We start from the raw sequence: 108,498 nt of genomic DNA on the forward strand, positions 1-108,498 counted from the left end.
GATGTCGAGGACAACGAGACGCGCAGGTCCACAGGAAACTCCGACACCAAGGTGTGGGTCGCTCCCCCACCAGGCGTGCAGGAGTTCTGGCTTGGTCGTTGCTGCGTGGAAACCGTGACACCACTTGCCGACGGAGTGGCATGGGCACTCCTGGGGCCGGTGTGCCGCTTTCCGGCAGGACTGGCAGTTGGCGGCTGGGGTCTTGCGGCCGGCGGCGAGGGGGTGCACGGGCCAGCCGTTCCCGGCACACCAGCGTGCGACAGCGTAGGGACTGGCGTATCCCACGGGGAGGGGAACACTGGTCTCGCTCTGACGCGGCACGCTGATCGTCCTTGAGGGGGGCCAACAATCTCCTCAATCCCTATCCCTAAAAGAGCAGGTCACAGGCTCGCTACTGGCAAACGAGGGACCGAAGGGACTGAGTTTTCCAATAAGTCCAGAGCCTACATCAGCGTTCTGGCCCTTCGTGTAGTCGTTTCGAACCTTGAGTCCCTTCGGTCCCTTGCGCTCCTGGGGAGTTGGGGTACCGAAGAAGGCCGCGTCCGGAGTGCGCCTTTTTCCAGGCCGGGCGTGTCGGCGGTCGCACCCACATCGTCCGTCGAGGGACCGAAGGACTCGTTGCTGTTCGGTCCCCTTTCAGTCCCTCGCTTAAAACCGCAGGTCACAGGCCATATTGGCCTGCTTGGAGGGACTGAAGGGACTGAAAGTTCTAGTTATGAGCCGCTCATGAGTAGTAGTACTTGAGAGTCGCGCGTACGCATACACACGCACACGTGATAAAAGGAACTGGGAAGTTCAGTCCCTTCAGTCCCTTCGGTCCCTGATCTGTGGAGTGAACAGGCCTGTGACCTGGGCTTTTCTAGAGGGACTGAACAGAGGGACTGAAAGCAGGGACTGAACGGGTCCGGCCCGCTCCAGGACTCCTGGACGCAGTCCCCAGCCGCCGCTGATTCTGCGACCGCATGCGTGGAACTGTTCTTTGTCCAGGCTGGTCTGAGCCGTTGGTGTCGCGCGCCGCGGCGAGGGCAGCGTCCAGCCGAGGCCGCAGGGGCGGGTCCTGGCCCGCGTGCTCCAGGCAGGAGTTCGTAGGAACAGCCCGAGGTACTCCTGGAACTTCTCGGTGACGTTGACGAGAAGCCGTGTGTCGCGCTGCTGGGCGCGCTGGGGGCCTCCCCCCGCCTGGTGGGTGCGGCAGGGGCCAGGACGGGCGCTCAGGCCCCTGCCGCGAGCCAGTCAGTGACGGGCAAGCCCGGGCGTAGGACGGCTTGTACGGCTCGTCCAGCGAGGCGGCGCGCGGGTCTTCACGCGTTGTTCGGCGCGGATGGTCCGCGCCGAACGTGGTACTGACGGCTCCGGCGCGAGGAGTCAGACCTGAAGAGATCGACGTACGGCTTCGACCCCCGCCTTGAACGGGGTGGCCGTGTACATGAGTTGCGGTGCTGGCTCAGGTCGAGTGAGCCGTGTGCGGTGAGTGACGGCTGACCTCACCGCACAGGCCTTGGGAAGTTGCCTCAAAACGGGCAGTGAACATTGCGACGGTGCATGTTGATGTGTGGTGCACCGCGGTGCACGGGGGGAGGAGCGCGGTCTGCCTGGGTTAACGGCAGGGGCCTGTGGTTGCCGTTGATGTTCCGAGTGCGGGGCGCAGCGTCGTACTCCGGCTGTGGGCCCGCCGGTTCGTCTGCAGGAACGGGCGGGTGCGGATGCCTCACGTTGTCGAGGCTCCGCAAGCGGAGCCGCTGCGAGACGGGCCGGTCGCCTGGAGCCGTCGCCACCGTGATCGACTCCCAGTCCGTCAAGGTTGCCGAGACCGTCAGCCGACCGAAGAACATCACCGGCTTCGTGATCCTGCCCCGCCGCTGGGTAGTCGAACGGTCACTGGCTCGGATCATGCACGCCCGCAGACACGCCGGAGACTACGAACGGCTGATCCAGCACTGCGAAGCGTTGATCACCTGGGCCGCCGTCACTCCCCCGAAGGGCGTGGTCTGGGAACGACCTTGACGCGGCTCCCCTGGTGCTGGTCCGTGTCCGGGCCGGTGGTGTCGGGGCGTGTCGGGAGAGCTGGTTGTGCGTCCGAGGAGAAGTGCCGGCGCCACAGCATGACGGATGCGAGGGTGATCACGGCGATCCCGGCCAGGACGGGTGCGCCGAGGGTGAGCACGCGCTGCAGGGAGGCTGCGGCGGCGTATCCGGCGCTGATCTCGGCTGTGGCCCAGAGGCATGCGGCGGTGATGCTGTAGGGGGCGATATGGCGGTAGGGCAGGCGGGTGGCCCCCGCGAAGTGGGGGGGGCGAGGGTTCGTACGACCGGCAGGAAGCGGGCGAGGAGGACGGCCCGGCCTCCATGGCGGTGTTGCCTGTCCGGACCGGGCCGCCGGGCTCGGGTGTGTGGTGACGAGCTTGCTCAGGCGGGCGGCGAACCGCGGGTTGGCCTCCACGACGTCCAGGCGGCTGCCCTGGGACAGCTGCGGAATCAGCGCCCGCGTGATGGAACCGGTGCCCGCCCCGGCTTCCAGGACAGCCAGCGGGTGGGGTGACTGGGCCCTGACGGGCTCCGTCAGGGCATGCGCCAGGGCCTTGCCGCTGGGGGCTATCGCTCCGGTGGTCCGCAGATCGCGGACCGCCTCGATCAGGAACATCCAGCCTTCGGCTCGACGCTGCGTGATCACACGGTCGTGGGACGTGGTCCAGTCATCCATGGGACCGACGCTAGAAATCCCCGCCGAGCCACGGATCGGCCGTTGTGCGTCGCGCTCCTCCTACGAAAGTAGGAGACCGGCACGGCCGACCGGCTGACGAATCGCCCCGTCGCCCGGCCTAGCCTGACAGACGTGAGCACAGAAAAGGTGTCGAAGTGGGCAGCCGTCGCCGGACGCACAGCCCTCGTCGCGTTCTTCATACTGACCGCCGCCGTGGACGCCGTGACGGCCCGTGGAGGCTTGACGCGCGCCGCGATCATTCTCTCAGTGGCGGTCTGAGGGGTGGCGCTGCTGGTGCCGCGTCTGCGGTGGCCCACCGCCCCTGTCCTGGTCACCGCCGCCACCGCCTGGTGGGGCTCGCTCACGATGCCACTGCTGGCCGTCGTCCTGTTCGACCTGGCCGCCACCCGCCGACTACGCACCGCTGCAGGCTGCATCGCCGCAGTCCTGGCCGCCAATTTCCTGGGCTACTCACCGACCCGTCTGTGGGCCGACGAGTCCTACCTCACCGCGATCATCGTGTGGGTCTTCGCCCTCGTGCTCGGGCTGTGGTTCGGCAACCGCCGTCGTCTCCTGCGTGCTCTCGCCGCCGACGTGGAACACCTGCGTGTCGAAGCGCACCTGCGCGAGGAGGCCGCACGCGTCGCTGAACGATCCCGCATCGCCGCGGAAATGCACGATGTCCTCGCCCACCGCCTCAGCATGATCGCCCTGCACACCGGAGTGCTCACCCGGAACGACAACCTGCCCGAAACCGTCACCGAACGACTGGCCCTGCTACGCACCGCCTCCACCCAGGCCCTGGGCGACCTGCGCGACGTTCTGGGGGCCCTGCACGAGCCCGACCCCACCCAGACCGACGCCCCGCTCCGCCCGGTCCTGCGGGATGTGGAAGAGCTCGTCGATGAAGCACGCAGGGCCGGCCAACACATCGGGACGGCGACCGAGGGCGACCCGGAACAGGCCCCCACCACACACCGCCTGGCCGTGTACCGCATCGTCCAGGAAGCACTGACCAACGTCCGTAAACACGCTGACGGCGCCCACGTCAGCATCCGCATCGACTACCAGCCGCCCGCCACATGGGTCGAAGTCAGCAACACCCCTGGAACCACCGGGAAAACCAGCGCAGTGGAATCCGGTTATGGACTCGTCGGTCTCCGGGAACGCGTCACCGCCCTCGGCGGACACCTCAACGCCGGCCCCGCGGGCGCAGGTACCTGGCGCCTGTCCGCCCTCATCCCTCAGCCCGTCAACCACACAGAGAACGGCACCCCGGCATGATCCGCGCAATGATCGTCGACGACGACGCCCTGGTCCGCCTCGGCCTGGCCGACCTCCTCGGAAGCGATCCAGGCATCGACGTGGTCGCCCAGGCCGTGGACGGACTCCAGGCCGTCGAACAGGCCACCGCGCACCGCGTCGATGTCGCTCTCGTGGATGTCCGTATGCCCCGCATGGACGGCATCACCGCGACCACCCGACTCAAGGAACTCCCCCACCCGCCGAAGATCATCACCCTCACCACATTCGACCTCGACGAGTACGTCTACAACGCCCTGGCCGTCGGGGCCGACGGATTCCTTCTCAAGGACACCGACCCCGACGAGATCCTGCGCGCCGTCCACCTGGTCGCGGCGGGTTCGGCGATGCTCCACCCCACCGCAGGCCGCCGCCTCATCGACCGCTACCACGCCACCAACCACCCCCAGGCAACCGCGGCCCGCGCCGGCCTCGACAAACTCACCCCCCGCGAACGAGACGTCCTCGCCCTGCTCGCCCGAGGCGACACCAACGCCGACATCGCCGCCCAGCTCAACATGCGCGACAGCACCGTCAAAACCCACGTCAGCCGCATCCTCGCTGCCCTCGACGTCACCAACCGCGTCCAGGCCGCACTCCTCGCACGCGACGCAGGGCTCGACAACTGACACCCGCCAAGGCACCCCGACCTTGCCTCACCGCAATCCTGCGTGAGGCCGGGCCGATGCCAGGCCGCCACCCGACCCCGATCGCCAAGAGCTGACATCTCTTCGCATCCGTATGCAGGACGGCGTGCCTCAGTACGGAATTTCGGGGTGTCCAGCCGAGGGTTTGTTTCGCGAAGCGGAAGGCCTGCTCCAGGTCGAAGCGGCGGAGAAATGCTGCCAGGAGCGGTCTAGGTCTTCCGCAGTGGCACCGGTCTTCGACGACTATGACCACACCGGTGGGGTGTTGCCGTCCTTCGACAGGTGCTCGACCTTCAGCCGGATCAACGTGCCCTCGACCAAGGGAAGTTCACCGTCGTGGTCGAGCCATGAAGAGCGGCGGGTGGGCCTCGGGCGGACCCGGTCCCACGCCTGGGTTTCGGCCTTGCCGCAGCTGGTCGTGACGGTAGTGATCGAGGGCTCGGGCCAGGACTCCGGATTGGTGAACCGGAATTCCGGGCCGTGCTTGGGCGGCCGGCCGTTGACGCCATGCATCCGCGGTGGCTTCGGCAGCCGCATCACGCGGTCGGAGCGGACCCGGCCCATCAGCTCGACCGGCAGAGTCGCGCAGGACCCAGGCCAGGCGGGTGACGTCGTAGCCGGCGGCGCTGACGATCACGATGTCCGGGTTTCCGGCCTGCCACTGGCCGACGGCGGTCATAGTTGCCGAACCTGCCTCCGGCACCTCGACGCCGCAGTCTTCGTTGCGGCGCTGAGGGCGAGGACCTCGTGCACGGTCCGATCGCGCAAGCCCCACGTGGTCTCGGCTACCTGCAGAGGCGTCCTCAGCTTGCTCATCGTACGGTCAGCGAATGCTTCTGACAGGACAGCGTTCGTACTGGCCCCGCGGCCACGTCGCGGGTACGCGGGGCCAGCTGATGGTTGTCGTGCGTCCTGAGGGGGACCTGGCGGTGCCCCGTATCGGATTGTGCAGGGCAGGCGGAGTTCCTCTCGACGTGTCCTGACCGCGCCACCCGAAGTGATGCTCAGCTGCTAGCCACCTCGCTGTGTACAGCGAGAAGCCGCGAGAGGAGGACCTGTTGCTGCTCTGAGTCCATCTTCTGCAGCACGAGTTCCGCAACGGAGTCACCGTCGTGCCACGGCATCTTGGTGACGCGGCCGAGTGGAACGAAGCCCGACTCCCCCGGTGCAAGCTCTGCTACATCCGCTTGCTGACCGCCTGTCTCTGTTCGCTGTGTAGGCAACTCCTCAGGGGTGCTCTCCGCTTTTGGACGGGCGGGGTTATCACGGCGTGATAGGTCCGGCTGTTCCCGCGGCGTGTTCTGTGCGGCAGCCGGTGTTCCAGCTTGCGGTGGGTCGATGCTCTGGCCCACTCCCCCGGCAGGGGCGGCCGGTGGCTTCTGCTCAGTGGAAGCGGCCGCTCGTGCGTCGGCCTTCTGCCGCTGTTCCGGCGGGGGCAGCTTGGACAGGTTGCGCACGTGCTCGATCTTGCGGCGTCCGGCGACAAGGTCCGCTTGAAGCTCCGGGTCGAGGTCGAGGATCGACAGCTTCGACGAGATCGTTGACTGCCCGATGCCCAGCCTCTTGGCTGCCTTGTTCTGCGAGCCGTAGAACTCAACGAGCTTACGCAGTGCTTGGGCCTGCTCGAGCGGGTTCATGTCGTCGCGGTGGACGTTGGCGACGAAAGCTGCTTCGAGGAGGGACTCGTCGGTGGAGACGAGGGCGTTGTCGACGCTGACCCGGATCTTGGGAGCGCCGGCGAGCCGGGCGGCCTCAAGTCGGCGGTGGCCGTCGATGACGATGAACCGAGCGCCTTCGTCGAGGTCCTCTGCCCGGTCCGGGCGTTCGGCGAGATAGGCCTCGACGCTGGCGATCGTGATGGCGTTGATGAGTCCGATCTCACGGATGCTGTCGGCCAGTCCGTCAAGGTCGCGGAGTTCCTCGCGCGGGTTGTCAGGGTTCTGGCTGATGACGCCGAGGGGGAGTTCGGTGGGATCGGGAACTCCGTCAGTGGGTGCTCCAGTGGCTGCGCCGATGGCGGCGCGGCGGGCGCTGATGGGGCGGGCTTGCGCGAAGGACGCTCCGGCGCCGAGGTTCTTGGCCTTGCTCACTTGCTGATCTCCCGGGCGAGGGCGCGTAGCGCGACGGACTGGTCGCAGCGGGGCGCGTAGGCGAGGAGGGGTCGCTTGGCGCGGACGGCCTCCTTCTGTTCTTTGAGGTCTCCGATGACGCCGACGACGCGGGGATCCTTTATGTCCATCCAGGACTGCAGGGATGAGGTGGCGATGTAGCCGCGGCGGGCGTCGTAGTGGTTGACGACGAGGCCGAGGTAGTCGACGTCGAGTGCGAGGTCGGCGCGCATGTCCTCGATTTGGGACGTCAGGAGCCCGTAGGCGTCGGCGCTGCTGTCTTCGGCCTGGACCACGATGAGGGCGCCTGAGTTGCCGGGGGATTCCTGGGGGCGGCGGCGTCCGTAGTAGGTGGCGGCGTCCATGCTCAGGCCGAGGCTGGGCGGGCAGTCGACGAGGATGACGTCGTAGTCGGCCTCGATGGGGGACAGGGCGCGTTCCAGGGAAGCCTCGCGTGCGCGTACGGAGGCCAGCCGGACGTCGAGGAGGAAGGCGTCGGTGCACGCGGGCAGGAGATGAAGACGGTCACCGAAGCGGTCCTCGTCGATGGGGACGATGAGGTCGTGGAGATCTCCCTTGCCCTCGCCGGCCATGTGGTTGGTGAGTGAGTCACCTCCCATGGGGAGGGGCTCTTGCCCCAGTTGCCGGGTGAGGTGACCTTGCGGGTCGAAGTCGACGAGGAGGACTCGCTGGCCGAGCCCGGGCAGGTCCTCGAGGAGAAGCGGGTCCTGCGTACTGTTCTCGTCGTCGCGGAGTAGGGCCGCGAAGTGCTTGGAGACGCGTACTGGCACGAGTGTTGTGGAGGCCTCCGCGAGGGCCTCTCCTGTGCCAGCAGTGATCGCGGTCTTGCCCACTCCGCCCTTCTGGTTGCACACGATGAAGCGTCGGACGATCTCCGGTCGTTTCACGGCCGGCGCCGGATGGTTGTCGAGCCATACCTGCACGGACTGCGCGAGGCCCTGGATGAGGGATACGCCCCGGAGCTTGCAGTCGGCTCGGAAGCCTGTCCACAGTTCGGCGGGCAGAAAGGTCGCGAAGGATTCCGCGCGGCTTGTGTCGATGGAGCTGAGGTTGGATCCGAGTCCGCGCCACGCCGTGATGCCGACTTCGACGGCTTCCTGCATGTCGATGCCGTGCTGGACGGCGCGGATCTTCAGTTCCTGGCGGAGCCAGGAGGGCAGTTTGGAGACGACCTTCTCTCGGTCGCCCCTGGATTCAGGTGTCGTCATAGCCCGTCACTCTACTAACGCGATAGGCCAACTGGATGCGCCACGCGTTAGCTACGTATCTTTTTTTGCTGGGGGGTGGGTTATCACGCCGTGATAACCCACCCCCCTCGTGACCTGTCTCGTCGATGGTGCGCCGATCCCAGTCGTTCTGAACCATCCGGCGAGCGTGTCAGTCAGCCTCGACTATCTGCTGTACGTCTCGCTCTTCCTGACCCTTCGGTCCGGGAAGTGAAGTTACCTACGGTCGATGTGCGAGGGGCAGGCGGAGTAGGGGACTGGTAGACGCGGAAGCTCTCTGACTGGAGTCCATGGCAGCCCCTGGTGAGCTGCGTGGGTGGCCACTTGAAGGGATGCGGCCGGCCAACTTCGGGACGGCTGAGCAGGTTCGTGCGTTTCGGTGGACCGACGAAGTCATCGGCAGCCTGTCTCATCTGTGTCGGCGACGGGTGAATCGTGACCCTCTGACGGCGGATCAAAACTGACCCACCTCGTGGTCTTCCGACCATCCTGATCTTGATCGAAGGTCAGGAGAAGAGGGTGATTTCCGTGGAGGACTGGGCAGAGATCCGCAGGCTGCACCGGGCCGAGCAGGTGCCGATCAGGGCGATCGCCCGGCAGCTGGGTATTTCGAAGAACACTGTGAAGCGGGCGCTGGCCACTGACCGGCCGCCGGTGTACTCCCGGGCGGTCAGGGGCTCGGCGGTGGACGCGGTCGAGCCGCAGATTCGGGAATTGCTGAAGCAGACTCCGAGCATGCCGACGACCGTGATCGCCGAGCGGATCGGCTGGGAGAAGGGCATGACGGTCCTCAAGGACCGGGTCCGCGAGTTGCGTCCGGCTTATCTGCCCGTCGATCCGGTCTCGCGCACGACGTATCAGCCCGGCGAGCTGGCCCAGTGCGACTTGTGGTTCCCGCCGGTCGACACCCCGCTGGGCTACGGACAGAGCGGACACCCGCCGGTCCTCGTGATGGTCTCGGGCTACTCGCGGGTCAGTGCCGCACGGATGCTGCCCACCCGCACCACCGGAGACCTGATCGACGGACACTGGAAGCTGCTGACCTGCTGGAACGCGGTCCCACGGATGCTGGTCTGGGACAACGAGGCCGGCATCGGCCGCGGCAAGGTGACCACCGACTTCGCCGCGTTCGCGGGCCTTCTCGCCACCAGAATCTATCTCTGCCGGCCTCGTGACCCCGAGGCGAAAGGGCTGGTGGAGAGGCACAACGGCTATCTGGAAACGTCATTCCTGCCCGGCCGCACCTTCACCGGACCGGACGACTTCAACACCCAGCTGACCGCCTGGCTGAACATCGCCAACCGGCGTCAGCACCGCACCCTGGGTGCCCGTCCGATCGACCGGTGGGAGGCCGACCGGTCCCAGATGCTCGCCCTGCCGCCCGTCGATCCGCCGCGCTGGTGGCGCTTCGCCACCCGCATCAGCCGCGACCACTACATCCGCGTCGATACCTGCGACCACTCCGTGCACCCCCTGGCCATCGGCAAGAAAGTCCAGGTCCGCACCGACACCGACGAGGTCATCGTCACCCTCACCCCCGGCGGAGCAGAAGTCGCCCGCCACCCGCGCTGCTGGGCCAAACAGCAGACGATCACCGACCCCGTCCATGCCCGCGCCGCAGCCCTCCTGCGAGGCGACTACCGCCACCACCAAGCCTCCCGGGCCCTGGCCGCCCGCCAGGCAGGCGCCGCCACCGCAGCTGACCTCGTCGAGGTCGAACAGCGACAGCTCGACTCCTACGACCGCATGTTCACCCTCATCGAGGGCGGCGGCGGACACGACGAGCCGGAGGTCTCCTGATGTCACCCACCGCCACCAAGGCCAGCCCCGGCAAGCCCCAAACCGGCCGTCAGACCGCCGCCGACCTGTCCTTCCTGACCCGGGCGATGAAGGCCCCTGCGCTGCTGGATGCCGCCGAGCGACTGGCCGAGCGCGCGTTGAAGGAGACCTGGACGCATACCGAGTTCCTGGTCGCCTGCCTCCAGCGGGAGGTTTCCGCACGCGAGTCCCACGGCGGCGAGGCCCGCATCCGGTCCGCCCGCTTCCCCGCGATGAAAACGATCGAGGAACTCGACGTCACCCATCTGCGCGGCATGACTCGCCAACAGCTCGCGCATCTGGGCACGTTGGACTTCATCGCCGCGAAGCAGAACACCGTTTTTCTGGGCCCGCCGGGCACCGGGAAGACGCACCTGGCGATCGGACTGGCGGTCCGTGCCTGCCAGGCCGGCCACCGCGTCGCGTTCGCTACCGCTGCCGAATGGGTCGACCGCCTGGCTGCCGCCCATCACGCCGGACACCTTCAGGCCGAGCTCACCAAGCTCAGCCGCTATCCGCTGATCGTGATCGACGAGGTCGGCTATCCCCTTCGAAGCCGAGGCCGCCAACCTGTTCTTCCAGCTGATCTCGGACAGATACGAACGAGCGAGCGTGATCGTCACGAGCAACAAACCCTTCGGACGCTGGGGAGAGGTCTTCGGCGACGAGACCGTGGCAGCCGCCATGATCGACCGCCTCGTCCACCACGCCGAGGTCCACTCCCTCAAAGGCGACTCCTACCGCATGCGCGGACGCCAACTCGGACGCGTCCCCACCGCCACACACGACACCGACTGAACACCAGCAACAGACCCGGTGGGTCAAAGTTCAACCGCCCGAACTGGGTCAGGATTCAGCCGCCGCCGACAATCTGATCAGGGACACGGTCGTTTCCGCGCTCTTCGACAACAGCGAGCGCATCACCTGAGCTTTGCTCACGAGCACTCGCATCGATCACGACAACACGTGCACGGACCACAGCATCTGGACTTGTGCCTCCCGCCACGATCAGGTCTGCTCCCGCACAGGCTGGATCGGAATGGCCGTCTACAGGCCGTCCCAGCAGGTCGATCTCGCCGAGTTCAATTGCCGAGACCACATGACACGCAGGTAAGTCGGTACAACCAGAGTGATGCCGACCTATCACGGCGTGATAGGTCTCCAGCTGATCCCCACCTATCACGCCGTGATAGGTCGGCAGAGTCCATGGGCGGAACTGTCCCAAGCCGTAGCTGTGAGCGGACGCCTCTGTGCTCCGGGGGTGCACATTGACGATCTTGAGTGGCAGGCGAAGTTTCTTGGTGGGACACCCCTGAGGCTGGTGAAGCTCCTGTTGGAGCAGGGGCATCTGGAGGTTTTGAGCGGGCTCGCCGCGTGATGGAGCCGTTCGTCCAGCAGGCCAAAGCAGCTGGCCAAGGCAGCAGGCCCGGCAGCTGGCCAACAGCCGAGATCCTGCTGCACTGTGGCCGGACCGAGGCCGCGTGGGAGGCGGTCCGGCCAAGAGGTCATCCTGCGAATGGTTCCTCGGCTCCGCCGATTATCCGTGTCCTGTCTCGGTGCATCTGGCTCTGCGGAATATGCCGTGGACTGAGAGATAATCCTGGTGATCCGTCTTGATGCGCCCGGCCCCAATCTGCTGTCCGGCCTCCGCGTGCAGAGGGTTGTCAAGCGCGGTCAGCGCAGATCCGGCCAGACACCCCGCTCGGACAGGTGGAGAACGAGGGCGGCGATGTTCCAGGCGTCGTCCTCGCCGCGGTGGTGACGGCCTTCGGGCCGCCGCCCGGCGATCTCCAGGGCCCGCGCCATACCAGGGCGTTTGCGTAGGCCGTATGCCTCGGTGAAGGTCGCCTTGACGTTGGTGTGGTGCTGGCCGAAGGGATAGGGCGTCCCGGTGGCCTGGCACTGCCGGGTGAACTGGTTGCGGTCGTAGTCGCCCCAACTGGCCCACGGGCGGAACCCGGCGTGATGTTCGGCCGCCAGCAGCCGACACGCCTCGGCGAAGCTGACCCCTCCGTCCACCTCGCGCTGCGTGAGGCCGGTCAACTCCGTGCAGAACTGGCTGACCGTGGACCGGGCGGGACGCACAAGGATCCGATGCCGGGCGAGGCGCTCCGCAGTGGCCAGGTCGACGACCGTCAGCCCGATCTCGATGATCTCGCTGACCGCGCCCGGCGGTTCGTCGCCGGCCCAGCAAGTGGCTTCGACATCCACGACGTTCAGGAGGCGCTCGGCCCCGGTGCTGTCCATGCCGGGAAGCGTAGGGACGAGTGCCGGGCCGGGGCATCTGGGTTTTCCTGCTGTGCTGGGGGTGCGGCGCCCCCAGGCAGGCGGCGGATGCGGGGCGGCGTCGCAGTCGGGCGGCCCGAGCTGCTGACGCCAGGGCCGATGCGACGATGCCATCGAGGTGGGACGCCCTTCGCTCGGCTACCACCTCGAAGCGACGGCTGTGGCTGCTGGGGGAGGCCGGCCGGGATGAGGGTGCCCTCGCCTACGTCGCGACCTTGCCGACTGTTCCGGGCCGATAGCGGTGAGCGGCCCTCGGGGCAAGGCCGAGCACCTGACCGGGTGAGGCCGCATCGCTGAAGCAGTTGCTGCGCATGGGGGCAGCATGGGGCAGCACCCACGACGCACGCTCTCCAACTGCTCCCGACCTATCACGCCGTGATAGGTCGGGAATCCTTGGTCGAGGTCCAGTCACCATCGCAGCTCCACATCAGGACAGCAGACTGACGCCGCTGGGCGCCACGTACCCCACCCCGAAGAAGCGCGCCGGAGTGCTGCGGGAATACCCGCACAAGGGGACCGCAGGAGCTGAACTTCTGCTGACGCCGTTGCGGAAGATCGGGCCCAGACACCTTGCGGTGTAGATGTAAAAGCTCATCAGGTCACGATCCACCCTGATGTTTCGCGGGCACCCACTCGACGAGATCGCGGCTGGCTTTCCTACGTCCCGCTCAGTCACGACCTCTTGGCACAGCCCAGTTCTAGGTGTCGAGGCATGATCACAGCCGCCGAAAATCCCTGTACGCCGATCTGACGGCCTCTCACGTGGGTCAGGGGACCGGGACACCGGGAGTCTGGAGATCGGGCGCCTGCGGGACTGTTCTGTGGGTCGCTTTTGTGCGCAAGGCTGCTTTTGCCTCGAAAGTCGAGAGTCCTGCCGGCAGGATCGTCTGGTGGGCCCGGTCCGACCTCGAACCCATAGAGCGCCCGCTGGACGCTGTGCCCGACCCCGACCCCAGCGCACCCCAGCCCTCGGACCTGGAGCTGGGGGAGTGGGACATGCCCCGCGCCCCGCCGCGCTACCACCGCGCCATCCTCCAAGGCAACGGAGCTGGCTGCCGCTTCATCAGCAGCCACGGCTCTGAAACCGATGTGGACTTCGCGGCCGACGGGAGGGAGATCTTCGACCTTTGGCGGCTGCGCTGTTACGGGCGGAGTCTGCCGGAGCTTTTTGGGCCCACGAATCAGGAACTGCGGTCTGCAGTGGAGTCGCTGCAACCCCTGCTGGTCGAGGTGCGGCCCGGGTGGTTCAGCGTGGCCGAAGTTGAGGTGTCAACCTGAGAACGATGGGTGGGCGGCTGCCGGCGGTTCCGACGAGCAGAAACGCCGAACTCGCCGGGGGAGTGGCTTCGTGGGACCTGGCAGGCCCGGCCCGGCCCTTCGCGTTCGACGCCGGAGGGCGTGCGCCGCGTTTCGGGGGACCTCACCAGAGCTCAGCATCGCCGGGATCTCCATGGGGAGGCGGAGGCGGCCCTGGTTCCGTGCGTGCACGAGCCTCGGACGTGCCAGTGACTCAAGTGACTCGCAACCGAGGTCGTCGCGGGAGCGACCGAAGCGACCCGGGCTCCGGCAGTACTCCAGGAGCGCTCAAGATCCACTCGAGGGTGGCACCCCGGGCGGAGACTGAAGCGGAGCGCCCGATGCATCCTCGGTCGCTTCACCAGTCTCAGGGAAACCTGCTGTTCAGAGGCTTCGAGGACGGGAAGCGACTGAAGCAGCGCTGCACGTGCGGTACGAGGCCGGGCCAGTCGGCCGCCCGGTACAGGAAGTCGTAGACCAGCTCTCCCGGCCCGTTCACCCGCACCGAGTCCTCGAAGGACAGCACCAGGTCGTCCAGCCCGTCCCGGCGCTCGGCGATACGGCGCAGACTCTCCAGCTCCGCCCGGGCGTTGTCGCCGGTGACGAGGCCGACCCAGGCCACGTCGTCACCGTGGTCGCCCGCGACGGTGTACTCGTGCCGTAGCGTCACCACACTGCGCCCGCCCGCGCCTTCCACGACGGTCCACTCCCCGCCTATCGACTCGACCGGCGCCTCGTGCCTCAGCTGCACGAACTCGACACGCCGCTCGTGCAGGTGGGGCACCCGCGTCGAGAGCGAGGGCCTGATGTGACCGCCCGCGCTCTCCCACACGCGCGAGTGCTCCCGGGTCCCGTCGAAGTCGAGGCGCTCGACGTGCAGGACGGGCGGACAGTAGAGCGGCCTGCGCACGGCGTCCGCGAGCAGGGCGTAGACCACTCCGGCCGGCGCCGCCACCTCGACCGAGTGCCGCATACGGTGCACACGCTCACCAGACATCACAGACTCCTTGGGCAGTCGGAACGGATCGGCTCGCCGTCGGCGTCAGACGGTCGTCGGCTGCTTCAACGGGTAGCTGGGAGGGCCGCGTCGGGACCCGGCCGTGGCGGAGTGAGGGGCACAGGGGGAGCCCGTCGTTCCCACGGCGGCCTGCCGCAGCAGGCCGCCCACCGGAGGATCCGGGTACGGAAGGTCCATCACCGCTCATCGCCTCCGGGTCGTCGGGCCGCGGGGTGTCGTGGCCCCATGGCACCCACAATCGACGGGAGTGCTCGAGGAGTATTCGAAGGATGCTGGATTTCACTTGAAGACCGTCCGAACCGGATCCGGATTCCCTGGTGTTTCCCGGGATCCTCGGCGTCCCTCACAGGAGGGGGAGGGGGCTTCGCCGGCGCACCCCCGGACTGCCGATGGCCACTAGCCGCTTCGCGCGTCTGCCGCAGGGCGAGCCGATCACGTCGTCATGGAGCTCGGCGGCAACGCGCTGCCCGTACTGGAGCTGCACGGGCCGATCGAGACCATCCGTATCGAGGCCGCGCTCGACACCATCGCCACCCGACATCCCGACGCGCCCACCTGGACGTTCGACCTCGAGAGCCGGGGGCCCGGTCAGCACACCCTGCGCCTCACGGACGGGGCGGATGGTGAGCACACCGCGTTCCCTCTCAGGGCCCTTGCCGACCTGCTCACCCACGGCGCCCGCGGTTCCTTCATGACCCGCCGCCTGGCCGCGACGCCTCTGCAGCGCGAACTGCTGGCGGACGCCGACGCCCACCCCGATCCGGACCGCCAGGTCGAGCAAGCGGCCTGGGACTGGCACGGACCTCTCGACGTGGCGCGGTTCACGGCCGCCTGGTGCTCGGTGTTCGCGCACGAGTCCGTGCTGCGCACCGCCTTCGACGACCAGGCCGAGCCGGAGATGCCCTCCTCGGAGGCGGGCCGGGGGACCCCGCCTCCGCACCGCCCCACTGCCCGGCGGCGAGCGCCGACCCGACATGACCGACTACGTGTTCTGGCTCGCCGCTCAGGACACGGAGGCCGCCGAGGACTACTTCACCAGCGCCGACACCGGATACTTCGTACCCGTACCGCCGCTCTTCACCGACACCGGCGGCCGCGCCGAGGGCCGGTCGAGGCTTCGCCTGACCGAGGAGGAGACCGGAAGGCTAGCCAACTGGGCCGCTGCCTGGGGTGGTAGCGAGTCCACTGCCCTGCAAGCCGTGTGGGCACTGCTCCTGTACCGCGCCAGCCGGGCCGAGGGACTGTCACCGCGTGCGCTTCGCCACCACCGCTGCCGGCCGGAGCATCCTCTTCGAAGGGGTGGAGCGCACCCCCGGCGCCCTGGCAGGGCCGCTGCCGCAGTTCGTGCTCGTCGACCCGGACGCCACGGTGCCCCAGCTGATCGCCGACCTGCGGGACCGCTGCCTGAACCAGGCCGCATACGAATGGGTGCCCGCGGGCCAGATCCAGGCCTGGACCCGCCGCCCGCGCCCGCCGGCCGACACCCTGCTCACCTTCGAGGCGACGTCGCGTGTCCTGACCGACCTGGAGGCCGAGCTTGCCGCGTCCGGCATCGAGGTGGAGCCGCCGCAGACCCTCGGTGCCCGCACCGCTTTCCCGGTCACGCTGATCGCCCACCACGACGGGGGCGGCCGCTTGGTCCTCACCGCCTCCTACGACCAGGTCCGGCTCTCCGAGATCACCGAACTCCTCGCCTATGCCGCGCTGCTGCTGCGTGAACTCCCGAACGGTTCCGGGCAGCACACCACCGTCGGTGAGGCCCTGGCCCCGCAGTCCGGTATGGGTGCCCGAGCGGCCGTAGGTCCGGTGCAGGCCGAACCCGAGGACACCGGTGTCACACCGGCCGTGCTGCGGCACCGGGCCCACGCGGTCTCCGGAACCGTCGGCCTGCTGCAGGCGCCGGGCACCTCCCGGGCCTTCTACGACCAACTCGCCCGCGCCTACGGTGGTCCTGAGGAACTTCTGCTGCTCGGCCCCGTCCCGGTGGGCGGCGCCCAGGCCGATGCCGCCGCACACGCCGTGTACGACGCGCTCGGCTCTCGCATCCGGTCCGGCGGCGGACTGGCCCTCGCCGGGTTCTCCGGTGACGGTATCGCCGCCTGTGCGATCGCCCGCCTCGCCGCGGCGGACGGCCACCGGCCGCTCGCCGTCGTCCTGGACGCTGCCGGCACCGGACCCGACGATCTGGCCCGCATGCTCGCGTCAGCCGTTGGGCGCCGGCACTGACCCTGCCGACGTACGCGGCCGATCCACCGGCACACACCGCACGGATCGCTTGCCGGGGCATGCGCGTGCCGCCATCGTCGCGGTGTATGCCGTCGGCGACAGCGGGACGACCGTGACGGGGGAGAGGCAGCTTGAGGTGGAACATCGCTGCAGCTGATCTCGAAGTTCGGCACGGCGCACGGGACGTGGTGCCGCCCCTTGCCTAAGGTGGGCCGTGCGCACCTGGCCTCTCTGTCCGCGCCCGCCTGACGTCCTCCCCGACGAGGGCGGGCGCGTTGACGTCCGGCGCCCGGTGAGGCCCCGTGTGAAGAGCGGGGGTCAGCTGAAGGCGCGGCGGTAGGTGTGAGGGCTGACGACGGTGGTGCGCTTGAAGCGGTCGCGGAAGGCGGTGGGTGAGCCGAACCCGACCTGAGCGCCGATGCGTTCGACGGAGTGGTGTGTGGTCTCCAGGAGGTGCTGAGCCTGGCGGATGCGGGCGCGGTGGAGCCACTGGAGCGGGGTGGTTCCGGTCTGTTCACGGAAGCGGCGTATCAGGGTCCGGGTGCTGGTTCCGGCGCGGGCGGCGATGGCGGCGAGGGTGAGGTCGGAGCCCAGGTTGTCCTGCAACCAGGTGAGCAGGGGTTCGAGGGCCGAGCCCTGCGGGGTGGGCGCGTAATCGTGGACGATGAACTGCGCTTGTCCGCCCTCACGTTCCAGGGGCATGACAGACAGCCGGGCTGCGTCGGCGGCGACGGCCGAGCCGTAGTCGCGGCGGATCATGTGCAGGCAGAGGTCGAGGCCGGCGGCCGCGCCGGCGGAGGTGAGGATCTGGCCGTTGTCGACGTACAGGACGTCCGGGTCGACCGTGATGTCCGGGTGGGCGGTGGCCAGGAGGTCGGCCGCGATCCAGTGGGTGGTGGCACGCAGGCCGTCGAGGAGCCCGGTGGCGGCCAGAGGGAAGGTGCCCGAACAGATGGAGGCGATGCGCGTGCCGTGCTCGGCCGCTGCTCGGAGCGCGTCGCGGACGGCGGGGGCGAGCGGGGCCGCAGGGTCGTCGGTACCGGGCACGATGACCGTGTCCGTGCCCCTGAGCCCGTCCAGCCCCCAGGGCGCGCGCAGGGTGAAGACACCCGCGTCGATTTCCGGCTTCTCCGCGCACACGCGGATCTGGTAGCCGGGGCGGCCGTCCGGGAGACGGGTGCGGGTGAAGACCTCGATCGGGGTGGACAGGTCGAACGGGATCACCCGGTCCAGAGCGAGGACGGCGACGGTGTGCATGGCCAGAAGATACCTGTTCACCGGGTTCCCGACGTGGTCTCAGCCCCTTTGAGCGATAGTCCCCGAGTTCCGCGTTCATCTCCTGCTGTCCGGCACCACTGAGAGTGCCTGGACCTGGGCTCGTTACCTCGTCCGGGTGACCGCAGGCCGTTCTGCCCCGACCTCGTCCGCAGTGCGCAAGCCTCATCCCTGTCGGGATTCCTTCAGTCCGAGTGAAGTCGTGGAGGCGTGGGTTTGGCTCTGGCCGTGGTGCGTGATCCGCGCGAGTACCGGGCGCCGGTGAGCGAGGAGGAGCTCGCCGAGTTCGAGACCGATGTCCTGGCGGGGTTCGTGCGCGCACGGGCCTCGGCCGGGCTGGTCGAGCAGGAAGGAACCGACGAGCTGTCCCTCTTCCGGGTCTTCTGCGAACCGGCCGAAGCGCCTGCGTCGGTCCTCGCTCAAAAAGTTGGTGGGCACCGCGCGCTCCTTGATCGGTGACTCGCCTGCGCGCGACGTTCCCCGTTCGTCCCACCGTTTGTTCGGTGATCATCCATTCCGATATGGATCATGACCCGGTCTGATAAAGAGTCCGGGCCGAAGGAGATTCAGATGCCGCGCGCGAGGACCGGCTTCGGCCGCTGGTCGTACGGGGAGCGGTCGTGTTCGTGGACGTGCCCTCGGGTGCCTCCGCCTCGAGTTCGCCCAGCCCGCGCCAGACGATCTCGTGCTGACGATCACCCCGCCCGCCGGCGTGAGGACTTCACCGGCGCATCACACCAGTCCCACTGACCCCGTGGCAACGAGCTTGGCGGAGCCTCGGTCCGCGACGATCGAATTCTGGTCACTCCTGAAACTTGCATCAACACTGTCGGTAGCATCAACTTGCTTATAGAACACGGTAATTGGACGCGGGGGTGCGTATGGACGAGCAACTGACGGCCTTGGCGACGGCAGCTGCAACCACGGTGATGAACTCGCTCGCTACCGATGCCTGGGAGCGGGCGCGGACGCTGGTCGGACAGCTATGGCACCGCCCGGAGCAGGTGGCCGCCGTGGAAGAGCAGCTGGGAGACGCCCGCGAACTGCTCCTCAGCCCGGCCCACGAGGAAGACGCGCTCGACCTCGCCGCCGCTTGGCGGTTGCGGTTCCGTCAGCTGCTCGCCACTGACGAGACGGCGGCACAGGCGCTTGCCGAGATTGTCGCCGAACTCACCGCCGAAGCGGGTGAAGACAGCAAGCAGGGGTGGGAAGCCCCACGGAGTCTGGAGATGCGGGCGCAAGCCAGCGGCGACGCACAGGTGTACCAGTCAGGTCGCGATATGACGAACATCAGGCTTCCGTGACGTCCCGCCGGGATCGCGGGGAGACGGCCGGGGACGTCGAGCTGCATGCCTGGGCCACTCAGCGTGGCACCGTATATCAGTCGGCGGGGGGCATGGTCGTCGTCCACGGCGGCGTCCACGAGCACCATCACTCAGGCAGCGAGGAGTCCGTACGGACCACCACCCCCTCGACGGTCGAGGAGTGTCCGTACCCCGGACTGCGCGCGTTCGGCAGGGACGAAGCGGAGTGGTTCTTCGGCCGGGAAGTCCTCGTCAGCAGGATCATGAACCAGCTCGAACTCTGTCTGACCGATCACAGCCCGCTGGTCGTCGTCGCTCCCTCCGGTGCAGGTAAGTCTTCGCTGCTACGTGCCGGGCTGCTTCCCGAGCTGGCCAAGGGCCAGCTGCCCGGATCCAGGCGCTGGCCACAACTGCTGGTGACCCCCACCGCTGATCCGCTCGCGGCGCTCGTCTCCGGCCTGAGCAGACTCACCGGATCTGAAGAAGCGCGTGTCGCAGACGCAATGGAAGCCGGTCCCGGCAGCCTGAGCACTCTGATACGTGAGCGGCTCGAACTTCCGCCGGAGGGGCGGGTGGTACTCGTCGTGGACCAGCTGGAGGAGCTGTTCACCCTCTGCCAGGACGAGTCCGTACGCAGCAGTTTCGTTGACGTGCTCGTCGGCCTGACCGGTACGGATGAGCCCGTCATCCTGGCCGTGTACGGTCTGCGCTCAGACTTCTACAGCTCTTGCACCGCGTTCCCCCACCTGCGGGACGCCCTGATGAACCGCCAGGTCATCGTCGGCTCGATGAGTGACGACGAGGTGCGCAAGGCAGTGATCAAACCAGCCGCGCGGGGCGGTCTGTCGCTTGCGCCGGGGCTGGTGGACGTCATTCTGCGTGACCTGCGCGGCGCGGCCGGACCGGAGGAGGGCGCGTACGAGGCCGGGCGGCTTCCGCTGCTCGGACACGCGCTGCGGGCCACCTGGCTGGAGCGCAGGGACAACATGCTGACCGTGGACAGCTACCGAGACACGGGAGGCATCGACGGCGCAGTGGCGGCCACCGCCGAGGAAGAGTTCGGAAAGCTGAGTCCGTCCGCCCAGCAGGCGACGCGGCTCATGTTCCTCGGCCTCATCAGGATCGGCGAGAACGGGGAAGTCACTCGCCGCCGTCGTACTCGCGTCGATCTGCTGCTGGCCGCCGCTGACCCGGAGGCGGTCCCGGATGTCGCCGAACGGTTCACCCGCGCCCGCCTGCTCACCCAGAGCGCGGAGCGGGAGGACGGCGTCGTCACCGTCGAGGTCACGCACGAGGCACTGCTGTGGGCCTGGCCACGGCTGCGCCAGGAGTGGATAGGGTCGGGCAGGAGCGGTGTACCGGTCCGGCAGGAGCTGGAAGAGGCAGCCGTCGCCTGGAAACATGGCGGACGGAACGACGCGACGGTGCTGTACAAGGGGGCCAAGCTGGAGGTGGCCCGCGCCTGGGCGTCGGGCGCGAGCCCCGAGGACCTCACCCCACTGGTCACAGGGTTCCTCACCGCTTCCCGGCGCCACCAGCGCAGGGTCCGACAAATCCGGCGCGGCGCGGTGACGGTCGTCGTCGTGCTGGCGCTGCTTGCCTCGGGGCTTGCGATCTTTGGCTTCGTCCAGAAGGGCAATGCTCTGGAACAGCGCGACAACGCCATCTTCGACCGGGTCAGCGCCGAGGCGGATCGTCAACGCGAAACCAACGGTGCGCTCGCCGCGCAGCTCGACCTCGTCGCATACCGGATGCGGCCGACGGCCGGACTGCGCACGCGGCTGATGACGGCGACGGCTTCCGTGCTGTCCACGCCGCTGCCAGGGCAGTTCGGCGCCTTTCCCTCAGTGGCGTTCGGCCCGGACGGCCGACTGGCCACTGCCGGCGGCAAGGTGCGGTTCTGGGACGCCTCGGACCCGGTCCACCCGGCCCCGGTAACCTCCGCACTCAGCGCCGGGGAGGGGGTCAACGTGGGACCGGTCGAATACAACGCGCGGGGCGACCTGCTGGTCCAAGGCGGCTCGGACGGCAGCATACGGATCCTGGATGTCTCCGACGCCAGTCACCCGGTGGCGCTGTCGGATCCGGTGGCGGTGTCGGAGGGCCAGGTGGTGAGCCTGGAGCTCAGCCCCGACAACCGGGTGCTGGCTCTCGGCACCAGACTCGAGACGAACGGCACGTCGACCGGCGATGTGCAGCTTTGGGACGTCTCCAACCCGAGGCGTCCGCAACGGCTGAGCACCGTGGTATCCGTCCAGCGGCAGAGCATTACCTCTGTCGCTTTCAGCCCGGACGGCGCCACCCTCAGTGTCAGCGGCGGCACAGGCCCGGGCACCGACCGTAGATTGCTGTTGCGGTTGTGGGACGTATCGCGTCCGTCCCTCCCCGAAGCGCTGGGGAGCGAGTTGGGCGGTCACAAGGGCGTGATCCACCAGGTGGCGTTCAGCCCCGTTGGGCAGGTGATGGCCACAGCTGGGGGCGATGGCAAGGTGCTCGTCTGGGATGTATCGGACCGACAGCGGCCGAAGATGACCACCACTCTGTTCCATAGCACCACCGTCGACGTGGTCACCTTCAGTCCGGACGGGCAGGTGCTCGCCACTGGCGACAACTCGGGGAGCATCACCCTCTGGAACGTCGGTGCCGCGGCGCAGACAAGGGCGATCGCCCCCCTGCTGCGCGGACACACCACCGTCGTCAGCCGTCTGGCTTTCGACACCACCGGGCGAACCCTCGCCAGCGCCGGCGGGGACGGCAAGGTGCTGCTATGGCGGCTGCCTCCGACACTGGCCGTCACCGATGGCGGTCAGGGGGTCGGCGCGCTGGCGCAGACCGGTGACGGACGGCTTCTCGCGGTGGCCTCCGGCCTCCGAGTAACTCTCTGGGACGTCTCCGACCCGAGCCGACTCACCTGGCTCGGCGCGCTTCCGCCATTCCGTACGAGGGTGGACGCGCTGGCTATCAGACCTGGGAAGTCCGGGACGACTGTCCTGGCCACCGGAGACAGCGGCGGTGACGTGCGACTGTGGGACGTCTCTGCGCCGGCCCGTCCGGTGGAGACCGGTGGGCCGCTTCCTGAGCAGACGAAGCCGGTCTCAGCCCTCGCCTTCGACGCCGGTGGGCACACGCTCGTCGCGGCCTCGATGAACTTGCAGGGCGGTTATGTGGGCGGGCTGCGCGCCTGGGATGTGTCGGACCCACTGCGCCCCGCAGCACTTGGTGGCGAACTGAGTGGACAGCGGTGGCCGGTCAGGGGTTTGGCCGCCGTGCCCCGCGGCGGGTACATCTACAGCGGGGACATCAACGGCTCCGTCCGTGCGTGGCGGACCGCTGACGGAACCGTTCCCTACTTGGCTGAGCGGGTGGCCAGTGCCCAAGTGGTCTGGTCCCTGGCCGCCGGCCCGAACTCGCGGTTGATCGCGACGGGCAGCGGAGACAGCAAAATCAAGCTGTGGGACGTATCCCGACCGATGTCCCCGAAAGCCATCGGGAAACCGCTGCTCAGCGGCGGCATCGTGACCGGCGTCGGCTTCGCTCCGGATGGCAAGCTGCTCGCGGGGAGCAACGCCCTCGGGCAGATCCGCCTGTGGGACATTTCCGACCCCGCCCACGCGGCCGCCTATGGGCTCCCGGTCACGGGCCACATCAACTCGGTCGCGGCACTGAAGTTCAGTCCGCACGGAGGCTTGCTGATCACCGGTGGCGAGGATGGCACCGTACGACTCTGGCAGACCGACTCCGCCCGCGCCCGTGCGATCTTGTGCGCGTCGACGCGTGAGGCCATGAGTCCTGCCCTGTGGAAGAAGTACGTGTCACCGGACCTGGCCTACGACCCGCCCTGCGGCGGATAACACCGGCTCGCGGACTCCCGACATGCCTCCGCCCGCGGCTACTGCTCCAGGTAGCGTGTTGGCGCGGATCTTGTCGGGCATTGCGTACCGCCCAACAGGGTGACAACGCGGAAGGTCGCTGAGTTGTGCGTGCGAGGCGCTGCCGAGCTTCTTCCACGTCCAGCCACGCCGATGGGGCATCGAACGCACCCTCGGCTGGCTCATGTACCACCGCCGCCTGGCCCGCGACTACGAAACCCCCACCGATCAGCCGCAGTGATCCAGCTGTCCGCGATCAATCTCATGACCCGCCGCCTCACCCACGAGACCACCCCCAACTGGCGTGACACCTAGGCCAAATGAAACAGACATCGGAGAACCAAACGCTCACTTAACGCTCCGGACGTGATCGTGGAACGGACCGGTCCTCTCTCATGCGCAGGATCAAGGCGAGCGCGTCCTCCGAGCGGGTTCCGGGAGTCAGGACTTCCTGCAGGAGGAGGCCGCGAATCGCGGCAACGGTGACGGTGGCCACATCTCGCGCTTCCTTCGAGTCGAGCCCTTCGCGTTCCGCGAGTGAGGACAGCGTCACGGTCAGGTCGCCGATCGACCCCACGAACTCACGGAAGTCCTCGGGGTCGTACGCGGCCAGTCCGACGACGTAGAAGAAGCCACGGGCACGCGACAGCTGCTCTGGCCGGGTGTAAGTACGCCAGATCGCCCCGACGAAATCGTCGAAGGTGCCCTGCTGGGCGGCCTCCAGAAGCGCCTCGTTGTCACGGGATCGCTGCGCCTTGAGCATGGCGGCCAAGACGCCCGAGAGTGACCCGAAGTGGTATCGCAACAGGGCGTGGCTGGTCTCGATCCGGGCGGCGATCTCACGGAGCGACATCTCCGGCGGGGGAAGGGCCTCGCCGAAGGCGTCGAGAAGACGTGCCAGGAGTCGCTCGCGCGCGCTGCCCTTGCGTTCCGAGGTTGACAGGATCACTCCCACAGTTTATCCATTGGAAAAGAAGTTTGGCGGTTCCATGTTGCTTCGCACATGGTCGCAGCCATCTCGCAACGGCGGAGGATCGACTATGGGACCTGTTCATGTAGTCGGCGCGGCGGTCATCGACGGATCGGGGCGCGATCCCAGCAACCTCGACATCACTGTCGAGAACGGCCGCATCACCCAACTCGGTGCCTCCAGCGCGCACGGCGAGCGTCTCGACGCCGAGGGGTTGACGATGACGCCCGGCCTGATCGACGCTCACGTCCACCTTGGCCTGTCGAGCCCGATCCAGCCGCACTTCTCGTTTCAGATAAGCGCCGCCGAAATCGCGGCGGACATCTTCGCCACGGCCGGCGCGACGCTCGACGCCGGCTTCACCACCGTTCGCGACACCGGCGGGATCGACGGCGGTGTCGTCACCGCGATCGCGAAGGGCAAGGTCAGAGGGCCGCGCGTCCTGTCGTGCGGACCTGTTCAGTGCCAGATCGGCGGGCACGGCTACTACGGAGCCGAATGGGAACCCACCGAGCTGTGGAGCAGCCACCACATCGCGGGCCTGTGCGCCCTCTCCATGATGGCGGGCAACGCGGACGAGCTGCGGCACAACGTCCGCGAAGCCTTCCGTCGCGGAGCCTCCTTCCTGAAGCTCTGCGTGACCGGCGGAGTGGTGGGCGCGCATGATCGGCTGACCGACACCCAGTTCACCGTCGAAGAGATCGCTGTCGCAGTTCAAGAAGCTGCGGCACGGAACACCTATGTGACAGTGCACGCCCACAACAACGAGGGCATACGAAATGCGGTCGAGGCCGGGGTGCGCTGTGTCGAGCACGGCACTGGCCTCGACGAATCCACAGCTACCCTGATGGCCGCTCGCGAGGTCGCCCTCGTGCCCACGTTCGCTGTCGTCGAGCAACTGCTGCACGACACTGCCGGAGCCGGTCTCGCCGAGTCGACCCGCGACCGGGCCAAGGGCGCAGGCGAGCAGATGACGACGGCGCTCGCTGTCGCCAAGCAGGCAGGAGTACGGATCGGGCTGGGTTCCGATCTCATCGGTCCGGCCCAGGACCGTCGCGGCAAAGAACTCAGCCTGCGCGCAGCCCTCGAGACGCCGATGGAAGCGCTCGTGGCTGCGACCCGGACCAACGCCGAGATCCTCGGCCTGTCCGGCCAGGTGGGTGTCATCACTCCCGGCGCGCAGGCAGACCTCGTTCTTTGGAACGGCAACCCGCTCGAAGACCCAGAACTGTTCTCCGACCCCACCAACGCCGTCCTCGTAATCCAGGCCGGCCGAATCGTGAAGGACCTCAGATGAGCACCATGTGGCAGGGCTGCCTCGCCCACACCGACTACTTCGAGATGCGCTCCAGCGGTGGGCACGACTACGGCGTATGGGTCACCACGCCACCGCGCTACGACCCTGCCGCGGCGCAAGCGCCTGTCGTGTACGTGCTCGACGGCAACTGGGCCGTGGGCATGACCGCCCCACTCATCGTCACGCAACTGGACCCCATGCAGGCGATTCAGCCCTACGTCCAAGTCAGCGTGGGTTACGCGGGCGAGGAAGCGGAGCACTGGGAGCGGTTGCGCAACCGCGACCTCGTGCCCCCCGGCGAACCCATCGCGAAGGAGTACATCGATGCGGTGGAGATGGGGGTCGAAGCGGGCACGATGACTCGCGAGCAAGCCGACGCCTACCTCGCTGAATTGAGCGACAGCCGCGGGGATATGTTCCTGAACTTCCTTACCGACGAACTGCACCCGCGGATCGAACGCGACTACGGCACAGCCCCGAGCGGTCACGGCCTCTTCGGCTATTCCTACGGCGGACTCTTCAGTCTCTACGCCTGGCTCACCAATAGCACCTTCTTCGAGAGCATCGGCGCGGGCAGCCCCGGCATTGTCCATACGGACAGCCAGGTCTTCGCTCGTCTTCAAGCAATGGGTGACACCCTGCCTGCTACCAAGCTTCACGTGACCTTCAACGACCGAGAGATCCTCGGAGACATGGCGGTCTACCAGAATCTCGCGAAGAACGCGGCCACGTTCCTTCACCGCCTCACCTCACGCAGCGGATCCGTCACCAGCGCACTCATGCACGAAACGCACGTGACCGGGTTGCAGGCATCGTTCCTCAGCTACCTCAGGACCTGCCGTGCCCAGTAAGCCTGGACGCCGCGGCTCTGCCTGACCGCCGCGCTGGGCGGCGGCGCTCCTGGCCAGTGCCGCCGCCCTCGAGTGCCTGGCACCACTCGCCGTTCCTCTACGGTGCCGGCACCACGTCCAACCTCCAGGCCCGCTACGCGGGAGCCGACCTCGCCGCACCCCGTCAGCGCGCCCGCGCGACCTCCACCGTCATCGTCGCCACCACCGCCGGCGGCATCGCCGGACCACTGCTCGCCACCCCCGCCGGGCACCTTGCGACCGCGCTTCACCTGCCCGAACTGACCGGCCTGTTCCTCCTCTCCACGGTCGCGTTCACCCTGGCCGCACTCACCCTCCTCCTGTGGCCGCGCCCAGACCCGCTGGTGCTCGCCCGCACCCTGCCCGTGGCCTCGGACGAGAGCGCATCATCGGATTCCCCCGCCCGGCCCGGCCCCGGCCTGCTCGTCGGCGTCGTGGTCCTCGTCCTTGGCCAGCTCTTCATGGTCGCCGTGATGACCATGACCCCCATCCACATGCACGCCCACGGTTTCGGCACCGCCGCATCCGGCCTGGTCATCGCCCTGCACACCGGTTCCATGTACCTGCCGTCCCCACTGGCCGGCCGCCTCGTCGACCGATTCGGCGCCACCGTCATGAGGTTGGTGACTGCCGGCACACTGCTCGCCGCCGGAGTAGCCGCCGCCCTCGCACCCGGCCACTCCATCACCCTGATCACCCTCGCCCTCGTCCTGCTCGGCGTCGGCTGGAACTTCGGCCTGGTCACCGGCGCCGCCATCGTCACCAACAGCACACCCCTGGCCACCCGCGCCAAGGTCCAAGGACTGGTCGACGTCGCCATCGCCGTCGCGGGCGTCGCCGGCGGCCTGGCCTCCGGCATCGTCGTCGCCTTGGCCAGCTACCCGATCCTCGCCGTCCTGTGCGGCGCCCTCGCCTTCGTGGCCGCGCCTGCGGCCATCGTCGCGGCCCGCAAGGACTCCGCGCGCGCCTGTCCGACGTAGTCGGGGTGGAACGGAATGCGAGCGAAACATGCCACGCGTCAGCGGCCTGGGCGATGCTGCTGACCGGACCGCCAGGCGAACGCGCGGGCAGGCCGCGAAGCCGGCAAGCTCGCGCACAGGGCTCACAGTTCCCTTCGAGTAGACCGTCACCGGGCGAGGGCTGGGCTGAGGTTGTGCTGCCAGCTCACACGTTCGTCGGCGGCCCGCCGCATCGGCGTCACGGAATGTTCCGCCATCACTACTACTGTGCTTCGGCTCACCTCGTGTGACTGAGCGGCGTAGTTGGCCTGTCCGGCCAACCACGTGCACACGCGGGACACAGCTTCGGGCATGGACGGTGGCGTGCTGGTCAGAGTTCCCAGCCCGCCGAGGCGAAGGTGTTTTACGGGCGAGAAGGCGTGCTCGAGGGTAGCTATAGCCGGATCGCGAGAACGTCGATGCGTTCAACGAGCCGAGGCGTGCGGCGGGCCGTGGTCGAGTTCAGGTGCTCCGGGCTGTGGTGACGTTCTCGATGAGAGTGGCGATGACCGCCTCGTCGGGGCCCGGATCCGGCTTGAACGTGGCGAGCTTTTCGGGTGAGATCGGCCCGGTGGTGTCCAGGACGTGCACCGTCGCGATGACGCCTCCGACCCGTACGGCGGTCACCAGGGTCCAGTTGAAGCCTCCGTTGTCCAACCGGGACAGGGTCCGGTAGCGCAGTGCGTTCTCCCCGAGGGCCGGGACGTCCAGCGTCTCGGTCGTGACGGATGCCTTTCCGATCGTGTTGCTGAAGCTGAACCGGCTGCATGCCCCGACGGCCTCGCGCAACTGCTTCATGCGGGCCCGTGCAGCCCCTTCCGGATAGCTCATCAGGTTGGTGCTCATGGGAGCCATGGGGGTCCCGGCCCGATACATGATCGACGAGGCTGCGGCAGCCTCCTCACCATCACCCCTGGCAGCCTCCCTCACATGCTGGCAGACCTCCGGGGAGACGGTCTCCTTGACGTCGAGGGAGGAGTCCGGTTCAGCCCCGTCCCGAGAACTGCTCCCCGTGATCTCGAAACCGACGGCCTGGTCCGCGGTGAGCAGCGCGGCCTTCAGCTTGGCAGCGGTCAGCGGTTCGGAGTGCTCCGCAGCCTTACCGGCTGCCGTGCTCGTCGCCGGCCCCGGCCTGCTCCCGGCTTCGACGGGCTCGGCACTGTCCCCGCACCCTGCGGTCAGTCCTGTCGCCGACAGGAGCGCCACCGCCGACACCAGTCTTCGTCCGTTCTTTCGCACCATCAGGTCCTCACCCTCGAACTCGCGCTGTTCACATACGTACTGGCGAACGATATCCGTGCATACCCAGCGGCCTGACGTAGCAGTGAGTGAGGGTGATCGGCTTTCCAGCCGGTCAAGGAGCGGGGCAAGGTCGCACGGAAACTGCCAGCGCGCCGTCCGCTACCCCGCAGGCCATCTGCCCCGCTCAAGAGGTCGACTATCACGCTCAGGGGCCAGATAGCACGCTCAGTCACACCTCGTAAGCCGAAGCTCAGGAGTTGTCACCGGCGACGCCGGATGAGCCGGCGGAGAGGGCCGGCCGAGGCAGCTTGGTCGTCACCGATGAGGCATCCCACTTGTCACACGCGCTCATTCGGCAGACTTTCTGTCACCAGGGCCGAAGAGCCGGAGTTCCCGGGCGCCCCGGCTGTGCTCTGCTCAGGACTGAGCCCTTCCACAGCGAGGTGGAAGAGGCGGCCGGCCTGGATATCGGGGTCCTTGTGGTGCTCTGTGGCCAGGGCGATGCCGACGGAGAGGGTCAGCAGGTCGTGAAAGGTGACGTGCGGTGCAACCGCCTTGTCGCGAATGGCCCGCTGGAGCAGGGGAGTTCCGGCCGCTTCGATTCTGCTGCCACAGCTGTTCGGGGAGGGCTCTTCGGTGGGGGGCTCGTAGCTGAGGATATGGGCGAATCCGCGGGCTGAGACGGCGTAGAGGACGAAGGAGTGGAGCCACTCCAGGAGTGCGGTGCGGGCGTCCTTGGTCGCACTCAGCCGGTGGGCGCGCTCGCACAGGCCCTCGATGCGTTCCTGGAAGACGGCTTCGAGAAGAGCACGGCGGGTGGGGAAGTGACGGCGCACGGTCGCCGAACCGACGCCTGCGGTGCGGGCGATCTGCTCCTGGGATGCCTCGGCGCCGTGCGCGGCGACCTCGGCTTCGGCGACGGCGAGGATGCGCTGATAGTTGCGTCGGGCGTCCGAGCGCTGACCGGTCATGATCTCCTCATTGCTAAACGGCGGCCCCCGCCATATCTTAGCGGCAGGCAAAGCGGCGGGCCCCGCCGTTTTGCCTCTCCGATCCGTGAGGAGCAGTAACCATGCCCAGCAGCAGCGATATCGTCCTGGTCACCGGCGCCACCGGCCAGCAAGGTGGGGCCACGGCTCGCGCACTTCTGGCCGCCGAGGTGCCCGTACGCGCGCTCGTACGCGATCCGTCGTCGGAACCCGCCCAGGCGATCGAGGCGCTGGGCGCCGAACTGGTGCGGGCGGATCTTTCCGACCGGGCCTCCCTCGGCCCGGCGGTCGAGGGGGTCCGCGCGGTGTTCTCGGTGCAGATGCCGCCCATGACCGAGACCAGCGTGGACTTCGCGAGCGAACTCGCCCAGGCCACCAACCTGGTGGACGCGGCAATGGCCGGAGGAGTACGGCAGTTCGTACAGTCCTCGACCAGTGGAGTCGGTGAACACACCCGGGTCGACGGCTGGGCCGAGGGCCGCTGGGCGGCGATGGCGGACTACTTCCACACCAAGCAGGCGATCATGGAGGCGGTGCGTGGTGCGGGGTTTGCCCGCTGGACGGTGATCAAGCCTGCCTTCTTCATGGAGAACCTACCCCTGCTGGCGCCCAATGGGCCCCGCGGCGGACTGCTGACGGTACTGAAGCCGGACACCGAACTGGCCCTGGTGGCCGTGCAGGACATCGGCATGGCCGCGGCGCACGCCCTCCGGGACCCCGACCGGTTCCACCAGGTGGAACTGGAACTGGCCGGCGACCTGTGCACGATGGAGCAGATTGCGCAGACCTTGTCCGCGGCCTGGGGCGTGCCCGTGACCGCGCCCTCCATGAACATGGAAGAGGCCCTCGACGCGGGCATGCCGAGGTGGGGAGCCGGACACGAGTGGAACAACGTGGTCCTCCAGCCCGCCCGACCCGCATTCGCCCAGGAGTTGGGCATCCCGCTCACCACCTTCGCCGAGTGGGCGGATGAGCAGTTGACACCCGTGTCCGGCTAGGGGTATCCGGCGCTGTGACCTTCGGCAGCTCCCGCCGGGGCGGACTGGGGCGAGCAGTTGGAGTGGCGCCGGGCACCCGTTGGCCGGCCTGCCGTTCTTCATCCCGGATACGGTGACGACCGACCACTGATTCGTCTACCGCAACCGCTACCTGGTCGAAGCCTACGGTGACAGCAAGCCCGCCTATGTGACAAGCATCGTGCTTCGGCTCACCTCGGCGTCTCTCAGGCCGTATCGTGCCCAGATCTCAGTAGTCCAGGTCCAGGTAGTCGATGTCGTTGATCTCGACGTCCGAGAGTCCCACGGCGCGCACTCCGCCATCCTGGAAATAGACGTCCTTGAACCCTTCGGCGATGATCCCACGCATCACCCGGTCGCCTGCTCCGGCGTCGCGGGCGTCGAACAGGCGCTGCGCGTACGGTGCGGGGAGGCGGACGGTGAGGCGACGGAAGCGTCCGTCGTCGGTCGTGCCGACCGGCGCGGTGTAGCCGAACCGGGCGCGGGTCTCCACGGTGATGCCGGTGGCGGCGGCCTGCTTGCGCCGGCGCTTGCGGACCAGGGGCTGCCAGCGGGAGCGGACGGCGTTGTCGATCTTCGAGGCGATGTCCTTGGGTGGGTTCTTCCTCGCGCCGCGCCGGTAGCGGTTGACGGAGTCGGCCGTGATGCCGAGCTCCGCCGCGACGGCCTTCGCGCTGCCCAACTGCTTCAGCAGGTAGTTGATGCGCCCCTGAAGGGTCTTGGGCGGCTCCCGGGTGAACGCCTCCCGGTCGGCCCGCTCGATGGCGTCTTCGATCTCTTTCACGGTGGTCAGCGCCCTTCGGTGGTGTCGGTGGTCACGGCCTACTCACCCTCGTCGAAGACGGCGTCGTGGCCGTTGCCCTTGATGTGGCGGGCCGGGTTGAAGCCCTTCTCCATCAGGTCGACCGCCCACGCCATCTCCTGGACGCCCTCCAGTTTCGCCAGGCCCGGAGTCGGCCCCAGGCGGAAACCGCCCGGCTGCGGCTTGCCGGACGCGGCGTACGGCAGGAAGTCCAGCGGACTCGGGCCGGGCGAGGGGTAGACGACACAGTCGGACAGCACGGCGAGCGGGAACAGGCCCGTCATCTTCGCCATGTTGAGCAGCTTGCGGTGCATGTTGACCCGCGCCTTGCTGATCACGGCGGCGCGGATGTCCGGGCGCCAGGTCGGCCGCTGCATCGCCGGCCACGGGTCGCCGTCCTTGTAGCCCTTGCCCTGCGGGCTCTCGAAGAGCTTGCCGATCCCGCCCTTCACCGTGCCCTTGATCGCGGCCAGCACGGCGGTGAGGGCCGGGTCGACGGCCTTGTGCTGTTCCATCGCCGCGAGGAACTCGGTGTCGGTCAGCTCCTTGGTGACGCCGAGGTCGGCGAGGGTGTCGACGTACGCGTTCTTGAGCCGGTCGTGCCACGGGTCCAGGTACGCGCCGGTCTCCCTGCGCAGGTACGCCTCGATCGGATGGACGTTGTGGCCGAGCTCCTGGGCGTAGGCGACGGTATGCGTCTGGTACCAGGCCGGGCCGGTCGGACGGGTGCCTTCCGGGGTGAAGGGGTTGGGCAGGCGCGGGTCCAGCTCCACATGGGAGAGGTCGACCAGCCAGGAGCCGGGGATCTTCGGGTTGAACGTCGGGGCGTGGAAGTGGTCGGGCGCGGAGAGCCCCACCGTCAGCCTCGCCGCGGCCGCGAGGAACGCGGTGTTCAGGTCGAGGCCGACCGCGTACGGCAGCAGGCACTCCTCATCGGACAGCAGCGGCACGTCGCGCACCCACTGGTACGCCTCCTCGTGCAGGAAGCCGCCCTTCCACCCCCGCGCGGCGGGGTGTTCGGGCCTGGCCTCCGGCGGCGCCGGGTCCATCTGCTCCGCACCCAGCGACCCCGGGTTGTGGCCGGAGACCCAGTTCCCGGTCGCCTCGTCACGCACCGGGCGGGTGGGCGGGCGCAGCGCGGTCATCAGCTCCAGGCCCGAGACGGCCGTGCTGCCGCGCGGGGTGGTGACCCGCTGGGCGTAGATGCCGAGGACGCGGGCGATGTCGGCCGGCTCCATGTCTGTGACCCCGGGCCAGGACCGCTCGTCGAGGGCGTCCCAGGGCAGGACCGCGAGCTGCACGCACTGCCGTTGGCTCCCGGTGGCCCTGCGGTAGATCCTGGCCCACGGGCCGAACCCCCGCTTCGTGAGCTGCCACTTGGCCTTGGTGACCTGCTTGACAACCGGGTGGCCCTCGTCCAGACGCAGACCACGGCGGTCCTCCAGGCGCTCCGGCAACCCGAGCTTCACGGCGGCCGACGCGGTGAGGACGATCAGCGGATCGGAGTCCTTCCCGGCTCGGTGCAGCTTCGGTGCACCGAGCCCGGACTCCTTGAGGGTCCAGTCCACCAGCTCCGGGACCGTGGTCGCGGCGCAGTCCAGCACGATGCCGTCGACGCCGTACGCCTGGCCGTCACCATCCAGCACGGCGAGCGGGCCGTGCGGGAAGCGGGGGTCCAGCACGGGCTTCGCCGTCCTGGTCGCGGCAGGGCGGCGCGACGACGCCACCGGGCGGGAGGGGCGCTCCGGAGCGGTGGCAGGGGCGGCGGCCGTCTCCACCGGTGCGGTGGTCTTCGCCTCGGGCACCTCGGGCGGGCCGGTGAGCGTCCCCGTGACCTGCGGTCGCGGCGCGGCGACCGGGGCGGGTGTGGCGGGGAGAGCGGTGTGCGCGGGGTACCTCGCCGCCCAGCCGTTCAGCAGCCGCTGATACGCCTCCAGGCGCGGCGACTTCGGCTCGCTCCTGCCGTTCTCGTAGTTCTTGACCGACTGCGTCGTGGTTTTCAGCGCGGTCGCGAGGCGGGCCTGAGTGATCCCGGCGGCCTCACGCAGACGGGCGCGCTCCGCCGGGGGCGGGAGCTGCGGCTCCTCCTCCAACAGTGCGTCGATGTTCGAGAACAGCTCTTCCTCGGATGCCATGACGGCCCACCTCCTCCCCGGACACTACCAGTTGTAACCCTGTTGTTTAACCTGTTTTTTAACCCGATCGGATGTGCTGGGGGGGCTTGCGTGCGCCCCGCCTCGCTCGTGCTGTGACCGGGACTTCCAGGTGCCGGCCGGTGCCTCTCAGGGTCACCTCGGGCTCGTCCCCGCCTGCCGCCTGCCGGCAACTTCCGATCGGCGGCCGGAGAAACGCTCACCGAAGACGCCGTGGCTATCAGCGGTGCACCACGTGGCTGCTGCGCCGCCCAGTTCATGATGGGTGACCGTTCCGTTATCCGGAGCAGGGCAACCGATCATGCGCTTGCGCGGTCGAACCGAGGTGATCAGAAGCCACCTCCTCCCGCTGTGTGCCGTCACCGCCTCGGCCACCCTGCTGCTGACCGCCTGCACCGGCGGCTCGGCGGACGACAAGCCCGCCCACCCGGTCTTCGACGTGCCGGTCGAGCAGCAGCCCCGCCAGGCGCTGCTGACGACCCAGGCCGCGCGTACCGCGAGCTTCACCCAGACCGTGACCTTCAACTCGCCGTCGGGCGACACGGTGCAGACTGCGTCGGGGCGGCTCGACTTCCCGGGCGGCCGGGCCGTCGGTTCCATCGACTGGGCACCGGCCGACGACCTGCCGGAGGAGGCCAAGGACACGCTGCTCGGCGTCCGGCTGGGGGCGGGCCGTGCCCCCGCCCGTACCCGGGTGGCGGTCGAGCCGGACACCATCCGGCTGCGTGCGGGCGAGGCCGGCTACTGGCTGCGATACGAAGGGTCCTTCGACGCGTTCGGAACCGGTGCCGCGGTCGACGCCCTGCGGGGGGCCGAGTCCGCGTTCGGCGGCACACTCCTGGAGGTTGTCAGCGGGGCCCAGAAGGTGAAGGAGTCGCCGGCGGGCAAGGGCGGTCGCACCTATCAGGCGAAACTCACCGCGTTCAACGCCCTGCGTCTGTTCCCCAAGGACTTGGGCTCCGAACTCACCGCCGACATCGACCCGAACGGTACGGCGACGCCCGTGTCGCTCAGTATGTCCGCGGACGCCAAGGGTCGCATCACACAGGTGGAGGCGGACTTCTCGGGCCTGCTCACCAAGAAGGACAGCGCCCTGGACGAGATGACCGGGTTGCGTGCCGTCCTGAAGGTGAGCGGTTTCGGGGCCTCCGCGCCGGTCATGCCGGCGGCCTCGGAGCGGACGCTCGACGCCGAGAAGGCCGTCATGGCGGTCGGTGACATGAAGAAGGGCGGATGTGCCGATCTCACGACGGGCACCCGCACCCTCGACGTAGTGGTGTCCGTCCCCTGCGCGCAGCCCCACGAGGCCCGCGTCTACGGCCACGCGCGGTTCGACGCCGCCTACCCGGGCCACAAGGAGGCGAAGCGGATGGCGGGCGAGGCATGCCGGGACGCGTACGGGTCGGCGCCCGCCGCCTGGACCGGGGAGGGAACCGAGAAGGACCGATTCCGGTACACCTGGCCCGGCGAGGCGAGGTGGGGCGTCGGTGCCGATCCGGTGGTCACGTGCTTCGTCGAGACACGATGACGCGCACCGTCTGAGCGTCTGTTGTCGGGCGGTGTGACGGGCCGAGGCAGGGGGGTCCGTCCGGTGGCGGCGCGTCGGCGCCATTGCGGGGCGTGATGACGTTGGTCTACCGCTGGTCGAAGCGGCGTCGGGTCTCGTCGTCGGCCGGCAGGAACGTCTCCAGGTGCAGCCCTTCCAGGGCGGCATCGGTGGTGCTGCTGAGGATGGCGGAGGTGCTGAAGAAGCGGAGCGGGTCGCCGTCGCTATCGATTTCGAGGGTGACCACCGGCCCCGTGGGAGGGGTGGCGGCATCGGGTTTGCTGAGGTATCCGGCGATCTCCGCGGCAAGCTCGTGGTGGCGCTGGTCATGGGTGTGCTCGGCGCGGTGACTCACCTCCCGCAGCAGATGGCTGCCCCACTCCGCGAGATTGCCGATCCGGGGGGCCAGCCCGTCCGGATGCAGGCAGACCCGGACCACATTGATCGGCGGCTCCAGCAAGGCCGGCACGCAGCCGATCAGCAGCTGATCCACGGCGGCGTTGGCGTCGACGATGTCCCAGTGACTGTCCAACAGCAGTGCGGGGTACGGCAGGTGGGCGTCGAGGAGCCGGCGCAGACCGTCCATCACCACCGAGACCGATGCGTGGTCCAGTTGATGATCTTGATAGTGCGGTGCGTAGCCGGCGGCCAACAGGAGGCGGTTGCGATCCCGCAGCGGCACATCCAGGTTGTCGGAGAGGTGCATGAGCATCTCCGGCGTCGGGTGCGCCTTGCCGGTCTCCACCCGGCTGAGGTGCCGGGTCGAGACCCGCGACCGGTTCGACAGCTCCTGCTGGCTGAACCGGCGTCGTTCACGCCAGGTCCGCAACAGCACACCGACCGACGGGACTTCGACAGCAACGCTCATGCCTACGAGTCTACGAGTCTACGGGGCCGTGTCCGGGTGGCCATGACCTGTGAGGTCATGGATCGGACGCTGGTCCCGGGCCAGGATTCTGGACATCAGCCGATCGAGACGAACGGAAGAAAACAATCATGAACGGTGTCGTTGAGCAGTACCTGGCCACCTGGAACGCGACCGGCGACGAGCGGGCGGCCTTGCTCTCCACGCATTGGTCGTCCGAGGCGACCTACACCGACCCGATGGCCGAGGTGTCCGGCCACGAGGGGATCGCTGCGGTCGTCGACGGAGTCCAGGCGCAGTTTGCGGGTTTCGTGTTCTCCCAGATCGGTGAGGCCGACGCACACCATCGCCAGGTGCGATTCCGCTGGGGCCTGGGTCCGGAGGGAGCCGAGCCGCTGGTGATCGGATTCGACGTCCTGGTGCTCGACGCATCGGGCCGGATCCAGGACGTACGCGGTTTCCTGGACAAGGTGCCGGGATGACGGCGCCGCGCGTGTAGGCCGTCGGTTACCCGGAGGATGCCGAGGCCGGCCAGGACATGAGGCCGGCCCGGAAATCCCGAGTACATCGAGCGAATCGAGGCCACGGCGGTCGCAGCACGGCGGTCGCTTCCTGGTACACGGCGGACAACTCGTCGGACATGAGGGAACCTGGGACGGTGACGTCGTCGAAGCTGGAGTTCCCCGATCCGGCGACGCGCAGGAGCGGTACACGTCGCCGCCCGCTGCACACGGTGGCCCCTGTCGGCAGACTGATGACGCCCAGGCCCCTGTCGAAGCCACGGCCGTGGCTTCGACAGGGGCCTGGGCGATGCGAGGAGTGCTCCGAAGTGACCGGCGCGCTGCGAGGACCATGGGGAGTGATCGTCGTCCTCGCGAACCCGCTCAACGCCTACGTCGCCTACGGCGCACTCATGACTCAGCCGCAAGGAGTCTGGGACGAGAACACCCTGACAGGAATCGAAGTCGTGTCAGGGCTGCTGATCGTGCTCGGCGGGCAATTGTCAAGACCTGTGGATCGATCTTGGTCAGGCCGCAGTCAAAACGTCGCCCGTATGAGGAGACCGTGACTGCCCGTGAAGACGGCGGCCCGACTCGGTCCCTGCTCTCAACTCACCCGTACGGCCAGTCGGCCGATCAGACAGTTCGTCGGCCTGCTGCCGGTCAGTCAGCGGGCAGGCCGAACCAGCGGAGGAGTACGGGTCGTGCGTCGTCGGGGGCGTCCTCGGGCTCGCGGGCATAGCGCGCGAGTAGGGCTAGATAGTCGTCATGGAACGCGTCCAGCTCATCCTTCGTGAGGTGGGTGAGGCTGCGTGAACCCCGCATCCAGCCTTCGGACTCCGCCTGTCCGGCGGTGAACAGCCGGGCGAGCTCGACGTCCTCCTCCATCCTCATCCGGTCCAGCTCGGCCGACATGGCGCGCTCGGCCTCCGTCAGCTGACCCTGCGGCGGTCTGCGGATGTCGAGGCCACGCACCCCGCGCCACCAGCGCTCACGCCCGGTGGAGCGCTCGGGGATGTCCTCGATGAGGCCACTGCGCTCCAGCATGCGCAGGTGGTAGCTCAGTGTCCCAGTGTTCTCGCTGAGGGCGGCGGCCAGCGTGGTCGAGGTAGCCGGGCCCGCCGCGCCGAGGTGGCGCAGAATACGCAGGCGCAGGGGGTGCGAGAGGGCTTTGAGCACCTCGGGGCTGTCGACCGTGCGCCGCCCCGCGGCTTCCGCTCTCCGCTTTTTCGTCATGGCGGCAGTCTATCCAGATGGCAGCGATTTATCTGCAGACCTTACTCTGCAGATAAATCTCTGCAATGCTGTGGCGCATGACGCCGAACCGAGTGACCTTGAATCGCGCAGTCCGCCGCTTCACAAGTGCTGCTACGGGGGCACTGCTTGCCGGACTCGCCCTGGGCGCCGCGCCCGCGCATGGAGCTGAACGGGCTGCGGATCTCCCGGAGTTCGGCTTCTCCGCTTGTCCGACCGTCGATGAACTGCCCGCGGGTGCGGACCCCGGGACCTGGCGCTGCGAGGTCATGCACGCCACGGGGCATCTACGCATGGGCGCCGTCGACGAGCCGCTCACCGAAGCTATGAAGATCACCTTTGCGGAAGGCCGTGTGGACGGTGAATTCCGCCAGGTCTTCGGGGAGATGACCGCTGCGCCAATTCGGGTGGGAGGCACCCCGTTGACTGTGACTCCGCAGTACGGCGGCTACTCGGACTTCCTGTCCGACGACGCCCGGCGCGGGGAGTTCGACATCAAGTTCGCCATAGGCTCGGCGCACGGGCTGCGGGCCCTGCCGTCGTCGGGCTGCTCGGTGGGCAGCGATGAGGACGCGGTCCACCTGGTGCTCAAGGACACATATCCCACCCGGGTGATATCCAAGGACCCCCTGGTCGTCGTTTTCGGTGCCCAGGACGCGGAGTTCGCCGCCTCGGGCACTAGTGGCTGCGGCCCCCTGAGCCGCGCGCTCAACCGAGCCCTGGGTCTGCCGTCCGCGGAGGGGGCGAACGCCTTCGACATGGATGTCACGGTGGCCATCCGGCCCTACATATAGACCGATTCGGTTGAGTAATAGTCAATACTTGTGAGCCAGTTGAGGTAGTTCAGGCCGCGTGAGCCTCGGAGCGTTCGACGAGGTGGCCGCGTTCGAGGCGGGCTCCGGCGCGGACGAGCGCGACGAGGTGGGGTGCGTTGACCGCTCGCCACCGCTGCTGGGCGGACTCGACGAGCTTGAAGACCATGGCGAGGGCGGCGGCCGCACTGCCAGAGCCCTTGGTGACCTTGGTCCTGAGCCGGACCGTCGCGAAGGTCGATTCGATAGGGTTCGTCGTGCGCAGGCGAACCCAGTGCTCGGCGGGGAACTCGTAGAACGCCAGCAGTTCGTCGACGTCGTCGGTGATCTTCCGAGCCGCCTTGGGCCACTTCACGCCGTACGTTTTGTCGAATGCGGCGACGCCCTTGACCGCGTGCTCGCGATCCTCGGCGTTGTAGATGTCCTGCAATGCCTTGCGTGCACCAGGCTGGGCTGACTTCGGCAGGTCTGAGTACGTTGGCCGTTTTGCGAACCCAGCACCGCTGATGGCGGGTTTCGGGGAACACCTGCGCCAGGGCCTTCCAGAAGCCGAGTGCGCCGTCGCCGACCGCGAGGACAGGGGCACGCATCCCGCGCCGGGCGGCATCGTGCAGCAGATCCGCCCAGGACTCGGCGGACTCGCGATAGCCGTCGGCCATCGCGATCAGTTCCTTGGTGCCGTCCGCACGCACACCCATGACGACCAGGACGCAGGACTTGGCTTCCGTGAGGCGGATGCGCAGGTGGATGCCGTTGGCCCAGACGTAGACATAGTCGGCCCCGGTCAGGTCACGCTCGCCGAAGGCTTTGTGGTCGGCCTGCCACTGCGCGGTCAGCCGGGTGACCGCGGCAGGCGAGAGCCCGGTGGAGGAGCCGAGGAACTGCTCGAGCGCGGGCACGAAGTCGCCCGAGGACAGGCCGTTCGCAGGACGCTGGCCGTCCTGGCCGCGCTCACCACCGGTCTCACACTGAGCGGTTCCGCCGTCGCTTCCTCGGGACACCGGGAGGAGAAACCGGTCCGTGCGAGTGTCGTCGGAAGCGCCGAGTTCGTGCTGCCCTACTACAAGGACGACGACATCCGTTCGTTCACCTTTGACGCTCATGGCGCCCCGTACACCCGCCCGCTGCCGACGATCCCGACCGGTCTGCCCACCGACGCCCAGGGGACGATCACCATCTCCCACCACTCGGCCGAGCGGGACATCACGTACACGGCAAAGGGAAAGGTGGACTGCTTGGTCACCGGTCCACGAACTGCGACGCTGACAGCGGTCATCACCGAGGTGAGCCCTGGCGGACCGCTCACCGTCGGGTACCGAGTCGGGTTGAGCGTCTACGACGGAGACAGGGGCAAGGGCCGCTCCGCCGACCGCGTGGGCTTCTCCTGGAACGGAGCGAACCTGCTGCCGGACGGAGAGGCCGAGCCCGAGGACGCGCCCGTCGGCACCTGCATGGCCCCCGCTCCGTACGCCCCGGTGACGAAGGGCGGCTACACGGTCACGCACACCGAGCTGCCGCCGGTACCAGACCACACCTGACCAACCGAAAGATCCGCCTGTGTGCCTCCCCGCCACGGCGCTCATGCACCGGTTGATGATCAGCCCCACTCGGTTGGCTGACGAAAAGCGATGGGAAGTGATGGCAGCGGCGGCCGGGCGAGTCAGCTCAGGACGACGGGGCTCTCGGGCACGCCTTCTCAGCTCTGAACGCGTCGGTCATAGTCCAGTTGGTGCGCCCGGATATCGTCCGCGTTGTTGACCGTCCAGTCGTACAACCGGCCGAACGGCTCCCGCAGGGATTCGCCGAGCGGGGTGAGGGAGTACTCGACTCCCACCGGCGAGGTGGGCAGCACGCGGCGCACGATCATCCCGTTGCGCTCCAGGCGGCGCAGGGTCTGGGTCAGGACCCGCTGGGTCACGCCCTCAAGGCGGCGCTTGATCTCGTTGAACCGAGTGGGCTTGTCGAGGACTGCCATGACCATCATCGACCACTTGTCAGCGATCTGGTCGAGGATCGGGCGGCTGGGGCAGTCGGACCGGTAGACGGTGTCGTTGACGGCTTCGGCGCCGGCGGCGGTCTCAGAAAAGGTCATATCGGTATCCTTCGCGATCCTTGAGATGCCGAAAGTGCGTTATTGACGCTGGTTCGCCCACTCTCGCATCGTAAGTATGCATCAGGAACTTAGATGCGTAACTGGTACCGATCGGAGACCTCCATGACCCACGACGCCTACGCGACCCTGAGGGTGAACCGCGAGGACGGCATCGCCCGCGTCACCCTCGACAACCCACCCGTCAACGTCCTGAACGTCGCCTTGATGGCCGACCTCCGGCACCTGCTGACCACTCTGAAGGACGACGACTCGGTTCGGGTGATCGTTTTCGACAGCGCTGACCCAGAGTTCTTCATAGCCCACGTGGACATGTCGCTCGTCGACACGCCGGACGCCTTCGAGAAGTTCACGGCCGACCTGCCGGACGGCGTCAATGTCTTCCAGGCCCTGGGGGAACTGCTCCGGCACCAGCCCCAGGTGACCATCGTCAAGCTTGCCGGGACGGCGCGCGGCGGAGGGGCGGAGTTCGTCACGGCTGCAGACATGGCGTTCGCGGCGATCGGTCGCGCCGGCATAGGCCAGATCGAAGCGCTCATGGGCATCGTCCCTGGTGGAGGGGGCACGCAGTACCTCGCCGACCGGGTCGGCCGTAATCGCGCCCTGGAGGCGGTGCTGAGTGCCGACCTGTACGACGCCGAAACCGCGGAGCGCTACGGCTGGGTCAACCGGGCCGTCCCTGCTGACGATCTCGACGCCGTCGTCGACCGCCTCGCCCGCAACATCGCCGCCCTGCCCGAGGGTGTGATCGCGGCGGCCAAGCGCGCCATCGTCCCGGAGGACCTGGCCGAGGGTCTCCTGCGCGAGCACGACGCCTGGGCCGGCCAGGTCGTTTCACCCGCGACCGAGCGGTTGATCCGCGGCGGACTGGACCACGGCGCCCAGACCCACGACGGCGAGCGCGATCTGGAGGGCCTGCTCCGGGGACTGGCCGGATAGGACCGGACGAGGTACCACCTGCTCACCGATGCCCAGTCGACCTCGACAGCGTGCGGCTCGCCCGCCTCATCGCTCCCACGGCATCGACGCACCTGTGTGGGCTGCGGGCGGGCTGTCCCGTCCCGCAGCCAGGTGCCCTCCGCGGCCTGCGTGGAATCAGCAGAAGCACACCAACTGGCCCGTGCGGTGCGGACCAGGCGCTGCGCGTACCCGTCGAAAGGCCGACGGCCTGATCGCGGCCGACGTACAGCTCCGCCGGATACCTGCCGGCGCGCCTTGAGTTGGTTGTCCTGGCAGAGGGCGGACCGATCGTCACGGAGAAGGGGTGGCACGGGTGCCGGGCGGAGTGACTCGGGTTGCACCTTCCGTAGCGGCATGTGGTCCGGTGGACTCACGTCCCGGCCCACTGAGGAAGGCCCCTGCTCATGTATTCGTCCTTCATCCCGCCGCGCCAGGTCAAGATCGGTGACGCGGCGGCCTTCGCCGGCACCACACCGCGGGCGATCCGTCACTACCACGAGATCGGCCTGCTCCCCGAGCCCGTGCGGGGCGGCGACGACCGCCGCCGCTACGGCTACGAAGACATGATCCGGCTGCTGTGGATCCGCAAGACGGCCGACGCCGGGATCGCCCTGGACGACATCCGTGACGCCTTCGCCGACACGGCTTCCGCCGGTGCCGAAAGCGACGACAGCATCGCGAGCATTCTGGAACGGCTGGAGGAAAGCCTCGTCGCCCAGGAAGCAGAACTGCGGCGGCAACGAACTGCCGTGCAGCGCATGCGTACCGAGGGCAGCAGGATGGGTCTGCTCTCCGACTTCGTCACCAGTCGCCTCAAGAGCCTGCCCGAGGGCTCCCTGCGCCAGGCGGACCTGGACAGCCTGCTGGTCACCGAGCGGATCTTCGGCCCGCTCGGTGCGGCCGTCCAGGCCACCCGTTTCATCGCCCTGGCCACTCACCCGGATCTGCGGGAGGACTCCGCCCGTATTGATGCCGCCGAGGAGGCACTCGACGACACGATCGCTGTCGATGACCCCCGCGTGGCCCGGGTGGCTGCCGAACGGCACGCCTTCGAAAAGGCGCTGCACGCCGTTATCGAGGAGTCCGGCCCGGCGGAGAGCGACGACGCGCTCTTCGACTCCTGGGACACTTCGCACCCCGCTGCCGCTGCCGCTGATGAGGGTGAGGACGAGGCCGGCCAAAGCTCCGGCAGGGGGCAAGAGCCCATGAGCGCGTTCGAAGCCACAGGAAAGATGCCCTACGACTTCTCCCCGGCCCGCCTGCGCTGCATGGAATTGGCCGAAGAACTCGCCGCCCACGAGTCACCTGCTTCCTGAATCACGGCCTGGCGGTCAGGAACTGGAGCACCCAGGAGCGGTCATCGGCCCAGAGGTTGGACGGACTCAAGTCGGCTTCAGGGCGGTCGTAGAGGACTCGGCGTCGCCGAGCCGACCCGCAAGCACGTGGAGGTTGTCGAAGTCGAAGGCTCCGCGCAGCAGCGGGTTGACATGGCGTTGAGCACCCACACCGGGGCCGCCGCCGTGGTCAGCTGAGTCGGTGGACCCGCTGAGTATCCAGGGCGTAGCGCGCACCAACTATTTCCAGCTTTCCTGCGGCTACCCTGGCGGCGAGATCGGCCTCGCCGGCCAGACGTGAACGGACCAGCTCGACCTGAGCGCTGACCGTGGCGTCCACACGCGCGACGCCAATCTGCGAGTGATCTATCGCGGGCTTGATCTGATCAGCTATGTACTGGATGTGCGAAGGCAGGTGCTCCCCCGTCTCCTCGGCATGCACGGCGGCGGAGACGGCGCCGCACGACTGGTGCCCGAGGACGACGACCACCGGGATGCCGAGTTCCAGGACGCCGTACGCGATGCTGCCGAGCACGGCCTCGTCCAGGACCTCACCGGCGGAACGGACGGTCATGAGGTCGCCGAGCCCCTGATCGAAGATCAGTTCCGGCGGGACACGCGAGTCGATGCAGCCGAGTATCAGAGCGAAAGGGGACTGGCCGGACACGAGTGAACGCCGTACGCCCTGCGACTCGTGCGGGTGGTGCTGATGGATGGTGCGCCACCGACGGTTACCTGCAGAGAGTTCCGCCAGCGCGGCGGCAGGAGTGGCGGGCCGGGCGGATCGCGTGGGAGTCCGGGGGGCGGCGCCCGCCGGCGAAGCGCCGGCAAGGCGCACGCTTCCGGCCGTGGTGGCAACCGCAGCGGCGGCAACGGAGGCGCGGAGCATTGCGCGGCGGCTGGTCGCCACCGGCACCTGGGCGTGTGCGGTCATGTTCACGTAAGGAAGTTAACTCGCCTTGCTCGTAAGGCTGTTCGTTCACGCCAAGCCTTGAATGTATATTGCACATCCTTTGGCTTTGCATGACCCGGATATGACCAATAACGATCACTGCGCCATGTCCAGCCCTTACCGCGCCGCACCCCACGTCTGCCGGCGGCGTCTGCGCCTCTGGACGCCCGAGCCTCAGGCGCCGCTGTAGCTTCATGCGACCCGCGCGCCATCATCCAAGGGCCGTCGCTCCGTGATCGCTGCCGTCGGAGCCGTCAGGCCCGGGCGGGCCGACGCGCCTACGGAGCGGCGGAACATGACACGGAATGCCTGCCTGGCCATCGTCCTCACCACGGCTCTGGTGGTGCCCTCCGAACTCTCCGTGAGCCTGCCGCCCAAACCTGCAGGAGCCGCTGCTCCAGTCGTGCTGGTGACCGCTACCTGCGACGACCAGCTCTTCGCACTCGCTGCCGAGCACTCCGCGGTCGAGCGGTGGAACCGCCGGGCACCGGCCGGACCGAGGCCGGGGACCCGCCGAGGACAGGCCTGCTGCCATGCCGGAGGAGCCGCTATCGGGCCGACAGCGGGACGCCCTGCGGCAGTCTCAGGCCTGCATCTCGGGGATGGATGCCTGCTGCCGGTTGACGGTGACCTCCCGCGTGAGGGGGAGGCCACCGTCAACGCTACGTACTCAGCGGTTGGTCCACAGGTTCCACACCCAGGGCCAGGCGGAACCCTCGGCGCACTGGTAGCGGTCCCAGTGCCCGCGATCGATTCCCTGCTGGCCGGCGGTCTGGCAGCCGCCCAGGGTCATGTACTTGCCGCGGTGGATGTTGAGGCCGTCGGCCGCCTGGACGGCCGCCACTCGGTGGGATGCCGTGTCAGGGACAGCGATGGCAGGTGCCGCCGACGCCAGGCCGAGGCTGACCACGGCGGTCGCTGCGAAAGCGGACAGTGCGGTGCGTACGCGCATGGTGAAGATCCTTTTCGGTAGGTCTACGAAGTCGGCCTGTGCGGAACCTGTTGGCTCGGCCATGGCCACCGGCACGCTCACCCTTGGGGGTGATCTGTTCAGCCGGTACGCCGAGTTTGCGCAGGTAGCCGCACCTTTACAACCAGATCCCGCTTGCTTCAGCGATGTCGGGATAAATACAGTCCTGACCTGCTGGGACGTGTCCGTCCCGGGACATGGGACAGCCGGCGGGACGCCGTCGCCCGCCCTACGGAAGGGCTTTTACGATGACCGGCCAACGGCCCGACCATGGTGCGGCAGCACGAAAGCTGGGAGCAGCTCTGCGGAGCCTGCAGCAGCAATCGGGGCGCACACTGCGCAGTCTGGAGGCCCAGGTCTGTGTCAGCGACTCGTCTCTCTCCCGCTACTTCCGCGGCGAAACAGTGCCGGCGTGGTCTGTGGTGAGGGACGTGTGCCGGGCGCTGGGGGCAGATCCTGCCGAGTACCGCGCGCTGTGGGAAGCAACTGGCCAACCCCTACCCGACGAGCCGGTCGCCACAGTTGGCCCGCCCACTCCCGACGAATCAGCCACCACCGCCGACGCTGTCAGTCCGTCACGCGACCGCTGCCTGGCTCGGTGGCGCCGATGGCGCGGATCTCTGTCCGGCCGTGGGGCCATCGCTGCGGTTGCTGCCGCAGCGGGTGTGCTCTTGATGGTGGGGTTTCTGCTGAACCTGCTCCCTCTACGTGGCGTGCCAGGTGCCGCACAGGGCTCCGAGGAAGGCGCGGACAGGACCGGCAATGCCGGTGTTGTCGTCCACAACGTCGAGAAGGTATGCCAGGGACCGCGCACGACTGAATGCGCACTCTCCCTGGCCTACAACCCCTACCGCCCCTACGTCACTTCCAACTCAGCCGATCGCGTCTGGCACCACGACCTGCTCCACGCCCGCTGCACCATCGCCAACGGCGTCACCGTCACCGACGAGAACCACGAACACACGAGCATCTGGATCCAGGTCACACGCAGCGGAAAACTCCTCTGGCTCCCCGGGATCCGAGTGCACCCCGACAACCTGAACCAGCTCACCACCACCCTGCCCCTATGCCCTTCGTGAGCACAGAAGTGGGTACTCGGTCCAACTCTCAGGCAGAGTCGGAGCGATCGTCGGCCACATGAGAGCCGACCTCGTGACCGACGCGCTGATGACAGCCATCCGCACCCGCAGCAGTCACGCCGGATGATCAGGCGCAGCGATCACGGAGCCGGGCAGTGCACGAGCAGGGCCTTCGCCGAAGCCTCCAGGTCAGCAGCAGTCAAAGCCCGAACAGCCGCTGCCCCCATTCGCTGTGCCGCTGACCCTCGCGTCGGGTCCAGGACCGAGTGTCATGCAGTGCCACATGCCCGTGCGCCGTAGTCATACGAGAACATAGCCCACAGAGCCCAGTGGTCAGTCGGCCCGGAAGCTCAGCTCACGGCTCACCCAGGAGCTTGAGCCCGTATTGCTTCTTGAGCTCGTCGGCCCAGTCGGGGACGAACCCGACGTTGTAGCCGGCTGCCAACTCGGCGCGCTGTGCTTCGAACCCCTCCTGGCTGTCCGCCGCCTGCGCCGCCTTCCCCAGGGACTCGAAGAACCGCTCGAACCCGGCAGGCCAGATGACCTCCAGCAGTCGCCCAAGCTCGCTGCCCGCATTCCAGAACGTGTGCGGAACTCCGCGTGGCTTGAACACGTAGGTGCCCTGCGCGGCGGTGGCGACCCGGTCTCCCACTCTCACCCCAAAGGTTCCCTCCAGGACATACGACAGCTCATCCTCGTTCTCGTGCACATGGGGAGGTACCAGGCGCCCGGGCTCCATCGGGTGCTCCACGATGGCGAGACTGCCACGGGTGGCGTCACCCCAGACTTTGAAATCGACGCCCAGGCCGCCGAGGTCGGTCTTCTCCCCTTCGCCCGGGTTGATCACGAGGAGACCATTGGGATCGGTGATCATGGTTCCGGCTCCCTTCACTCACTCACCTACCAGCTTGCGCCCGTGGCGGAGGGCGCGCCAAGCGATCGCGCCTGCCGCGCCTTCAGACCTGCCCGCGGGTGCCGACCGCCGCTTCCGTCTGCCGCAGGCGCTGAGGAGGAGGTCGACGACGGGTTATCGAGCGGGCCATGTCGATCTGAAGATCAACTACTGGCGGGTTGTGGGCTTACCTGGCTACACCCCAGCGTGTGCCGGCTCCGGCTTGTCAACCGAACCTTCTCCGACTCGTCGGACCGAGCGCATCGATCTCAGGAGAGCTGGGAGGCTCCCCTGTTCCTGTCCATAAATGCGTCGGTTCCAAGTTGCTTCACTCAGATGGCGGAGTGACAGTCTAAGAAGACGTCTCATTTGGGCTATTCGGTAATCTGGTGCCGTGGGAATCGTGGAGCGGTTGGTGCCGGATGAGTTGTGGATGCTGTTCGAACGGGTGGTGCCGCCTGCTCCGTCGCGGCCACAGGGCGGTGGCCGTCGGTGGTACGGGGGCCGCGAGGTGCTGGCGGCGATCGTCTTTGTTGCTACGTCAGGGTGCACATGGCGGCAGCTGCCAGCGTCGTTCGGACCATCGGGTCCCACGGCTCACCGGCGGTTCACCGAGTGGAGCAAGGCCCGGGTATGGGCCAAACTCCACCGCCTGGTGCTGGATGAACTCGGAGCACGCGGCGAGCTGGACTGGTCAAGGTGCGCGATCGACTCGGTGAACATGAGGGCCGTGAAAGGGGGGACCTGACGGGTCCGAATCCTGTGGATCGGGGCAAGTCCGGGTCGAAGATCCACTTGATCACCGAACGGTCCGGTCTGCCCCTCTCCATCGGCATCTCGGGCGCGAACCTGCACGACAGTCAGGCCCTGGAGCCTCTGGTGCGGGGCATCCCACCCCGTCCGCTCACACCGCGGGCCCCGCCGAAGGCGGCCGGCCAAACTCCACGCCGACAAGGCTTACGACATCCGCCACCTGCGTCGATGGCTCCGTTCGCGCGGTATTGCCCACCGCATCGCCCGTAAAGGCATCGAGTCCTCGAAGCACCTTGGCCGCCACCGCTGGACTATCGAACGCACCATGGCCTGGCTTGCAGGCTGCCGCCGCCTTCACCGCCGCTACGAACGCAAAGCCGATCACTTCCTGGCCTTCACCAGCATCGCCTGCACCCTCATCTGCTACCGCAGACTCGCCAAATGAGACGTCTTCTAAAGAGGGCCCGCCAAAGGTCGTCCCAGGCGGCCGGGTCCTCGACCTCCGCGTCCCTCACGGTCACCGCGGTCCCGGCAGGTGCATCGGCCGCCGGGCCGATCGGTGTCCTTTACGCCTCTGCGGCGTCGGTGTCGAATCCGGCTTTCACGCGGCGGCGACGGCTGACGACAGGGTGTCGAACCGGTGGACCATGCGCTGGGAGCTGACAGTGCCGATGAGCCCTTCGGCCTGATCGAGGAGTTCCCGTGCCTGGTCGCCGTCACCGCACTGGTGCACGGTGTCGGCCAGGTCGAGCATCGCGTGGAGGTGGTCGCGCGGGTAGTCGGGCCCGGTCGCCTCGACGCGGCTGCGCAGGAAGGGGACGGCCCGCGTCGGCTGGTCGCAGGCGAGATAGGCCCGGCCGGTTGCGGCGTCCACGGAGTCCTTCGTGAGCCAGGTCGCCCACCACGGTGTGCGCTCGTCGGGAGATCCGAGGTGGCCCAGTGCTTCGTCGCGGAATCGGAGGACCGCGTCAGGGTCGTTCCGGCGTCCTGCGGCGTAGACACGCCGGTCGGCGATGACCGCGGCCGCTGCGGACGGAAGGTCTGGTGTCCGTGCGGCGATGTCGAGGAGTGCGGCGGCGTCGTTGTGGTGGCCCAGCCATGCGGCCTGGTACGCGGTGGAGGCGACGAGGTTGGCGGTCGCGTGGCGGGTGGTCAGTGAGGTGCCGGTCTCGCGGGCCAGGCGCATGCCGGTGTGGTAGATGCGCTGGGCCTGCGGGTGCTGGCGGGCGTCGAAGCACATCCAGCCGACCTGCTCGCTCAGCTCGTGTAGGCGGTGTGGAGCCGGTCGGTGAGGGGCCCTTGACCGCGGGCCTGTGCCACGACCCGGGAGGCGCTTTGCCAGATGCCGATGCCCCAGGTGAGGTCGCCGCTGGCGCTGCCGGTGGAGTCGTCGATTTCTCTCAGGTCGCGAACTGCTCTTTCGATCGACCCGAGGAGCCGCTCGTTCAGCTGGCCGGAAGGGGCGGCGGAGGCTTCCGCTATCGGGCCGAGCAGCAGCGCGAGGGCGGGGGCGGTGGCTGCGGCTCCGGTGAGCATGAGCAGGTTGCGGCGGTCCATCAGGTCTCCTTGGCTGATCTCCTGGAGCAGGGCCTCCAGGGGGGCGTCGCCGGGCGCGTCGAGGTGTCGGTGACGGGTCCGGGGGCGATGAAGGTCCCATCCGACGTCGGCCGCGGTGATGCACCGTCCAGCCCTGGCGGTGAGGACGGCCAGGGCGTCCGCCTGGTTGTCGGGCTGCGGGAGAGAGGGGTCTCGCGCAGCCAGGGGTAGGCCGCCTTCGGGCTGAGGGGGGAACAGCCGCGGCGGGCCCGCCGCTGGTTGATGCGGGCGATGAGCTGCTCCGGCCGCATCCCCAGCTGCTGTAACAGGGCGCCGAGCACGTTGGCCGGCGGGGCGTCAACCGCTGCTGCTCCATGGGCACTCCAAGTCCGGCGGGGTCCTGGCCGGAAGGTACCACCGCTCAGGGGGCCGCCAGAAGACGGGACGAATGGGGCCTGGTGTACGTACACCAAGCCCCAAATTCGGTGCGCGTACACCGAGTTGGTGTGTGGCACCGGGTACACCGCGGCAACCTCTCCCGATCACGCGTCCGGCTCCGCTTGTCTGTCTCACCTCGCAGGACTGTGGAGGTGAGGGATGCGAGCAGTGGTCTTCGGTGCGTCCGGGCTCCTGGGCCGCTCCGTGATGCGGGCCTTCGGCGACATGACCGTGACGGGCACCGCGTTCAGCCGGACCGCCGGCGGCCTGGCCGCGGTCGATGCGACGTCGGCCGACGCCGTCGCACGCCTGCTCAGCCGGGTGCGGCCGGACGTCGTCGTGAACTGCGTGGGCGAGCGCCGCCCCGAGGTGTGGGCTGGTGCACCGGAGAGGGCCCGCGCGGGAAACGTGGATGCGGCCCGGCTGATCGCCGAGGGCGCTCGCCGGTGCGGGGCCCGGCTGGTGCACATCTCCAGCGACTACGTCTTCGACGGGACGGCGCCGCCCTACCGTCCCGACAACCACCCGAATCCGCTGAACGCCTACGGCCGGTGGAAGCTCTTTGCCGAGCACGCCGTGCGCGGGGCCTGCCCGGACGCGGCGATCCTGCGGCTGCCCGTGCTGTACGGGCCCGTGCGATTCGCCGCCGAGACGAACCTGACCGAGATCGCCCGCCAGGTCGGCGCCGGTGCCCCAGTCGAGCTGGACGACGTGTGTGTCCGCTACCCCACGCACGCGGACGAGGCCGCCGAGGTGTGCCGCCGACTCGCCGGGGCCCTCTTGCAAGGGCAGCGCCTGGGCTCGGTCGCCCACTGGAGCGCGGAGCAGGGCCTGACCAAGTACCGGATGGCGCTGCTGATCGCGCGCAGGTTCCACCTGCCCTCCGATCACGTCCGCGCCGGCGCGACGGACGCGGCGTCCGGGGACCGGCCGGTCGACTGCCGCCTCGACTGCCCTGACCCGCCTGCGGCCCTGGGCCCGGTCCGCCGCCGCCTGTTCGACATCGAGTTCCCGCCCGCGGTCGAGCCCTGGCTAGCCCCCGCCGGGCCCGTTCCGGGACGAAGGAAGGACCCATCATGACCACGCTCCTCTACGAGGACTTCGCCCGCGCGTACATGACCGAGGTGGGCGACGCCGTCCGCCGCATGCTCACCCGCCACGCCGAGGCCGTCGATCTGCTGGCCAAGGCCACCGCCCGCGGCGGCGAGATCCGCGCCTTCGGCAACGGCGGCTCCTCGGCGATCGTCCGCTCGGCTCTCCTCCAGCTCCACGCGCAGGCCGGAGTGCCGGTGAACGACGCGATGATGAGCCCGGCGACCCTGGCCTACACCGCGCAGCAGGACGAGTACCGCACGGCCTTCGCGCGGTCGCTCGCCAGCGGCATCGGCCGGGTAGACCTGGTCGTCGTCGCCAGCGTCAGCGGCCGGTCGGCGAACATCCTGGAGGCCGCCCGGCTCTGCGCCGAACACTCCGTGCCGGTGCTGGCGCTGGTGGGCGGCGACGGCACCCAGATGGAGCCGGCCGACGGCATGGTCTGGGCGACCGGGACCACGGACCAGCAGATCAGCGAGGACGCCATGCTGACCGTGCTGACCCTGGCCGCCGCCACCGCGCTCGGCCCCGGCACTGAGCCTCTGCCGGCCCGAGCGGAGCAGCACCTGCACGTCCTGGCCGCGGTGGACACCGAACTGCTGGGGGACTTCCTGCGGGAGGCGACCGAGGCCGTCGCGGACGCGATCGCTGGCCGGCGGCGGATCTACGTGCTGTGCCCGGACGGCGGGCCTCTCGCCCTCGTGGGCGAGCACTTCGCGCACAACCTGCGCTGGGACGCGCCGCTCGGCGTCGACGGGGTACAGCCCCCGCTCGTTGTCTGCGATCCATCGCTGGCCGACATGAGCGCGGTTTACAACGACCACCCCGACCCCGACCCCGCGCACGGCGTCCGCCACCAGCTCAGCAGCGCCAGCCCCGGGGACGTGGTGTTCCTCCTGGCCTACGACTCGGCCGGCAGGACGACCCGCGAGGCCGTCAACGCCGCCACTGTGGCAGGCACCCAGCCGTTCCTCGTGCACCGGGACGGCCCCGGCCGCTCCGGCGCAGGGGCGCGCGGCTTCCGGCTGCCGCGCGTCGACGACTTCGCGCTCGCGGCCCTGGTGCAGTCCCGCGCTCATCTGCTCTACGGGACCACCCGCGCCGCCCTCGCCTCGGACCAGGCCGGCGTGCTGTCGACCGACGACCTCATGGCGCAGGATCTGGCGCCGCTCCGTGAACTCTCCGACACCCCGTCCCTCTGAACGAAAGGCACCGACCATGTCCGTACGCGGGAGGGGTTTTCAGGCGTCGGTCGGCCGCGACTGGGCGAACATGGACCCGTTGTCGGCGTACACGTGAACGCACAGGGGCTGGTAGCCGACTTCATCGACCACGAGAACGCTCGGCCGCAGGTAGGAACCCAGTTTGCTGGTCAGACGTCCGGCTGCCTCGGCTGCCTTGAGGTTGCGGACCATGTCGTCGAGGCTGGTGAAGTAGATCGAGTATCCGGCCCGGCAGGCCGCGACCGCCAGCGCGATCGCGATGTGGGTCTTGCCGACGCCGGGCGGCCCCAGCAGGGCGGCATTGGCCTTCGCTTCGACGAAGGACAGGGTCGCCAGGTCTTTGGCTGCACCGGGCCGGGAACCACCGGCAACGCGCCTTCAGGTACGCCTGTCGTCCAGGTGGGCCAGGGCGTGGGCGTAGGAGCCGGGGTGGGCCAGGGCGTAGGCGTACTCATCGGGGTGACGGGTGAGACGGGCCGCCACCCACGCAGTCTGCGCGTCCATTCCGGCGAGCTGGGCATAGGTATCGCCGCATCGCAGGTGGGCCAAGGCGAGCAGGGCCTGTCGGTCCGTGGGTAGACGCCGCCAGCGCGTTCCGACCTCCCGTCGCCGGGCATGCAGTTGAGCGCTCAGGTAGCTCAGGGTGCGGCTGGACAGATAAATCGACGACGGGTAGACAAGCACGGCAAGCTCCTGGTGGTGCACGGTGGATCTTGGTCGTGACACCTCCTACCAGGAGCTTCATCGCGCTGCAGAGCCGCCCAAGTGACGGACACCGTCGTCAGGTCGGAAACAGCTCACTGCCCGTCAGAATTGTTCCGCAGCCCTTCCGACGGCCGACGAGCCCGCACCCTGAGACCCGCGTTCACGGGCGGCGCTACGCCATGCCGCTCACCGTGAACCGTCGAGGCGCATGAGGGCGGAGTATGCCGATTCCGCCTTGCGTCCGGGGGCGGCCTCGGGGCGGGCGTGGTCAAGGAAACTCTGGGTTCCCCCGTGGTGGCGCACCTTCCCCGACTCCATGAGAGTGACTGTGTCAGCCGCGTCGGCCAGGTCGTTCACGTCGTGGGTGGACATCAGCACCGGGGTACTCGTCGCAACCTCTCCCAGTACCTCACGGAACACGGAACGCTGATGAGGGTCGAGACCTGCTGTCGGTTCGTCCAGCAGGATGACGCGGGCGTCGTGGGCCAGGGCACAGGCGATACCGACACGCCGGAGTTGCCCCCCGGAGAGGCTGGCCGTCTTCTGCCCGGACTGTTCGGCGAGGCTGACCTGTTCCAGGGCGGCGCCGGCCCGTGCCCATGCGTGGGCACGGTTCTCGCCCTTGAGCCAGGCAATGTACGCCACATACTCGCGAGCGGTCAGCTGCGGGGATGTCGGTACCCGTTGGGGGAGCCAGGCCACGTGGCGGCGGAATGCACGGGTGGCGGAGGTGACGTTCGAGTCGCTGAACAGGACTCTGCCCGCCGTCGGCGCGACTGTCCCTGCGAGAAGGGCCAGCGTCGTGGACTTCCCCGCTCCGTTGGGGCCGAGCAGGATCGTCAACCCCTGGTCGGGCACCTCGTAGGTGAGCTGGGAGAGGACAGGGCGCAGCGTGCGGCGGTAGGTGAAGGTGACGCGGTCGAACAGGAGAGTCATCGGTCGGTCCTTGGCGCGAGGCAGGTGAGGAGAACAAGTCCCGTCAGGAAGACGAGGGTGGCGCCCGTCGCGGCGTGGGCGGCTTCGGCCTTCTCGGTGACAATCACCCAGGGATAAGGGTCGTCGGGCTGTCTGCCCCCGGTGAACATGGCGAGGATCATCCAGAACACGGGCACGAGGACTGCCCGGTGTTTGAGGAGAGGCCAGCTTCCCAGGGTGAGACCGCAGAAGAGCAGGTTGTTGCGGGCGGCCGTCCACATCGCGTCCCAGTCCAGCGGAGTCATGACTGCCGCCGCCGTGCTGGCCAGGAGGGCGAAGCCCGTCACCAGCGTGATGTCCATCGAGTCGAGTCGGCGCACAGCGGATCGCTCAATACCGGGCAGGCGTCTTTCGAGGCATGCGACGAGGGCGACAGAAGGGACGAGGCAGAAGAAGTTACTCAATCCGGTCGGGATGGGGTGACTGCCCAGAAACGCAGGGAGAACAAGGACGAGATCCGACGTGAGAGCGATGCTCAGAACGAAGGCGAACAGGGCGCCGGGCAGCAGGCCGAGGGCGCCTCGTTGACGCAACCACCAGATCATCCCGGTCGGCCACCCTGACAGGAGAGCCGGAGCTGTTCGACGTACCAGAGCTTCTGTTCGTTCAGCGGAAGGCCGCCGACCCTGTCCATCTCCGCGAGGAGCTGTTGCTTGCTGTCCCCGATCCGGAACGACTGCGATTCACGCGAAAGCCAGGCAAGGTAGTCATCGGCCACCCCCATGGTCCGGGCGGCCCAGAGAGTGCCGTAGTGCAAGGTGTTCCAGTCCGGGGTCTCGCAGGGCATTCCCACGACGTCGATGGCCACGTCAGCCCAGGAGACACCGTCAGGTCTCCCGGCCGCAAGGTTGAGTGTCCACCTCTCCCCCCCGGTGTCCGGCAGCTGAGGGCTGGATACCGTGATGTCGGTGATACGCGTGGGGATTTTCGCAATGATCGCGTTGTCCCGCAGACTCGCTGTCATGTCGGAAAGTGCGGCTTGAGTGTCTCCGAGGTCTTGGGAACCCGCGGAAGGCATGCACACCTCCGGTGCGCGGCCCTCACAGGTGACCGGCGCCAGCCCCTTGGCGGCGGGAGCGAAAGAGGTCCACTCGCGGGTGATGCCGTAGGCACCCAGCAGGCCACTGCCGGCGATCACGAGGGACAACGCGACAGCACCGGCACGAATACGCCGGGGGCCGATCGCCAGGACGAAGGCGAGAGCGAGACAGACCGTCGGCACCACGGCGGCGACCGTCATGGGGAGGGAATACGCCTCACCGAAGGTCATCAGACCGATGGCCCCGGTCACGTGGTGCGCCCAGAAACTGCCCGTGCCCAGAGGGAAACTGATTCCCACGAACACGGCTATGGATATGAGCGGCGCGGAGTACAACGCGTGGAGGCGTCGCCCGAGGAGGAATCCGATGATTGCGTGGGCGGTGAGAAGGACCACGACCACACCGAACAGGTGCAGCACGTACACGTCGGGAGCGACTCCGGCGATCCACAGTGCGCCCGCCGTGATGGCGGCCATCAGGGTAGCCAGAGTGAGCACGACGATGAGAATAGGCTGGACAGCCACGCGCAGTTCGGAACGTGCGGGCCCCATCTCCCACACACCGAGGGCTCGCAGCCGCGTCGCCTCCACCGCGGCCAGTCCCGCAGCGGCTGCGGCGGCCAGAGGAACGGGTGCGTGGATGGCGAAGGACACGGCCTCGGCCGGCCAGGGAAGTGCGGCGAAATGACTCATCCTCCCCTTGGTCGCGAAAAAGACGTAGGCGAAGAAGAAGCCGGTCACCGGCAGAGCCAGCACAGCGGCGTGGGTGCGTAGGGCACTGAAGAAGCGCATGGAGCCTCAAGGAAAGATATACGGGGCGGGCCGCCGCACAAGATGCGCAGCGGCCCGCCGAGATCAGTCGGCCTTGGTCGTGTCCACGACGATTTTCCTGACAGTTACCACGCAGCTGAGGCATGGAGCGTCTGTCTCGAAGTAGTACGTGGCGTACGGAAGGCCTGACTGTGTGTCGGCGCTGACGGCGTCTGTACCATTGAAACAGTTGGTGAACCTGAACTTGTCACGGACGATATCCGAGCCCAGCGTGACCAACTGCCAGCGCTCGACCTGGATCCACTTGTCCGTCGACCCGGTGTAGCAGTCCTTGAACTTAATCTCGTTGTAGGACTCGTCGACCCATTCCCGTGACATGTCGTTGTCACCCCACACGGTGGGCGCGTTCGTCTCCCAAGCCCATGCAGTCGGGCTGGCGGCGAGCGTGACTACCGCGGCAGTCGCCATGACTACCCCGGCGTTGCGCAAGCGTATTCCGAGCAACAGAAAAACCTCCCGTCCATTCGGTTGACGAGGCCCCCCCTCGAAGTGAAAACCGAACAGTCGTGCGACTCTAGCACCGGTGTAGTGCACTGTAAGTCATTTTTTCGATCAACTCACTGCGTTCTGCGATCAGTACTCCAACAGTAGTTCGTGCTTGAGCGCCAGGCAGGAGCCCTCCAGGAGCCAGGAGCCAGGAGCCAGGAGCTCGGGCGTGCGGTCGTACGGTCGTACGGATCGCCGGGCGCGGTGAGACGGGCCCGCCCGGCCGGGCCCGGGCAACTGGCGAACCGTGCTGAGAAGTCATCTCATTTGGCAAGTCTGCGGTAGCAGATGAGGGTGCAGGCGATGCTGGTGAAGGCCAGGAAGTGGTCGGCCTTGCGTTCGTAGCGGCGGTGGAGCCGTCGGCAGCCGGCAAGCCAGGACATGGTGCGTTCGATGGTCCAGCGGTGTCGGCCGAGTCGCTGCGAGGTCTCGATGCCTTTGCGGGCGATGCGGTGCCGGATTCCGCGCCCGGATAGCCATTGCCACAGGTGGCGGTAGTCGTAGCCCTTGTCGGCGTGGAGCTTTCCTGGTCGGCGTCGCCGGGGACCTCGGCGGGCGCGGATAGGCGGTATGCCCGTCACGAGCGGGATAAGGGCTTGGCTGTCGTGAACGTTGGCCCCGGAGATTGCGACGGATACGGGCAGACCGGTCTGCTCGGTGATCAGGTGGATCTTCGACCCGTACTTGCCCCGGTCAACAGGATTCGGAACCGTCAGGTCCCCCTCTTCAAGGCCCGCATGTTCACCGAGTCGATCGCGCACCTCGACCAGTCCAACTCGCCACGGGAACCGAGTTCGTCGAGGACCAGGCGGTGGAGATTCGCCCACACCCTGGCCTTCGGCCATTCTGAGAACCGCCGGTGGGCAGTCGCACCAGACGGACCGAACGACGACGAAGGCAGCTGCTGCCAGGTACAACCCGACGTGGCCACGAAGACGATCGCGGCCAGCACTTCCCGGTCGCCGTGCCGACGCCGACCACCGCCCTGCGGACGCGACGGCGCCTCCGGCACCACCCGCTGGAACAACTCCCACAACTCGTCCGGCACCAGCCGCTCAACGATCCCCACCATGACTCACAGAATACCGAGTCGTCCAAATGAGATGGCTTCTAAATATGAGCCACATAGCAGGTCAGGACACTTCGAAGAGTGAACCGACCGTACGGCGTGATGGCCAGGCTTCGGCTCTGCCGGTCGTCGCGCTCCACGTACGAAATTTTGAGGCCACGAGCAGCCCATGGCAGGCTCATGCCGCATGATCGACGAATTCGCGAAGGACAACCTGCACGGCAGACTGCGGCGGGACCGCGAGGCGCTGCTCTGGAAGCTCGACGGTCTGTCCGAATATGACGCCCGCCGACCTTTGACAGTGACCGGGACCAACCTCCTCGGCCTGGTCAAACACGTGGCCGCCGTCGAGGCCAGGTATTTCGGCGAGGTCTTCGACAGGCCGTCCCCGGAACCGCTGCCCCGGTGGCAGGACCACGACGGCAGCGATCTGTGGGCAGCCGCGGACGAGACGCGCGATCAGATCATCGAGTTCTACCGGTGCACGTGGGAACACTCAGACGCGACGATCGACGAGCTTGCCCTCGACGCCCCCGGCCACGTGCCGTGGTGGCCGGAGCCTTATTCCCACACGAACCTGTTCGCCATCCTGGTCCACGTTCTCGGCGAGACCAACCGGCATGCCGGGCACGCCGACATTCTGCGCGAAGGCGTCGATGGCCGAACCGGGATGCGCCCCGAACACGAGAGGCAGATTGACGAGGACGCCCGCACCGCCTACTGCGCGAAGATCGAGCAGGTCGCCAGATCGGCCGCATGAGTCAAGGCTTGGAAGGCTGTCCGACGCGCCTTGGTGTGCGAGCGCATGATGTCGGTGAGCGCTGATCTGTCGATGCGTCTGGACCGAGGTCGGCCTGTGGCGTCGGCTGCATCGGGCGGTGCTGGACGAACTCGAGGTCCGGGGCGAGGTGGACTGGACCTCGGCGATCGTCGACGCGGCTTCCGGTCGCGCCCAAAGGCGGAATCGCTGACGGGACCGAACCCGGTCGATCGCGGCGAGAAGGGCAGCGAGCTGCACGTGCTGTCCGATGCCCAGGGCATCCCGCTCACCGTCGACGAGTCAGGTGCGAACATGTACGACAGACAGTCTTGCCCGCAAGTCGCTCATCCTCGGCATCCCCGCCGTGGTCCCGCAGGGGACCACGGCGGCATCGGCCCGTCAAACTTCGCGCGGACAACGGCCTCGGGACTGGTAGGCCCATATGTTGAGGTGTCGCGTATCCCTCGGTCAGGTCAACCGTGGTGTCACTGTGTGTGGTCGCCGAAGGTGCCGTCATCTGCTGGCACAAGACCACGGTCGTCCGATGCCTGTATGTCATCCCGTACCATCCGCTGGTGATATCCCGTCTTTTCTCCACGCCGCGCTGCCGAGTCACAGCTGTGCTCACAGTGATGGCCGCCGTCATCGCGTTCGGGGCGTGGGCGCTGTGGCCGGTCTACGACTCGTCGTGCGTCGTCTACTCCGGGGCCTACATCCCTATCAATGCGCCGAAGGCCGAAACCGACGCCGTCATGCAGCGGGCTTACGACAAGGACCTCGCCGACGGTGCGTGCGGTCCCAAGCGGGCGCTGTGAGCTTCTGCTGCTGGCGTAGGGCAGGTGCTGGCGGGACTGGATGTCGCGGCGTCGACGACCTTGCGTACTGACCGCTGGCTGTTCATATCTCTGCATGGACGCCCGCAGCACCTGCTTCACCACAGGAACCTGAGCGTGGTGGCCATGAGGAGGAACAAGAACCCCCACAGAATGATCGGGCCGGACGCCCCCTTGAACCTCACAACCCCGAAGAACTCCATTTCGATCTTGTCGAACCGAGCCTCCAGGAGGACCACCAGGATGAAGGCGAGTAGCGCGATCGATGGGAGGCCGACCAGGGCGGCAAAGTGCCCTTCAAGAAGCTCCATGATCCATGGATCCTGATTCCACAGGGCTTTGAGGATGGGGACGAGAACCGCACCCGCCCCGATCGTCGCAAATGTCACACACAGCGCAAAGATCATGTTACGGCGTCGAGCGGCATGTTTGTCCAACGCGGCTGAATTCATGCCGGGAGCATCGGGCGACGTGGAGACTTGGTTATGCTGCGGCACTTCCTCTCGTCGTGCTGAAGGTGTCTGTGACATACGGCAATAGTGGAGCGTCCTCACCCAATTTTCCAGGGCGCCCTAACCTCCTTCTGTTGTAAGTCAGTTGACGTTGACAGACGCAATCATTGCAAGGAGGCCAGCAGTCGTATGATCTGCCCTGCCTTCCCGAACCGATTGGGCGATACAGTCATCAACCTACGTTCCGTCCTCTGAGACCGCGTTTGAGATCTGCCGTGTCCTGTGGCTGGTGGGGTCGTTGAGTTCACCGTGAGTGATGTTGGGGGTGGGTATCCGTCGGACCTGACGGATGGGCAGTGGGCTTTGGTGGAGCCGTTGCTGCCGCCGGCGCGGGTGGGGCCGAAGGGTGGTCGGCGGGAGAAGCATCCGCGGCGGCGGATCGTGGACGCGATCTTCTACGTGGTCCGGACCGGGTGTTCCTGGCGGCAGCTGCCGAAGAACTTCGCTCCGTGGCCGACGGTGTACTGGTACTTCACCTGGTGGCACGACGACGGCACCGTCGAGCGCATCCACGACGCCCTGCGCGACCGGGTTCGCGAGGCCGACGGACGCGACGCGGAGCCGAGCGCGGGCCTGATCGACTCGCAGTCCGTCCGCACCGCCGACACCGTCCCCGCCGACACCAGGGGCTTCGACGCGGGCAAGAAGGTCAAGGGCCGCAAGAGGTTCATCGTCACCGACACCCTCGGCCTGCTCCTGGCCGTCCATGTCGTCGCGGCGAGCGTCCAGGACCGCGACGGCGCGAAGCGGCCACTGCTGTGGACCCGCCTCGACCACCCCGGCGTCAAGAAGGTCTGGGCCGATCAGGGCTTCGCCGGCCGCTTGGTCGACTGGACCGCCCAAATCCTCGGCCGCAACCTGGAGATCGTCCGCAAAGCCCCCGACCAGCGCGGCTTCCAGGTCCAGCCCAAGCGGTGGGCGGTGGAACGCACGTTCTCATGGCTCACCGCCCACCGACGCCTTGCCCGCGACTACGAAACCAGCCCCGCCCACTCCGAGACCATGATCCGCTGGGCCATGATCGGCATCATGGTCCGCAGGCTCACACGTGGCCGACCCGCCACACGATCAGGCCCACGATCGGTCTGTCGCGCTGAGGTGTACGGGCTCAACCGCGGTGCGGCCGAAGGCTCTCCGCTGATTTCATGAACGCAATCACCAGGGAGTCCGACTCTGGTGCGATGTAGTCGTACGTCGGGGAGTCGACGTGGCAATGATCGCTTGCATCCGCCTCGGAGGCGAAGCCCTCAAGGTTATCGGCGAGGAGGTCAAGAGCTTCCCGTCCTCCCTGGATCCTCAGGGTTTGGGCTTCCGTGACGATCGAAACGGTGGCCCGCTCCGGATCCTCCCGCAACGCGATCTCGGACAGCGACCTCTCGTAGGGAAAGGGGCGCCGGTTCTCCGAGAGATCACAGCTCCCGGCCTTCCCCCGTAGTAGCAGCCCGAAGGCCAGCAGCCCTTGGCGCGTCCCAGAGAGCTCAAGCTCTCCGGTGTCCCCGCTGAACAGAACCTGCAACATCACATCCCCTCCGACCTGCCGAGCGTACCGATCACCGCGACGGGCGTGCAGGCCCTTCGGCCTCGGTCGGATCTACCGCCCTACAGCAGATCTCAAACGCGGTCTGACATCGGAACCTTCGGCAGTCGTTGTTGATCAACTGCTGGGAGATCCGGGGTGCCGGTCGAGTTTTTGACGGATGAGCAGGCCGCTCGTGATGCGTCCGCGGCCGGCGTTGCTCGTGGGCTGTCCCCGTGCCCGTTGCTGGGCCCTTCACCGGGTGTGGTGCTCGTCGTCGTGGTCCTCTCGGTCGGGTCTCAGACGGTCAATTCGGGACCAGCGACCTCCAGACATGGCTCTCCCAACGCGCAGACACGTACTCCCCGTGCGTGCGCTCGACCTTGCCTCGCCGACGGCTGACGCGAGCCACCAGCTAAAGGGTGTTCGCGCCTTCGTCAAATGCCTCCCTGTGTCGTTCGACTTCGGGGAGGTGATCGGCGGTCCAGTCGCGCAGGATCGAGAAGGGCTCCTCAAGCGTGCGACCCAGCGGCGTGATCCGGTACTCCACAGCAACGGGGCGTTGCGTCAGTACCCGGCGCTCGACGAGGCCGTTGCGTTCCAATCGTCGCAGTGCCTGCGTCAGCGATTTCTGAGTGACCCCATCGAGCTCTCTCTTGAGCTCGTTGAAGCGTCGCGGCTGCCGGCACAACGCGGCCAGCAGCAGTTGACCCCACTTGTCCAGCAACTGATCCAGGAGCTCGCGCCGCGGGCCGACGATGGTCTCGTGACCGGCCCGATCTTCGTGGATACCAGGTTGCGTTGAAGTACCTGCCATGTGCCAGGTGTATCAGAGATACCGTCAACCCGAAGGAATCTCATGACCGAACAGTCCCTGCCCAGCCTCAATGTGAAGCGCCAGGACGGAGTGCTATGGGTCTCGATTGATGTTCCGCCCGTCAACCTGATGACGGCGCAGCTCATGCTCGACCTGGACGCCGTCGCTGCATCGGCCGAGAATGATCCCGATCTGTACGTCATCGTGGTCCAGAGCACCAATCCGGAGTTCTTCTTGGCACACGGCGACCTGTCATTCGTGGAGACCCCGCGAGCTACGCCGCCCTCCCGATCGCGGAGGAGACGCTTGTCGGGACGGGCCCGATGATGCGGCTTCATGAACGCTGGCGGCGTCTGCCTCAGACCACCATCGCCAAAGTCGCGGGACTCGCCCGTGGCGGTGGATCCGAACTGGTCTCCAGCCTGGATCTGCGATTCGCGGCCCTCGAGACTGCGGCGTTCGGCCAGTTCGAGACACTGACCGGCATCATCCCTGGAGCCGGTGCGACTGCCCACCTACCCCGCCTCGTGGGTCGCGCTCGCTCTCGAGATCGTGCTGACAGGCGGGCTCGTCGACGCGGCGACTGCCGAGCGGTGGGGATGGGTGAACCGAGCTCTGCCCGCCGCAGAACTGGACGATTATGTCGAGTGGGTCGCACTGACCATCGCGACTCTGCCCGACGGTGTCCGCGCCGCGGCTACCGAAGCAATCGACGGCACGCTCGAAGACGCACTGCGCGCGGAAGACCGCCTGCTCGGCGAAACGTTCACCCCGGCGTCTGGAGAGCTTGCCCGGGCAGCACTCGCGGCCGGGGTTCACACGCGCGAGGTGGAGTTGGACATCGAAGAGGTGCTGCGCGCCAACCTCGTCCGACATTCGTAACGAGTCGCCCCGCACGGGTGGAGTGGAGAAGTTGTCCATACGGTCCGTTTGGTAATTCGGGTCGAATGACCGTACGGGCCGCCTCCAACTCTGTGAAGCACCCCACCTGAGAGGTCACGCTCGCCTCTACTGTTTGATCACGTACGGTAACCGCCAGAGGTGGTTCGGTGGAGAACTCGCGACAGTTGAACGCGCGAGCCCATCGGTACCGAGGCCGGACAAGGCGTACTTCTCCGTCGAACAACTCAGCCGGCTGCGCAAGCTGGGCTCGTGGCGCGCATCGCGCGGCCAGGCATCGAGTCCGGCGAACGCCTTGGTCGGCACCCGCTGGAAGATCGAGCGGTCGATCACTCGGCTCTTCGGCTACCACCGCCTGACCATCCGATACGAACGAAAGGGCTCGCGCTTCTTCGCCTTCCTCGGCCTGGCCGCTGCCCGGACCTGCCACGAGAGGCTCGTGAATCGTGCCACGCACGATGCCCCTAACTCGGAGGGTGCTGAGCCCACTTCGGTGTCCAGATATCGCCTTCGGGGCGTCCGGGGTATGCGGAGCTGAGGTGGGTGCGGAGCGCGGTGAGGGCAGGGTGCGGGTTATCGGTGCGCCAGAGCAGTGAGTGCGGGTAGACCGGGATCGGGCTGTGTAGGGGGATACGCCTCAGGTCATGGCCGGCGGGCCAGACGAGCGGGGTCTGCTCGCTGACGAAGGTCGCCAGCGTCGAGGAGCTTGCGATCGTGTCGAGGAGGGGCTCGATGCCGAAGTCGGGGCCGATCGAGTCGATGGTGAGCCCGAACACGGTGGCGAGTTCGTCGTAGTAGGCGGCCCACTCGGTTCCGGGGACGTTGCCGGGCATCCAGATCCGACGCCCGGCGAGCTGGGCGGGGGTGACCTTGCGAGCGGCAGCGAACTCGTGGGCCGGTCCGGTGAACAGATGGAGAGGCTCGTCGAGGACCGGGGTGGCCTCGATGCCGTCGGGGAGTTGTCGCCCGGGCATGGTGACGGCGCGGAAGGTCGCGTCGATCGTTCCGGAGCGGATGGCGGCTATGGCCGCCGCGGAGTCCAAGAGGGTCACCACGTCGAGCTCGATGCCGGGGTGCGCGCGATGGAAGTCACGCAGCAGTCCTGCCAGGGAGAGCTGTCGGCCGATCACGTCGACCCGTAGCGGGCGGGTGCCTGGCCGTACGGAAGCGGCTGCCCGCTCCTCGGCTTGGAGGAGAGCCCGGGCGTGGGGCAGGAACGCCTGGCCGTCGATCGTCAGCCGGGCCCCCCGCGCTGTGCGGCTGAACAGTTGCACGCCGAGGTCCTTCTCCAGCACGGCGATGCGCTTGGAGACGGCCTGCGGGGTGATCGACAGGCTGGTGGCGGCTTCTTGGAACTGTCCCTCGTCCACGGCGGTGACGAAGGTGTACACGGCAGTGAGGTCCACGCCGGCCATCCTAGGTGATCAACCGTTGGTTGAGTCATAAGGGTGAAATGGTTGTTTGATTCCCGTGCGCACTGGCCGCTTTGATGTCTCTGGTCAACGTGTGGTGTTGCGGGATGGTGCGACAGGGGCGATTGCCCAGGCAGGGTCGATCCTGCTGGTCACCCCGTGCACGCGATCACACCTCGATGGACCGAGCAGCCCGCCCATCTGCCGATGCCGATGCGGCCGGTCGCTGGCAAGGCCACCATCGCGGCTCCGGCCGGGGTGGGGCTTCCTACTCGCCGCGGAGGCAACTCACCCGTGCCGGATTCTTTTGTCCACCTGCACAATCACACCGAGTATTCGATGCTGGACGGTGCTCAGAAGCTGCAGCCGATGTTCGGCGAGGTGGCCCGGCAGCAGATGCCTGCGATTGCCATGAGCGATCACGGCAACATGTTCGGCGCCCATGAATTCGCGCAGGTCGCGAAGGGCTTCGAGGGCATCACGCCGGTCATCGGCATCGAGGCGTACGTAGCGCCTTCCTCCCGTTTCGGCCGGAAGCAGGAGTTCTGGGGGCCGGGAGGCCGCCGCGCCGTGAGCGATGACGGTGAGGGCTCGAAAGACGTCTCGGGTGGCGGTCGTTTCACCCATATGACCATGTGGGCTCGGAACGTGCAGGGCCTGCGGAACCTGTTCTGGCTCAGCACGCAGGCCAGCTATGAGGGACAGTTCCCGGTCGGTAAGCCGCGCATGGACCGCGAGCTGATCGCTGAGCGGCCGGAGGGCATCATCGCCACCACCGGTTGCCCCTCCGGCGAGATCCAGACCCGGCTGCGGCTGAACCAGTACGACGAGGCGAAGGCCGTTGCTGCGGCTTACCAGGAGGTCTTCGGCCGCGAGAACTACTTCCTGGAACTGATGGACCATGGCCTGGACATCGAACGCAACGTCCGCGACGGCCTGTTGCGGCTGGCTACAGAACTGAGCATCCCTCTCCTGGCCACCAATGACGCGCACTACGTCACCGAGGACCAGGCCGACGCCCACGACAGCCTGCTGTGCATCGGTGTCGGCAAGAACAAGGATGACCCGAAGAGATTCCGCTTCAACGGCTCCGGCTACTACCTCAAGACCGCCGCCGAGATGCGCAGACTCTTCTCGGAACTTCCCGAAGCCTGCGACAACACCCTGCTGATCGCCGAGCGCGTCGAGTCCTATGACGAGGTCTTCGACTACGTCGACGAGATGCCACAGTTCCCGGACGTTCCCGAGGGGGAAACCCAGGAGTCGTGGCTGCGGAAGGACGTCCTCGCGGGCCTGGCGACGCGCTACGGGAACCCGGTTCCCCAGCACGTCCTGGACCGTTTCGAAACCGAGATGACGGTCATCGGCCCCATGGGTTTCAGCTCCTACTTCCTCGTCGTGGCGGACATCTGCCGCCACGCCCGGGAGAACAGGATCCCCCTCGGCCCGGGCCGAGGCTCTGCCACCGGCTCCATCGTGGCCTACGCCACTCGCATCACCGAACTGTGCCCTCTGGAGCACGGCCTGCTGTTCGAACGGTTCCTCAACCCCGAGCGCATCAACCCTCCGGACGTGGACCTCGACTTCGACGACCGCCGGCGCGACAGAATGGTCCGCTACGTCACCGAGAAGTACGGCGACGAGTACACCGCCATGGTGAACACGTTCGGCAGGATCAAGGCCAAGAACGCGACCAAGGACTCCTCACGCATCCTGGGCTACCCCTACTCCCACGGTGAGCGGATCACGAAGGCGCTCCCGCCGGACCAGAACGGCAAGTCAGCCTCGCTGGCAGCCGTCTTCGACCCCTTTCACGAGCGGTACGGCGAGGCCGGCGAGCTCCGGCAGATGTATGACAGCGAGCCGGACGTGAAGCGGGTCATGGACACAGCGCGGGGAGTGGAGGGCCTGACTCGCGGTACCGGTGTGCACGCCGCTGCGGTGATCCTGTCCAAGACGAAGCTGACCGACCGTATCCCGCTGCACATGCGTGCCTCGGACGGCGTGAAGATCACCGGGTTCGACTACCCGTCGTGCGAGGCGATGGGCTTGATCAAGATGGACTTCCTGGGGCTGAGGAACCTGGGCGTCATCGATCAGGCCATCGAGAACATCCGCGAGAACCGTGGCATCAACCTGGCCACCGTGGACCCCCTGGACGGCGACCCCTCCACCGTCGTGATCCCGTTGGACGACGCCAAGACGTACCAACTGCTGGCCGAGGGCAATACGTTCGGTGTGTTCCAGCTCGACGGCGGCGGCATGCGGGTTCTACTGAAACAGATGGAGCCCACCCGGTTCGAAGACATTGCCGCGGTCAACGCCCTCTACCGGCCCGGCCCCATGGCGGCGAACGCACACACCAACTACGCGCACCGTAAGACCGGCCGCCAGGAGATCACCCCGATCCACCCCGAGCTGCGCGACGCCCTGGAGCCGATCCTCGGCAACACCTTTCATCTGCTCGTCTACCAGGAGCAGATCATGGCCATCGCCCGGGAACTGGCCGGGTACACCCTCGGCGGCGCCGACCTGCTGCGCCGTGCGATGGGCAAGAAGAAGCCGGAGGTGCTGGCCGCCGAGTGGGACAAGTTCCACGACGGCATGCGGGGCAACGGATTCAGCGAGGAAGCCATCAAGGCGCTGTGGGACGTCATGCTTCCGTTCTCCGGCTACGCGTTCAACAAGTCCCACACCGCCGGCTACGGCCTCGTCTCCTGCTGGACCGCCTACCTCAAGGCGAACTACCCGGCCGAATACATGGCCGCCCTGCTCACCTCGGTGGGCGACGACAAGGACAAGGCCGCGATCTACCTCGCCGACGCCCGCAAGAACGGCGTCCGAGTCCTCCAGCCCGACGTGAACGAGTCCGTCGCAGAGTTCACCGCCGTCGGTGACGACGTGCGGTTCGGACTGCGGTCCGTACGCAACGTCGGTGACAACGTCATCGAGGCCATCGTCGCTGCCCGCCGCAGTAAGGGGAAGTTCACTTCCTTCCCCGACTTCCTGGACAAGGCCGACCTGCCCGCACTGAACAAGAGGGCCGTCGAATCCCTGATCAAAGCGGGCACTTTCGACTCCCTGGGACATGCGCGCAAGGGCCTGACCGTCATCCACGAAGACGCCATCGACGCCATCATTCCCGTGAAGAAAGCAGCAAGCTTCGGTCAGGACGACCTCTTCGCCGATCTCAGCGGCGAAGGCAGCGACGGACCGGCCTTCGGCCTGGACTTCCCCATCGACGACGCCGAGTGGCCCCGCCGCCAGCTTCTGGCAACCGAACGCGAGATGCTGGGCCTGTACGTCTCCGCCCACCCACTGGACGGCGCCGAGCACATTCTCACCGGAGCCCGGGACTGCTCCATCGCCGAACTTCTCACCTCCGGCCGCACCACCGGAGACATCCAGCTCTCCGGGCTGATCACCGGCGTCCAGCTCAAAATGACCAAACAGGGCAACGCGTGGGCCGTCGTGAACCTCGAAGACCGCGACGCCGACATCGAGGTCCTCTTCTTCCCTGCCTCCTACCAGCTCGTGCAGCACGCGCTGGCCGAGGACAACGTCATCTCCGTCAGAGGCAAGATCGAAGACCGCGACGGTACGGTGAACATCTTTGGCAGAGAACTGACGATGCTGGACGTTTCCTCGGCCGAGCACGGCGGGAAACCTCCCGTACGACTTCAACTCCCCGCCCACCGGGTCACGGAGCGGTCCGTGAGCGAACTGAAGAGAATCCTCGCGGCCCACCCGGGCGACAGCCCAGTCCGTCTCAGTGTCCGTGGCACACGGAAAACCACCGTCTACGCCCTGCAAGCCAGGGTGAACGCCACCACCATCGCCTCCGACGTGAAAGGCACGTTCGGAGCTGAAGCGTGGGCGGGAGGAAGTGGTCACCGAGACCAGCTTTGACAACCAAGTCGGTCGCGCGAGGCCCCTTCGGATGACGAAGAACGCATGCCACTGCTTCGCCACGAGGCAGTGGCCGAGTAGCGGCACCGCACCATGATCGCCTGTCCCGGCTTCACCGGGACCTTCGCGGTGCGACCGCGACCGGGACCACGACGCCCGCGCCCGGGCCGAAACCCGCCTAGGTGTATTGAGTTCCGATCAATGGGTGGCTCGGGTGAGGTCCTTGAGGCAGATCATCGAGGCGCGTAGGTGGAGGCCGGCGAGGTAGCTGTCGGGAGACTTGTCGTACCGGGTGGCGATGCCACGCCAGGCCTTCATCTTGTTGATCAGCCGCTCGACGGTGTTCCTCTCCCTAGCACGTCAGAGGGCCATGCCTCCCGTTGCGTCGATGACCTGGCCGGTTACCCAGCGTGCGTCGTCGGAGGCGAGGAAGGCCACGATGTCGGCCATGTCTTCCGGCCGCCCGATCCGGCCGAGGGCGGCAAGAGACGCCGCTTGCGCCTCGGCATGCGGATCGCCCAGCAGGGTGGACGCGCTGGCATCGGTGAGGACGGTTCCGGGGGCCACCGAGTTGACCGTGATGCCCCGGGGGCCCAGCTCCTTGGCGAGGGCGAGACTGAAGTTGTCCAGGGCTCCCTTGGTGGCGCCGTAGGCGATCATTCCCGGCGTGGCCAGGCGGGCCACGGAGCTGGAGATGTTGATGATCCGGCCCCCGTCGCGCAGGCGCGGCAGTCCCTGCTGCGTGACGAAGAACGGTGCACGCACGTTCACGGCGAAGACCTTGTCGAAGGCGTCCTCGGTCAACGACTCCAGGGATGCGAAATCCCCGATGCCGACGTTGTTGACGATGATGTCGAGCTTCCCGTCGGGCACGTGCTCCGTGCCCGCGGCGTCGAAGGCGGCCCAGAGGCGGGCCGCGTCGCCGCGTTCGCCCAGCCCCGCCTGGAGTGCGAAGGCCCGTCCTCCGTTCTTGCGGATGTTTTCGACGGTCTCGCTCGCCGCCGTCTCGTCGCGGGCGTAGGTGACGCCGACGGCGGCGCCGTCCTGGGCGAGCCGCTCCGCGATCGCCCGGCCGATGCCCCGGCTGCCGCCGGTGACCAGTGCGACCTTGTCCTCGAGTGCTCTTGCAGACATGGCGGAAGACCGCCTCCCGTTCATCGAATCGTCTCTTGAGTGCTATGGAGCGCCTAGACCAGCGGCTTGTGTTCGGGCCACCACCGCTGGACGGCTTCGACAGCCGTCGTCGGGCTGACGTTGAAGCAGAGCTTCGCGCCGGGTGCCAGCTCGTGGGTGGTGTTGACCAGCACCTCCAACAGCGGGGTCAGCTCCGGGTCCAGCCGGACGCCGGCGCCGATCAGCACGATGTCGTAGTCCTTGGCGGTCAACGCGGCGCGAAAGACCGCCTCGGCCGTGCGGCCGTAGTCGAGCAGGCAGACATCGACACTGAGGCCGAGCTCCTCGAGCCGAGCCCGGCCCGCGGCCATTCCGGCCCGGACCGCCTCGGCGTCGATTTCAGGGAACGCCGCCCGTGACGAGGGCGCGTCGTCCACCAGCGCTGGATCCAGTCCGACGTTGAGCATGGACGGGGACATGTCGGTGTACCTCCGGTGACCTGGGGTTTCTCGGAACCACGGTAGGCGCCTGGAGGTCGGGCGGCCCTCCCACATTTCTGGGATACCGTGGCAAGGGTGAGTTCCCCGATGGTCCGGCGCGAGACCGTGCGCGACATCGAGGCGATCTGCCGTCTCGACCTCGACTCCCGAATACTGCGCCGCCGGATCGCCGACCGGCTGACACGCCTCATCCCGGCCGACTCCTACTGCTTCAGCACGATCGACCCGATGACGCTGCTGACCGCCGACCAAGTCAGCGCCGGGCTCGTACCGGAGGCGGCCGCGGCCGCCGCGCACAACGAGTACCTGGTGGACGACGTCCTGAAGTTCGCGGCGCTGGTCCGCTCCGAGGTGTCCGCGGGCACGCTCGGTGCGGCCACCGGCGGTGATCCGGAATCCAGCCACCGCTACCGGACCGTGCTGCCGATGATCGACGCACGGCACGAGCTGCGGGCGGGCTTCGTGGTGGACGGCCGCTGCTGGGGCGTCGTCGCCCTCTTCCGCGGCGGCCGGCGGCCCGACTTCACCCCGGCCGACGTCGGCGTCCTGCGGCGGCTGTCCGCCCCGGTCGGTACGGCCCTGCGCCGGGCCGCCCACCGGGCACCCGACGACACCGCTGCGGGCCCGTCCGAGGCCGGAGTGCTCCTGCTCGACCAGGACTTGCGGCTGTTTTCGGAGAACCTGGCCGCGAAACTCTGGCGGGACGAGCTGGGCCCGTCGCAGGCGGAACTGCCGTCCGCGATCCTGGAGGTGGCCGCACGGGGAAGAGGCGCTGAGCTGCCGGCGTACGGACGCATCCGCGGCCGCTCGGGCCGGTGGCTCTCCGTCCAGGCCTCGCCGCTGAGTGGTGGCCCGCACCCGGCGGCCATCGCCGTGACGGTACATCCGGCGCCGGCCGCCGACGTGGCCGAGATACTGCTGCTCGCGTACGGGCTTACACCGCGCGAGCGGGACGTGCTGGCGCGAGTCGTCGCCGGTCTGCCGTCGCGGACCATCGCCGTGGAACTGCACATCACCGCGGCGACCGTGCAGGACCATCTGAAGAGTGTGTTCGCGAAGACCGGTGTCCGCAGCCGCAGCGAACTGGTGGCGACGGTCCTGGGCCTGTGACCGGACGAGTGATTACTCAATGGGAGTTCATCGAGTCCTATCTGCCGATCGGCCGGTTCGGGACGTATCCCGAGCGGTTGCGGCAGCAGTTCGAGGGGGTGATCTGGCGGTTCAGGACCGGTGGGCAGTGGCGGGAGATGCCGGCTGAGTTCGGTGCCTGGCCCACCGTGCACAACCGCTTTAGGCAGTGGCGCGACGCGGGCGTCTTCCAGGCCCTGCTGGAGGGGCTGATCGCGGAGGCGGCCCGGCGGGACGAGGTGGACCTGTCCCTGGTCAGTATCGACTCCACCACCGTGCGCGCCCACCAGGACGCGGCCGGCATGCACCTGAGCCCAGACGTCCTCACCGCGCTGGAGAAGGCCGCGGCCGAAGAAAAAGCCAGGTCAAAGGGGGCGACAACAACGGACGAACCGGACAGGACATCGACCCCGGACGGCAGGAGCGGCGCCGCGTCCGGCGCCGGCACCGGCTGCGGCTGAAGGCCGCTTCGCTGGGCCGCTCCAGGGGGGGCAGACCAGCAAGATCCACCTCGCCGGCGACCGCAGGTGCCGCCCGCTGGTGCTGCTCCTGACCGCCGGGCAGGCCGCCGACAGCCCTCAGTTCATCCCCGTCCTGAACCAGATGCGCGTCCGTCTGCCCGTGGGCCGTCCGCGCACCCGGCCGGACGCCGTGGCGGGCGACAAGGCCTATTCCTCCCGTGGCAACCGCGCCCACCTGCGCAAACGCCGCATGCGTGCGGTCATCCCGGAGAAGAAGGACCAGCTGGCCAACCGCAAGAAGAAACAGGGTCGCGGTGGTGGGTGACCAGCACAGGTAGAAGGCGAGTTCGCCGGTGGTCCGGTTGCGGCGGATCAGCAGGTGGCGGTGGCTTCCGGCGCCAATGTGGATCCAGGCCCAGTCGTAGTGGCGGTAGCCTTTCGCGCCTCTTCCGGCGCTGTGTCGTTGCCAGGCCGTGGCGGGCAGGTGCCCGGCGACGGTGTCCGCGCGGACTGTGGTGCGGCCGTGGTTGATCCTCACCCGGGCCGAACAGGCGACGGCCAGCACGTAGCCGGTGCCGCGTGCTTCCAGGACGGTCCGCAGGTGGGGGCCTGGCCGTAGGCTTCGTCGCCGGTCACCCAGGAGGCGGCGATCCCGGCGTCCAGCGCGGCGGTATTCATCTCCCCGGCCAGGCGGGGCTTGGTCGCGAACTCCACCGTCTCGGGTATTCCTGTCTCACAGCGGCGCTCGGGATCGGTGCTCCAGGAATGCTCGGGCAGGTAGAGCCGGCGGTCGATCAGGGCCCGGCCCCGGGGGGTGGCCAGGGCGAGGAACACGCCGACCTGGGCGTTCTCGATGCGTCCGGCGGTGCCCGTGTACTGCCTCTGCACTTCCGCCGAGGACCGGCCCTTCTTCAGGAAAGCGGTCTCGTCGACGACGAGAACAGCATCGTCGGTGCCGAGGTGTTCGGCGGCGTAGGAACGCAGGTCGTCGCGGACCGCATCGGCGTCCCATCGGGCATACCCCAGCAGACGCTGCAGGGGCCCGGGCCGCTTATGCCCCGCTCGTTCGGCCAGCTGCCGGCAGTTCTTCCGCTCGACGCCCGTCAGTAGCCCGAGCAGGTAGGAACGGGCCGCCGCCCGGGGCTCAACGCGCCCGAACGTGCCCGCGATCCGGGCCATGACCTGGTCGAACATCGCCCGCCATCGGTCAGGGTCTCCGCTATGGCCTGCGGCCACCGCACGATCTTCGGGAGTCCACACAACCCTTGATCATCTCGCGGCGGCCGCTCGCGTCAGGCGCTGCCGTACTGGCCGTCGTCGCCTGGGCCAGGGCGAGACTGCACACCGGAGTACTAATCCGCTTGCAGTACGAAGAACAGGAAGCACAGGAAGCGCGGCTCGGCCGCGATGGCCTCGGGGAACAGCTCGCGGGCGGCGGGATCAGGCTCCGGCTCGCTGATGACCGTAATCCGGAAACCGGCCCCGGTGAAAGCCTCGATCATTGCGTGCAGCGGCCTGTTCCAGCGACTCACCAGGGTGGTCTGGCCGCCCATGCTCCACTCCACGGTCCAGTTGGTGGTGTCGAAGTAGTCGCACTCGGCCTCGCTACCGGCCTCGCGGTGAATGAGGTTGACGGCAAAGGGATGGTCGACAGACGCGATCAGCCGACCGCCGGGCCTGAGTACGCGTCGCAGCTCGGCCAGCGCCGGCCCCCAGTCCTCCAGGTAGTGCAGCACCAGGGACGCTACTACATCGTCGAACGCGTCATCAGGGTAGGGAAGCGGGCCGCCCAGGTCCGCCACCTGCAGGTCCACACCGTCGCCGAGCCGCTGCCGAGCCAGCTCCAGCATCCCGGCACTCGAGTCGAAGCCACTCACAATGGCGCCACGGTCGCGCAGCGCGGCAAACAGGGCCCCCGAGCCACAGCCGGCGTCGAGGATCCGCCGGCCAGCCACGTCTCCAGCGAGGGCCAGCATCGCGGGACGCTCGTAGTAGGCATTGACCAGGTTGGTTTCGTTCGCGGCTGTGTACGCCTCGGCGAAGCTGCTGTAGTCGTTGACCTTCGACGAATCCACACTCACCGAGGACGGTGAAACCAGCCTGGTGGAAAACGCGTGCTCTTGGTGCTCACTTGAGGTCATGGTGCGGGAGACGTGTGCTGCAACAGTTCGGTTCCTGGCCCGACCATCAATATGTCTGCCCACAGAGCCCGCCTGCAACTGCGGCTCGACTCAACGACATTCGGGCAGGTCCGCGCGCAGTCGACCCGCACATGATCACGAAACAACACTGGAGTACTAGGTTCGTTGTCAAGCACCTTGACCGGATGACAGGGCGCCTGGCTTCACCGCCCGAGGACACGGACGATCGACTCACACGCCGACAACTTCCCGAACACGGGCAGGAGAGCCCTGACCAGACCGCCCGGTCGACCCCGGACGTGTAGGTGTACTCAACGATGAGGGAGGACGGTATGGAGCCGTCGGAACTTCGCCGCGCAGTTGAAGCAGGACGGGCGACCGCTTCCGAGCTGGGACTTCAGGTCGACGATGTGGTCGTCATCCACAACTCGGACCGCGTCGCGCTGCGCCTGGTCCCTTGCGATGTTCTGGCTCGGGTCGCGCCCTCGGGGCAGCTGGCTGATTCCGAGTTCGAAGTAGGGGTTGCGCGCCATCTCGCCGCTGTCGACGCGCCGGTGGCTGGGCTCGACCCTCGGGTCGACCCTCGGGTCCAGGTGCGTGATGCCTTCGCCATCTCGCTGTGGACCTACTACGAACCTGTGGGATCAGAGATCGCGCCGGCCGACTACGCGGACGCGTTCATGCGGCACCATGCCGCCCTGCGTCAGATCGCTCTGGACGCACCGCATGTCACCGATCGAGTCGCCAGGGCACTGCGAGAGGTGAACGACCGGGGGCAGTCCCCCGAGCTGCCCGATTCCGACCGAAAACTCCTCCGCGACACACTCAGTGGTCTGAGCGCCGCGATCAGCATCGACGAAGCCGGGGACCAGTTGTTGCACGGCGAGCCGCATCCGGGCAACGTCCTGAACACAAAGAGAGGGCCGCTTTTCGTGGACCTCGCCACGTGCTGCCGTGGACCGATCGAGTTTGACCTCGCCCATGCACCCGAGGAAGTGGGAAAGCACTATGCGGGGGCTGACCACGACCTGATTCACCGGTGCCGCGCCCTGAACTGGGCGATGTTCTCGGCCTGGCGCTGGCGCCGGAACGACCAGATGCCTGACCGGGATCACCGGAGAGTGGAGGGGCTCCACCAGGTTCGTGCCGCACTTGATCGCTGCGGGCTGGGCTGAACTTCGAGACGGAGGAGCTGCTGGGCCGGTCCCGATCCGCTGTGCCGAATGTGGCATCCCGACACGGTGCAGCGGTCGGACCGGCCAGCTCGAGAGCCCCTCCCCGCGCCCACGGCAACGACCCGGACACGGACCAGTCACAGGATCGGCCGGCTGCGCACCGACGAAGCTCCTGGCAGACGGGGTTCTCGACCAAGAGCACCCGTGTCTGCCAGGAGCTTCGTGTGCTTGTCCACCTCGGGACGCGGTGGCGACGCCTTCCCGCCTCGTGACCGGTCCTGCTCGCCCTGCCCCACGTGTGGTGCGGTGACACCTACGTCCAGCCGGCCGCCGGGTCCCCGGCACCAAGATCGCGGCTGTCCACCGCTACATACGTTTCACCCGTCACTTCCGCGTGGCTGCTGACCGTTGGCCGGCCGGTCCATGGCACGGGCCAGGCTCGCGGGGCGCATGTCCGTCCAGTTCTCCTCGATGAAGGACAGACAGGCGTCCCGGGAACCGGCTGGATGTGCCACGCGCCACCCCTCGGGCTCCGGTACGAACTCCGGCCAGAGTGAATGCTGGTTCTCCTCGTTCACCAGGACGAGATACGTGCCGTTCGGGCCGTCGAAAGGGTTCGACATGCTGTTCCACTCCGTTGTCGTATAGAGGCTCGCGTGGCTCGAACGCCGGACGAGCGGACGAGTCAGGTGAAAAGCGCCATGGCAGCACCAGTCCCTCTCGCGTCGGTGCAGGCCGCACCGGGCTCACGCGTCGGGCCGGACGCGGACGAGGGGCAACCGTGAGCCGGTACGCGGCGGGGTCAGCGGGGCGTGCTGTCGTCCGGTGCGGTGACGCCGGCGCAGGTGTCGGCCGGGCTCTTGGACTTGGCGAGGAAGATGGTCTGCGCCATCATCCGGTACCCCGACATTTCCTCGCGCAGGGTCTCGATGGACTCCTCAGGGTGTACCGAGTCGATCACCGCGTGCGGGCCCACCGCGTTGAACTGGTGCGAGACGCCGCGCGGTATCTGCATGTCGACCCAGGAGTTCGGCGGCACGATCACGTTGTGCCGGTCCCGGTGCACCCCGGCGGGTGTGTCGGGCAGCACGTCGGTGAAGGTGGTCAGCGGTCCGGTCCAGCCCGGCGCCGCGGAACGCACGGTGATCGGGGACAGGCCGGAGACCCGGATCGTGGTCTCCGGGCCGGTCATCATGCGGACGAACCGCAGCCCGGTGTGCAGGTGCATGCGTGAGCAGATGCCGCGTTCGATGGTGTCGTAGAAGTCCATCAGGTAGCGGTCGGCGAAGTACCCCTCGAAGGGGGGCTCCAGCATGTAGACGTCCCCTTCCTCGAATTCCTGCGCCTGCTTGAGCCGGCCGGGTGGAGTGGGGTGCGTCCGCTCCTCGCGGTGTGCCGACCGGACCAGACCGGCGAGGGCCTCGACCACGGTCAGGGCGACGTCCGGCGGCAGTTGCACCACCGGGGTCAGCCGGTTGCGGTCGGGGTCCTGGTGCCGACGGAGGTCGAGGATCTCGTCCTCGTGATCGGGGGACTGCTTCATACGGCCGGTCGTCTGGGTGGTCTCGTGGCTCATCCGGTCGCTCCCGCGTGCTCGTTCGGTTCGTTCGGTTCGGAATCAGTGCTCGGTCGATTCGGGGTCCGGCCGCCGTGCCCACAGCACGCCGCCCAGGTCGTGGCGCCCGGCACGCAGCACCGAGCAGCCCGTGGCCGGGAATCCGCTGTGGCGCAGCCGGGTCAGCCACGCCCAGCGGTCCGCCCGACCGCCCTCGCCGTCCAGGAAGGACAGCAGCGGGCCCAGCGGCCAGACGGGGCCGTCCGCCGCGGGCCCGTGCGGCAGCACGAGCAGCGAACCGTCGCCGAAGCGGGTTTCGGTTCCCCACGGCACCGGCGGCCCGTCGAACCCGTGCCGGGCCGCCACGTCCGCGGCGAGTTCGGTGTGGACCGCCAGGGGCCACTCGGTGAGCAGCGTCCGCCGCCACCGGGCCCTGGCCGGGGACAGTTCCGCGTCGTCCGCGTCGTGCCAGTGCTCCCGGAGGAAGTCGAACGCGCCGAAGACGGCCTCCTCACCTCCGTGGGGACGGTCGTCGGCCTGCGCGGCCAGCGCGCGTAGGGCCGGGTCCTCGGCGCCCGAGCGCAACAGGTCGTGCGCGGTGGCCGCGGCGTAGCGCAGCAGGCGTTCGTACCGTGCGGGGGTCAGCCGGCGCGCACTGAGGACCCGGCCCATCGCCCTGCGCTGGGGCTTGCCGGTGGACGTCGCCCGGAAGCCGCCGAACTGGACCGCCGCCGGGCGCAGCGCCGCCCGCTCGTACAGGTTGCGTACGGCGGCGACCGGCTGCTCCGTGGCGACCAGCCCGATGTCCTGGCCGAGCGTGGGTTCGTCCACCGCGACCGCCGCGAACCGGCCGGTCAGGCCCGCCCGGCGCCAGCCGTGTTCGACGTCGAGCGGGTAGTGCTTCTCCCCGCCCCGGTTGACGCGCTCACCGGCGCGGCCGCGCAGCACCAGCAGGCCGTCGCGCAGTTCGCCCAGGTCTCCGGTGCGCAGCCAGCCGTCTTCGGTGACCGTGGCGGCGGTGGTGCTGCGGTCCTGCCAGTAACCGGTCATCAGGTCCGGCGTGCTGATCCACACCTCACCGGACTCCAGCCGCAGTTCGGTGCCCGGCAGCGGTGCCCCGACCGGGGGCGTGTGCTCCAGGTACTGGTCGCGGAACTCGGCGTCGTCGAGCCGGGGCATGGTGAAGCTGAAGTTGACCGCCTCGGTGAGACCGTAGCCCTGCCGCAGGCGCGGACCGTACCGGCGGTGGAAACGGCGGGCGAGGTCGCTGGTCAGCGGGGCGGCCGCGGTGATCAGGTACTCCAGGCCGTCCGGCCAGTCGGGCCCGACCTCCAGCAGGTCCGCCAGCAGGGCGGGCACGATGGAGGCGGTCCTGGCCCCGGCGGCGTCCAGCGCGGCGAAGTAGCCGGCCGGGTCGAAGGCGGCCTGGAGGGTCAGCGGCGCGCCGGTGAGGTGGGTGCCGATCAGCGACATGACGAGCGCGTTGCAGTGGTACAGCGGCAGGCAGGTCCCGTGCGGGCGGTCCGGTGCCAGTCCGTGCAGCGCCGCGGTCTTCGCGGCGTTGTCCCGTACCGCCCGCCGGCTGAGCATGACCCCCTTCTGCGGGCCGGTGGAGCCCGAGGTGAACATGATGAGGGCGAGGTCGTCCGGGACCGTGTCCCGGTGGACGTCGGGCAGGCCGGTGCGGTGCAGGCCGTGGACGTCGACCAGGGCCGTCGCGGAGACGCGCTCGGCGATGCCCGTCACTTCCTGGCCGGTGGCGCGCGGGTGCAGCGGGACCGCGACGAGACCCCTGTCGAAGCAGGTGAGCAGGACGTCCGCCAGGTGGGGGCCGTTGGGCAGCCGGAGGACCACCCGCGCGCCCGTGGGCAGTTCGGCCAGGACTCCGGGATCGGCGCCGGTCCTGGTGCTGGTGTCGATACTGGTATCGGTGGTGATATTCGTGCCGGTCAACGCAGCCTCCTCAGCAGGTCACGGAGCTGGACTCCGACGTCGTCCACGTGCTGCGCCTGCATCACCTGGTGGTGATCGGCGGTGACCTGACCGAGCGTCAGTTCGCCGCCGACGTGGGGCCGCCACAGTTCGTGGTGCGGTACGCGGCGCGGCGCGTCCGCGCCCGCCTCGACGTACGTGGTGTCGCCCGGGTAGCGCGGCGGCCGGTAGGCCCGCGCGAGCCGGTCGTTGTTGCGCGACACCGTGATCACACGGTCGATGTCGTCCGGGGTGAACCGGGCGAACAGGCTCCCCTCACGGTGCAGCAGGGCCGAGACGGTTCCGAAATCGAGGTCGGCCTCGGTGAACTGCCGGTCGTCGAAGCCAGCGGCCGTCAGCAGAATGCGCAGGACGCGCCGGTCGTCGACGGGCTCCTCCGGTCCGGCCGCGGCGCCGGTGACCGTGTCCACCAGGAACAGGGCCCCGGCCGGCTCGCCGAGTTCGCGCAGCCGGACCGCCATCGCGTGCGCCACGAGTCCGCCGAAGGACCAGCCGACCAGGTGGTACGGGCCGTCGGGGCGGACCGACCGCAGCAACTCCAGGTACCGCTCGGCCATCGCCTCGACGGTGCCGGGCAGATCCGCCACCCCGCCGGGCCCCTCGGCCTGGATGCCGTACACCGGGTGCTCGCGGTCGATGTGCCGCAGCAGCCCCGAGTACAGCCAGCTGATTCCGCTGAGCGGATGGACGCAGAACACCGGTGCCGCCGGGCCGCCGGAACGGAAGGGAACGAGGTGCGCGGGGGTGTCCGGCGACGGTGCGCGGTCCAGCAGCCGGGTCAGCGCGGCGGGGGTGGCCGCCTCGAAGACGTTCCGGATCGTGGGTTCCAGTCCGAGCACGGTGCGCACCCGGTCGGTCAGCCGGGCCGCCAGGAGCGAATGTCCGCCCAGCTCGAAGAAGTGGTCACCGGGGCCCACCCGGGGCACGCCCAGCACCTCGGCGAAGAGTGCGCACATCAGGTGCTCGCGCAGGTTCTCCGGTGGTGGTGAGTCGCCCGCGGCGGCCCAGTCCGGTTCGGGCAGCCGGTCGCGCAGCAGCTTCCCGTTGGCGCTGAGGGGGAGCCGGTCCAGCGCGAGCAGGCGGCCGGGCACCATGTGGTCCGGCAGGTACCGGGCCAGGTGCGCGCCCACCGAGCGCAGGTCGGCTCCCACGGGTACGACGTAGCCGACCAGACGGCGGTCGTCGGCGCCGCGGTCGTGCACGGCCACCGCGGCCGCGTCGACGTCCTCGTGACGGGTCAGCACGGCCTCGATCTCGCCCGGCTCGACGCGGTGTCCGCGGATCTTCACCTGGTCGTCGGTCCGGCCGTGGAAGCGCAGGACCCCGTCGGCGGTCCAGGACGCGAGGTCGCCGGTGCGGTACATCCGCTGCCCCGCCGGGCCGAACGGATCGGGGACGAAGCGGGTCGCGGTCAGCGCCGGTCGGTGCAGATAGCCGGTGGCCACGCCAGCCCCGGCCACGTACAGCTCACCGCTCACGCCCGGCGGCACCGGCCGCAGCCCGGCGTCCAGTACGTAACACCGGGTGTTCCACAGCGGACGCCCGAGCGGCACCGTGGCGGCCGTCGCCCGGCCGGTGACCGGGTGGGCGGTGGACCAGACCGTGGTCTCGGTCGGGCCGTAGCAGGCCAGCAGCGACTCGGTGAGACCGGTCAGCTCCCCGGCCAGTTCCGCCGGTACGGCCTCGCCGCCGACGACCGCGCGGACGTGCCGCAGCCGCTCCGGGCGCCGGGCCGCGAGGGCCTGCCACAGCGACGGGGTCGCCTGCATCACGGTGACCCCGTGCCCGTCGAGCAGGGCGGACAGCTCGTCGGGGTCCCGCAGCGCGTCCTTCCCCGCGAGCACGATCGCGGCACCGGTGACCAGCGGGAGGTACAGCTCGGGCACGGACATGTCGAAACTCGCGGGCGCGGCGGCCAGCACACGGTCGTCCGCCCCGACCGCCAGCCTCTCGCGCAGGGCGAGCACCAGGTTCGTCAGCGCGCTGTGCGGGACGACGACGCCCTTCGGCCGGCCGGTGGACCCCGAGGTGTACGTCACGTACGCCGTGTTCTCGGGCACGGGCGCCGGTTCCTCCGGTCCGGCGGTGACGGTGAGTCCGTCGTCGTGGCGGAGCACCAGCAGGGGGCGGGCGTCCGCCAGCAGGGCCGCGATCCGCCGTGGCGGCAGCGCGGGGTCGATGGGCAGACAGGCGGCGCCCACCGACTGGACGGCGAGGAGGGCGGCGGGCAGGTCGGGGTTTCGCCGGAGTCGCAGGGCGATCAGGCTGCCGGGGCCGGCCCCGCGGGTACGGAGCTCCGCCGCGATGCGGTCCGCCCGTGCGGACAGCTCCCGGTAGGTGAGCCCGGTGTCCCCGTGCCGTACGGCCGGCGCGTCGGGAGTACGGAGCACCTGTGCCGCGAACAGGTCGGCCACGGTGGTGTCGGGCACGTCGTGGGCGGTCGCGTTCCAGCGGACGGTCAGCTGCTCGTACTCACCGGGGACGAGGACCGGGAGATCGGCGATGGCGCGGTGCGGTTCCGCCGCCACCGCGTGCAGCAGCCGTTCCAGCCGCACGAGCAGCAGGCGGGCGGAGGCGGGGGTGAACAGTTCGGTGTCGTACTCCAGCAGACCCTCGACACCCCCGGCACCGGCTTCCGTTCCGTGGTCCGTGTGCCGCTGACGCAGGCTGAACAGCAGGTCCATGCGGGAGGCACCGCCGTGCGAGGCGACCGTCTCGACCCGCAGCCCAGGCAGGTCGAAGTCGACGGTCGGCGTGTCCTGGAAGGCCAGCATCACCTGGAAGACCGGGTGTGCGGAGAGCGAGCGGGGCGGGTTGACCGCCTCGACCACCTGCTCGAACGGCACCTCCTGGTGGGCGAAGGCGTCGAGGTCCGTGGTGCGGACCCGCTCCAGCAGTTCGGTGAACGTCGGGCCGCCGCCGAGGTCGGTGCGGAGCACCACCGTGTTGACGAAGCAGCCCACGGTCTCGTGCAGGGACGCGTCGTGGCGCCCTGCCACGGGTGTGCCGACGGGGATGTCCTCCCCGGCGCCGAGCCGTGACAGCAAGGCCGCGATCGCGGCGTGCACCACCATGAACAGGCTGGTCCCGGTGGACCGGGCGAGCCGGGTCAGCCGCGTGTGCAGCCCGGCGTCGAGCGAGAACTCGACGGTCTCCCCGCGGTGCGCGGACACCGGCGGCCTGGCGTGGTCGGTCGGCAGCGGCAGCACCTCCGGGACGCCGCGCAGCTTCTCCGTCCAGTACGCGAGTCCGTCGCCGAGGTCGCGTCCGCGCTGCCGGAGCGCGTAGTCGGCGTACTGCACGAGCGGGTCGGCCCACTGCGGGGCCCCGCCCGCGACGCGCGCCCGGTAGGCGGTGGACAGGTCGCGGGCCAACGGAGCCAGTGACCAGCCGTCCGCGGCGATGTGGTGCAGCAGGATCAGCAGGACGTGCTGGTCGGGCGCCGTCTCGCAGAGCAGGACCCGGACCGGGAGTTCGGCTGCGAGGTCGAAGACGTGCGCGGCCGCGTCGGCGAGCAGGTCGGGCAGCTCGGTCTCCGAGGCGGTCACCACCTCGAACGACAACTCCTCCGCCGTGCCGATGTGCTGGCAGGGCTCGCCGTCGATCTCGGTGACGGTGGTGCGCAGGCTCTCGTGCCGGACGAGCACGTCACCGAGGGCCGCGCGCAGGTGCCCGGCCGACAGAGGACCGGCCAGCCGCAGCGCGAAGGACATGTTGTACACGGAGTTGGGCCCGGCGAACCGGCTGAAGAACCACAGTCGGCGCTGCGCGGGAGAGAGCGGGATGTGCTCAGGGCGCGCGGACACGACGACCCGGCCGCGCGGCGCGCCGGCCACCGGCTCCGGCAGGCGACGCGCCAGGTCGGCGACCACCGGCGCGTCGAACAGGGTACGGATGCTCAGCTCGCAGCCGGTCTCCGCGCGCACCCGGTTGATCAGCCGGGTCGCCAGCAGCGAATGCCCGCCCCGGTCGAAGAAACTGTCCTCCGCGCCGACCTCCGGGACCCCCAGCGTCTCGGCGAACAACGCGCACAGGAGCCGTTCCCGCTCGTCCACGGGCGGGCGGCTCACCGGCAGCGCGGTCTCCGGCCTCGGCAGCGCCCCGCGGTCCAGCTTGCCGTTGGCGGTCAGCGGGATCTCGTCGACCGGCAGGACGAACGCGGGCACCATGTGCGCGGGCAGTACCGTCCGGGCGTACTCGCGCAGCTCGGCGGGCGTCGTCCCCCCGGCGGTCACGGCGTAGCAGAGCAGTCGCCCGCCGTCGGGGTCCGTGTTGTCCGCGAGCACCACGGCACGCGCCACGGCGGGGTGCCGTTCGAGGACCCGCTCGATCTCCCCGGGCTCGATCCGGTAGCCGCGGATCTTCACCTGCTGGTCCGTGCGGCCCAGGTACTCGAGCCGGCCGTCGGCCCGCTGCCGCGCGAGGTCCCCGGAGCGGTACATGCGGGCACCGGGCGCGCCGAACGGGTCGGCGACGAAGCGGCTCGCGGTGAGCCCGGGCCGTCGCAGGTAACCCCGTGTCACTCCGGGGCCGGCCACGTAGATCTCGCCGGGGCAGCCGGGCGGGACCGGTCGCAGCGCGTGGTCCAGCAGGTGCAGGCGCAGATCGGGCAGCGCGGTGCCGACGACGCCGGCGGTCTCGTCGGGATCGGTCAGCTCGGCGTAGGTCGCGTGCACGGTGGTCTCGGTGATCCCGTACATGTTGACGAGCTTCGGGCGGCCGGGGCCGTGCCAGGTGCGGACACGCGACAGCTCCAGCGCCTCACCGGCGAACACGACGACCCGCAGCGCGGGCAGCCCGCCCGGTTCCGCCTCCGCCTCGGCCCGCATGAGCTGGTAGAACGCCGACGGGGTCTGGCTCAGCGCGGTGACCCGCTCCCGGGACAGCAGTGCCAGCAGCTCCCGTGGCGACCTGGCGACGTCGCCCGGTACGACCACCAGGCGGCCGCCGCGGCCCAGCGCCGTCCACAGCTCCCACACCGAGACGTCGAAGGCGTACGAGTGGAACAACGTGTGCACGTCGTCGTCACCGAAACCGAACCGGGCGTCGGTCACCGCGAGCAGCCGCACGACGTTGTGGTGCGACACCACGACGCCCTTGGGGGTCCCGGTGGACCCGGACGTGTAGATCACGTAGGCGACGCCGTGCGGATCCACGGCCAGGCCGAGGTCGTCGGCCGGGTGGGAGGCGGCCGGGTCGGTGCCGTCCAGCACGATCTGCGGGTGCGGCACCGCCAGCGGCGTGCCCGTCACGACGAGCACGGGTTCGGCGGCGGTCAGTACCTGCCGTATCCGCTCCTCGGGGTGCGCCGGGTCCAGGGGCAGATAGCCGGCCCCTGACTTCAGTACGGCCAGCACCGCGACCACCAGATCGGCGGAACGTTCCAGCGCGAGGGCCACCAGGCGTTCCGGCCCGGCCCCGCGCGTGACGAGGAGCCTGGCCAGGCGGTTCGCCCGCGCGTTGAGCTCCTGGTACGACAGCGTGGTGCCCCCGCAGGTGAGCGCCGGGGCCATCGGCCGCCGGCGCGCCTGCGCCTCGAACAGCGCGGGCAGGGAGCCGGGGGCGGGCTCCACCACGGTGTCCGCCGGGGTGGACGCCGGCGTGGTGGACGCCGGGGTCTCCCGCTCGTCGGACAGCAGCAGGTCGAGCTGCCCCAGCCGCGCGTCGGGACGCTCGGTGATCCGGTCGAGCAGCGCGCCGAGACGGTCCAGCAGACGACGGGCCGCCTTCTCCTCGAACAGGTCGGTGCTGTGATCCAGACGCAGCCGCAACCGGCCGCCCGGTACGGCGATCAACGTCAGCGGGTAGTGCGTGCCGTCCCGGCCCTGTACGTCCCGGAGCTCCAGACCGGGGACGAGAGCTCTCAGTTCGCCCTCGTCGACCGGGTAGTTCTCGAACACCACGACCGTGTCGAACAGTTCGGCGTGCCCGGCGATCGACTGCAGCCGCGTCAGGTCGGCGTGCTGGTGGTCCAGCAGGGACAGCTGCTGGGCGCGCAGCTCCGCGAGGGACTCGGCGACCGACCGGTGCGGATCGAGACGGACCCGTACGGGGATGGTGTTGATCAGCAGGCCGACGATGTGCTCCGCGCCCGGCAGCTCCGCCGGCCGGCCGGAGACCGTCGCGCCGAAGACGACGTCGTCCCGCCCGGTCAGGGCACCCAGCAGGACCGCCCACGCCAGTTGCACGACGACGTTGGCGGTCAGCCCGTACCGCCGCGCCACGGCGTCGACCCGCGCGCTCGTGGCCTCGTCCAGCTCGGCCGTGAGCCGGTTCCGGGCCACGGCCGAACCGCGCCGTCCCGGCCCGCCGACCAGCGTCGGACCGTCCAGGGAGGACAGCAGCGCGCGCCAGGCGGCCTCGTCCGCGCGGGAGTCCCTCGTGGACAGCCAGTCGAGGAAGTCGCGGTACGGCGTCGCGGGTGGGAGCGTCCGACCGGCGTAGAGCGCGAACAACTCCTTGACCAGGATCGGCATGGACCAGCCGTCCAGCAGGAGGTGGTGCGTGGTCAGCACGAAGGTGTGCCGCTCGCCGTCCCGGCGCAGCAGGGCCGCGCGGACCAGCGGAGGGGTGGCGAGGTCGAAGCGCCGCCTGCGGTCGGACTCCAGGAATCGTTCGAGGTCCTCGTGCGCGGGCAGCTCCTGCCACTCCACGGCGGCGTCGGGGACGACGACCTGCACGGGACGGCCCGACGGGCTCTGCCGAACTCCCGCGGACAGCTGGGGATGGCGCCGCAGCAGGCGGTGGAGCGCGTCGCGCAGCGCCGCGGGGTCCAGCGCCCCGCCGAGTTCGAAGACGAACTGGACGAGGTAGGGGTCGGCGCCGTCGTGGTCGTAGAGGGAGTGGAACAGCAGCCCCTGTGCCAGCGGGGGCAGGGGCAGTTCACCCGTCGCCCGGGCGCGCGCCCGGTGCGCCAGCGCCTCCAGCACGTCGAACCACCGCCGCGCGAGGTCGGCGACCCGTGCGTCGCCGAGCAGCCCGCCCGGCCAGGACCAGTTCGCCACCAGCCGGGGACCGTCCGGAGAATCGGTGATCACCGCGTCCAGTTCCACGACGTGGCTCATCGCCAGCCCGCCGCCGGTGGGCGCCCCGACCACCGTGGCATCGGCGCGCACCGCCCAGTCCTCGTTCCCGCCGGCGTCGAAACGGCCCAGGTAGTTGAACGCGAACTGCGGGGACGGCCGGGCGGCCAGCACCGGCCCGCTCTGCGGGTTGAGGTGGCGCAGCAGACCGTGGGCGAGGCCCGCACGCGAGGCGTCCCGCACGCAGGACCGTACCATGGCCACCGCACCGTCCAGCGCGGTCGGGTCGGTACGGGCGTCCGCCCAGGAGCACCCGGGATCGAGCACCACCGGGAACAGGGTGGTGAACCAGCCGACCGTACGGGACAGGTCCAGGCCGGCGGCGAACTCCTCACGCCCATGGCCCTCGAGGTCCACCAGGAGCGTGTCCGGTCCCTCCCGCCAGTCGGCGGCGGCCAGGGCGAACGCGGTCAGCAGCAGTTCGTGCACCGAGCAGTCGAAGGCCGTGGCCGCGTCGGTCACCAGACGCTCGGTGAGCGCGCCGGGCAGGGTGACGGAGTGCCAGAGGCGGGTGTCCTCGGTGTCCACCGCGCCGTCCAGCGCACGGCCGGCGACCGGGGGGTCCTCGGGCGTCGCCCGCCACCGGGGGAACTCCTCGAGCACCGACGGGTGGTGCGCGTGCTGGACCAGCGCCCTCGTCCACTGGGGGAAGGAGGTTCCGGTCGGTTGCAGCCGTGGGGTGCGCCCCCGCCGTACTGCTTCCCAGGCGGCCCGCAGATCCTCCTGGATGATGCGCCAGGAGACGCCGTCGACGCCGAGATGGTGCACGGTGAGGGTCAGTTCGCCCTGCTCCGCCGGTCCGGCGCCCCGCCAGTCGGCATGCACCACCCGCCCGCGCTCCGGGGTGAGCACCGTGTCCGGACGGTTCAGTTCCACCATGGCGTGGGGCAGCGCCTCCAGGGCCCACAGCCCGTCCACGACGGTCAGGGAGAGCCGCAGCATGCTGTGGTGATCGACGAGCGCCTGCACCACGGCGCGCACCTGCGCTTCGGACATGCCCGCCGGAGTGCGCACCGTCAGGGACTGCACGAAGCCGTCGATCGGCCCGCCGCGCTCGCGCAGCCAGTGCATGATGGGCGTCAGGAGCACCGTGGGATCGTCCGCGTCACCCAGCGCGACCCGGTGCCCCGGAATCGCCCCCGCGTCCACGCCGACGGCATCGGCCAGGGCGGAGACGGTGGGCGTGCGGAACACGTCAGGCGTGGTGACGGCCAGACCGGCCCGCTGCGCCGCGCCGGCGAGCTGGATCGCCTTGATGCTGTCGCCGCCGAGCTGGAAGAAGTCGCTGTCGAGCGGGACGGTCTCCAGACCGAGAACCTGGCCGAACAGCTCGGCCAGCCGGTGCTCCGAGGGGGTCCGGGGAGCCCTGGCCACGTCCGGGCCTCCGTTGTCCGAGGCGTCTCCGGTGCCGGCGTCCCCGGTGTCCGGCGCGGGCAGCGCGGCCCGGTCGAGCTTTCCGTTGCGGGTCAGCGGCAGCCGGTCCACCTCCACCACGGCCGACGGCACCATGTACGGGGGCAGCCGGTCCGCCACCGCGTCGAGCAGCGATGCCGTGTCACCCGATGTGGCCACGTAGGCCACCAGCCGCCGCACTCCCGGCCGGTCCTCCCGCAGGACCGTCGCGGCCTGCCGCACGCCGGGCTCGGCCAGCAGCGCGGCGTCCACTTCGCCCGCTTCGATCCGGAAGCCGCGCAGCTTGACCTGCCCGTCGGCGCGTCCGACGAACTCCAGGCTCCCGTCGCGGTTCCAGCGAGCCAGGTCGCCCGTACGGTAGACACGTGCGCCCGGCGGGCCGGACGGATCGGGCACGAAGCGCTCGGCGGTCGCGGCCGCCCGGCCGAGGTAGCCACGGGAGAGACCGGCACCTCCGACGTACAGCTCCCCGACCACACCGGGCGGTACCGGCCGCAGCGCGTCGTCGAGCAGCAGCACCCGCTTGCCGTCCAGCGGCGCACCGATGGGAACGGAGCCGGTGTCCTCGGGAACGTCGTCCTCGGCGGCGACGGCGAACCTGGTCGCGAAGACCGTGGTCTCGGTCGGCCCGTACCCGTTGACGACGGTCAGCTCCGGCAGCGCGGATCGTACGGTGCGCACCGCCGCGGGCGACACGACGTCACCGCCGGTCCAGATCTGGCGCAGCCCGCCGAAGCAGGCGGGATCGTCCGTGGCGATCGCGTTGAACAGCCCGGCGGTCAGCCACAGTCCGGTGACACCGGTGTCGGCGGTGATCCGGGCCAGCCCGGCCGGGTCCAGCCGCCCCGGTGGGGCGACGACCACCTCGCCACCGGTCAGCAACGGCACCCACAGTTCGAGGTTGAACGCGTCGAAGGCGTGTGGTGAGTGCAGCAGTACCCGGTCCGCGCCGCCCTCGGCCCACCACCGGTCGGCGGCGAGTCCGGCGAGGTTGCCCTGGGTGATCGCGACCCCCTTGGGCCGCCCCGTGGACCCGGAGGTGAACATGACGCAGGCCAGCGTCTCCGCCGTGACCCGCGGCCGCACGGCTTCTCCGGTGTCACGCGCGTGCACGTCCAGCTGACGCACGCCGAGGTCACGCGCCCGCGTGACGATCGGGTCTCCCTCGGTCCCCCCGTCGGTGATCAGCAGCCGGGTTCCCGCGTCGGACAGCACGGCTTCCTGCCGGGTGAGCGCGTCGTCCCGTTGCAGGGGGACGTAGGCCGCGCCGGCCTTCACCACGCCGAGCGCCGCGACGGCCAGGTCCACCGACCGGTCGAGCAGCAGCGCGACGGCCCGCTCCGGCCCCGCTCCGGCCGCGGCGACCTCGGCGGCCAGTGCCGTACTGCGCGCGTCGAGTTCGCGGTAGGTCAGCCGCTCACCGGTCGCGACCGAGCGCACCGCGTAAGCGTCGGGGGAGCGGCGCACCTGTTCGGCGAACCGGTCGACGGCCGTACCGGCAGGCGGGGACGGCGCGCGGTGGCCCGTGCCCAGCGTCACGCTGAGCCGGCGCTCGCTCGCGGTCGTCGCCGCCAGCCGCGCCAGGGGAGTGTCCCGGTCGGCTTCCACCACCTGCCACAGCACATGGAGGAAGCGGTCGGCGACGTCGCGCAGCAACTCCTCGCTGTGATTGGCGGGGTTGGCGTCGAAGTCGAGACGCAGCTCGCCGTCACCGCGGTCGTACGCGACGATCGAGAGGTCCTCCGACGGCGGCGCCTGCAGGTTGTGGACGGTCGCCGTCACGCGGCCGAACCGCAGCGGCCGGTCGAAGCGCTGGATGTTGAGCACGGGACCGAAGAACCTTCGGCCGTCCTCGGGCTGTCCCAGGTCACGCCGTAGGTGCTCACCCCGGTACCGCTGGTGCCGGCGCACCAGCCGCAGTTCTCCGGCGACCTGGTCGAGCAGTTCGCCGACGGTGGCCGCGGGGTCGGCGTGCAGCCGCAGCGGCAGGACGTTGGCCGTCATCGAGGGTACGGTCCGGGCGAGTTCGGGCGGACGGCCGGCGACCGGCAGGCTCAGAACGACGTCGCGGCTGCCGGTCACCGCGTGCAGATGGACCGCGGTCACCGCGGTGAGCAGCCGGGTCCAGCGGTGCCCGAGCCGCTGCGCACCGGTCCGCAAGCCGGCGAACTCCACCCGGGACAGCACCCTGGTCAACCGCAGCGAACGGTCCGAGGCCGGGGCTGGACGCGTGCCCAGGCTCAGGAAGTCCGGCCGCCCGTCCAGCCGGTCCCGCCACCACTCCCGGTCCGCGCCGTGTTCGGCGGCGTTCCGGTAGGCGGCTTCGGCGTGCACCAGGGAACCGAGTCCGCTCCAGCCGCTCCTCGGAACGGCACGGCCGTCGTGCAGACAGCTGTAGACCTCGGCGACGCGCTCGGCGAACAACGCCATGCCCGCGCCGTCCAGAGCGATGTGGTGAATGCGGTGGAACACCAGTGAGCGGTCGTCGGCGACGCGCAGCACGGCTCCGAGGAACAACGGTCCGTCGTCGATGCCCCCGGCCGCATCCACGTCGGCCCGCATCCACTCCAGCGCGGCGGCGTCCGGATCGGCCGCTTCCCGGAGGTCGACGACCTCGGTGGTGTGCTCGGGATCGTCCGGCAGGAGCCGCTGCACGGGCGAGAGATCCGCCGTCCCGGAGATGCGGACGTTGACCGCCTCGCAGTCGGCCGCGGCCCTGGTGACCGCGGCGGCGAGGAGACCGGTGTCGACGGCACCGTCCAGGACGAGGTACTCCGCCTGCTGATAGGCGCCGGGCCGACTGAGTCCGGCGCGCTCCGCGAGCCAGACCCCGAGCTGAGCGTCGGAAAGTTGCAGGGCAGAGCCATTTTCGGACATAAGAACAGGCATCCTTGTCGGTGATGCCGGCGCTGCGCCGGCGACTGCCGTCGGATGTGGCGGGTTAGGTAACGGAATTGACGGCTCCATCGAAACACGGAGGGCAATGGGGAAGTAAAGGCTTTGCAATATGATCAATGTCACGATTACGTGACGCACTGTCAAGGTTGCTGATCAGAACGGTATTGAGCCACGGCATCCGAAAGGAGCCATCGTGTGGATCGGTAAAGCGATGGACGTCATGAGTTCATGAAGACAACTTGGTTTATGGGAGATGTAAAAGGTCGGTGAAAGTACCCATCAACGTGCGATGAAGCTGATGGAAAGCCTGTCGCCGCCGTGGTGTACGTGATGCGCGGCGCGTTCGAACGCCGTGAGTAACGCCTCACACTGCTGCCAACAGCTTCACGAGAGAGCACCACGTAGTTCGGAGAACGGCACCTGCTCGCCGAAGCCCGCCGCACCTCACCTACGTCCTGCGCGGCCGACCCGTCCCGACCGGCATCGAACGTCTCGATGAGGATCTGCCGGGCCGGGTCAAGAGTGACCAGACGGCCCGATCCGCTCTTCCCTCACGGCAGTTCCTGCGGCAGAGTCGCGTTCTGAGGCGATGTAAGAGATTTCGTTCGAACGGATACTTCCATGCGGCACACCGCGGAGTCTCGACGGAACACCGGCGCCGACCGCCCTGCAACGAGCGATCGGGAACGCGGCCGTCTCACGGATGATCGAGCGCGAGCAGAATCCGGAAGGCGCCGGCCGTGGCCACAGCGCCGTGCAGGCCTTCGAGGGCGGCGACGCGAGCCGGCCCGACGTCGTGGGGAACGCCGCGAGAACGGCTGGGCGCGGCGGCAGCCGGCTGCCGGACGGTGTGCGCACGACCATGGAGAACGCCTTCGGCACCAGGCTCGACCACATCGGGTCTCGGTCGACGAGCAGACCACCGCGAGCATCGACGCCAAGGCGTACACCGTCGGCGACAACATCGTCGTCCAGAACGCGAGCGTCCTGCGTGACGTCGAGACGATGGCCCACGAGATCCACCACACCACTCAGCACGACGCTCCGGGCGGCCTCAGCGATCCGAACGGCACGTGGGAACGTGAGGCGTCCGACGTCGGGGCTCGGGTCGCGCGCGGCCAGAGCGTCCACCGCTGTGCCGCGGACGGCGAGGAGCACGGCGGCGGAGGCGCGGGCGCGATCCAGCGCCGGGACGGCTTCGAGTTCGAGGCGCTGTGGCGTCGCGTTCGCCCTCAACGCGGCCGGTCTCCCGGAGGACGGGAACCAGCCGCTGTACAACAGGCCCGTCGAACACGGGGACGCCGGCCGCCTCGAGAAGAGGCAGATCCCGCTGACCCGCGCCGAATGGCTGACGGGCATTCCGGCCGGCAAGGACCTGCTGCGCGCCTACAAGCACCTGACCGAAGCGGAGAAGAACCAGGTCGGTAACCGCAAGGACGACTGGGATCACATCCACGGCTCGCTCGGCGCGCTGGGCTCGGTGGACGACAAGGTGGGCAGGTCCGGCAAGGAGGAGGTCGCCCTGGTCGCCGAGCTGCGCCGGATGAAGGCGAACGTGCCCACCGCCGGCCTCAAGCCCCTCGCCCTCGCGGCCTACGACCTGATCCAGCGCCTGAACGAGGAGAAGTCCCTCAAGTACAAGAAAAAGAAGCGATAGCGCCCGCTGTGCACAGTGCCGCAGCCGCTCGCCGTCGGCCTGCGAGCGCCGCCACCGCCACGGGCGGTCGGCGCGTGACGCCGAGGTCGCGGGGGAACTTCATGGGGACCTGTTGGGTTCCAGTGGTTCGGCGGGGGAACCGCACAGGCAGCTGCGCCGCCCGGCACGCGGTGCCGGTAGCGGCGTCACCGCAGCGTGATCTCCTCGCCGATCGATCGCTCGCGGGCGAACGCGACGACCAGGGCCGTGGCCGCGGCGTCCTGCGCTGTCACACCGACCGATTTGTAGAGGGTGATCTGGTCCGGTGCGGTGCGCCCCGGTCTGCTGCCGGCGATGAGTTCGCCCAACTCGGCGTGCACGTGATCGGCTGTGATGAGGCCGTCACGGATCGGCATGAGCAGGTCGTTGCTGCCCGCAGGGAACGGGGCGAGCACGGCCTGGCGCGATTCGACACACACCAGCGCCTCGGCGACCGTGGCGCCGTCGATCTCACGGCCCGCCGGGTTGTACCCCACGGACGTGATGTGCACCCCGGGTGTCAGCCAGGAACGGCGGATGACGGGTTCGACGGCGTGCGTCGTCGCGGCGGCGATGTCCGCGCCGTCGAGTGCCTCGGCGTAGCTGGACACGGCCTGGACTTCGCCCTCCAGTACGGCTGAGAGTTCCTCGGCCAGGGCAGCGGCCTTCGCCGGATCCCGGCCGGCGACGCGGATCCGCCGGATCGGGCGGACCCGACAGATCGCGCGGGCGTGGGACCGGGCCTGCACGCCGGTGCCCAGCACTGCCAGCTCTGTCGCGTCCTCGCGGGCCAGCAGTCGCACCGACAGCGCGGAGCAGGCGCCGGTCCGCGCTGCGGTGATGGCCGTACCGTCCAGCAGCGCAGTGGGCTCACCGGTGTCCGGATCGAACGCCACGATCAGCGCCTGATGTGTAGGCAGCCGTGCCCCGTCGTTGTGCGGGAAGAGGGACACCAGCTTGGCCATGAGCGCCCCCGCCGACGGCAGGAAGCCCGGCATGGCCGCCAGGAATCCTTCGCGTTCGGACACCAGGGCGGCGACACGGTCAGGCACCGAGGCGCGGCCCGCACTGAGATCTGCCATCGCCGGCGCCAGGGCGTCGATCAGCGAGTCCACGTCGAGCAGGGCCTCGACCTGCGAGCGGCCCAGAACAAGCATGCGCCTCAATCTCCTGATGTCGGTCATGCGGCCGGCGACCGCACCGCCACAGCGTCAACCGCAGCCGCCCATCGCCCCGGCTACGACACGCCGTCCTGCCTGAGCACATTCATCCGTACGCGCCTGAACACACCAGCGTGCACGCCGACCGCCCGGAGTCCCAGGCGGTTCTCCCTCTACTGCCGTCGTACGCGAAGGATTCGCTGCTGGGGCACTCAACAGCCGGCCACGCATCACGCTCGGCTGGGATCCCAGCCGAGCGCCCGCAGGATCTGATGTGTCCAGGAGTTCCGACACCCTCCGGGCGGACGGCGCTACTTCCGAAACACGCCCTGGTGCTGGTGCCAGACCAGCGTGTAGCGCCAGAAAAGTCGCCGACGCAGCCGTACGCCGGGCAGCGCCTGGCGGGCGTCGCGCACGATGTCCGCGAAGGCCATGCTCGCCGGTCGGGTCGGGGCGGTCATCGAGGCTGGTCGCGGCGCCTTGCGGCCCTTGTTCTTGATCCAGGCCATGGCGACGTTCGACGGAATGGCGGCGGCGTCGATCAGGTAGTCGGTCAGAGACTGCGGGCGGGAGACGCCGACGACGACCAGGGTCCCGCCGGGCGCCAGGTGCTGTCGGAAGTGGGTGAGAGCGTCGCTGAACCGCATGTGGTGGATGGTGGCGACACATGTGATGGCGTCGTAGGGGCCAGGCGGTATCTCGTTCAGGGCGTCCCCGACGGTGAAGGTCACCGGGGCTGCCGGGGCTGTGAGTTCCCGCGCGCGATCGACGATGGTGCGATCGACGTCGATACCGTGCACTGCTCCGGCCCGTGGGGCCAGGAGTCTGGCGAGGTCACCGCTGCCTGATCCCACGTCCAGGGCACTGTTGAGACGTCTGGGGAGCTGGCGCAGGATCCATCGGTGGTAGTGGGCGTTGTGGTCCCACGGGTGGGTGGCATGGAACTGTTCAAGTGCTCGAAGGATGCGGGGCAGCAGCGTCGACATGGCCTGAGTCCATCAGGCCCTCGGTCGCATGCGAAGCCACAGCCGAGATACAACCGCCGAGTTCCGGACCGGTGCAGGGCGGACCTCCGTGCATGAGGCGCCCGGCGCCGCTGTGCCGGGCCCTGCGGGCTCACGTTGAGGCAGTATGGGCGGCGAGGGCATCGCCTTCACCCCGAAGTCCACGCGGCCCGGCGGCACTTGTGCCGGCAGGCCACGCGGAGCGCCCTTGCCGGAGGAGAAAGGCACGACGGTTGGCTGAGGAGAGGACGGTCTCGGTCCCGTCGTCCTGGATGACGCTGTCCGGCCGGTCCGGACGCGCCGTCGCCCGGGCCTGCGACATCGGTATCGCGCTGGTGGTACCGGTGGCGGCGGAGTACTACAGCGGCGAGTACGACCTGCTCCTGGGCGGGCTGATGGGACTGTGCCTGCTGGCCCGCAGACGGTTCTCCGGCACGGTGATGGCGGTCGTCCTGGCACTGAGCCTCGTCCAGCTCGTCCTGTACGACCTGCCCGACATGCCGCTGGCATCGGCACCCGCCGCTTACAACGTCGCCGTGCTGTTCGCCATGATGTCGGTCGTCCACCATTCCCGGACCACCTGGATGCCGTACCTCGCGGGCGCCGTGGTGCTGCTGGTCACGGCGGCCGGAACGGTGGGGACGCCGGCCCTCGGCATCGAGCCGTTCGTCGATCTCCACACACTCCTGATCCTCTGGGGACTGACGTTGACGGTCTGGCTGACGGCCTTCGCCCTGCACACGCGGCGCCTCTACGCCGAGAGCCAGGCGGCCCGCGCCTGGCACGCCGAGCGGGAACAGGAGCAGGGCGTCCGGCTGGCCGCGGCCCGGGAGCGGGCCGAGATCGCCCGTGAACTGCACGACGTGGTGGCGCACAGCCTGGCCGTGATGATCCTTCAGGCCGACGGCGCCGAGTCCGTGCTGCGGAAGTCGCCGGACACGGCGCAGTCCGCGCTGCAGACGATCGCCGCCACCGGCCGGGACGCGATCGACGACATGCACCGCATCGTCCGGGTGCTGCGCGAGGGAAACCCGGACTCCGCCGACAGCGACCCGCCACGGCGCCTGGTCACCCTCGCCGAGATCAAGGTCATCGCCGAACGCGCACGGGCCGCCGGGCTGGCCGTGGACGTGTCGGTCGAGGTCGGCGAAGGACGGCTGTCGCCGGCGGAGGAGATGACAGCCTTCCGCATCGTCCAGGAGTGCCTCACGAACGTGCTGCGCCACGCCGGAGCCGGGGCCGGGGTCGCCATCCGGATCCACGAGGAGCAGGGCACACTGCTGATCGGCGTGGTCGACGACGGAGCGGGCACCCTCTCCGGCCGCGGCGTAGGCGGGCGCTCCGGAGGGAACGGACTCGTGGGGATGCGGGAGCGGGTGGAGCTCGCCGGTGGCAGCTTCGAGGCCGGCCCCCGGCTCGGCAGCGGATGGCACGTACGTGCCTCGATTCCGACAAGGACGAAGTGATGACGCAGGCAGGCAGGCCGATCCGGGTGGCCGTGGTGGACGACCAGCCGCTGATCCGGGCCGGTTTCTCCATGGTGCTGGCCGGTCAGGACGACATCGAGGTCGTCGGCGAGGCGGAGAACGGGGCGGAGGCCCTCGACCTGCTGCGAAAGGTCGAGGCGGACGTCGTCATCATGGACATCCGCATGCCCGTCATGGACGGCATCCAGGCCACGGACCAGCTGATGCGGCTGGACGATCCGCCCGGCGTGCTGGTGCTGACCACCTTCGACAACGACGAGGACGCGTTCGCGGCGCTGCGCAGCGGAGCCGGCGGCTTCCTGCTGAAGAACGCTCCCGCCGCGGAGGTCGTGAACGCCATCCGGGTCCTGGCCGCGGGGGAGTCGGTGGTGGCGCCGCGGATCACCCGGCTGCTCCTCGACCGGGTCTCGGACCGGCTGGCACCGGCGAACGGACAGGCCGAACGGCTGGACGTCCTGACCGCGCGCGAGCGGGACGTGCTCGCCCTCGTCGCCAGAGGGCTGTCCAACGCCGAGATCGCGGCGGACCTGTATGTCGCACAGGCCACGGTGAAAACGCACCTGGGCAACCTCATGGCGAAACTGCACCTGCGGGACCGAGCCCAGGCCGTCGCGTTCGCCTACGAGTCCGGGCTGGTCCGTCCCTCCCCCTGAGGGTGCAGAAGCGCCGCCGGGTTCTGCCCCTGGGGGTGCAGGAGCCACCCCGTCCGACGTGCCAGATCCGCCGTGCCCGATCTCGAATTCGTGGCCGATGTCCGGCGGGCCGCCGGACTCCAGACTTCTCACTGTCGCCGAACGCGGCCGAGAAGACACTGGAGGATTCAATGAACACCACGCCCACCACGCCCACCACGCAGAACCGCAAGCGGAACCGCCTCGTCATCGGCGCGGTCACGGCCGTGACCGCCGCGGCCCTGGCCACCGGGGCGGGGTACTGGTGGCAGGACCGCAACGAGCTCAGCCAGGCGTCCACCGAGGACTGCCGGCTGGCGCAGCGCATCATCACCGAGGCCGAGGAGATCTCCACCGGCCCCGTGCCGGACGCGGAGAAGTGGTGGCGGGAAACCGGCGACGAGCGCCGCGCGCAGATGAAGGACGGCTACCTCGGAGCCAGGATCTCCCAGTACGAGGGATGGGCGCTCGCGACCGCCAGGAAGTCCCCCGAAGCGCCGTCCGCGAAGGACGTGAAGAACCTCCAGGGCGAGGCGCAGGGACACTGCTCGGACTCCGGCGTCACCCTGTCCATGCCGCAGCTCGGATCCTGACCCGGATCGCGAGAACCGCTCTCATGGCTCTCCACACCGCCGCCAGGAGTCACGCACCGGACGACGTCATCACCGCCACAGCCCTGGTGAAGACCTACCGTCAGGGCACCGCCGAGGTACGGGCCCTCGACGAGGTGTCCGTCGGTGTCCAGCGCGCCCGGTTCACCGCCGTCGTCGGCCCCTCCGGGTCGGGGAAGTCGACCCTGATGCACTGTGCCGCCGGGCTCGACACCCTCACCTCCGGCAGCATCGTCCTGGACGGAACGGAGATCACCGGGCTGTCCGACCGGCAGCTGACCCGGGTGCGCCGGGAGCGGATCGGGTTCGTCTTCCAGTCGTTCAACCTGCTGCCGCAGCTGACGGCCTACGAGAACATCGTGCTGCCCGTCACCATGTCCGGCGGGCGCCCGGACCGCGAGTTGGTGGACCATCTCTGCGAAGTCCTCGGCATCGCCCACCGGGTGTCGCACCGACCCGCCGAGCTGTCCGGGGGCCAGCAGCAGCGGGTCGCCGTGGCCCGGGCGCTGGTGGCCCGGCCGGCCGTGGTCTTCGCCGACGAACCCACCGGCAACCTCGACTCCCGGGCCGGCGCCGAAGTCCTCACCATGCTGCGCCGGTCCGTCGACGACCTCGGCCAGTCGGTCGTGATGGTCACCCACGACCCCGAGGCCGCGCGGTACGCGGACCGGGTACTGACCCTCGCGGACGGACGCGTCGTGAAGGACGAGCACGTCGCCCCTTCCGGGCGGGCCGCCGCACTCGCCACCGACGCCATGAGGAGACGGCGATGAGTACCCCGTGGCGCGCGACCGTCCTGGGCTCCCAGGTGGCGGAACTCCTGAGGCGGCCCGGACGGTTCGCGGCGACCGGACTGTCGCTGCTGATCGCGGCATTCGTCGTCTTCGGGGCCGTGACGGCCCAGCAGATCATCACCGCGACCGTCGTCGAGCAGTTCCGTGGAACACCCGAAGCGGTTTCACTGGTGGTCACGCCCGACGACGGTGAGGACATCGGCGAGGGCCGCCTCCGCGAGATCGGGAAGACGCCCGGAGTCACCGAGGCCGTCGGCCGGATCGACGGCGGCAGCCCGCTGGACGGCAGCGCCGTCGAACGCTACCTCGATCTGTCCGCGGACCCGGGCACCGGCGCCTTGGCACAAGTCCGGCTGCTCAGCGGCACGTACCCCTCCGGTCCGGGCCGGCTCGCCGTCAACACCCAGGCCGCGGAGGATTACGGTCTCGCACCGGGTTCGTCGCTCACCCTGCTGCAGCCCGAACCCGACGGCGAAGGCACCCGCCGGAAGACGGTCGAGGTCAGCGGCATCGTCCGCAGCACCGCCACGAACGACGCGGAGCCCACGGGGTACGCCCCCGGCCCCCAACTCGGCGAGCTGCTCGGCGTGTCGGGCTACTCCCGCATCGACATCCGCACCGACACCGCGTCCTTTGCGGCCGGTTCCGTCTCGGCGGAGCTGACGGAGCGGATCCGGCAGGCGGTGCCCGGAGCACAGGTGCGGTCCGGGGACGAGACGCGGGACCAGGAGGCCCGTGAGGCGGTGGCGGAGGCGAAGGACATGCTGGAGCTGGTCACCGTCTTCCTCGCCGTCGCCGTCGGCGCGGCCGTTCTCGTCGCGACCTCCACCTTCCGCATCGTCTTCGCACGGCGCGTACGCCAGCTGGCGCTGCTGCGCGCCATCGGGGCGACCCCGCGACGGCTCGCCGCCGCGCTCCTCGCCGAAGGAGCGGCGGTCGGCCTGCTGGCCGGTTCGACCGGTGTGCTGGCGGCCTGGGGCTGCGGACAGCTCGTCCCCCCGGTCGCCGGCCGGTTCGGGCACGACCTGTTCGCCTCCTCCCAGGTCCCGCTGACGCAGGCCGTTCTCACCGTTCTCGGCACCGCTCTCCTGGCGGTCCTGGCAGTCCTGGCCCCCTCCCTGAGCGCCTCACGGGTCTCCCCGCTGCAAGCCCTGCGGAGCACGGCATCCGGGCAGGAGGCGGCGGGCGGCATCGGACGGACCCTGCTGGGCCTGCTGTGCGCGGCGGGCGCCGCGGGCCTCGCCTGGCAGCAGCACGGTGAGCTGCCCCAGCCGGGCGACGCGGAGTACGACCGGTTCGAGGCGCTGAGCGTCGTAGTGCTCTCGGGCGGGCTGGCCTTCCTGGCCCTGATCGCACTCGGCCCCCGTCTGGTCCGGCCGGTGCTGTCGGCCGTCGCCGTGCCGCTGCGCCGCACCGGCGCCGCCGGGCGCCTCGCGGTCGCGGGCGTAGGGGGCGCGCCGGGACGGGCGGCCTCGGTCGCGGTCGTCGTGGCCCTCGGCGTCTGTCTGGTCGGCTCGACCCTGACCTGCCTCGCCTCCCTGAACGCCTACGAGCGGTACCGGCAGGCGGTGGAGGCACCCGCCGACTTCCACCTGCACGCGAGAGACAGCGACTCGCTGGACCGGTTGCTGGCCGCCGATCTGGCCTCTCACCCCGAACTGGCCGATGTGACCGCGTTCCGCACGGCGGAGGTCATCGCGAGCACCCGCAGCGCGACGATCTCCGACCTCGACCTCGGCACCGTCCGCTCCGGCGTGAGCCTGACCGCCCGTACCGGCTCCCTCGGCCACCTCGACCCCGCCCACGTCGTCGTGGACGCCGACCACGCCCATCGGCTCGGCGTCCAGGCGGGCGACCGTGTGACGCTGACGTTCAAGGGCCGCCCCGTCCAGCTCACCGTGGCGGCGACGCTGCCCGGAACCGGACCCTACGGAGGGAACTTCTTCGTCCCCGCCGCAGACCTCAGCCGTATGGGAATGGCCGCGGTGCCCACCACGGTCACCGCCGACGTCTCGCAGGACGGCGCTCAAGGGCGGATACGCGCACAGCGGGCGATCACCGACACGTTGACCGGCCCGGAGCGCGGCGACGGCCGCGTCATCGCCGAGGAGGCCGGACGGGCCGGGGAGTCGGACGACCTGCGGACGATGGCCACGACAGTGATCATGGTCCTGGGGCTGACCGTCCTGGTGGCGGTCGCCGGAGTCGCGACCACGGCGAGTCTCACCGTCGTCGAACGCAAGCGTGAGTTCGGGCTGTTGCGGGCCCTGGGCCTCGGTGGAGCGGCCGTGCACCGCATGGTCACGGTGGAATGCGCGCTCTACGGCGTACTGGGCGGAGTCCTCGGCCTGGCCCTCAGCATGCCGTACTCCTGGCTGGTCGTCCGTGTCGCCGGGACGAGTGTCCCGTTCAGCTTCCCCGCGGGGGAACTCGCGGCGGTCTTCACCGTCCTCGTCCTGGTGACCGCCGCCGCGGGAACGGTGCCCGCCCTCCGGGCCTCCCGGACCTCGCCGACGGTCGCCGTCGCCCAGGACGAGTAGCCGGACAACGGACCGGCACGGACGGGCGGGTGCGCGCACCAGGGGCCCGGTGGGCGCGTTGCCGGGATCAGTACGGGCGGAAGCTGATCACGCTGTTCCGGTTCGGGTAGATGATCCGCATCTGCCCGCACCCCTCGTTCAAACACCGGCACCGCCACTGACAGCGCGTCATCCGGCAGCGCGGTGCGACACGTCGCATGCCTCGTTGGTGAACTGCCCGTGTGAGCGCTGTCGTGCGTCCGCTCAGGGCGTCAGAAAGCCGACGTCACCGACGCGCGTACAGCATCTCCCGCCGAGTTCACCGCCGGCTCCCGGCCTGATCGGATCGATGAGGCTCGGTACGTACGTGTGCACGCACCCCTTGCAGACCGAACAGGATGAGAAGTTCCACCAGGCCGCCGTCGGCGCTGCCCAGCCAGTGGGGCAAGGACGTGTCGAACTCGGCCGCCTCACCAGCCGGCAGCGTCAGGTCGCGCTCACCGGTCACGAGCCGCAGGCGTCCGTTGAGCACGTAGAGCCATTCGAAGCCTTCGTGGGTCTGCGGGGACGGTTCGAGTGGTTCCGGCTGGGCGGGAATGATCATCTTGAACGCGTGCACCCCGCCCGGTTGCCGGGACAGGGGCACGAAGGTCATGCCGAACCTTCTGATCGGCTTGAGGTGGATCCGGGGATCGCCGGTGCGCGGGGCGCCGACGAGGTCGTCCAACGGAACGTCATAGGTACGGGCCAGCGGCAGCAGCAGTTCCAGGCTCGGCCGGCGCTGCCCGCTCTCCAGCCGGGACAGGGTGCTCTCCGACGTACCGGTCGTCGCCGCGAGGTCGGCGAGGGTGATGCCGCGGGCACGGCGCAGTGCACGAAGGCGCGGCCCCACCGCGTCAAGCACGTCGTCGTCCGTCGTGTGATCCATCAGGGCATCTTGCCATAACCGCAAGTTTCCATGCCAGATCTGGGGCGCCTGGTGAGACTGAGCGCATACCGACACAAGGAGCCTGATGAGCACCACTGAGGCAGTCACGTTCTGGGACGGCGTCTACGCGGCCCGGCCGGCAGCCGGCAACCCGCAGCCGAATGCCCGCCTCACCGAGACGGTGACGGGCCTGCCGCCCGGCGACGCGTTGGACCTCGGATGCGGCGACGGCGGCGACGCGCTGTGGCTCGCCCGCCTGGGGTGGCAGGTCACCGCCGCCGACATCTCGGCCGTGGCGGTCGAGCGGCTCGCCGCCCTCGCCCGCTCACACGGCCTGGGCGGCCATGTCACCACCTTGCGGGCCGACTTGCACGAGTCTTTCCCGCCCGGCGGATTCGACCTGATCTGCGCCCACTACCTGCACACCCCCTTTGACCTGGACCGGGCAACCGTCCTGCGCTCGGCCGCGCACGCACTGCGCCCGGGCGGGCGGCTGCTGGTCGTCGACCACGGCTCGGCCGCGCCGTGGTCGTGGAACCAGGATCCCGACCTCCGCTACCCGAGCCCACGGGAAGTCGCCGCAGGTATCGACCTGGCCCCGGAGACATGGACGGTCGAGCGGGCCGACGCACCCCGCCGGATCGCGACGGGACCGGACGGGCGCACCGCCGAGGTCATCGACCACGTCCTCCTCGTCCGCCGCACCCCCTGACACGGCGGTCGGCGCCCGCCCCGGCAAAGAAAGGGAGACCATGATGCCCAGCACCACGCGCCGCGACCGCCGCCGCGACACCCCGCCGCCCCGGACCGGGAACAGCGAGCTCGACGTCCTGCGCGGATTCCTCGACCACCTCCGGACCTCGATCGCCGGGAAGGTCGACGGTGCCCCCGAGCCGCAGGTGCGAACAGCCGTGGTGCCGTCGGGCACGGACCTGCTCGGCCTGCTCAACCACCTGACTTCCGTCGAGCGTTCGATGTTCCTCGGGGACGACGTCACCGACTGGCAGGCGACGTTCGAGGCCGCACCGGCGGACGGCGTGGCCGATGTCGTCGCCCGCTACCGAGACGCGGTCGAGCGCGCGAACGACGTTCTCGACGGGTGCACCGATCCCGGCGCACCCGTCCCCCGACCGCGGCCGGACCGCCCCGCTCCCAGCATCCGCTGGGCACTCACCCACATGATCGAGGAGACCGGCCGGCACGCGGGCCACGCTGACATCCTCCGGGAACCCATCGACGGCACGACCGGCCGCTGACCCATCTTCTCCAGGACGGAAACACATGATCACAGCACCACGGCCGTTGCCACGCCGCTTCCTCCGATCCGCACACACGGTGGCAACCGTGATGCTCGCCCTCCTGTTCGCGATCGGCACGGCAGCCTGTTCCACGTCCATGTCCACGCCGACAGCCGGCGACGACGTTCCCGCCTACGCCGCCGTCACCCAGGACGATCCCCGGTTCGAGAACACCTTCCGACACGAGTTCGCCGACGTCGACGGCGTCCGTATGCACTACGTGACCGGCGGCAGCGGCACGCCAGTCGTACTGATACACGGTTGGCCACAGACCTGGTACAGCTGGTGGCCGATCATGCCGGAACTCGCCGAGCACCACACCGTCTACGCCATCGACCTTCCCGGACTGGGTGACAGCACCGGCTCGCCGACCGGCTACGACAAAGCCACGCTGGCACGGTACGTGCACACGCTGATCGCCGATCGGCTCGGGGTGAGTGACGCCCGTGTCATCGGACACGATCTCGGCGCCGCGGTGGCCTTCCAGTACGCCGGCCAATTCCCCGACGACACCGCACGCCTCGGCTACCTCGACCTGCCGCTGCCCGGGCCCGCGATCGACGCACCCACCTACCGCTCACTGAGCTGGCACATCGCCTTTCACTCCCAGCGACGGGTCCCCGAGGCGGTCGTGGGCGACGATGTCCGCGAGTACCTGGCACTGTTCTATCCCCAGGTCTCGTTCGGTGGCACGGCGTTCGGTGGCACCTCTGACCGGTCCCCGTTCACCACCGCCGAGATCAACGAATACGCACGAACCTACAGCCGGCCCAAGGTCCTGTCGGGCGGCTTCGAGCTCTACCGCGCCCTCGACGAAGACGTCCGCGACACCGTGGCAACAGCACCGATACGTGTCCCGGCCCTGCTGATGACCGCCCAAGGACAACTCAAGGCGATCCAGGGCACAGTGGCCCCGCGCATGACCAACATCGTGCGGGCGGTGGACGTGCCGAAGGCCGGGCACTGGCTCGTCGAGGAGAACCCCCGGTTCGTCACCGCCGAGCTGTTGCGTTTCCTCGACGGATGACCACGCCGCTGAGGCGGTACAGGACGCCGCTCGGCCACCGGGCCGCCAACTCTCGCCCAACCAGATCAACATCTGCCTGGCCGGCCGTTCACGTGTCGACCGCTTCTTGACCATGGACGCCGCCCGCATCCACTCACAGGCGCCTTGTGCCATGCACAAGGCACCTGTCAGCGCCTCTCCGGAAGTCGTCCGGAAGCTGCTGGTGGACGCCGCAAGCCGGCCGCTGTGGTCCGAGGCCGACAGTCCGGACACGACGTGGTCGGCCGGCCTCGGCCCTGGCGACGACGGTGCCGGTGCGGCCCGGGCTTTCCGGACGGGACGCGTACAAGCCGGCTTCGTGATTCCTACGCCGTCGCGCGTTCAATCAGGGCCCGCACCAGCATCGCGGTGGATCGCCCACGAGTCTCGTAGGCCTGGACCGGGTCAGGCACCCCGTGCGCACCGTGCGGCGCCGACATCCTCCAGACCGCGCGGCGTCTTCTTCTCCGGTGAAGGAAAGGCTGCTGAACAAGCATGGGCGACAAGCCGGGTGCCGCCATGATGACAACCGGGCTGCTCGACCACGTAAATGCGCCGGCTCATCCCGCTCTGCCGGTGACAACTCCTGAGCTTCGGCTCAACTGGTTGGGTCCCTACGGGGCTGAAGCGCGATCACTGTCATCGAAGCAGACTTGTCGGCGACCCGGTGGTTGGCGTCGGCGTGAGTGAGGAGCGTTGGCGTACCGATGCGAGCGTTCCTGTCACGAGAGCGAGCAGGAGGAGCGCGAGCCCCATGAAGATCACGGGATTCACCCAACCTGGCACCAGCTCGGTTCCCACGCCGTCCAGCGTGACGCACTGCACGCTGACCGGCAGGGATTCCCGCGTGACGATGTGGTCGCCCGCCACGCCCCGCGCCGCACACGTCTGGTCCGGATCCAGAATGTAGAACCCCGACGTCACGCCCCACGCGTAGGCGCCGAAAGCCGCCGCGCCGGACATCACAGCGACGAGCGCGGAAGTCGTGAGGCTCGGCAGATGCCACATCCTGCTGGTTAGCCGCTTGTAGGCCCGCAGGACGACCGCCAGGGCGGCGACCACGAACACCACGGGCGTCAGGAACGGTGCAACGGCCAGTGCCATGAACACAATGCTTGCCATGCCTGACCAGACAGCGCACGCGCCATGTCGGTTCCTCATATCCCCGATCACAACCGGCCGACCGGCGAGCGGGTCCCCGGAGAGCCGGCGGAGCACCGGGGCCAGGGGCACCGGCCATGCGTAGCGTCCTGCTGACGGCAGGCAGGGCCCGTGCTTGCGGACGGTCCTGGCCGGAGCCCAGGCAACGTGCGTGAGCGTCACCAGGGGTGTGGGTGGCGGTCATGAGGGGGCTGCGTCGCCTCTGCCGGCCGCGGTGGCGCTTCGGACGCACTCGCGGAGCAGGGCGCGGCGTCGGTCATGTACGTCATCGGGTTCTTGGCTGCCGGCCGCGTATACGTTGCTGACCGGTGACCAGGCCATGGACATGGCGATGACCATGGCCATGATGTCGAACGGGTCGCCTGCGCGGACCCGCCCGGCGGCCTGGGCCTGGGCGATGGCCGTGAGCTTGCGGTCGTCGTAGCGCTGGTGGGTCTCGACGAGGTGCCCGGCAGGCCGGCGCTCCAGTCGTGTCCAGGTCGCCAGCCGGATGAGGTCGGGGCGGCGCAGGTATTCGTCGTAGAGACGAACGGCCCACGCCGCGAGATCGTCGGCGTCGATGGGCACGACGTCGGTGATGCGCTCCAGAGAGCTGAGGAAGATCGCGTCGAAGAGTCGCTCCTTGTCGCCGAAGTAGGCGTAGAGCTGTGCCTTGTTGGTGCGCGCTGCCGTCACGATCCGTTCGATGCGCGCGCCGGCGATGCCGTGCTGGGCGAACTCTTCGGTGGCGGCGTCCAGGATGCGCTGGTAGGTCGCGGCGCCTCGCGGGGTCTGGGGCTGTTCCGGCATGCCCGCAGCCTACCAAACAGAACAGTTGGTTTGCCTCGGGGCGGGGTCGTGTTTACACTGCGGCAGACCGAACAGTCTGTTTAAGGGAGTGCGTATGCGAACGACCACCGGATGGCAGGCGACCGGTCCGACGACGCTGCGGCGCACGTCGCTGGAGCGCCGTGACCTGCGCCCGGACGACATCGCGGTGCGGGTCGACTACTGCGGCGTGTGCCACAGCGACGTACACGCCCTGCACGCCTACGACCAGCACACGAAAGCGCCCCTGGTGCCCGGTCACGAATTCACCGGCGTGGTGGCAGGGATCGGACGGGAGGTGACCACCTTCTCGGTCGGCGACCGTGTCGCGGTGGGCAACATCGTCGACTCCTGCGGCGTGTGCGCCATGTGCGAAGCCGGACAGGAGAATTTCTGCCACTCCTTCCCGACTCTGACCTACGGCGGCACCGACCGCCAGGACGGGTCGACCACCCTGGGCGGCTACTCCCGCGAGTACGTCGTGCGGGACACCTTCGCCTACCCGCTCCCCTCCGGCCTCGACCCGGCCGCAGCCGCCCCGCTGATGTGCGCCGGCGTCACCGTCTGGGAACCCCTGCGCCACCTCGGTGTGGGCCCCGGCAGTCGCGTCGCCGTGGCCGGGCTCGGCGGCCTGGGCCACCTCGCAGTCAAGATGGCCGTGGCACTCGGCGCGACCACGACCGTCATCAGCCGCACCCAGGACAAGCGCGACGACGCCCGCAAGCTCGGCGCTCACGACCTCATCGACTCCACCGACGGCCGGCGGATGGCCACGGCACGCGACACCTTCGACGTCGTCATCGACACCATCTCCGCCCCTCACGACCTCGCCCCGTATCTGAAGCTGGTGGCGATGGACGGCACCCTCAGCCTCCTCGGGTACCTGGGCCCCATCACCGTCGAGACCACGGACCTGCTCATCGGCCGCAAGAAGCTCAGTTCCGCGGGCAGCGGAGGCCGCCTGGCGACAGCCGAGATGCTCCAATTCTGCGCCGACAACAGTGTCGCCGCCGACATCGAAGTACTCCCGTCGTCACAGCTGGACACGGCACTCGACCGTCTCCGGCGAAACGACGTCCGCTACCGCTTCGTGCTCGACATGTCCGACCTGGACTGAGGAGACAGTGGGGCCCGGCCATGGCGTGCGGTCCGGACGGCGGCGCGCGCATGGCCCGGCACTCCGCCCGCTCACAAACGACGAGCCTATGCCCGAGCAAGGCCAAACAGGGCCGGACACAGGCCATCAGGAAGAGACCGACCCGCCGACCTCGTCGAGCGTGATCCGTGCCCGAAGTGCAGGGCCACTGTCGGTCGGGGTGGATCTTGCGCTCCGTGCCCGGTCCGGGCGTGCTGCGCGGATGCTCGTGTCGGCCAGGCGGAATGCCGCGGGCGGCGACTCGCCCACGGCAGGTCGGGACGCCGCATGGCAGGGTCAGAACTGGTTCTCGCCGCCGTTGACGTGCAGGGTGGTGCCGAGCACGAAGCTGCTGTCCGCAGAGGCGAGGAAGGCCACGGCGTTCCTCGCCGGCTCGGTCAGTACGACGACCCGCCCCGGCTGCCCCGCCGGATGCCTGGGTGTGCAGGGCTCGCTGGCCTCCGGCGACTCCGGCCGGCCGGCCCAGGACGCCCTGATCGCCTGGCGCGACGACGCCCGCGCCAGCCTCTGCCACCGGTTCCAGCGGGCCGTCGACGAGGGTGATTTGCCCTCCGGCGCAGACCCGGAACTGCTCGCCCGATACGTCATGACCGTAGCGAACGGCATCGCCGTCCAGGCTGCCGGTGGCGCCACCCGCTCCGAACTCCAGCAGGTGGCCGACATGGCGCTGCGAAACTGGCCACCTGTCTGACAGTAGGCGCCCGCGGTGTCGCGCCACCCGAAGCGAGGAACCGCTTCCATCGCGCGCAAGGCCATCGGCACACCCGTCGCGTGCGGCTGGTGACAGCGTTATTTCCGGCGCCCCGACCTGACCCGCAGGGGAAGAGGCATTCGGCATCCCCTACGGACCCTGAGGGGGTTCTCCCCCTTCACAGCCCGGGGGGTCGCTCCATGTCCCAGCGGAGCGGCCGACGGGCATGATCCATCCATGACTTCACGGCGAACCAGATTCCGGATTCTGGCTGGTACGGCGGCTCTCGGCAGTGTGTCCGCCCTGCTGGCTCCAGTCTCGGCGGCGGTCGGCTCCCACAGCGAGCGGACACAAGGCGGGACTGTCGTCAGCGTCGAGCAAGCGGCCGACCTCACAGCGGAGGAAGTGGCCGGGGAACTCCAGGGAAAGATCGACTCCTCCCAGGTCCGCTACGGCGTGACCGGCTATCGGGTCACCTACCGCACCACTGACAGCGCGGGCGCCCCCACGACCGCGAGCCAGCTCGTCGTCCTGCCCAAGAACGGGGCACGCCACCTGCCCACCGTCTCCTGGCTGCACGGCACCACCGTCCACCGCAAGGACGTCGCCTCGGAGAATCCGAAGTCGAACGACCGGCTCGTCGCTCTGCTGTTCGCCTCAACCGGGCGGGCCGTTTCGGCGCCCGACTACGTGGGCCTCGGCTCGGGCGAAGGCTTCCACCCCTACGGTGACCCTCGGGCCACCGTCGCGGCCTCGGTGGACGGTCTGCGCGCGGCCCGGACCTTCGCCCACTGGAACGGCCGGGAGCTGAAGCGGAAGGTCCAGGTCAGCGGGTTCTCGCAGGGTGGCCCCGCGACCATGCTGGTAGGCCGGGCGCTTCAGCAGAAGGGCGCCGACCGCTACTTCCGGCTGGGGGCACTCGCCCCGGTCAGCGGCCCCTACAACCTCTCGGCCTTCGAGGCCGCCGCGGCCGACGACAGGATCGCCAAATCCGGCATCTACCTCGCCTACTTCGTCACCGCCTGGAACAAGATGTACGGCCTCTACGCGTCACCCGGCGACGTCTTCCGCTCCCCCTACGACAGCAAGGTCGAGGGTCTCTTCGACGGCCATCACACTGCCGAGCAGATCGTCAGCGAACTCCCGGCAGCCTCCAAGGACCTGTTCACGGAGGACTTCCTGAACAAGATCCGCAGGCCCGACGGTGTCCTGAAGGACAAGCTGCGCCCGATGGACAACACGTGCGACTGGCAGCCGAACGTACCGGTGGAGATCTTCCACGGCCGGGGCGACAAGGACGTCGACCTCAGTCATGCGACGTACTGTGCCGACCAGTTGACGAGGAACGGCGCCGCACACCGACTGACCGACGTCGGCGACTACGACCACAACGGATCGGTACGGCAAGCCCTGCCCCGGATCGTCAGGTTCTTCGACGAGTCGGCGAAGACCGACTGAAGCGCGTCACCGGCAGCGGGTGGGAGCAGAGGATGTACACGCCCGTTCAGGGCGTCGGCCTGACCTGCGGTTTTGTGGACATCGAGCTGCCTGACGATGAGCACATGAGGGCCCTGGCCGAGTTGGAGGACGTCTCCCTTTTTCGCGGAGACGCGGTGCGCTCGTCGAGCGGCGGTCGGCTGCTTCACGGCCCGGCGGCCGGGGTCCGTCGCGCCGGCCCATGGACCAGGCGGCAGCGTCAGTCTCTTGGCACGGCTTGCCTGTGGTCGTCACCGGCAGCGCCTGGACGAACAAGTCCGATGTGCTCAGTGATCGGTGCGTCCGCCTTGCCGTTCGAGTGTCCAAGTTCTCGTTCGCCACAGAAGGATCTTGGACACCCTCTTCTCGTTCCTGGACGTCAGCCGAGGTTGGCTTCTCGGGCGGGGAAGAAGTCGGCGCTTTGGACGTACTCCATGGCCTTGGTGAACTCCGGTTCGTCGAGGCGGTGTTCCATTTCCTGCGGGCTCAGGTCCTCCACACGGGTCTGGATCCAGTACAGGTTGCCCAGTGGATCGCGTACCCGCCCGACCCGGTCTCCGAAGAACAGGTGGGTGACCTCGGTGACCGAGGTGCCGCCGGCCGCAACCGCCTGACGGTGCACGGCATCGGCGTCGTCGACGTAAAGGCGGAGGAAGCCAGGAGTCGGCGGCCACTCCGACCGCGCGTCGAACATCATCACCACGGAGTCGCCGATCCGTACCTCCGCATGCTCGATGGCCCCGTCCTTGCCCGCAAGGCACGCGAGCTCCTCTGCGCCGAAGGCCCTCTTCATGTAGTCGATGAGCTGCACCGTGTCGCGCGAGATGATCCACGGCGTCACGGTGCTGTAGCCCTGGGGAACCGGCTTGACGGACATCTGACCTGCCTCCTGGAGTGCGAGTGCCTCAACGCGGTGATGACGCTAGACGCCTTTTAGGTCACACGCTGTCCTAGACCCGGACTTCGCGGGTCACCGTTTCAGGTCTGTGGCCAGCGGGTTTGTCCGATGTCGGTATCGAGGAGATCGAGGAGGTGGAGTTGGAC

The 108,498-nt window shown here is 68.9% G+C and carries 88 protein-coding genes and 14 pseudogenes (1 of these 102 cut by a window edge); 54 read left to right on the plus strand and 48 right to left on the minus strand.

The window, feature by feature from the left end:
- Positions 1-321: the 5' portion of a bifunctional DNA primase/polymerase gene (locus ACFYQ5_RS28100; protein ID WP_389201541.1), read on the minus strand. The gene continues 756 nt to the left of window position 1, outside the view; 321 of the gene's 1,077 nt are visible here — the first part of the coding sequence; its start codon is at positions 319-321; its stop codon lies off the left edge, out of view.
- Positions 322-1,806: 1,485 nt separating this feature from the next.
- On the opposite strand from ACFYQ5_RS28100, the pseudogene ACFYQ5_RS28105 reads away from it, so the two are divergent.
- Positions 1,807-1,971 (plus strand): annotated as a pseudogene (locus tag ACFYQ5_RS28105) (IS5/IS1182 family transposase); the annotation flags it as partial.
- Here ACFYQ5_RS28105 and ACFYQ5_RS28110 read toward each other — a convergent pair.
- A complete protein-coding gene (locus ACFYQ5_RS28110; RefSeq protein WP_389201542.1) occupies positions 1,967-2,701 on the minus strand; it encodes a hypothetical protein in 735 nt (244 codons plus the stop codon). The pseudogene ACFYQ5_RS28105 and the gene ACFYQ5_RS28110 overlap by 5 nt on opposite strands.
- 132 nt (positions 2,702-2,833) lie before the next feature.
- On the opposite strand from ACFYQ5_RS28110, the gene ACFYQ5_RS28115 reads away from it, so the two are divergent.
- From ACFYQ5_RS28115 to ACFYQ5_RS28125, 3 genes are read left to right on the plus strand one after another with little or no spacing between them, the layout of a single operon-like run.
- Positions 2,834-2,980 carry a hypothetical protein gene (locus ACFYQ5_RS28115; RefSeq protein ID WP_389201544.1) on the plus strand — a complete coding sequence of 49 codons (147 nt, stop codon included), beginning with the start codon at positions 2,834-2,836 and terminating at the stop codon, positions 2,978-2,980.
- A 15-nt stretch (positions 2,981-2,995) separates the two neighbouring features.
- Positions 2,996-3,985: a sensor histidine kinase gene (locus tag ACFYQ5_RS28120; protein WP_389201546.1), complete on the plus strand. Its 990-nt coding sequence runs from the start codon at positions 2,996-2,998 to the stop codon at positions 3,983-3,985.
- Complete coding sequence (locus ACFYQ5_RS28125; protein ID WP_389201547.1) at positions 3,982-4,632, plus strand: response regulator; 651 nt, start codon at positions 3,982-3,984, stop codon at positions 4,630-4,632. Before ACFYQ5_RS28120 ends, ACFYQ5_RS28125 begins: the two co-directional genes overlap by 4 nt.
- 261 nt (positions 4,633-4,893) lie before the next feature.
- Here ACFYQ5_RS28125 and ACFYQ5_RS28130 read toward each other — a convergent pair whose 3' ends face one another.
- The 3 genes from ACFYQ5_RS28130 to ACFYQ5_RS28140 all read right to left on the minus strand — a co-directional run bounded on the left by ACFYQ5_RS28130 (position 4,894) and on the right by ACFYQ5_RS28140 (position 7,987).
- Positions 4,894-5,214, minus strand: a complete 321-nt coding sequence (locus ACFYQ5_RS28130) for a transposase (RefSeq protein WP_389201549.1) — start codon at positions 5,212-5,214, stop codon at positions 4,894-4,896.
- Between the two features lie 440 nt (positions 5,215-5,654).
- Positions 5,655-6,740: a ParB/RepB/Spo0J family partition protein gene (locus ACFYQ5_RS28135; protein ID WP_389201550.1), complete on the minus strand. Its 1,086-nt coding sequence runs from the start codon at positions 6,738-6,740 to the stop codon at positions 5,655-5,657.
- Positions 6,737-7,987, minus strand: coding sequence for a ParA family protein (locus ACFYQ5_RS28140; RefSeq protein ID WP_389201552.1), 1,251 nt, complete (start codon positions 7,985-7,987; stop codon positions 6,737-6,739). Before ACFYQ5_RS28140 ends, ACFYQ5_RS28135 begins: the two co-directional genes overlap by 4 nt.
- A 537-nt stretch (positions 7,988-8,524) precedes the next feature.
- Here ACFYQ5_RS28140 and istA point away from each other — a divergent pair.
- The 3 genes and pseudogenes from istA to ACFYQ5_RS28155 all read left to right on the plus strand — a co-directional run bounded on the left by istA (position 8,525) and on the right by ACFYQ5_RS28155 (position 10,621).
- Positions 8,525-9,805: an IS21 family transposase gene (gene istA, locus ACFYQ5_RS28145; protein WP_389201553.1), complete on the plus strand. Its 1,281-nt coding sequence runs from the start codon at positions 8,525-8,527 to the stop codon at positions 9,803-9,805.
- 86 nt (positions 9,806-9,891) lie between these two features.
- Positions 9,892-10,308: pseudogene (locus ACFYQ5_RS28150) on the plus strand (ATP-binding protein); the annotation flags it as partial.
- 100 nt (positions 10,309-10,408) lie between these two features.
- Positions 10,409-10,621 carry an ATP-binding protein gene (locus ACFYQ5_RS28155; RefSeq protein WP_389201672.1) on the plus strand — a complete coding sequence of 71 codons (213 nt, stop codon included), beginning with the start codon at positions 10,409-10,411 and terminating at the stop codon, positions 10,619-10,621.
- 876 nt (positions 10,622-11,497) lie between these two features.
- Here the strand turns inward: ACFYQ5_RS28155 and ACFYQ5_RS28160 are convergent.
- Positions 11,498-12,070, minus strand: a complete 573-nt coding sequence (locus tag ACFYQ5_RS28160) for an exonuclease domain-containing protein (protein ID WP_389201555.1) — start codon at positions 12,068-12,070, stop codon at positions 11,498-11,500.
- Positions 12,071-12,943: 873 nt separating this feature from the next.
- Here ACFYQ5_RS28160 and ACFYQ5_RS28165 point away from each other — a divergent pair.
- Positions 12,944-13,387: a DUF6896 domain-containing protein gene (locus tag ACFYQ5_RS28165; RefSeq protein WP_389201557.1), complete on the plus strand. Its 444-nt coding sequence runs from the start codon at positions 12,944-12,946 to the stop codon at positions 13,385-13,387.
- Positions 13,388-13,772: 385 nt separating this feature from the next.
- Here ACFYQ5_RS28165 and ACFYQ5_RS28170 read toward each other — a convergent pair whose 3' ends face one another.
- Positions 13,773-14,402 carry an SRPBCC family protein gene (locus ACFYQ5_RS28170; protein ID WP_389201558.1) on the minus strand — a complete coding sequence of 210 codons (630 nt, stop codon included), beginning with the start codon at positions 14,400-14,402 and terminating at the stop codon, positions 13,773-13,775.
- Positions 14,403-14,865: 463 nt separating this feature from the next.
- On the opposite strand from ACFYQ5_RS28170, the gene ACFYQ5_RS28175 reads away from it, so the two are divergent.
- Together ACFYQ5_RS28175 and ACFYQ5_RS28180 are read left to right on the plus strand one after the other, a co-directional pair.
- Complete coding sequence (locus ACFYQ5_RS28175; RefSeq protein WP_389201560.1) at positions 14,866-15,600, plus strand: hypothetical protein; 735 nt, start codon at positions 14,866-14,868, stop codon at positions 15,598-15,600.
- Positions 15,601-15,674: 74 nt separating this feature from the next.
- Positions 15,675-16,649: a hypothetical protein gene (locus ACFYQ5_RS28180; RefSeq protein WP_389201561.1), complete on the plus strand. Its 975-nt coding sequence runs from the start codon at positions 15,675-15,677 to the stop codon at positions 16,647-16,649.
- 318 nt (positions 16,650-16,967) lie between these two features.
- Here the strand turns inward: ACFYQ5_RS28180 and ACFYQ5_RS28185 are convergent, their stop codons facing one another.
- Positions 16,968-17,906: a GlxA family transcriptional regulator gene (locus ACFYQ5_RS28185; RefSeq protein ID WP_389201562.1), complete on the minus strand. Its 939-nt coding sequence runs from the start codon at positions 17,904-17,906 to the stop codon at positions 16,968-16,970.
- Positions 17,907-18,134: 228 nt separating this feature from the next.
- On the opposite strand from ACFYQ5_RS28185, the gene ACFYQ5_RS28190 reads away from it, so the two are divergent.
- From ACFYQ5_RS28190 to ACFYQ5_RS28205, 4 genes and pseudogenes are all read left to right on the plus strand, one after another.
- Positions 18,135-18,383, plus strand: coding sequence for a hypothetical protein (locus ACFYQ5_RS28190; protein ID WP_389201564.1), 249 nt, complete (start codon positions 18,135-18,137; stop codon positions 18,381-18,383).
- Positions 18,384-18,805: 422 nt separating this feature from the next.
- Entirely contained in the window at positions 18,806-19,228 is a 423-nt protein-coding gene (locus ACFYQ5_RS28195; RefSeq protein WP_389201565.1) for a hypothetical protein, read from the plus strand.
- Positions 19,229-19,320: 92 nt separating this feature from the next.
- Positions 19,321-23,079 carry an NACHT and WD repeat domain-containing protein gene (locus ACFYQ5_RS28200; RefSeq protein WP_389201566.1) on the plus strand — a complete coding sequence of 1,253 codons (3,759 nt, stop codon included), beginning with the start codon at positions 19,321-19,323 and terminating at the stop codon, positions 23,077-23,079.
- 151 nt (positions 23,080-23,230) lie between these two features.
- Positions 23,231-23,412: pseudogene (locus tag ACFYQ5_RS28205) on the plus strand (IS5/IS1182 family transposase); the annotation flags it as partial.
- Between the two features lie 37 nt (positions 23,413-23,449).
- Here the strand turns inward: ACFYQ5_RS28205 and ACFYQ5_RS28210 are convergent.
- Complete coding sequence (locus ACFYQ5_RS28210; RefSeq protein ID WP_389201567.1) at positions 23,450-24,052, minus strand: TetR/AcrR family transcriptional regulator; 603 nt, start codon at positions 24,050-24,052, stop codon at positions 23,450-23,452.
- Between the two features lie 10 nt (positions 24,053-24,062).
- Here ACFYQ5_RS28210 and ACFYQ5_RS28215 point away from each other — a divergent pair, with 10 nt between their 5' ends.
- Genes ACFYQ5_RS28215 through ACFYQ5_RS28225 form a run of 3 tightly spaced genes read left to right on the plus strand, consistent with a single transcriptional unit; the run spans position 24,063 to position 27,213 of the window.
- Positions 24,063-25,364, plus strand: a complete 1,302-nt coding sequence (locus ACFYQ5_RS28215; protein ID WP_389201569.1) for an amidohydrolase family protein — start codon at positions 24,063-24,065, stop codon at positions 25,362-25,364.
- Positions 25,361-26,215, plus strand: coding sequence for an alpha/beta hydrolase (locus tag ACFYQ5_RS28220; protein WP_389201571.1), 855 nt, complete (start codon positions 25,361-25,363; stop codon positions 26,213-26,215). The genes ACFYQ5_RS28215 and ACFYQ5_RS28220 overlap by 4 nt, the downstream gene beginning before the upstream one ends.
- Before the next feature lie 56 nt (positions 26,216-26,271).
- Positions 26,272-27,213: an MFS transporter gene (locus tag ACFYQ5_RS28225; protein WP_389201572.1), complete on the plus strand. Its 942-nt coding sequence runs from the start codon at positions 26,272-26,274 to the stop codon at positions 27,211-27,213.
- Between the two features lie 480 nt (positions 27,214-27,693).
- Here ACFYQ5_RS28225 and ACFYQ5_RS28230 read toward each other — a convergent pair whose 3' ends face one another.
- Together ACFYQ5_RS28230 and ACFYQ5_RS28235 are read right to left on the minus strand one after the other, a co-directional pair.
- Positions 27,694-28,473: a hypothetical protein gene (locus tag ACFYQ5_RS28230; protein WP_389201574.1), complete on the minus strand. Its 780-nt coding sequence runs from the start codon at positions 28,471-28,473 to the stop codon at positions 27,694-27,696.
- 338 nt (positions 28,474-28,811) lie between these two features.
- On the minus strand, positions 28,812-29,444 hold the full coding sequence (locus tag ACFYQ5_RS28235) for a TetR/AcrR family transcriptional regulator (RefSeq protein WP_389201575.1): 633 nt from the start codon (positions 29,442-29,444) through the stop codon (positions 28,812-28,814).
- A gap of 101 nt (positions 29,445-29,545) precedes the next feature.
- On the opposite strand from ACFYQ5_RS28235, the gene ACFYQ5_RS28240 reads away from it, so the two are divergent.
- The gene (locus ACFYQ5_RS28240; protein ID WP_389201577.1) at positions 29,546-30,460 is read left to right on the plus strand and encodes an NmrA/HSCARG family protein; all 915 of its coding nucleotides are present in this window, start codon (positions 29,546-29,548) and stop codon (positions 30,458-30,460) included.
- Between the two features lie 247 nt (positions 30,461-30,707).
- On the opposite strand, the gene tpg is transcribed toward ACFYQ5_RS28240, so the two are convergent.
- The gene (tpg, locus tag ACFYQ5_RS28245) at positions 30,708-31,262 is read right to left on the minus strand and encodes a telomere-protecting terminal protein Tpg (RefSeq protein ID WP_389201578.1); all 555 of its coding nucleotides are present in this window, start codon (positions 31,260-31,262) and stop codon (positions 30,708-30,710) included.
- Positions 31,263-31,300: 38 nt separating this feature from the next.
- Positions 31,301-33,415 carry a telomere-associated protein Tap gene (tap, locus tag ACFYQ5_RS28250; protein WP_389201580.1) on the minus strand — a complete coding sequence of 705 codons (2,115 nt, stop codon included), beginning with the start codon at positions 33,413-33,415 and terminating at the stop codon, positions 31,301-31,303.
- 343 nt (positions 33,416-33,758) lie between these two features.
- Here tap and ACFYQ5_RS28255 point away from each other — a divergent pair, with 343 nt between their 5' ends.
- On the plus strand, positions 33,759-34,961 hold the full coding sequence (locus ACFYQ5_RS28255; RefSeq protein ID WP_389201581.1) for a hypothetical protein: 1,203 nt from the start codon (positions 33,759-33,761) through the stop codon (positions 34,959-34,961).
- Between the two features lie 106 nt (positions 34,962-35,067).
- Here the strand turns inward: ACFYQ5_RS28255 and ACFYQ5_RS28260 are convergent, their stop codons facing one another.
- Positions 35,068-35,847: a helix-turn-helix domain-containing protein gene (locus ACFYQ5_RS28260; RefSeq protein ID WP_389201582.1), complete on the minus strand. Its 780-nt coding sequence runs from the start codon at positions 35,845-35,847 to the stop codon at positions 35,068-35,070.
- A gap of 128 nt (positions 35,848-35,975) precedes the next feature.
- Here ACFYQ5_RS28260 and ACFYQ5_RS28265 point away from each other — a divergent pair, with 128 nt between their 5' ends.
- Both ACFYQ5_RS28265 and ACFYQ5_RS28270 read left to right on the plus strand, forming a co-directional pair.
- On the plus strand, positions 35,976-36,326 hold the full coding sequence (locus ACFYQ5_RS28265; RefSeq protein ID WP_389201584.1) for a nuclear transport factor 2 family protein: 351 nt from the start codon (positions 35,976-35,978) through the stop codon (positions 36,324-36,326).
- A 377-nt stretch (positions 36,327-36,703) separates the two neighbouring features.
- Positions 36,704-36,913 carry a hypothetical protein gene (locus tag ACFYQ5_RS28270; protein ID WP_389201585.1) on the plus strand — a complete coding sequence of 70 codons (210 nt, stop codon included), beginning with the start codon at positions 36,704-36,706 and terminating at the stop codon, positions 36,911-36,913.
- A 94-nt stretch (positions 36,914-37,007) separates the two neighbouring features.
- Here the strand turns inward: ACFYQ5_RS28270 and ACFYQ5_RS28275 are convergent, their stop codons facing one another.
- A complete protein-coding gene (locus tag ACFYQ5_RS28275) occupies positions 37,008-37,580 on the minus strand; it encodes an ArsR/SmtB family transcription factor (protein ID WP_389201587.1) in 573 nt (190 codons plus the stop codon).
- Positions 37,581-37,867: 287 nt separating this feature from the next.
- Here ACFYQ5_RS28275 and ACFYQ5_RS28280 point away from each other — a divergent pair, with 287 nt between their 5' ends.
- Positions 37,868-38,392, plus strand: a complete 525-nt coding sequence (locus ACFYQ5_RS28280; RefSeq protein ID WP_389201588.1) for a hypothetical protein — start codon at positions 37,868-37,870, stop codon at positions 38,390-38,392.
- Positions 38,393-38,441: 49 nt separating this feature from the next.
- On the opposite strand, the pseudogene ACFYQ5_RS28285 reads toward ACFYQ5_RS28280, so the two are convergent.
- Positions 38,442-39,333, minus strand: a pseudogene (locus ACFYQ5_RS28285) (IS256 family transposase); the annotation flags it as partial.
- A gap of 126 nt (positions 39,334-39,459) precedes the next feature.
- Here ACFYQ5_RS28285 and ACFYQ5_RS28290 point away from each other — a divergent pair.
- Positions 39,460-39,948, plus strand: coding sequence for a hypothetical protein (locus ACFYQ5_RS28290; RefSeq protein ID WP_389201590.1), 489 nt, complete (start codon positions 39,460-39,462; stop codon positions 39,946-39,948).
- 158 nt (positions 39,949-40,106) lie between these two features.
- On the opposite strand, the gene ACFYQ5_RS28295 is transcribed toward ACFYQ5_RS28290, so the two are convergent.
- Positions 40,107-40,502 carry a winged helix-turn-helix transcriptional regulator gene (locus tag ACFYQ5_RS28295; RefSeq protein WP_389201591.1) on the minus strand — a complete coding sequence of 132 codons (396 nt, stop codon included), beginning with the start codon at positions 40,500-40,502 and terminating at the stop codon, positions 40,107-40,109.
- A 123-nt stretch (positions 40,503-40,625) separates the two neighbouring features.
- On the opposite strand from ACFYQ5_RS28295, the gene ACFYQ5_RS28300 reads away from it, so the two are divergent.
- Positions 40,626-41,459, plus strand: coding sequence for an enoyl-CoA hydratase/isomerase family protein (locus ACFYQ5_RS28300; RefSeq protein ID WP_389201593.1), 834 nt, complete (start codon positions 40,626-40,628; stop codon positions 41,457-41,459).
- 425 nt (positions 41,460-41,884) lie between these two features.
- Entirely contained in the window at positions 41,885-42,796 is a 912-nt protein-coding gene (locus tag ACFYQ5_RS28305; RefSeq protein ID WP_389201595.1) for a MerR family transcriptional regulator, read from the plus strand.
- Between the two features lie 208 nt (positions 42,797-43,004).
- Here the strand turns inward: ACFYQ5_RS28305 and ACFYQ5_RS28310 are convergent, their stop codons facing one another.
- Together ACFYQ5_RS28310 and ACFYQ5_RS28315 are read right to left on the minus strand one after the other, a co-directional pair.
- Entirely contained in the window at positions 43,005-43,748 is a 744-nt protein-coding gene (locus tag ACFYQ5_RS28310; protein WP_389201674.1) for a carbonic anhydrase, read from the minus strand.
- A gap of 688 nt (positions 43,749-44,436) precedes the next feature.
- Positions 44,437-44,718 carry a hypothetical protein gene (locus ACFYQ5_RS28315; RefSeq protein ID WP_389201597.1) on the minus strand — a complete coding sequence of 94 codons (282 nt, stop codon included), beginning with the start codon at positions 44,716-44,718 and terminating at the stop codon, positions 44,437-44,439.
- Positions 44,719-44,984: 266 nt separating this feature from the next.
- On the opposite strand from ACFYQ5_RS28315, the pseudogene ACFYQ5_RS28320 reads away from it, so the two are divergent.
- A pseudogene (locus ACFYQ5_RS28320) lies at positions 44,985-45,152 on the plus strand (helix-turn-helix domain-containing protein); the annotation flags it as partial.
- Between the two features lie 297 nt (positions 45,153-45,449).
- The gene (locus ACFYQ5_RS28325; RefSeq protein ID WP_389201678.1) at positions 45,450-45,815 is read left to right on the plus strand and encodes a hypothetical protein; all 366 of its coding nucleotides are present in this window, start codon (positions 45,450-45,452) and stop codon (positions 45,813-45,815) included.
- Positions 45,816-46,170: 355 nt separating this feature from the next.
- Here the strand turns inward: ACFYQ5_RS28325 and ACFYQ5_RS28330 are convergent, their stop codons facing one another.
- On the minus strand, positions 46,171-46,689 hold the full coding sequence (locus tag ACFYQ5_RS28330) for a cupin domain-containing protein (protein ID WP_389201598.1): 519 nt from the start codon (positions 46,687-46,689) through the stop codon (positions 46,171-46,173).
- Between the two features lie 421 nt (positions 46,690-47,110).
- Between ACFYQ5_RS28330 and ACFYQ5_RS28335 the strand changes: the two are divergent.
- Positions 47,111-47,905, plus strand: a pseudogene (locus ACFYQ5_RS28335) (IS5 family transposase).
- A 156-nt stretch (positions 47,906-48,061) separates the two neighbouring features.
- Here ACFYQ5_RS28335 and ACFYQ5_RS28340 read toward each other — a convergent pair.
- Entirely contained in the window at positions 48,062-48,700 is a 639-nt protein-coding gene (locus ACFYQ5_RS28340) for a hypothetical protein (RefSeq protein ID WP_389201600.1), read from the minus strand.
- 17 nt (positions 48,701-48,717) lie between these two features.
- Positions 48,718-49,017: a hypothetical protein gene (locus tag ACFYQ5_RS28345; RefSeq protein WP_389201601.1), complete on the minus strand. Its 300-nt coding sequence runs from the start codon at positions 49,015-49,017 to the stop codon at positions 48,718-48,720.
- 576 nt (positions 49,018-49,593) lie between these two features.
- Here ACFYQ5_RS28345 and ACFYQ5_RS28350 point away from each other — a divergent pair.
- Positions 49,594-50,514, plus strand: coding sequence for a dTDP-4-dehydrorhamnose reductase family protein (locus ACFYQ5_RS28350; protein WP_389201602.1), 921 nt, complete (start codon positions 49,594-49,596; stop codon positions 50,512-50,514).
- Positions 50,511-51,728 (plus strand): SIS domain-containing protein, encoded by a 1,218-nt coding sequence (locus tag ACFYQ5_RS28355; protein ID WP_389201604.1) that lies wholly within the window; start codon positions 50,511-50,513, stop codon positions 51,726-51,728. Before ACFYQ5_RS28350 ends, ACFYQ5_RS28355 begins: the two co-directional genes overlap by 4 nt.
- 102 nt (positions 51,729-51,830) lie before the next feature.
- Here the strand turns inward: ACFYQ5_RS28355 and ACFYQ5_RS28360 are convergent.
- From ACFYQ5_RS28360 to ACFYQ5_RS28390, 7 genes and pseudogenes are all read right to left on the minus strand, one after another.
- Positions 51,831-52,103: pseudogene (locus tag ACFYQ5_RS28360) on the minus strand (ATP-binding protein); the annotation flags it as partial.
- 153 nt (positions 52,104-52,256) lie between these two features.
- A pseudogene (locus tag ACFYQ5_RS28365) lies at positions 52,257-52,433 on the minus strand (IS5/IS1182 family transposase); the annotation flags it as partial.
- Positions 52,434-52,640: 207 nt separating this feature from the next.
- A complete protein-coding gene (locus ACFYQ5_RS28370) occupies positions 52,641-53,390 on the minus strand; it encodes an ATP-binding cassette domain-containing protein (RefSeq protein ID WP_389201605.1) in 750 nt (249 codons plus the stop codon).
- On the minus strand, positions 53,387-53,749 hold the full coding sequence (locus ACFYQ5_RS28375) for a hypothetical protein (RefSeq protein WP_389201608.1): 363 nt from the start codon (positions 53,747-53,749) through the stop codon (positions 53,387-53,389). The genes ACFYQ5_RS28370 and ACFYQ5_RS28375 overlap by 4 nt, the downstream gene beginning before the upstream one ends.
- A gap of 221 nt (positions 53,750-53,970) precedes the next feature.
- A complete protein-coding gene (locus tag ACFYQ5_RS28380) occupies positions 53,971-55,260 on the minus strand; it encodes a magnesium transporter (protein ID WP_389201611.1) in 1,290 nt (429 codons plus the stop codon).
- A gap of 63 nt (positions 55,261-55,323) precedes the next feature.
- Complete coding sequence (locus ACFYQ5_RS28385; protein WP_389201613.1) at positions 55,324-55,707, minus strand: hypothetical protein; 384 nt, start codon at positions 55,705-55,707, stop codon at positions 55,324-55,326.
- A 341-nt stretch (positions 55,708-56,048) separates the two neighbouring features.
- A protein-coding gene (locus ACFYQ5_RS28390; RefSeq protein WP_389201615.1) for an IS5 family transposase occupies positions 56,049-56,857 on the minus strand; the annotation gives its coding sequence in 2 pieces (ribosomal slippage) (positions 56,049-56,509 and positions 56,509-56,857; 810 coding nt in all).
- A 184-nt stretch (positions 56,858-57,041) separates the two neighbouring features.
- Here ACFYQ5_RS28390 and ACFYQ5_RS28395 point away from each other — a divergent pair.
- Together ACFYQ5_RS28395 and ACFYQ5_RS28400 are read left to right on the plus strand one after the other, a co-directional pair.
- Positions 57,042-57,614, plus strand: a complete 573-nt coding sequence (locus tag ACFYQ5_RS28395; RefSeq protein ID WP_389201617.1) for a DinB family protein — start codon at positions 57,042-57,044, stop codon at positions 57,612-57,614.
- 494 nt (positions 57,615-58,108) lie between these two features.
- On the plus strand, positions 58,109-58,429 hold the full coding sequence (locus ACFYQ5_RS28400; protein ID WP_389201619.1) for a hypothetical protein: 321 nt from the start codon (positions 58,109-58,111) through the stop codon (positions 58,427-58,429).
- A 116-nt stretch (positions 58,430-58,545) separates the two neighbouring features.
- Here the strand turns inward: ACFYQ5_RS28400 and ACFYQ5_RS28405 are convergent, their stop codons facing one another.
- On the minus strand, positions 58,546-58,977 hold the full coding sequence (locus tag ACFYQ5_RS28405) for a hypothetical protein (RefSeq protein ID WP_389201620.1): 432 nt from the start codon (positions 58,975-58,977) through the stop codon (positions 58,546-58,548).
- A 231-nt stretch (positions 58,978-59,208) separates the two neighbouring features.
- Here ACFYQ5_RS28405 and ACFYQ5_RS28410 point away from each other — a divergent pair, with 231 nt between their 5' ends.
- Entirely contained in the window at positions 59,209-60,108 is a 900-nt protein-coding gene (locus tag ACFYQ5_RS28410) for an IS5 family transposase (protein ID WP_389201622.1), read from the plus strand.
- On the opposite strand, the gene ACFYQ5_RS28415 is transcribed toward ACFYQ5_RS28410, so the two are convergent.
- On the minus strand, positions 60,068-60,478 hold the full coding sequence (locus ACFYQ5_RS28415; RefSeq protein WP_389201624.1) for a hypothetical protein: 411 nt from the start codon (positions 60,476-60,478) through the stop codon (positions 60,068-60,070). The genes ACFYQ5_RS28410 and ACFYQ5_RS28415 overlap by 41 nt on opposite strands.
- A 412-nt stretch (positions 60,479-60,890) precedes the next feature.
- Entirely contained in the window at positions 60,891-61,292 is a 402-nt protein-coding gene (locus ACFYQ5_RS28420; RefSeq protein WP_389201625.1) for a winged helix-turn-helix transcriptional regulator, read from the minus strand.
- A gap of 42 nt (positions 61,293-61,334) precedes the next feature.
- On the opposite strand from ACFYQ5_RS28420, the gene ACFYQ5_RS28425 reads away from it, so the two are divergent.
- The 4 genes and pseudogenes from ACFYQ5_RS28425 to ACFYQ5_RS28440 all read left to right on the plus strand — a co-directional run.
- Positions 61,335-61,619, plus strand: coding sequence for a hypothetical protein (locus ACFYQ5_RS28425; RefSeq protein ID WP_389201627.1), 285 nt, complete (start codon positions 61,335-61,337; stop codon positions 61,617-61,619).
- Positions 61,619-61,777, plus strand: a pseudogene (locus ACFYQ5_RS28430) (enoyl-CoA hydratase/isomerase family protein); the annotation flags it as partial. The gene ACFYQ5_RS28425 and the pseudogene ACFYQ5_RS28430, both read left to right, overlap by 1 nt.
- Positions 61,778-61,793: 16 nt before the next feature.
- Positions 61,794-62,174, plus strand: coding sequence for an enoyl-CoA hydratase/isomerase family protein (locus tag ACFYQ5_RS28435; protein ID WP_389201680.1), 381 nt, complete (start codon positions 61,794-61,796; stop codon positions 62,172-62,174).
- Positions 62,175-62,450: 276 nt separating this feature from the next.
- Positions 62,451-62,646: pseudogene (locus ACFYQ5_RS28440) on the plus strand (IS5/IS1182 family transposase); the annotation flags it as partial.
- A gap of 10 nt (positions 62,647-62,656) precedes the next feature.
- Here ACFYQ5_RS28440 and ACFYQ5_RS28445 read toward each other — a convergent pair.
- Positions 62,657-63,598, minus strand: coding sequence for a LysR family transcriptional regulator (locus tag ACFYQ5_RS28445; protein WP_389201629.1), 942 nt, complete (start codon positions 63,596-63,598; stop codon positions 62,657-62,659).
- Between the two features lie 300 nt (positions 63,599-63,898).
- Here ACFYQ5_RS28445 and dnaE point away from each other — a divergent pair, with 300 nt between their 5' ends.
- Complete coding sequence (gene dnaE / locus ACFYQ5_RS28450; RefSeq protein WP_389201630.1) at positions 63,899-67,513, plus strand: DNA polymerase III subunit alpha; 3,615 nt, start codon at positions 63,899-63,901, stop codon at positions 67,511-67,513.
- 198 nt (positions 67,514-67,711) lie between these two features.
- Here the strand turns inward: dnaE and ACFYQ5_RS28455 are convergent.
- From ACFYQ5_RS28455 to ACFYQ5_RS28465, 3 genes and pseudogenes are all read right to left on the minus strand, one after another.
- Positions 67,712-67,867, minus strand: a pseudogene (locus ACFYQ5_RS28455) (IS5/IS1182 family transposase); the annotation flags it as partial.
- A gap of 6 nt (positions 67,868-67,873) precedes the next feature.
- Positions 67,874-68,647, minus strand: coding sequence for an SDR family oxidoreductase (locus tag ACFYQ5_RS28460; protein ID WP_389201632.1), 774 nt, complete (start codon positions 68,645-68,647; stop codon positions 67,874-67,876).
- A gap of 53 nt (positions 68,648-68,700) precedes the next feature.
- Positions 68,701-69,105, minus strand: a complete 405-nt coding sequence (locus ACFYQ5_RS28465; protein WP_056792618.1) for a hypothetical protein — start codon at positions 69,103-69,105, stop codon at positions 68,701-68,703.
- Between the two features lie 96 nt (positions 69,106-69,201).
- On the opposite strand from ACFYQ5_RS28465, the gene ACFYQ5_RS28470 reads away from it, so the two are divergent.
- Both ACFYQ5_RS28470 and ACFYQ5_RS28475 read left to right on the plus strand, forming a co-directional pair.
- Positions 69,202-70,236, plus strand: a complete 1,035-nt coding sequence (locus ACFYQ5_RS28470) for a LuxR C-terminal-related transcriptional regulator (protein WP_389201634.1) — start codon at positions 69,202-69,204, stop codon at positions 70,234-70,236.
- Positions 70,233-71,034: pseudogene (locus ACFYQ5_RS28475) on the plus strand (IS5 family transposase); the annotation flags it as partial. The gene ACFYQ5_RS28470 and the pseudogene ACFYQ5_RS28475, both read left to right, overlap by 4 nt.
- A 215-nt stretch (positions 71,035-71,249) precedes the next feature.
- Here the strand turns inward: ACFYQ5_RS28475 and ACFYQ5_RS28480 are convergent.
- Positions 71,250-71,951 (minus strand): IS701 family transposase, encoded by a 702-nt coding sequence (locus ACFYQ5_RS28480; RefSeq protein WP_389201635.1) that lies wholly within the window; start codon positions 71,949-71,951, stop codon positions 71,250-71,252.
- 116 nt (positions 71,952-72,067) lie between these two features.
- Entirely contained in the window at positions 72,068-72,856 is a 789-nt protein-coding gene (locus ACFYQ5_RS28485; RefSeq protein WP_389201637.1) for a class I SAM-dependent methyltransferase, read from the minus strand.
- Between the two features lie 332 nt (positions 72,857-73,188).
- Between ACFYQ5_RS28485 and ACFYQ5_RS28490 the strand changes: the two genes are divergently transcribed.
- Positions 73,189-74,031, plus strand: coding sequence for a phosphotransferase family protein (locus tag ACFYQ5_RS28490; RefSeq protein WP_389201638.1), 843 nt, complete (start codon positions 73,189-73,191; stop codon positions 74,029-74,031).
- Between the two features lie 377 nt (positions 74,032-74,408).
- On the opposite strand, the gene ACFYQ5_RS28495 is transcribed toward ACFYQ5_RS28490, so the two are convergent.
- The 4 genes from ACFYQ5_RS28495 to ACFYQ5_RS28510 all read right to left on the minus strand — a co-directional run bounded on the left by ACFYQ5_RS28495 (position 74,409) and on the right by ACFYQ5_RS28510 (position 88,950).
- The gene (locus ACFYQ5_RS28495) at positions 74,409-74,654 is read right to left on the minus strand and encodes an MbtH family protein (RefSeq protein WP_389201640.1); all 246 of its coding nucleotides are present in this window, start codon (positions 74,652-74,654) and stop codon (positions 74,409-74,411) included.
- Between the two features lie 179 nt (positions 74,655-74,833).
- Entirely contained in the window at positions 74,834-75,607 is a 774-nt protein-coding gene (locus tag ACFYQ5_RS28500; protein ID WP_389201641.1) for a hypothetical protein, read from the minus strand.
- 42 nt (positions 75,608-75,649) lie between these two features.
- A complete protein-coding gene (locus ACFYQ5_RS28505) occupies positions 75,650-77,539 on the minus strand; it encodes a class I adenylate-forming enzyme family protein (protein WP_389201642.1) in 1,890 nt (629 codons plus the stop codon).
- The gene (locus ACFYQ5_RS28510; protein WP_389201644.1) at positions 77,536-88,950 is read right to left on the minus strand and encodes an amino acid adenylation domain-containing protein; all 11,415 of its coding nucleotides are present in this window, start codon (positions 88,948-88,950) and stop codon (positions 77,536-77,538) included. The genes ACFYQ5_RS28505 and ACFYQ5_RS28510 overlap by 4 nt, the downstream gene beginning before the upstream one ends.
- Positions 88,951-89,592: 642 nt before the next feature.
- On the opposite strand from ACFYQ5_RS28510, the pseudogene ACFYQ5_RS28515 reads away from it, so the two are divergent.
- Positions 89,593-89,955 (plus strand): annotated as a pseudogene (locus ACFYQ5_RS28515) (hypothetical protein); the annotation flags it as partial.
- A gap of 151 nt (positions 89,956-90,106) precedes the next feature.
- Positions 90,107-90,628: a hypothetical protein gene (locus ACFYQ5_RS28520; RefSeq protein ID WP_389201682.1), complete on the plus strand. Its 522-nt coding sequence runs from the start codon at positions 90,107-90,109 to the stop codon at positions 90,626-90,628.
- A gap of 185 nt (positions 90,629-90,813) precedes the next feature.
- Here the strand turns inward: ACFYQ5_RS28520 and ACFYQ5_RS28525 are convergent, their stop codons facing one another.
- Both ACFYQ5_RS28525 and ACFYQ5_RS28530 read right to left on the minus strand, forming a co-directional pair.
- Complete coding sequence (locus ACFYQ5_RS28525; protein ID WP_389201645.1) at positions 90,814-91,803, minus strand: ornithine cyclodeaminase family protein; 990 nt, start codon at positions 91,801-91,803, stop codon at positions 90,814-90,816.
- Between the two features lie 314 nt (positions 91,804-92,117).
- Positions 92,118-92,792: a class I SAM-dependent methyltransferase gene (locus ACFYQ5_RS28530; protein WP_389201648.1), complete on the minus strand. Its 675-nt coding sequence runs from the start codon at positions 92,790-92,792 to the stop codon at positions 92,118-92,120.
- A 251-nt stretch (positions 92,793-93,043) separates the two neighbouring features.
- Here ACFYQ5_RS28530 and ACFYQ5_RS28535 point away from each other — a divergent pair, with 251 nt between their 5' ends.
- From ACFYQ5_RS28535 to ACFYQ5_RS28555, 5 genes are all read left to right on the plus strand, one after another.
- Positions 93,044-94,276 carry a sensor histidine kinase gene (locus ACFYQ5_RS28535; protein WP_389201650.1) on the plus strand — a complete coding sequence of 411 codons (1,233 nt, stop codon included), beginning with the start codon at positions 93,044-93,046 and terminating at the stop codon, positions 94,274-94,276.
- Positions 94,276-94,950, plus strand: a complete 675-nt coding sequence (locus ACFYQ5_RS28540) for a response regulator (RefSeq protein ID WP_389201652.1) — start codon at positions 94,276-94,278, stop codon at positions 94,948-94,950. Before ACFYQ5_RS28535 ends, ACFYQ5_RS28540 begins: the two co-directional genes overlap by 1 nt.
- A 170-nt stretch (positions 94,951-95,120) precedes the next feature.
- Positions 95,121-95,561: a hypothetical protein gene (locus ACFYQ5_RS28545; RefSeq protein ID WP_389201653.1), complete on the plus strand. Its 441-nt coding sequence runs from the start codon at positions 95,121-95,123 to the stop codon at positions 95,559-95,561.
- A gap of 86 nt (positions 95,562-95,647) precedes the next feature.
- Positions 95,648-96,352 carry an ABC transporter ATP-binding protein gene (locus ACFYQ5_RS28550; protein WP_389201676.1) on the plus strand — a complete coding sequence of 235 codons (705 nt, stop codon included), beginning with the start codon at positions 95,648-95,650 and terminating at the stop codon, positions 96,350-96,352.
- Positions 96,349-98,913, plus strand: coding sequence for an FtsX-like permease family protein (locus tag ACFYQ5_RS28555; protein ID WP_389201654.1), 2,565 nt, complete (start codon positions 96,349-96,351; stop codon positions 98,911-98,913). Before ACFYQ5_RS28550 ends, ACFYQ5_RS28555 begins: the two co-directional genes overlap by 4 nt.
- A 298-nt stretch (positions 98,914-99,211) precedes the next feature.
- Here ACFYQ5_RS28555 and ACFYQ5_RS28560 read toward each other — a convergent pair whose 3' ends face one another.
- Positions 99,212-99,820, minus strand: coding sequence for a helix-turn-helix domain-containing protein (locus ACFYQ5_RS28560; RefSeq protein ID WP_389201656.1), 609 nt, complete (start codon positions 99,818-99,820; stop codon positions 99,212-99,214).
- 85 nt (positions 99,821-99,905) lie between these two features.
- Here ACFYQ5_RS28560 and ACFYQ5_RS28565 point away from each other — a divergent pair, with 85 nt between their 5' ends.
- From ACFYQ5_RS28565 to ACFYQ5_RS28575, 3 genes are all read left to right on the plus strand, one after another.
- On the plus strand, positions 99,906-100,532 hold the full coding sequence (locus tag ACFYQ5_RS28565) for a class I SAM-dependent methyltransferase (protein WP_389201658.1): 627 nt from the start codon (positions 99,906-99,908) through the stop codon (positions 100,530-100,532).
- A 43-nt stretch (positions 100,533-100,575) separates the two neighbouring features.
- Positions 100,576-101,076 carry a DinB family protein gene (locus ACFYQ5_RS28570; protein ID WP_389201659.1) on the plus strand — a complete coding sequence of 167 codons (501 nt, stop codon included), beginning with the start codon at positions 100,576-100,578 and terminating at the stop codon, positions 101,074-101,076.
- Positions 101,077-101,167: 91 nt separating this feature from the next.
- Positions 101,168-102,145, plus strand: coding sequence for an alpha/beta fold hydrolase (locus tag ACFYQ5_RS28575; RefSeq protein WP_389201677.1), 978 nt, complete (start codon positions 101,168-101,170; stop codon positions 102,143-102,145).
- 657 nt (positions 102,146-102,802) lie between these two features.
- Here ACFYQ5_RS28575 and ACFYQ5_RS28580 read toward each other — a convergent pair.
- Together ACFYQ5_RS28580 and ACFYQ5_RS28585 are read right to left on the minus strand one after the other, a co-directional pair.
- On the minus strand, positions 102,803-103,267 hold the full coding sequence (locus ACFYQ5_RS28580) for a hypothetical protein (RefSeq protein ID WP_389201660.1): 465 nt from the start codon (positions 103,265-103,267) through the stop codon (positions 102,803-102,805).
- Between the two features lie 237 nt (positions 103,268-103,504).
- Positions 103,505-104,113, minus strand: coding sequence for a TetR family transcriptional regulator (locus ACFYQ5_RS28585; RefSeq protein ID WP_389201663.1), 609 nt, complete (start codon positions 104,111-104,113; stop codon positions 103,505-103,507).
- A 94-nt stretch (positions 104,114-104,207) separates the two neighbouring features.
- Here ACFYQ5_RS28585 and ACFYQ5_RS28590 point away from each other — a divergent pair, with 94 nt between their 5' ends.
- From ACFYQ5_RS28590 to ACFYQ5_RS28600, 3 genes and pseudogenes are all read left to right on the plus strand, one after another.
- Positions 104,208-105,248, plus strand: a complete 1,041-nt coding sequence (locus ACFYQ5_RS28590) for an NAD(P)-dependent alcohol dehydrogenase (protein WP_389201664.1) — start codon at positions 104,208-104,210, stop codon at positions 105,246-105,248.
- Between the two features lie 391 nt (positions 105,249-105,639).
- A pseudogene (locus ACFYQ5_RS28595) lies at positions 105,640-105,978 on the plus strand (TetR family transcriptional regulator C-terminal domain-containing protein); the annotation flags it as partial.
- Positions 105,979-106,215: 237 nt separating this feature from the next.
- Complete coding sequence (locus ACFYQ5_RS28600) at positions 106,216-107,436, plus strand: alpha/beta hydrolase family protein (protein WP_389201666.1); 1,221 nt, start codon at positions 106,216-106,218, stop codon at positions 107,434-107,436.
- Between the two features lie 397 nt (positions 107,437-107,833).
- Here the strand turns inward: ACFYQ5_RS28600 and ACFYQ5_RS28605 are convergent, their stop codons facing one another.
- The gene (locus tag ACFYQ5_RS28605; protein WP_389201667.1) at positions 107,834-108,331 is read right to left on the minus strand and encodes a VOC family protein; all 498 of its coding nucleotides are present in this window, start codon (positions 108,329-108,331) and stop codon (positions 107,834-107,836) included.
- Positions 108,332-108,498 lie beyond the last annotated feature (167 nt).

The sequence above is a fragment of the Streptomyces sp. NPDC005794 genome (genome assembly GCF_042871445.1).
Taxonomy (GTDB): domain Bacteria; phylum Actinomycetota; class Actinomycetes; order Streptomycetales; family Streptomycetaceae; genus Streptomyces.

Excerpts from the sequence above, each read along its gene's own strand:
- ACFYQ5_RS28110 (WP_389201542.1), bottom strand. The coding sequence starts at position 2,701 with ATGGATGACTGGACCACGTCCCACGACCGTGTGATCACGCAGCGTCGA.
- ACFYQ5_RS28125 (WP_389201547.1), top strand. The coding sequence starts at position 3,982 with ATGATCCGCGCAATGATCGTCGACGACGACGCCCTGGTCCGCCTCGGC.
- ACFYQ5_RS28130 (WP_389201549.1), bottom strand. The coding sequence starts at position 5,214 with ATGGGCCGGGTCCGCTCCGACCGCGTGATGCGGCTGCCGAAGCCACCG.
- ACFYQ5_RS28140 (WP_389201552.1), bottom strand. The coding sequence starts at position 7,987 with ATGACGACACCTGAATCCAGGGGCGACCGAGAGAAGGTCGTCTCCAAA.
- ACFYQ5_RS28160 (WP_389201555.1), bottom strand. The coding sequence starts at position 12,070 with ATGGACAGCACCGGGGCCGAGCGCCTCCTGAACGTCGTGGATGTCGAA.
- ACFYQ5_RS28170 (WP_389201558.1), bottom strand. The coding sequence starts at position 14,402 with ATGTCTGGTGAGCGTGTGCACCGTATGCGGCACTCGGTCGAGGTGGCG.
- ACFYQ5_RS28175 (WP_389201560.1), top strand. The coding sequence starts at position 14,866 with ATGGAGCTCGGCGGCAACGCGCTGCCCGTACTGGAGCTGCACGGGCCG.
- ACFYQ5_RS28185 (WP_389201562.1), bottom strand. The coding sequence starts at position 17,906 with ATGCACACCGTCGCCGTCCTCGCTCTGGACCGGGTGATCCCGTTCGAC.
- ACFYQ5_RS28195 (WP_389201565.1), top strand. The coding sequence starts at position 18,806 with ATGGACGAGCAACTGACGGCCTTGGCGACGGCAGCTGCAACCACGGTG.
- ACFYQ5_RS28200 (WP_389201566.1), top strand. The coding sequence starts at position 19,321 with ATGGTCGTCGTCCACGGCGGCGTCCACGAGCACCATCACTCAGGCAGC.
- ACFYQ5_RS28220 (WP_389201571.1), top strand. The coding sequence starts at position 25,361 with ATGAGCACCATGTGGCAGGGCTGCCTCGCCCACACCGACTACTTCGAG.
- ACFYQ5_RS28230 (WP_389201574.1), bottom strand. The coding sequence starts at position 28,473 with ATGGTGCGAAAGAACGGACGAAGACTGGTGTCGGCGGTGGCGCTCCTG.
- ACFYQ5_RS28235 (WP_389201575.1), bottom strand. The coding sequence starts at position 29,444 with ATGACCGGTCAGCGCTCGGACGCCCGACGCAACTATCAGCGCATCCTC.
- ACFYQ5_RS28240 (WP_389201577.1), top strand. The coding sequence starts at position 29,546 with ATGCCCAGCAGCAGCGATATCGTCCTGGTCACCGGCGCCACCGGCCAG.
- tap (WP_389201580.1), bottom strand. The coding sequence starts at position 33,415 with ATGGCATCCGAGGAAGAGCTGTTCTCGAACATCGACGCACTGTTGGAG.
- ACFYQ5_RS28260 (WP_389201582.1), bottom strand. The coding sequence starts at position 35,847 with ATGAGCGTTGCTGTCGAAGTCCCGTCGGTCGGTGTGCTGTTGCGGACC.
- ACFYQ5_RS28265 (WP_389201584.1), top strand. The coding sequence starts at position 35,976 with ATGAACGGTGTCGTTGAGCAGTACCTGGCCACCTGGAACGCGACCGGC.
- ACFYQ5_RS28275 (WP_389201587.1), bottom strand. The coding sequence starts at position 37,580 with ATGACGAAAAAGCGGAGAGCGGAAGCCGCGGGGCGGCGCACGGTCGAC.
- ACFYQ5_RS28280 (WP_389201588.1), top strand. The coding sequence starts at position 37,868 with ATGCACGCCACGGGGCATCTACGCATGGGCGCCGTCGACGAGCCGCTC.
- ACFYQ5_RS28295 (WP_389201591.1), bottom strand. The coding sequence starts at position 40,502 with ATGACCTTTTCTGAGACCGCCGCCGGCGCCGAAGCCGTCAACGACACC.
- ACFYQ5_RS28300 (WP_389201593.1), top strand. The coding sequence starts at position 40,626 with ATGACCCACGACGCCTACGCGACCCTGAGGGTGAACCGCGAGGACGGC.
- ACFYQ5_RS28305 (WP_389201595.1), top strand. The coding sequence starts at position 41,885 with ATGTATTCGTCCTTCATCCCGCCGCGCCAGGTCAAGATCGGTGACGCG.
- ACFYQ5_RS28310 (WP_389201674.1), bottom strand. The coding sequence starts at position 43,748 with ATGACCGCACACGCCCAGGTGCCGGTGGCGACCAGCCGCCGCGCAATG.
- ACFYQ5_RS28315 (WP_389201597.1), bottom strand. The coding sequence starts at position 44,718 with ATGCGCGTACGCACCGCACTGTCCGCTTTCGCAGCGACCGCCGTGGTC.
- ACFYQ5_RS28330 (WP_389201598.1), bottom strand. The coding sequence starts at position 46,689 with ATGATCACCGATCCCAATGGTCTCCTCGTGATCAACCCGGGCGAAGGG.
- ACFYQ5_RS28340 (WP_389201600.1), bottom strand. The coding sequence starts at position 48,700 with ATGTGCTTCGACGCCCGCCAGCACCCGCAGGCCCAGCGCATCTACCAC.
- ACFYQ5_RS28345 (WP_389201601.1), bottom strand. The coding sequence starts at position 49,017 with ATGGACCGCCGCAACCTGCTCATGCTCACCGGAGCCGCAGCCACCGCC.
- ACFYQ5_RS28350 (WP_389201602.1), top strand. The coding sequence starts at position 49,594 with ATGCGAGCAGTGGTCTTCGGTGCGTCCGGGCTCCTGGGCCGCTCCGTG.
- ACFYQ5_RS28355 (WP_389201604.1), top strand. The coding sequence starts at position 50,511 with ATGACCACGCTCCTCTACGAGGACTTCGCCCGCGCGTACATGACCGAG.
- ACFYQ5_RS28370 (WP_389201605.1), bottom strand. The coding sequence starts at position 53,390 with ATGACTCTCCTGTTCGACCGCGTCACCTTCACCTACCGCCGCACGCTG.
- ACFYQ5_RS28380 (WP_389201611.1), bottom strand. The coding sequence starts at position 55,260 with ATGCGCTTCTTCAGTGCCCTACGCACCCACGCCGCTGTGCTGGCTCTG.
- ACFYQ5_RS28385 (WP_389201613.1), bottom strand. The coding sequence starts at position 55,707 with ATGGCGACTGCCGCGGTAGTCACGCTCGCCGCCAGCCCGACTGCATGG.
- ACFYQ5_RS28395 (WP_389201617.1), top strand. The coding sequence starts at position 57,042 with ATGATCGACGAATTCGCGAAGGACAACCTGCACGGCAGACTGCGGCGG.
- ACFYQ5_RS28405 (WP_389201620.1), bottom strand. The coding sequence starts at position 58,977 with ATGTCACAGACACCTTCAGCACGACGAGAGGAAGTGCCGCAGCATAAC.
- ACFYQ5_RS28415 (WP_389201624.1), bottom strand. The coding sequence starts at position 60,478 with ATGTTGCAGGTTCTGTTCAGCGGGGACACCGGAGAGCTTGAGCTCTCT.
- ACFYQ5_RS28420 (WP_389201625.1), bottom strand. The coding sequence starts at position 61,292 with ATGGCAGGTACTTCAACGCAACCTGGTATCCACGAAGATCGGGCCGGT.
- ACFYQ5_RS28425 (WP_389201627.1), top strand. The coding sequence starts at position 61,335 with ATGACCGAACAGTCCCTGCCCAGCCTCAATGTGAAGCGCCAGGACGGA.
- ACFYQ5_RS28460 (WP_389201632.1), bottom strand. The coding sequence starts at position 68,647 with ATGTCTGCAAGAGCACTCGAGGACAAGGTCGCACTGGTCACCGGCGGC.
- ACFYQ5_RS28465 (WP_056792618.1), bottom strand. The coding sequence starts at position 69,105 with ATGTCCCCGTCCATGCTCAACGTCGGACTGGATCCAGCGCTGGTGGAC.
- ACFYQ5_RS28485 (WP_389201637.1), bottom strand. The coding sequence starts at position 72,856 with ATGACCTCAAGTGAGCACCAAGAGCACGCGTTTTCCACCAGGCTGGTT.
- ACFYQ5_RS28490 (WP_389201638.1), top strand. The coding sequence starts at position 73,189 with ATGGAGCCGTCGGAACTTCGCCGCGCAGTTGAAGCAGGACGGGCGACC.
- ACFYQ5_RS28495 (WP_389201640.1), bottom strand. The coding sequence starts at position 74,654 with ATGTCGAACCCTTTCGACGGCCCGAACGGCACGTATCTCGTCCTGGTG.
- ACFYQ5_RS28500 (WP_389201641.1), bottom strand. The coding sequence starts at position 75,607 with ATGAGCCACGAGACCACCCAGACGACCGGCCGTATGAAGCAGTCCCCC.
- ACFYQ5_RS28510 (WP_389201644.1), bottom strand. The coding sequence starts at position 88,950 with ATGTCCGAAAATGGCTCTGCCCTGCAACTTTCCGACGCTCAGCTCGGG.
- ACFYQ5_RS28525 (WP_389201645.1), bottom strand. The coding sequence starts at position 91,803 with ATGCTTGTTCTGGGCCGCTCGCAGGTCGAGGCCCTGCTCGACGTGGAC.
- ACFYQ5_RS28530 (WP_389201648.1), bottom strand. The coding sequence starts at position 92,792 with ATGTCGACGCTGCTGCCCCGCATCCTTCGAGCACTTGAACAGTTCCAT.
- ACFYQ5_RS28540 (WP_389201652.1), top strand. The coding sequence starts at position 94,276 with ATGACGCAGGCAGGCAGGCCGATCCGGGTGGCCGTGGTGGACGACCAG.
- ACFYQ5_RS28545 (WP_389201653.1), top strand. The coding sequence starts at position 95,121 with ATGAACACCACGCCCACCACGCCCACCACGCAGAACCGCAAGCGGAAC.
- ACFYQ5_RS28555 (WP_389201654.1), top strand. The coding sequence starts at position 96,349 with ATGAGTACCCCGTGGCGCGCGACCGTCCTGGGCTCCCAGGTGGCGGAA.
- ACFYQ5_RS28560 (WP_389201656.1), bottom strand. The coding sequence starts at position 99,820 with ATGGATCACACGACGGACGACGACGTGCTTGACGCGGTGGGGCCGCGC.
- ACFYQ5_RS28565 (WP_389201658.1), top strand. The coding sequence starts at position 99,906 with ATGAGCACCACTGAGGCAGTCACGTTCTGGGACGGCGTCTACGCGGCC.
- ACFYQ5_RS28570 (WP_389201659.1), top strand. The coding sequence starts at position 100,576 with ATGCCCAGCACCACGCGCCGCGACCGCCGCCGCGACACCCCGCCGCCC.
- ACFYQ5_RS28575 (WP_389201677.1), top strand. The coding sequence starts at position 101,168 with ATGCTCGCCCTCCTGTTCGCGATCGGCACGGCAGCCTGTTCCACGTCC.
- ACFYQ5_RS28580 (WP_389201660.1), bottom strand. The coding sequence starts at position 103,267 with ATGGCACTGGCCGTTGCACCGTTCCTGACGCCCGTGGTGTTCGTGGTC.
- ACFYQ5_RS28585 (WP_389201663.1), bottom strand. The coding sequence starts at position 104,113 with ATGCCGGAACAGCCCCAGACCCCGCGAGGCGCCGCGACCTACCAGCGC.
- ACFYQ5_RS28590 (WP_389201664.1), top strand. The coding sequence starts at position 104,208 with ATGCGAACGACCACCGGATGGCAGGCGACCGGTCCGACGACGCTGCGG.
- ACFYQ5_RS28600 (WP_389201666.1), top strand. The coding sequence starts at position 106,216 with ATGACTTCACGGCGAACCAGATTCCGGATTCTGGCTGGTACGGCGGCT.
- ACFYQ5_RS28605 (WP_389201667.1), bottom strand. The coding sequence starts at position 108,331 with ATGTCCGTCAAGCCGGTTCCCCAGGGCTACAGCACCGTGACGCCGTGG.